The organism is Anaerolineales bacterium (assembly GCA_016928575.1).
In the GTDB taxonomy this organism is placed as follows: domain Bacteria; phylum Chloroflexota; class Anaerolineae; order Anaerolineales; family RBG-16-64-43; genus JAFGKK01.
On record JAFGKK010000131.1, the window covers coordinates 1 to 106,350 of the forward strand.

A 106,350-nucleotide genomic window follows, 5' to 3' on the forward strand; every position below is an offset into this window, starting at 1 on the left:
GAGGAGCCTGTCCGCGAACGTAGAGAGCAGGGGGAGGTGGGATGGGATGGCAAAAAGGCATCCGCCAACCGGGAAGGGAGGAGCCTGTCCGCGAACGTAGAGAGCAGGGGGAGGTGGGATGGCAAGAAGGTCCCCGAGTCATGGAATCGCAGGAGAGAGGGGGAGGCAGAGACCGGGGGGCAGGACCGAGAGCGGCAATGTAGAAAGTTTTATTTGGATAGAACGGAATGGAATGGAAGCGTTAGCTTATTCCGTCCCGCCGATTTCCCACAAAATGACCTCCGGCGGGCAGAGGAAGCGGACGCGCGGCGCGCCCATCCCCTCCATGCCGATGCCGCGGCTGACGTAGAGGGTCATTTCCTCGAGCAGGTAGCGCCCGGCTTCGAACCGTTTGCCGTACAGCGAGGAGGTGTAGACCGCGCCCAGCATGGGAATGCGGATCTGCCCGCCGTGCGTGTGGCCGCTGAGCATTAAATCCACGCCGGCCAAGGAGGCTTCCGGGGCGAGGTCGGGCGAATGGTAGAGCAGAATGGTAAAGCGTTCCGGTGGACGGCCGCCCAGCAGGGAAAGCATCCGCGGCCCGTCGAGGTACGGCCGGTGGGTGCAATCCAGGCCGATCAGGTCGATTTCGGCGCCGTCGCGGCGCAGGGTCACCTTCTCCCCGTGTAGGCAACGGATGTGGGAATAACCCTCGAGCAGGTGCGGCAAAACCTCAGGAAGGTCCACCGGCGGACTCCCGGAAACGGCGTACGTCCCGAGCGGCGCCCGCCACTCGGCGATCAACGCGCGGGCGTCGGCCCAGGCTTCGGGATCCAGCGTGAAGGAGAGGTTCAGAAAATCTCCGGAAAAGAGAATCAGATCGGGGCGCAGGTTGCGGATCAGGTTCTGCAGTTCCCGTTCGCGCCGGGTGATGCGTTCCAGGTGCAGGTCGGCCAGGTGGAGGATTCTCAGCGGCGGCCCGGGCGGCAGTTGAGGGCTCCGCAATACCTGGCGCGAAAGGGTGATGCGGTGCGGCTCGATCCAATAGGCATACAGGGCCAGCAGGGTTCCCGCGCCTTGGAAAAACAGGAACCAAGGGGAGGGGAGGTAGGCAAACGGCAGGCGCAGGAGGGCCATCAGGAAGGCCGGCGGCTTCGCGGGGCCGAAGGATTTTTTCGATCCTGGAAGCGCTGCGATCAGCGCCCAATCCGCCAGGAAGAAGCCGAGCAGAACCGCCGCCCGGGTCCACGATCCCCGGCTGGGGATGACCGCCGTGACCAGCAGGAGCACCGCGAAAGCCGGCCAAGGCAGGCGTTCGATCCGCTCGGCGAGTTCGATCAGGATGTGGAACGGCCCGCCGGTTGTTCCCGGGAACCATTTGCGTTCGGAAAAATCGTGTGTGCGCATCGGCGTCCATTCTACCAAGGGTCGAGGGGGGTTGTATAATCGGTTTCGGCGCGTCTCGGGAGCGGACGATCGGCAGGGGGCGTTCGTCGGGAGGCATTATGGCGCGATTGCTGTTTCCGGAAGGTTTCCTCTGGGGGGCGGCGACGGCCGCGTATCAGATCGAAGGCGCTTGGAACAGGGACGGCAAAGGGGAAAGCATCTGGGACCGGTTCACGCACCGGCCGAACCGGATCCGCCGCGGCGATACGGGCGACGTCGCCTGCGATCATTACCGGCGGATGCCGCAAGACGTCGCGCTGATCCGCTCGCTCGGGCTGCAGTCGTATCGGTTCTCCGTCGCCTGGACGCGCGTGCTTCCCCGGGGCAAGGGGAAGGTCAATCCCAAGGGGCTGGGTTTCTACGACCGCCTGGTCGACAAGCTCCTCGAGGCCGGGATCGTTCCCAACGCAACCCTCAATCATTGGGATTTTCCGCAGGCGCTGGAGGATCTGGGCGGCTGGCCGGATCGGCGCAGCGCGGATTGGTTCACGGACTACGCGCGGGTCGTGTTTGAAAAGCTCGGCGACCGGGTGGCGATGTGGGCGACCCACAACGAACCCTACATCGTCGCCATCCTCGGCTACGCCACCGGGGATTTCGCGCCGGGAATGGCGGATTGGAACGCGGGGATCCGCGCGGCGCACCATCTGCTCCTGGCCCACGGCCAGACAGTGGATCTTTTCCGGCAAATGGGCTGCCAGGGGAAAATCGGAATCGTCCTCGACCATCCCTGGTACATCCCGGCCTCCCCCGCCGCGGAGGACGCCGCCGCCTGCCGGAGGGCTTTCGACGCCGCCCAGCGGATTTTCCTCGAAGCGGTTTTCCACGGCCGCTATCCGGAATTGCTCGCGACGTGGAGCAAATCGCTTCTCCCGCCGGTCCAACCCGGGGATCTGAAGCAGATCGCGCGCCCGATCGACTTCCTGGGGATCAACCACTACAGTACGGTGGCGGTCGGGCAGTCCAGCCGCGGAGGGTTTCTGAAAACCTCCCACGAAGAGGTCAGTTCGCCGGCGATGGGGAAAACCGCCGTCGGCTGGGGAATTTACCCGCCGGGCTTGACCGCCGTGCTGGAAAACCTGCGTGACCGCTACGGCAATCCGCCGGTTTACATCACCGAAAACGGGGCGGCCTTGGCCGATACGCCGGATTCGAGGGGATTCGTCGAGGATTGGGGGCGGGTGGATTTTCTGCGCGGATACCTGCGCGCGGTTCACCGCGCCGTCGCGGCGGGATGCGACGTGCGCGGGTATTACGTCTGGAGCCTGATGGACAACTTTGAATGGGCGCAGGGCTACGATCCGCGGTTCGGGATCGTCCGGGTGGACTACAAAACCCAGAAACGCACTCCCAAACGGAGCGCGTTGTGGTACCGGGAAGTGATCGAACGGAACGGTTTGGACGAGTAGGGGGCGACCCGCCGGATCGCTCCTGCTGTTCCATTCCATCCTTCCTCCCCCGGATGAATCATCTCATTGGGATGAGATCCTTACCCCTCCCTCCTTCCCGTATCACGGGAAGGAGGGAGGGGCGAATTAACCCCTTGGAGGCCCAAAGGATCGGTGGGGGAGGATGGATGGGATGGTTGTCCGCCGTTTCCGCCCTACCAGGTAGAAGAAAATGGAGGTTTGACCTTCGCGCCCTCTCTCTGGTAAAATCCGCCCCCGGCGTTGTACCCTTCGCCGATCCGCCAGGGGCGCTGAGGGAAACCGGATGGGCGCGGAGGAAAACCCCTTCCGCTCCGCGGCCTTGCCGGCCCCCATCGCACTCTTGGCGGAGAATTCCACTCCACGAAAGGGCTTGACGATGAAAGTGCTTCTCCTCAAGGACGTCTACAAACTGGGCCGCGCGGGGGACGTGAAGAAAGTGGCCGACGGCTACGGCCGCAATTTCCTCCTGCCGCAAAAACTGGCGATGCTGGCCACGCCCGGCGCCGTGAAGCAGGCGGAGAAGATCCGCCAGGCGGCGCTGGCCGAACGCACGCGGCTTAACCAGGAGATGGGTTTGGTCGCGGAAAAACTTCAGGCAGCCACCCTCACCTTCCAGGCGCGCGCCGGCGAGACCGGACGGCTGTACGGATCGATCACCACCAGCGACATCGCCGCCGCGATCGAACGCGAGACCGGCATCCACATCGACCGCCGGCACATCGCCCACCAGCCGCTGCGCGAGTTGGGCGCCTTCAAGGTCGCCGTCCGCTTGACGGTCGACCTGATCCCCGAAATTTCGGTGGTGGTCAAGGGATTGGGCGAGGAGGGGGAGGCGGAGCCGGAACCGGAGCCGGAACCGGCGGCGCCCGCCGCTCCCGCGCCGTAGATCCGCCCTCTTCTACATCCTCCCCCGCGTGTCCGCAAGCGGAGGAGGCCGGAGGAGGGGGACGGCGGTCCTCATGGCCGATACCCTCGGAAGCCTGTTGCGTAAAAAGCGGGAATCCCTCGGCCTGACTCTCGAAAAAGTCGAGGGATTCACTCGCATCCGCGTTAAACATCTGCAGGCGATCGAATCCGACGACCTAAGCACGATCCCCTCGGTCGTGCAAGCCCGCGGCTTCATCCGCAATTACGCGGCCTTTTTGGGTTTTGATCCGGATGAGCTCGCCGGTCGGATCGGCGCAACCAAGTTGCGGCCGGAGAAATCCCGTCCGCCCGCCGTGCGGCCCAAGCCCGCCGGTGAGCCGTCCGCGGCGGCGGACCGGCCGGCCGCCCCAGGATCTCCGCCGGAGGCTGCTTCCGCCCGTCCGCATTCGCCGATCACCGCGCCGGTCGTTCCGCGCACCGCGGCCCGCGCCAAACCACGGCCTTCCGGCCGCGCGCGGCTGCGCATGGATATGCTCCTCGGCGCCGCGGTGACGCTGGTGGTCGTCGCGCTCTTGGGATGGGGGGGATACCATATCGCGCTGAGCGTGAGAGGCCCGGCGACCCCGACTCCTACCGCTCCGCCTGAAACCGCGCCCCCCGCCGAAGCTTCAGCCGCAAGCCTCGCCGCCCCGACCGACGCCGGAACCGCGGCGCCCGGATCCGGACCGGCCGGGACCGATACCGCCGCTCCGGAGACGGCCGAAACCGGCCCGGCGATCACCCCCGGCACGCTGTCAGTCTCCACGCCGTCGGCCACCACCGTTCCCACACCTTGGGGAGGCGTGTACACCGACGTACGGATCAACGTTATCGTTCTGCAACGGGCCTTTCTCGAAGTGGATGTCGACGGTGTGCGGAGGTTTTCCGGCCGGGTTCTGCCGGGGCAGTCTTACGATTTCATCGGCCGGCAGACGGTGAAGATCTCCACCGGCAACGGCGCCGCCATCCGGATCGTCTTCAACGGCGTCGATGAGGGCAAGATGGGCGGTTTCGGCGAAGTGGCATCGAAGACCTATACGCCGACCGGAGTCCTTGCGCCGACCGCCGCGCCCACGGCCACGCCGGCCGTCACGCCCACCCCGACTTCCACAAAGACCCCCTGATGCCCGTGCGGAAAAAATTCCATGTGCTGACGCTCGGCTGCCCCAAGAACGAGGTCGATTCGGATTCCATGGCGGCGCTGCTTTCGGCGGCGGGGTGGAAGGAAGCGCGCAATCCCGCTCGGGCGGATCTAGTGATCGTAAACACCTGCGGTTTCATCGAGCCGGCCCGCGCCGAATCGCTTGCCGCCCTCCGCGGATTGGCCGCCGCGAAGCGCCCCGGACGGCGGTTGATCGCGGCCGGGTGTCTTTCCCAACTCGCCGGAGAAGGATTGCTCCGCGATGTCCCCGGCCTCGACGGCGTCATCGGCACCCGGCGCTGGATGGATCTCCCGCTTCTCCTGGATCGATTGGACGCGCGCAAGGATGGCCGGCCGGTCCTGCACCTGCCGGCCGCGCCCACGGTGGGCGCCGACGAGCGCGGGGTGCTGCGCGCGGCGGTACGCGGAGCAAGCGCCTATCTGAAAATCGCCGACGGCTGCAACCGGGCCTGCGCCTTCTGCGCAATTCCGAGAATCAAAGGGCCGCCCGTCTCACGCCCCCGGCAACGGATCCTCGAGGAAGCGCGGATCCTGCAGGACGCCGGAATCCGCGAATTGATCCTGCTGGCGCAGGACACGACCGGCTACGGCCGCGACCTTGGGGAGCGCGACGGATTGCCCGGCCTCTTGGAAGACATCGCTTCCGCCGCGCCGCGCATCGACTGGATCCGGATCCTGTATGCGTTCCCGGGCGCGGTCACCCCGCGCCTGATCGAGGTCATGGCGTCGATCCCGCGGATCGTTCCGTACCTCGACATCCCCCTCCAGCACGCCCATCCCGGGATCCTGCGCCGGATGCACCGGCCGTCGGACGTGGATTGGGTGCGGCGCACGGTCGGGGAGATGCGCCGGCGCCTGCCGGACCTGGCCGTGCGCACCGCGTTCATCGTGGGCTTCCCCGGCGAGACGCCCGGACAATTCGACGTCCTGTTGGACTTCATGCGCGAGATGCAATTCGACCATGTCGGCTGTTTTCCATTTTTCCGCGAAGACGGGACTCCGGCCGCCTCCCTGGCCGACGATGTCCCGCCGGCCGAGAAGGAAAACCGCCGCAGTTGGCTGATGGCATTGCAGCAGGAGATTTCGGAGTCGAAAAACAAGGCTTGGATCGGGCGGAGCCTGGATGTCCTGATCGAGGGGCGGAAGCCGGGATTGGCCGTCGGCCGGTCGTTCCGCGACGCGCCCGAAGTGGACGGCTTGGTGTTCGTCGAGGGCGGATTCCCTCCGGGGGCGATGGCCCGAATCCGGGTGACCGGCGCACTGCCGTACGACCTGTTCGGCGTGGCGGAGGATGAAAAAGCGGCCGGCGCAAGGCGGCGGCCGCAGCGGAAGCGCGTTCGGCCGGATTGACCGGCTACTCCGGCTTTGGCGGAGCATCTCCGCCTTTTTCCTCTCCGGCTTTCCTCCAAGAGCCGTCGACCGTGTTTCCCGCCAGATTTTCCCAATGCTCCTTGACCACGTCATCCGGGCACAATTCCACGAACAGCCACAGGCTTCCGAGCAGAACCCCCAGATCGTCGATGGCTCCGACGACTAGGAACATCCATTCGCTCAGAAAATCAAACGGCACAATTAAATACACCAATCCCCCGAAGGGGATAAGTTTCAGCGGCAGGGGAACGCGCCGGTCCCACAACAGCCTCCAGACCAACCGGATGCGCAGGATCGTCTGCTTGATCACGTTGTTGCGCGAAGGTGCGGGTAGTGTCGGTGTGGGGTTGGACATGCGGTCTCTCCTGTTTTTAAATTATAACCTTAAAGGCATACGTTTTTTCAACGGATTGGATATCGCCTGCTTTTTTTTACGGTTTGCATACGGGGGATTTCCGCAGCGGGCGGGCGCCGGGGAGGCGATTCCCGGAGAGGCAAGTCGGGTACAATCCAACCGGAAAAGCCGAAAAAAGGAAAGGAGGGGCCATGCGGATTGCCGTCCTCAGCGATACGCACGATAATATTTGGAAGTTGGATTCCGCCATGCCGCACCTGGCGGAGGCCGACGCGATCCTGCATTGCGGCGACCTGTGTTCGCCGTTCGTCACCAAGCGCCTGATCGAGGGGGTCGGCGGCAAGCCGGTCCTGGTCGTGTGGGGCAACAACGACGGCGACAGGCGGGCGCACACGCTGGTCGCGGCCGGCGCCGCAAATGTCCGGTTCCTGGGGGAATTCGGCGACCTGACCCTCGACGGCTTGAAGATCGCGCTGGTCCACTATCCGGAAATCGCCCGGCCGCTCGCGGAATGCGGGAAGTACGATCTGGTGTGCTACGGACACGACCACAAGGCGAACGAGGAGCGCATCGGCCGGACGGTCCTTCTCAATCCGGGCGAGGTGCACGGTCTGTATGGACGCAGCACGATGGCGCTGTTCATGACCGGAACGAAAAAGGTGGCGATGGTGGAGCTGGGGAGTTAAAATACCAGGCGCCCCTGCGGCGACTCGAACGCCGGCATCCACCTCCGGAGGGTGGCGCTCTATCCACTGAGCTACAGGGGCGCTGATGCCGGAATTCTACCATAGCGCCCCGCCGGATTCCCCCGCTTCTCAGCCCCCCCGCGCCCCCCCCGCCGGACTTGCGGGGGAAGAGGGGATGGGCGGCGAAGTCGGGGAAGCGGCGGGAAGGAGATGGAATGCGCGCGAAAAAAATCGGATTGGCGGTCTGCGCCGTGTGTTTGGCGCTATCGGCGATGCTGACAGCGTGCGGCGGGGGAGGCGATGGCACCGCCACCCCGGGAAGCGGCGAGGAGCATTCACTGCCTTCGCCCCAACCGGGTTATCCGGCGGAGGGCGGCCTCCCGTCGCCCGAACCCGGGTATCCGCAGCCTTAGCGGCCGGTCCTTCGTAATAGCCCGGCGAGCCGCGGTGCCCGGAAGGAAGCGGTTGCTGGCGGTGTTCGCGCACCCGGACGATGAATCGTTCGGGGCGGGCGGAACGCTGGCGCTGTACGCCGCCCGCGGCGCGCAAGTGCACCTGATCTGCGCCACCCGCGGGGAGCTTGGAGAGGCGCCGCCGGACAGGCAAGGTTTTGCGACCGTCGCGGAAATGCGCGAGTCCGAACTCCATTGCGCGGGCCGGATCTTGGGATTGGCGGGCATTCATTTCCTGGGATACCGCGATTCCGGCATGCCGGGCGCGGCCGACAACCGCCATCCCCGGGCGCTGGCGGCCGCGCCGCGTTCCGAGGTTGCCCGCAATACGGCCGGCCTCATCCGTCAACTCCGGCCGCAGGTGATCGTCACCTTCGATCCGGTCGGGGGATACTTCCATCCGGACCATATCGCCGCCCATCGGGCGGCCGTCGACGCATTCTCCCTGGCGTCCGATCCGGCGGCCTTTCCCGGGGACGGGCCGCCCTATAGCCCCCAAAAGCTTTATTTCCATCTCCTCCCGCTTCGGTTGATCCGCTGGGCGGAACGCCTTCTGCGGTGGGTCGGGCGGGATCCAAGCCGTTTTGGCCGGAAGGGGGATATCGACCTGACCGCTCTGGCGAAGGTGTCGTTCCCGGTCCATGCCCGGATCGATATTCGACCGGCGCTGGCGGCCAAGCGCGAGGCGGCGGCCTGTCATGTCAGTCAGGGAGGCGGCGCGGCGGCCGGCCTGCCATTGGGGCTGGCGCGGGTGTTCGGCGCATCGGAAGCCTTCATGCGCGGCCGCCCCCAACCCCCTCCGTCGCGGATCGAGCGGGATCTGTTCGCCGGCGTGGACGAAGAACGTTGAGCGCGGACATCCTTCCCGCTTGACAGCCCCGAATTCGGGTGATACCATCCGAATTGCAAGCGCGGGACTGGGTACGCAGTGGCAACAAAGGCCGCACCGGAAAACCGCCGGGCGGCTTTTTTCATACCATCCCAACCCCCCGCGTTGCGGATTTCTCTTGCACCAGGAGGCAAGAAATGGCAGATCGTATCGTCGGTACCGTAAAGTGGTTCAATGCCACCAAGGGCTACGGCTTCATCGCCCGCGATGGCGGCGAGGACGTGTTCGTGCACTTTTCGGCGATCACAATGGAGGGATACAAGAAGCTGCACGAAGGCCAGAAGGTCGAGTTCGAAATCGAAACCGGCCCCAAGGGTCTTCAGGCGGCTCGGGTCACCCCGATGGAATAATTTCGTCCGACTGAAACCAACAAAACGGCCCGCACCGGCGGGCCGTTTTCTTTTTCCATGATCGTCATGCCCGCGTGTTTTTAGCGGGCATCCACTCCGAAATATCATGGATTCCCGCTTGGGCCACCCCCGCTTCGTATTCATCCCGGCTCATGAACCAGTTGCAAGCCGGGATACTCCGCGGGGGCAGGCGCGGGAATGACGGCAACCCCTACCGCCGCACCTTCCCGCCCAAATCCCCTTCCAATGCCTCGATGATTCGTCCGCGCAGTTCGGCCGCCTCGGCGTTCGAGAGGGTCTTGTCGGACGATTGGTAAGCCAGCGAAAAAGCCAGACTCTTCATGCCCGCCCCCGCCTGCTCGCCGCGGTAGACGTCGAACAGCCGGATTCGCTTCAACAGCCCGCCGCCCGCACTGCGGATGGTTTGGATCACCCGCCGGGCGGGCATCGCTTCCGGCACGGCGACGGCCAAGTCCTCGAGCACCGGCGGATAGTCGGAGATCGGCGCGATCGCGTAACGCTGCTGCAAGCCCGGCCGCAGAAGTTCGAACTCGAGTTCGGCCGCCAGGAGATCCCGCCCCGCCCATTCGTAGCGCGCGGCGGTTTGCGGATGCATTTGCCCCGCGACGCCGACCGGATGGCCGCCGAGGAGGATCTTGGCGCAGCGCCCAGGATGAAACCGCGGATCGGACGCCGATTCGAAGGCGATGCCGTCAAGGTGCAGGCCGGCGAACCATTCCTCGAGGATCCCTTTCAGGTCGTAAAAATCCATCGGCGTGCGGTCGGCGGGCCGCCAGTCCCCGTCCGTCCGCGGGCCGGCCATCACGATCGCCAGCTGGGCCGGTTCGTCCGGGAGCGGATTCGCGCCGGGAAGGTAGACCGGGCCGAGTTCGAACAGGGCGATCCGGTCGGTGTGGGCGGCGTTGCGGGCGGCGGTTTCCAGCACCGCCGCGAGCACCGAACGGCGCATCACGCAGCGTTCCGGGACGATCGGATTGGCAAGCCGGATGTATGCGGGATCCGGAGGTTTGCCGCCCGGCGGGTACATCCCGGCTTCGCGTTCGGGCGCCGTCAGATGGTAGGTCAGAACCTCCTGCAGTCCGAGGTCCACCAAGAGATCCCGGGCGGCTTCTTCCTGTTCCAAGGAGGTGTTCGAGCGCTGCTTGGGCAAGAGGTCCCCGATTTGCGCTTCGGGGATGCGGTCGTATCCGTAGATCCGCGCAATCTCCTCGATCAGGTCGGCTTGGCCGATCACGCCTTTTCCGATGTCGAGGCGGTGGTCGGGCGCGGCGACCTGCAGGGTGACGTCCTCGTCGGCGATCTTCCCCTTCCGTTTCCGGCGCGGGGCGGTTTCTTTCACCCGGCAGGAGAACTCCAGGCTTTCCAGGATTTGCGCCACCTTCTTGAGCGGGATGTGTATTCCGAGCAGGCGGCGGACCTCCTTTAACGGCAGATCCACGCGCACGATCGGCGCCTTTTTGGGGTAGGCGTCAACCACGTCGCGCGAGATGGCGCCCCCGCCGAGGGTGCGCATCAGTTCGGCGGCGCGCGAGAGTCCGCGCAGGGCGACCGCGGGGTGCACGCCGCGCGAGAAGCGGAAAGCGGCTTCCGAGGGCAGCTTTTGCGCGTCGACGGTCCGCCGGATGTTGATGTAATCCCAGGCGGCGGCTTCCAGCAGGATGTTCTTGGTTTCGTCGCGGACTTCGCTCTCCGCGCCGCCCATCACCCCGGCGATCGACAGCGCGCCCTTTTCGTCGCAGACCAAGACGGTGAATTCGTCGAGCCTGCGCTCCGCGCCGTCGAGCGTGGTCAGCGTTTCGCCCTGCTTGGCGGTGCGGGTGACGATCGTCACCGGCCCGCCGGCGCGCGCGGCGAGCGAATCCCAGTCGAAGGCGTGCAGGGGCTGGCCGGTCTCGAGCATCACATAGTTGGTGATGTCGACGATGTTGTTGATCGGGCGCATCCCCGCGCGGGTCAGCCGGCGCTGCATCCACTCCGGGCTGGGTCCGATCGACACCCCGCGGATGAGAACCGCGGTGAAGCGCGGATTGAGGTCCGGGTGTTCGATTCGGATCTTCAGCTGTTTGCGGAGGGATTCGCCCTCGGCCTTCATCCCGTAGGAAGGCGGCCGGAGCTTGCGGCCGGTGAGGGCGGCCACTTCGCGGGCGATTCCCACCAGGCAGGCGTTGCGGGCCATGTTGGGGTTGATCTTGACCGTGAAGATCACGTCGCCCAGGTAATCGGCGAGCGGCGCTCCAACCGGGGCGTCGTCGGAAAGAATCATCACGCCCTCGTGCGCCTCGGAAATCCCCAGCTCCTTCTCGGAGCAGATCATCGAATAGGATTCCACGCCGCGGATCTTCATCCGCGAGAGGGTGGCGAGCACCTGCCCCGGCTGGTGGCCGTCGTAGAGCACCGATCCCTCGCGGGCGTAGGCCACCTTGAGCGGCCGGGCGAGCGGTCCCTGGCCTTTGTAGGGGAACAGGTTCGGCGCGCCGGTGAGCACGGTGTGGATCGTCTGCCCGTCGTCGAGCCGGCACAGCACCAGGCGGTCGGCGTTCGGATGCGGCATCACCTCGAACACGCGGCCGACGACGATCTTCGACCGGTCCCAGGCCAGCCCCTTGGCTTTGGGGCCCGGCGCGTCGGCGGGCGGCAGCCCGTCGATGTGGCCGTTGTGCGGGGCTAGGCCGATGTATTCGACCGCCTCCACCTCCAGTCCGGCGAAGGTCAGCCGTTTGGCGAGTTCCTCGGGGGTGAGGTCGAAGTCGACGTATTCTTTCAGCCAGGAAAGAGGCACTCTCATGATCTGACTCCCTTATCCAATGGTTTCATCCGCTCTCGAAACAGACCACGGACCATAGACCGCGGACCATGGTCGGGGTTTTTACGGGATCCAATCTGCGCGTCCGGCGAAGCCAAACGGAGAGGAACCGACGGCTGTGGTCCACCATCCATGGTACATCGTCTCGGACGTCCAATCAGAACTGTTCCAAAAATCGAAGATCGTTGCCCCAGAAATAGCGGATGTCCTCGATCCCGTGGCGCAGCATGGCGATCCGCTCCGGCCCCATGCCGAAGGCGAAGCCGGAGACGGTTTTCGGATCGTACCCGCCGTTGCTCAGCACCGTCGGGTGGACCATCCCGGCGCCGAGGATTTCCAGCCAGCCGCTGTACTTGCACACCGGACAGCCCTTCCCGGCGCACAGGAAGCATTCGATGTCCATTTCCAGGCTGGGTTCGGTGAAGGGGAAGTGATCGGCGCGGAATTGGGTGCGCACGGTTTCGCCCCACATCCGGCGGGCGAAATCCGCCAGGGTCCCCTTCAGGTTGGCGAAGGTGATGCCGGGCCCCACCGCCAGGCCTTCCACCTGGTGGAATTGGATCTCCGAGCGCGCGGTGATCTGCTCGTAGCGGTAGCACATCCCGGGCAGAATCACCCGCACCGGTCCGGGCGCATACTCGCGCATCGCGTGGATCTGCCCCGGGCTGGTGTGGGTGCGCAGCAAGACGCCCGGATCGGTGGTGTAGAAGGTGTCCCACATGTCGCGCGCCGGGTGGTGGGGCGGGATGTTGAGCAGGGTGAAGTTGTACTCGTCGGATTCCACGTTCGGACTGCGGTAGACCTGGAATCCCATGTCGGCCCAGACGGCGTAGATCCGGCGCAGAACCTGCGAAGAAGGATGCAGGCGCCCGCGGCGGACGGGCCTGCCCGGCAGGGTGACGTCAAGCTGTTCGCTGTGCAGCGCGCGCTCCAGATCGGCCGCCTCGAGCGCTTGCCCGCGCCGCCCGTAGGCGGCCTCGAGCGCGCGTTTGATTTCGTTTCCGCGCTTGCCGGCCTGCGGCCGCTGCTCGGCGGGAAGTTTGCCCAGGTCGCCGAGGAAGGTCGAAAGCGGCGCGCTGCGGCCGAGGTGGGCCGTCTTCCACGCCGCGAGCGCGGCGGAATCCTTCACCGCTTCCAGCGCGGCCAGGGAGTCTTTTTCGATTGTTTCCAATTGTTCCAACATCATTCCTCCACCGAGGGTGTGCTTGATCGAAGGCGCCGTTTTTTGGTCCGTCTCTCTCCCGCATCCGGCCCCTCGCGGGCGGCGTACGGGGAGCGGCCTTTCCGCGGACGGCGCCGGGACGGGCTGCCCGGCGCGGGCCGGGAATTTAAAACAAAAACCCCGTCCGTCTCAGGGACGGGAGGAATTCCCGCGGTGCCACCCTGATTGCCCCGAACAAGGCGCGGGGCCGGCTCGTTCCGGCGCCCTGAGCGAAGCCAAGGGGACCGGCGTCCCGGATAACGGAGGGAATATCCGCTCCGGTCTACTTGGCCCGCGGCGACGCGGGCGGTTCAACCGGAGGGCTCGGGAGGGAACTTCGGCGGTTTCTTCCGGGAACGGATTCCAATCCCGGGATTCGTCCCGGGTCCGTTCTTTCCTGTCGGCGGCAGGCCGCCTACTCTTCTCCGTCGCTGCCTGTGCAACGGGGGGAATTATCCCCCAACGCAGTTTCCTGTCAAGAGAGTGGAAGGGGGCCGTCGTCCAAGGACGATCGAGCAAGGAAGCAGACCTTGGACGATGGACGATGGACCATGGAAAAACCGACGGCGGACCATGGGCGGTTGACGATGGGCCATGGAAAAACCGACTGCGGACCATGGGCGATAGACGATAGACGATGGACGATGGACCATTGCCGATTATTGAAAAGGAAGGTTGCGCGCGGCCGAAAGAAAAAGACCGCCTGGCGTCGAGGCGGTCTTTTTCTTTCGGCCGCGCAACAATCGTTTCCTTGCGATTCTCGACCATGGTCCATGGTCCGGCGTCCAGCGTCAGGGTTCCATCACTCCCTCTCCACCCGTTCGAACTGACTGTTGTAGAGTTCGGCGTAGACACCGCCCTGCGCCAGGAGCTGTTCGTGTTTTCCCTGCTCGACGATGTCGCCGGCCTTCATCACCAGGATCCAATCTGCGTCGCGGATGGTCGAAAGCCGGTGGGCGATGATGAAGCTGGTGCGGCCCTGCATCAGGGAGTCCATCGCCCGCTGGATCAGCTGTTCGGTGTGGGTGTCGACCGAACTCGTGGCCTCGTCGAGGATCAGGATCGCGGGGTCGGCCAGGATCGCGCGGGCGATCGTCATCAATTGCATCTGGCCCTGCGAGAGGTTGGTCGTCTCCTCGTTGACCATCGTGCGGTAGCCCTCGGGCTGGGTGCGGATGAAGTGGTCCGCGTGGGCGGCCTTGGCGGCGGCGATCACCTCGGCGTCGGTCGCGCCCTCCCGCCCGTAGCGGATGTTTTCCATCAGGGTCCCGTTGTAGAGCCAGGTATCCTGCAGCACCATCCCGAACAGGCAGCGCAGGCCGCCGCGGGCGAACTCGCGGATATCGTGCCCGTCGATCCGGATCGATCCGTCCGCGACGTCGTAGAAGCGCATCAGCAGCTTGACCATGGTGGTCTTGCCGGCGCCGGTCGGGCCGACGATGGCGATCTTCTGGCCGGGCTCGACGGTGGCGCAGAAGTCGTTGATGATGATTTTCTCGGGCAGGTAGCCGAAATGCACGTTCCGGAACTCCACCTTGCCCGACACCTTTTCCGGCTTCCAGGCCGGGACGGGATCGGGCGTTTCGTCGGCTTCGGCCAGAAACTGGAAGACCCGTTCGGCCGAGGCCGCCGTCTGCTGGAAGACGTTGGAGATGTTGGCGATCTGCATGATCGGCTGGGTGAAGTTGCGGACGTACTGGATGAAGGCCTGGATGTCGCCGACGGTGATGGTGTTGCGCGCCGCGAGGAACCCGCCCAGAATGCAGATCCCCACGTACCCGAGGTTGCCGACGAAGTTCATGATCGGGAACATCATCCCGGAGAGGAATTGGGATTTCCAAGCCGAATCGTACAGCGTGTCGTTGAGCCGGTCGAACTGGGCGACGCTCTTGGCTTCGCCGTTGAAGGCCTTCATCACGACGTGCCCGCCGAACATCTCCTCGATGTGGCCGTTGACGTGGCCGAGGTAATCCTGCTGGCGTTTGAAGAAGATCTGGGAGGCGCGGACGATCGCGGCGATGATGGCGAAGGAAATCGGCAGGATGGCCAGCGCCACCAGGGTCATCTGCCAGGAGATCGAAAGCATCATCGCCAGCACCCCGGCCAGGGTCGCCACCGAGGTGATGATCTGGGTCAGGCTCTGGTTGAGGGTCTGGCTGACGGTGTCGACGTCGTTGGTGACGCGCGAGAGGACCTCGCCGTGGTTGGTCCCGTCGAAGTAGCGCAGCGGCATACGGTTGATCTTCTCGGCGATGTCGCGGCGGAAGCGGTAGGTGATGTTCATCGAAATCCCGGACATGATCCAGCCCTGGATATACATGAACAGCGACGAGACCAGGTACAGCCCGAGGGTCAGGAGCAGGATGTCGCCGATGTAGCCGAAGTCGATCGAGCCGGTGCCGGAAATTTGGGCCAGCACGCCCTCGAACAGCTTGGTGGTGGCCTGGCCGAGGATCTTGGGGCCGGCGATGGAAAAGGCGGTCGAAGCGAGCGCGAACAGGATCACCGCCAGGATCGCGATCCGGTACTTCCCCAAGTACCCGATCAGCGTGGCCATCGTGCCGCGGAAATCGCGCGGCTTTTCGCCCTTCATCATCGCCATCGGGCCGCCGTGTCCCATCGGGCCGCGGCCGCCGAACGGGCCGCGCTGCGCGGCGGGGCCCATCGCCGGGCGGGAAGGTGCGGTCTGATCGGTCATGACAGTTCCTCCTTGCTCAATTGCGCCTCGGCGATGCCGCGGTAGACTTCGCAGTTTTTCAGCAGCTCGGCGTGGGTGCCTTTCCCGGCGATCCGGCCCTCATCGAGGACGACGATCTGTTCGGCATGCATGATCGTGGAAATGCGCTGGGTGACGAGGAGCAGGGTGCAGCCGGCCATCCGCTGCCGGAGCGCTTTGCGCAGCGCCGAGTCGGTCTTGAAATCCAGCGATGAGAAACTGTCGTCGAAGATGTAGATCGGCGCCTTCTTCACCAGGGCCCGGGCGATGGCCAGGCGCTGCTTCTGCCCGCCGGAGACGTTCGCGCCGCCCTGGGCTACTTCCGCCTCCAGCCCCGCCGGGTTGGCGGTGATGAACTCCTTGGCTTGGGCGATCTCGGCCGCCTGCAGAAGCTCCTCGTCGGACGCGTCCGGATCGGCGTAACACAGGTTGCTGCCGATCGTTCCGGAGAACAGGTTGCTTTTCTGCGGCACGTAACCGATTCGGCCGCGCAGGTCGCTCTGCGTCACCGCGCGGACGTCCACCCCGTCGATCAGGACCGCCCCGTCCGTGACTTCGTAGAAGCGCGGGATCAGGCTGACGATCGTGGATTTGCCCGAGCCGGTGGTGCCGATGAAGGCGGTGGTCTCGCCGGGCCGGGCGGTAAAGGAGATGTCGTGGAGCACGTCTTCCTCGGCGCCCGGGTAGCGGAAGCACACGTCGCGGAATTCGACCGTGCCGCGGAACGGCTCGGGGAAGCGCCGCGGGTTCTGCGGGTCGCGGATCGACGGCGCCGTGCCGAGCACGTCGGCGATCCGGTCGGCCGAGACGGCCGCGCGGGGCAGGATGATGAACATGATCGAGAGCATCAGGAAGGAGAAGACGATCTGCATCGCGTACTGCATGAAGGCCAGCATGTCGCCCACCTGCATCCGGGCTTCGGCCACTTGGTGCGCGCCGACCCAGATGATCAGCACCACCAGCCCGTTCATCACCATCATCATCACCGGCATCATCACCACCATGATCCGGTTGATGAACAGCAGAGTCCCGGTGACGTCCCGGTTGGCCTTGTCGAACCGCTCCTCCTCGAAAGCCTGCCGGTTGAAGGCGCGGATCACCATCATCCCGGAGAGGTTCTCGCGAACCACCAGGTTGAGCCGGTCGATCAGCTTCTGAATGCTCTGGAACTTGGGCAGGGCGACGGCGAAGACGGTGAGGATCAGGCCGAAGAGGACGATCACCGCCAGGGCGATGATCCACCACATGTCCGCGCTTTTCCCCACCGCGCGGATCACCCCGCCGATGCCGATGATCGGGGCGTAAAACACCATCCGGATCGTCATCAGCACCACCATCTGGATCTGGGTGACGTCGTTGGTGGAGCGGGTGATCAGCGAGGCGGTGGAAAATTGGTCGAATTCGGCGCTGGAAAAATCCTCCACCCGCGCGAAGACGTTGCGGCGCAGGTCGCGCGCAAATCCCGCCGCCGTTTGCGCCGAGAGGAACCCGACCGCAACGGTGCACGCGCCCGAGAGCAGGGTCAGGAGCAGCATCAGGATGCCGGTGTGGACGATGTAATCCGTCTGCAGTTTTTCCGTGTTCATTCCCAGCGCGGCGTATTCGTTCTTCACCGCCCCGACGGCCATTTGGGTGATCATGCTTTCCCCCAGGGAGGCGAATCGTTCGTTAATGGAGTCGCTGATCTGGGCGCGGGCGTCCGCCGGAAGCATGCGCAGCACGGTCCACAGGTCCATACCCGGCGGGATCCGCGAAACGTCCAGCCCGGAGGATTGCGCCATTGCGGCGGCTTGCTCCGGATCCTTCAGCAATTGCTCGATGGTGTACGTCACGAGCAGCCCCTTGCCCAGGATCGGATTGAGGTCCGCCGTTTCAGCGGCATCAATCCGGTTCAGGATGTAGACCGGGCCCTCGGCCAGGGCGGGATACTGCTTGAGGTATTCCCCGTATTCGGCCGAGGCGCCGTCGATCAGTGTGTAACTCGCGAGGACGCGCGTTGTTTCGTCGGCGGTGAGGAAGAGGGTCAGCCGGTCCATTTCGCTCTGCCGGATCGCCAGGGGGACGGCGTTCTCGATGCCGCCTTGCTGGATGCCGTTGTTGACGATCCTCGACATGTAATCCGGCAGGGCCAGGTCGGCGTTGGCTTGCAGGAACAGCAAGCCGACCGCGACCAGGATCAGCAGGGCGTAGGGCCGCAAATATTTTAGTAAACGGGTCATGGGTTGCTTTGTCTCCTTGAGTGCGCGCCCGTGCGGTGCCGTCCGTCAGGCGGCCGGCCGCCGGTCTCGTTCGAGCGAGGCGGCGTTCGCCAACAGCAGTTTAAGCGCCGCGGCGGCCTGGACCTGCTCCTGCGGGGAAAGGCGCTGTACCAGGCGGCGCAGCCAGTCCTGCCGGGCCTGGATCCCCTCGGCAAGGATCCTGCGCCCCTTGTCCGTTAGGGCGATCTGTTTGACCCGCCGGTCGTTCGGGTCTTCGGCGCGGCGGATCAGGTCCTGCTGAACCAGGCCTTCGAGCAGTTGGCTGGCTGCGGCGGCGGTGACGCTGAGCTCGCTGCTGATATCCCTTACGCTGCATTCGCCCCGGCGGATCCGGAAAAGTGCCCCGATTTGCTGCATCGATACGCCCTTCTCCCTGGAAAAGCGCAGCATGGTGCGCATCGAATTCCGCATCGATACGCCGGTCCATTCGTGCAACAGGTCCAGGCATTGCTCGCCGAGGGTCATTGTTCATCCTTTCTGAATAGTTAAAGGCGCGAAATAATAAAGCCGGCTTGGGGATACGTCAAGAGCATTATGGACCGGGATTGTGGAGAAGCGGTGTAGGTCCTTTGTAAAAAAACGATAAAACCGGCGGCGGACGGAGATTCGTGCCGCGGTCCCGGCGGCCGGAATCCGGGGAGACGCGATACAATCCTGGAACATGCCGCTGCCTGCGGCGGGGATTGATCCATGGCCATGCTGGTCACCGGCGGAGCCGGTTTCATCGGTTCGAATTTCATCCGGCGGGTGCTGAGCGCCGATCCGAAGGCGTGGATCGTCGATCTGGACTTGCTGACCTACGCCGGCACGGAAGAGAACCTGAAGGATCTGCCGGACGGGCAACGGCACTCCTTCGTCCGCGGCGACATCGGCGACCGCGCCCTGCTGGCCGATCTCCTGCGGCGCCATCGGATCGATACGATCGTCCACTTCGCGGCCGAGACGCACGTCGACCGTTCGCTCGCGGACCCCTCGCCCTTTTTCCGGACGAACGTCATGGGGACCCTGGCGCTGCTGGAGGCCGCGCGCGGATACTGGATCCGCGAGAAGCCGTTTCCGCTCGAGGCCGTGCGATTCCACCACATCTCAACCGACGAAGTGTTCGGATCGCTCTCGCCCGAGGATCCGCCGTTCAGCGAAACCTCGCCCTACGCCCCGTCCTCGCCCTACGCGGCCTCCAAGGCGGCCGCCGATCACCTCGTCCGGGCCTATTTCCGCTCGTACGGCCTGCCCGTGACGATTACTCATTGCTCGAACAACTACGGCCCGCGCCAATTCCCCGAAAAGCTCGTTGCCCTGACGATCGCCAATGCGTTGCGGGGGGAACCGATCCCCGTCTACGGCGACGGGGGCCAGATCCGCGATTGGCTCTACGTGGAGGATCACTGCGAGGCGGTCCGCGCGGTGCTGGCGCGGGGGAAGCCGGGGGCGATTTACCTGATCGGGGGCGGAAACCAGCTGACGAACCTCAGCCTGGTGGAGAAGGTCTGCGGCCTGATGGACGAACTGCTCCCCAAATCCGTCCACCGACCGCACGCCAAGTTGATCTCGCCTTTCGCCGACCGCCCCGGGCACGACCGCCGCTACGCGCTGGACGGCTCCAAGATCCAGCGGGAACTCGGCTGGTCATCCAGGGAGACTCTGGATTCCGGACTGCGGAAAACCGTGAAATGGTACCGCGCCAATCCGGCCTGGATGAGGGCGGTTCTCGGAAATCCCGGGCACCGCGAGTGGATCGCCGCGCACTACGGCCGCCGGGGAAACCGATGAAAGGGATCGTCCTGGCCGGAGGGCGCGGCACCCGCTTGTATCCCCTGACGAAGTCGGTCGGCAAACAGCTCTTGCCGGTGTACGACAAGCCGATGATCTATTATCCCCTTTCGATCCTGATGCTGGCGGGCATCCGCGAAATTCTGATCGTCAGTTCTGCCCGCGATCTTCCCGCCTTTCAGGGCTTGTTGGGCGACGGCCGGCAGTGGGGACTGCGTCTGCAATTCGCCGAGCAGCCGCAACCGCGCGGTTTGGCGGACGCGTTTCTGGCGGGGCGGGATTTTATCGCCGGCGAGCCGGTCTGCGTGGTCCTGGGCGACAGCATCTTCTACGGGGAGGGGTTGCAGGCCATCCTGCGTTCGGCGGCTGCGCTGACGGAGGGGGCGCTGATCTTCGCCTACCCGGTCAGGAATCCCGCCCGCTATGGGGTGGTGCAACTCGATTCGGCGGGAAAGGTCTTAACCATCGAGGAAAAACCCGACCGCCCGCGTTCCCGCTACGCCGTCACCGGATTGTATTTCTACGATTCCCAGGCGGCCGGGATCGCGGCCGGCCTCAAGCCTTCCGCGCGCGGTGAATTGGAGATCACCGACCTGAACCTGGCGTACCTGGCCCGGGGCCGGTTGAAGGCGGAGGTTCTCGGCCGGGGGATCGCCTGGCTGGACGCGGGGACCCAGGAGGACTTGTTGAACGCCGCCAAATTCATCCAAACCATCCAGGAGCGCCAGGGATTGATGATCTCCTGCCCCGAGGAGATCGCCTACCGGATGCGGTTTATCGGCCGCGAAGATCTCCGCCGGCTGACGGCCGCGATGGCGCGCAATCCGTACAGCGATTACCTTCTGAAATTATTGGAAGAAACCTCCCCGTGACGGGGGCGTGCGAACACCGCACAGAGAAAATAGGCATTTGCTCAGCCCTCCTCCCCGTCCGCCCTCCCGTCGCTCCGTAAGCCTGCCCGGGAGCATCCGTGTCCCCGGAGGAACAAATTCAAGAGCCTTTCCCGTCCAACAACGATGGAAAAATGGATGAAATTATTCGACCCCATCCCTCTTGAGAGAGGGGTTGGGAGAATGGATTCCGGAACGCCCGTCCCGGGTGTGGCCAGGGGCATTGACGGGAAGGTGGGACGAGGGGGAAAAGGGAATTTTTTTTTCAGCCGAGTAAAAAAACCTTCATCGGGGAGGGGGCAGACACATCTTGAAGAGGCCGTCCCATAAACGACGGCTTTTTTAAAACCCGTTGACCGCATCGATCACCGTGCGGATCTCATCCTCCCGCAAGCCCGGAAACATCGGCAGGCTGAGCACTTCCTGCGCCGCGCGTTCGGTCTCGGGCAGATCTCCGGGGGAGAGGTTGAGGTTTCGAAACCCGGGCTGGAGGTGAACCGGGCAAGGATAATGGATCGCGGTCCCGACGCCGTGCCGCGCGAGGTGCGCCCGCAGTGAATCCCGGCGCGGATGTCGGACGGTGAAGGTGTAATACACCGGCGCGGAATCCGGCGGCTCCGGCGGAAGCCGTAGGCCGGCGGAGGCCAGCCCCTTGCGGTAGACGCCCGCCAGTCTTCGGCGTTCCGCGTTCCAATCTTCGAGGCGGGCCAATTTCACCGAAAGGAGCGCGGCTTGGATTTCGTCCAGGCGGCTGTTAATCCCCTTGCCGCGGCAGATCCGATCCGCGTTCCAGCCGTATTGACGGATCGCGCGGGCCCGCTCGGCCAGGCCGTCGTCGTCGGTTACGACCGCTCCGCCGTCGCCGTAGGCGCCGAGGTTCTTGGTGGGGTAGAAACTGAAGGCGGCGGCGTTTCCCCAGGCGCCGACCCGTCGCCCGCGGTAGCGCGCCCCGGCGGCCTGGGCGCAATCCTCGATCAGCGCCAAATTGCGGCGCGCGGCGATGTCCAGCATCGGGCTGAGGTCCGCCGGCTGGCCGTAGAGGTGGACGGGCAGGATGGCGCGGGTGCGTTGGGTTAGCGCGGGTTCAATCCGCGCCGGATCCAGCGTTTGCCGCACCGGGTCGATGTCGGTCAGTACCGGCCGGGCGCCCGCCAGCTCCACCGCGGCCACCGTCGCCGCGGCGGTGTGGGCCACGGTGATCACCTCGTCCCCCGGGCCGATCCCGCACGCCAGCAACGCGATTTGAAGGGCTTCGGTTCCGGAGGCGACGCCGACCGCGTGCTTCGCCTCACAATACTGGGCGAAGGCTTTTTCGAAAGCCTCCACCTCCGGCCCGAGGATGAATTGTCCCCGCTCCCTCACCCGGGCGAAGGCCGCGTCGATCTCGGCGCGGATTCCTTCCTCCTGCCTTTGCAAAGCGACGACCGGGATCATCGCGCCCTCACCGATAATGCTCCCCATGGCGGCGGTAATATTCCAGAGTCTCGGTCAGCCCTCGGGGGAGGGGCGTGATCGGGTTCCAGCCCAATTCCGAACGGATCCGGACCAGGTCGGAGACGTAGGATCCGATCTCGATGTTCTTCCGCTCGGCCGGATAGGGGACAAGCCGGAACGCGCCGCTTCCGTGGCAGGCGATCATCGTTTTCGCCAGGTCCAGCAGGCGGACGGGCTCGCCGCCGCCCAGGTTGTACACCCGGCCGTCGGCCCCGGGGTGCAGGGAGGCGAGCAGCATCGCATCGGCCGCGTCGTCCACGTAGAGCAGATCGCGGACCGCACTCCCGTCTCCATAAACGGTGATCTCTTCCCCGTCGATCAGTTGCCGGACCCAAGCGCCGAGGAACGTTTTCATCTTGTCGCGGACCCGCATCCGGGGCCCGTAGACGTTGCTCAGGCGCAGGATGACCGGCCGCAAACCGTAGGCGCGGCGGTACAGGAGGTGGTACTGTTCGGCGGCCAGTTTATGGACCGCGTTCGCATCCGCCGGATGGAGCGGGTGGTCCTCGTCCACCGGCAGGTAGCGCGGCGGACCGTAGACCTGGCGGGTGCCGGCGAAGACGATCTTCGCCCGCGGATGGACTCGGCGGCACGCTTCGAGGAAGGCGAGCTGGCCGCGGACGTTGATCTCCATATCGGTCAGCGGATCCCGCATGCTGTCCAGATGGCCCACCAAGCCGGCCAGGTTGAAGATGCAATCCGTTTCCCGGATCAAATCGGCGGCTCCGCCGCCGTCCCGGATGTCGACCGGGCGGACCCGCAATCGGTCTTCGTATCCGGAGATGTTGAAGGGGTTTCCTCCGATTCCTGCCGGCAGCGGATCCATCAGGGTCACCTCGGCTCCGAGATCGGCCAGGCGCCGCGCGAGGTTGCTGCCGATGAACCCCAGCCCGCCGGTGATGAGGATCCGCCGGCCGGCGAAATCCTTCTCCACGGACGGCATGTTCATCTCCGGCCCTTGCGCAGGACCAACCGGACCCACAGCGCCGCGAAGGCTTTCGCCGTCCGCCACAGGCGGGCGGGGCGGAAGAACTGCGAATCGCCGAAGCGGCGGTAATAATGGCTGACCGGCACTTCGGCAAACCGGTATCCGGCGTCTTGGAACCGCTTGACGAGTTCGAGGCCGATCGTTCCGGTCGTGCTCTCGAGCGGGACGGCGGCGAGGAGCGCGCGGCGGAAGAGCCGGAAGTCGCAATCCACGTCCCGCAGGCGGAACCCGAACAGCAGCCGCGCGGTGTGATGGTACGTCCGCCCCAGAAGCGTGCGGTACCACGGATCCTGCCGGGCGATTTTGTATCCGTTGACCGCGTCCACGCCCTCGGCGGCCTCCGCCAGTCTCCCGAGCTCGAGCGGATCGTATTGGGCGTCGCTGTCGGTGTAGAAGATCCACTCCTTGGAGGCGGCGGAGAAGCCGGCGCGCAGCGCGCCGCCGTATCCGAGCGATTCTTCGTGGGAGAGCACGCGCAGTTCGGGAAGCAGGCTGGCCAGCTCGGCCAGCACCGCGCCGCTGTAATCCCGGCTGCCGTTGTCGACGACGATGATCTCGTAGTCGGACGCCGTCCGGCGCAGCGCGGCGCGCGCCGCCAGCACCATGCTGGCGATCGTTCCGCCGTCGTTCATGGCGGGGAGCACCGCCGAGATGCCGCCGAGCTTTCGTCCGGGGGCGGAGGGGGCGCCGCTCATGGCTTGCTGCCCGCGCCGATGACGCTCAAGCCGAACGGCAGGCCCGTCCGGGCGATCCAACCCGCCTCCGCGGAAAGGATCCGAGCCAAAACGGCGTTGAAGGGGCCGGGCTTCCAGGAGAGGTCGGAGCGGGGAGCCGCGCGGAAGAGGGCTTCGCCGGCCTTCCGGACCACGGCCGCGGGGAACAGGAAGGTGTTGGCGTAGGATGTCCGCTCGACCCGGAAGCCGCCGTGGCGGAGCAGGGCTGCCACCTCGCCGCGGGTATAGCGGTGTTTGGTGCGGATCACCGTATCGTGTCCGCGGCGCATCCAGCCGTAGGCGGGCAGGCGGACGAACAGCCGCCCTCCCGGAGCGAGGACGCGGCGGATTTCCCGGACGGCTTCGAGATCCGACGGCACCGCTTCCCCGTACAGCACGTCGAACGAGGCGGCCAGGCCGAAAAAGCCGTCCGGAAAGGGGAGTGTTGCCACCGTTGCGCGCGCCAGCCGCGCGGCGCCGCGCCGGCGGCAGAATCGCAGGGCCTGGGCGGAGATGTCGATTCCCCACACCCGTCCGTAGCGGGCGAGGAATCCGGTCATCGCCGCCCCCGTGCCGCATCCCGCGTCGAGGATCCGCAGGCTTCCGCCGCGGGGGTACCAGCGGTCCAAGAGGGCGCAGGCGATCTCCGCCATCCCGCGGTACCACCAGTGGCTGTCTTCCACGCCGAACATCAGACCGTATTCGCTCTGCTCCATCCCGAAGCCGGACCTCCTAGGGCACGCGGTACACCAACACAAACAGGGTTTCGCAGTCGAAGAAAGCTTCGAGTTCCCCTCCCGGATGCCGATGCGCCCAATCCAGGAGTTCCTGAATCCGGTTCGGACTCGCGATCAGGATGTCGCCGGAGATGGGGTCGATGGTATCGATGGCGTCCGGGACGTTGGTGACGGATTTGTTTTGACTCAGAAAATCGACCGACAGATGCGTGCCGTACCGGTAGACGGTGTCGCTGAGAAGGTACACCGGATCCAGCGGCTCGAGGGTGGCCAGGAATCGGCCCAGGTAGGAGGCGAAGCGGGTCTGCGAATCGCCGCCGTAGCGGCACTTCCCGGCGTGATCGACGAAGTACGCCCATTGGTTGAAGACGAAGAGGTTGACCAGGATGAAAGCGGCGACTCCGACGTAGAGATTGCGGTTGCTGTTCCAACCCGCCCCGATGGCTTCCAGCGCCGCATCCAGCCCAATGGCGGCCATCAGCATGGCGGCCGGAAGGACCATCAGCATACGGTAGGAATCGGCGGATTCCGGGATGGCGAACAGGCCGATTGCCACCGGGCCGACCCAGAAGTATCCGTTGAGCAGGAGGTAATTCAGCCTCAGGGTCCGCCGGAGGGCTAGTGCGAGCCCGATGAGGAAGAATATGCCGGTGAAGAGGCTGAGGACGGAAATGAACGAGCCGTAGAAATCGATCGACGGATAGGCGATGAGGGTGAGGAAGGCGTGCGCCACGCGGCCGGCCAGGATTTCCGACACCCCCTTTCCGGTCGCCGCCGTTTGCAGCGACAGCCAGCCGGATTGGAACGTGCCATCGGTGTTCAGGCGGTTAAAGAATTCGTCTGCGTGGCCTGCGGCGAACACGGCCTGGGGGATGATGCTGACCGCCAAGGCTCCCCAAAAGGCGGCCAACACCCGGCCGGCGCCGGACAGCCGCCGCCGGAACAGAAGAAGCACGAGGAGGCTGAATACGGCCAGCATCATGGAGAAGATCTGCGGTGTGAGGTAGATGGCGAATTGGATCCCCATCAACACGCCCGCCGCCGCGGCGCGCAGGCGGTTCCCTTGGCGCAGGCCGCTCAGCAGCAGAAACAACTCCAACGGGACGAACCAGGTATCCTGGATGTACCCGACGGCGGCCGTCCGGCTGTAGTTCATGTGCGTGTGGGAGACGGCCAGCAGGATCGCGGTGAACAGCGCCACGCGCTTGTCGGCGACCTGCCGCGCGAGGAGGTAGGTCGCGGGGATGGCGAGGGTTCCGGCGACGGCCGGAATCAGCCGCAGGGAGAAGGTGCTGACGCCCAGAAAGACGAACGCCAAATTGATGATCTGCAGGTGCAGGCCGCCGAAATTCTCCCACAGCGCGAACGGATTGGCGAGCGGCGGCGAGATGGTGGAGAGGGCGACGTTTCCGATCCATCCTTCGTCGCCGTTGATCACGCGGGGAAGGTCGCCGAGTTTGTGGAACCGCAGCCCCGCCCCCAGCGCGGTTATGGCCGCCACCGCCAGGCACTCCTTCCAATGGCCCCGCAGCCAGCGCCGGATGTCCTCCCGCAGCGGCGGGGCGGCGGAAAAGGCGGCCAGATAGCAGGCCATGGCGCCGAACCACATGCCGATCACCGGGAGATAATTTTGGCGGTCGAATCTCATGAAGGCCAGCATCATCACGGCGGTCATGATGCTCATCAGCACCGCGGCCGCGGTCCACGCGCCGCGGCGGGTCAGACGGATCTTGGCGTTGAGCGCGGCCTCCGCAGGGGTGGTTTTCATCGTCCGGGCCGCCAGGAAAAGCGCGATCCCGGCCGCGGCGAAGCCCGCCGCCACGGGGATTTCCGGGGTGGGATCGGCAGGGTAGGTATACACCAACAACAACGCCACGCATAGCAGCGCCAGGGCGATCACAGAGGCGATCCCGCGCAAGGCGGAGGCGGGTGGTTCCTGGGATGAAGTCGCATTATTCATCTTGCCGTCCTCTGAAAGTGGTTTTCTGTCGGGAATCCTTCCGGGAAAAAACGGCGGAGGGTCCGGGCTGCCGGGGGATGAGTCCCATATCCGAGGCGTCCGCATCCGCCGCGCGAGCGCCGGGGAACGCGCCGGCTCGACCGGCCCCCGGCCGACATCCGGCTTCTCGATTCGGGAAGGGGCTCCCTCCGTGCGGATCGAAGCCTGCGGCGCGGCGTCCATTGCCGCGGGCGTGAACCGCGCCAATATTGTATAGACAGCGGTGGAAAAAGGAAAGGCGCGTGCGCGGATTCGGGCGCGGAATCCCGCTTGGGGGAAGAATCCGCACCGGGATTAACGGAGAATTTATCCGGGCGGACTTGGGGGAGGCCGGTGCCCTGGAATTTGACTTCCTTTCTTAGTAAGGGTAGACTCCTAGCATCCCCGAATCCAGGAGGAGAACATGTCCGAACAATACCGCTTGGTCATGAGCGTCGGGCCGAATCCCGGAAAGGTATTCGAACTGACGATGGATTCGATGAGCATCGGCCGCGAGGCGAGCAACGACATCGTGATTCAGGAATCCGAGCTCTCGCGCAACCACGCCCGGATTTCCCGCCGCGGCGGAGCCTACGTGCTGGAGGACCTGGGTTCGACCAACGGCACGTTCATCAACCGCCAGCGGATCACCTCTCCGCGCTCCCTCTCCCCCGGGGATGAAATCGGGTTGGGGGAAAACGTGGTGGTGGTGTTCCAGGGCGAAGGGGTCGCCGCGACGGTCGCCGCTTCGGGCCGCCAGCCCGCGCCGCGTCCGGCGCCGCCTCCGCCGCCGCAATACGCCCCTCCGCCCCAGTATGCCGCGCCCGTCCAACAAGCGCCCGCCAAGAAGGGCGGCTCGAACCGTATTTGGATCGTCGTCGGTGTGCTGGTGGCGCTTTGTTGTCTGTGCTCCGCCGGCGCATACCTGTTCGATGCGATGAACTTGTATTGCACTTCCCCCTTCGACATGATCTTCGGCCTGATCACGGTCTGCCCGTAGCCTCCGTGCGGAAGCCGGAAATCAAGCCATAAAGCGGCCGAATCCGGCCGCTTTGCGTTTTTTATCGAATCGGGTTTTCCGTCGGAACCGGTTTCCTCCCGGCGTTTTCGGCGGCGGAGGGATGCGGGCATAGGACAAATGGCGGCGGAGATTTTTTCCAAGAATGCGGGGAGTCTGCCGTATAATTCCCGAAAACCTCGGTGATGGGCAAGGCCGGATGCGAGGCGCCATCCCCCAAACCACCCAAAGGAGAGAGAGATGAAGGCAAAATTACGCCCGTTGGGCTGGATCCTTCCAGCCGTCGTTTTCCTGTTTGCCTGCACCATGACGTCGGCGGAAAGCACCGCCGCGCCGGCCAAGACGGAAAAGGCCGAGACGCCGGAGCCGGAACCCACGGCGACCCAAAGCAACGTGATCTTCGAGGATGATTTCTCCAGCTCCGCCAGCGGCTGGGGTTCGCTCTCGGACGAGTACGGAACCTCCAGCTACACGGACGGCGCCTACGTCATCACCGTCGAAGAGACCCTGACCTATCTGTTCGAGGATCTCGATGACCCGGCCGATTTGGCCGACGTCCAGGTCGACGTCGACATCATGGCCTCCGACGAAGTCCTGCACGATGCGGGGGTGTTGTGCCGGATCCAGGATTCCGACAATTTCTACTACTTCATCATCGCCAGCGACGGATACTACGCCATCGGAAAATTCAAAGACGGCGAGGATATCCTCCTCGGGACCGAGGATATGCTCAAGGATACCGACGGCGTGATCCGGCAGGGAGCGGCGGACAACCACCTGCAGGCGGTCTGCGCCGGCAATCAGTTGACTCTGGTCGTCAACGGGATCGAGCTGTTCTCGGTGGAGGATGAGGATTTCGCCAGCGGGGCGGTTGGCTTGATCGCCGGCTCCTACGAGGACGTGCCTGTCACCGTGATCTTCGACAATTTCGTTCTCGCTAAACCGTAGGGTTTTCCCGCGGATTAAAAAAACGGAGCGGCATGCAACAGCCGCTCCTTTTTTTTCCGTCCGCCCGCCTGCCCCTTGCGGCCCCCGCAAGGCAGCGTTCCCCATTCGCCGACGGCAAATGGGGCGCCGCGGGAAGGAGTTTACATCTTCCTGATGATCTCGATCCCGCCCATCCACGGCCGCAGGACCTCCGGAACCGCGATCCCCCCGGCCGCCGTCTGATAATTTTCCATCACCGCGATCATCGTCCGCGGCAGGGCCAGCCCCGATCCGTTAAAGGTGTGGACGAACTCGGGCTTGGCGCCTTTTTCCGGACGGTAGCGGATTCCGGCCCGGCGCGCTTGAAAATCCCCGCAGTGGCTGACCGAGGAGACTTCGAGCCATTCCGCCACCCCCGGCGACCACACTTCCAGGTCGTAGGTGCGCGCGGCGCAGAACCCCAGGTCCCCGGTGCATAACTGCTTCACCCGGTAGGTGAGTCCCAGCCCCCGGCAGGCCGCCTCCGCGTCCGCCAGCATCCTCTCCAGTTCCGCGTCGGCCTCCTCCGGACGCGCGAATTCATACATCTCCACCTTGTCGAACTGGTGGCCGCGTTTGATTCCGCGTACGTCCCTTCCGGCGGCCATCTTCTCGCGGCGGAAGCAGGCGGTGTAAGCGGTGTAGCGCAGCGGAAGCCGGCCAGCCTCGAGAATCTCTCCGGCGTGCAAATTGGTCAGCGGCACTTCGGCGGTGGGGACCATCCACAGGTCCTCCTCCGAGTCGTGGTAGAGGTTGTCGGCGAACTTCGGCAGTTGGCCGGCGTTGTAGAGCGCCTCCTCGCGCACGAGGTAGGGCGGGTACACCTCGCGGTACCCCTGGCGGATGTGCAGGTCAACCATCCAGGAGATCAACGCCCGCTGCAGAAGGGCTCCTGCGCCGTGGAGGACGTAAAACCGCGATCCGGTCATCCGTGCACCCTGCTCGAAATTCAGGATTCCCAGCGCCGGGCCGAGGTCCCAATGCGCTTTGGGTTCGAAGGGGAGCGGTCTCGGTTCGCCCGAAGCGCGCAGGACGACGTTCTCGTTTTCGTCGCGGCCGACGGGTGTGCGCGGATCGGGCAGGTTGGGGACGGCCGACAGCGCGCGTTGCAGTTCTTCCTCGGTTCGGCGGACCTCCTCATCCAGCCCCGCGATCCTATCCCCGACCCGCTTCATTTCGGCGATCTTCGCCTCGCGGTCGGCGGAATCCTTCTGCCGGCCGATCTCCTTGCTGGCGGCGTTGCGCCGGGCTTTCAGCGTTTCCGCTTCGGCCAGCAGAGCCCGCCGTCGGTCGTCGGCCGCAAGCACGGTTTCGAGCGGCGCCTCGGTGTTGCGGCGCCGCAGCATTTCACGGATTTCCTCGGGGTGGGAGCGGACGTAATTGATGTCAAGCATGGCGGTCTCCGGTTATTAAAAGAAGAATCCCTCTCCCGCAGCCGGTTGCCTGCGCCTCCCGGGCGCGCGGGTTTCGGCTTCCGCAGGACGAGGGGTTCTCGTGGTGCCACCTGCTTTCAGCCCCGGCCGCGGCCGGGACTCTCGGTTCGGCGCTATCGGGCCGGCCCGGCCCGCTTCGGAGAACGCTCCCCGCGGGCGACGGATCTTGCGATCGGCGAAGCGGACACGGCTCCGAGTGCCCTCTGCCTTGCACCGTCCGGCAGTTCGCTGGGGGGGGAATCGCGGGACCGCGATTTTCGCGCTCGTCTGGGAGGGATTATACGGATGCGAAAGGCGGAGTCAAGGAGCGGCGGATCGGCTGTGCCCGAAGGTTTCCCCTTCTTTTGCGCCGCCGGCGGAGCGCGGCCGGTCTGGCCGTCGAGTGTCGTTCCCAAATTGAAATGAACAATTATGGAAAAGTAATCCTTGATCTTCGCGGCCGTCCTTTTTTTGCCGGGTTGCCGCGGCGGATCGACGGAACCATCCGGTGTTCCCCAAGCCGGGAATGCGGTTTCCGGACGCATGGACAGCGCCGAAACGGCCGCGGAAGCCGCGCGAAAATCGGCGAAGGACGGTATGGATATGCTCCTTGTTCCGGAAAGATGTTACCGGATGGACTCGGATGGCGGGCCGGATTGTGAGGCGCCGTCCCGCAAAGTTGGGCTGGACGCTTTCCGGCTCGATCGGATGGAAGCGGCCAATGCGCAATTCGAAACATCCGTCCCGGGGAGCGGATAGGAGACGGATGCCGGACGGAGCGGGTGGAGTTATATCTACGAGGCCGGGTCCGCCGCGGGGAATAAACCGATCGGGGCGGATTGGCGGGGATTGGAAAACCATCCGGCGGCGGATTGTGACTGGAACGATGCGGCGCCTTATTGCCGATGGGCGGGCCGGCGGCTTCCCGGCGAGGTGGAATGGGAAAAAGCTGTCCGCGGAACGGATGGGCGCGGCTGCCCCCGGGGAATCAACCCCCGGACGGCGATTAGGCGAATTTCACCGACGCGAACATCAACCTGGATTGGACGGATGTGCAAATCGACGACGGGTACGGGTTCGCATCCTCGGCGGGCATCCCCGTATGGCGCATTGGATAAGGCGGGAAATGTGTGGGAATAGGCGAACGATGGATTCGATCCGTATCATTATCGGGAGCCAATCGAGTGGATTAACCCGATCGGACCTTCGACCCGGTCGGGATGAGCGCTGAACGGCGGATCTTGGGCGGACGGCGCCATGGTGGTTTGACCGCCCGTCCGGTCGGGATACTGTCCCGTGGAAGGATGCGCCTACTGCCAATTCCGATGCGCATCCTCAAGTATGGAAGCGTGGAAAAAACCGCGACGTGACGCGTGCGGGAATCTCCGCTTTCCGCGGGTCGCTTGCGGCGGTCGCCATTTTGGTTTCTTGCAATTTCCATCCGCGGCTCTTGGCGCGCGGATTTCCCGGATCGATAATTATCGGACGCAATACAATTCCGTTGATGCCTTTTCGCGCGAGTATAATGATCTTCATCGGACTTGCCGCCCGATATAAAAAACCCGTTCCGCCCCGACGCGGTTGAGGACGGAAACCCAATCGACGGCGGATTGATTTTTAGAAAAAGAAATGGCTTCACGTCCCGGGAGGAGAATGGACAGCCGACAGCCGATGCGCGAACGAAGGAGGAATCCTCGACGGCGCTTGATCGTCCTCGCCGCGGTCGTGGTCGGCGCCGTGGGCGGGATCGGCGGCCGTTTTTTCGGAAAGGCAATCCTGGGATCAAAGGCAAGCCGCCCTGGCGCAGGAATTGGCGGAGCGGGCTCAATCCCTCCGGTCCGCGCCGGGTTCCCCGCCGGGACTGGCGGTTTTGCTGGCGGTCCAATCCATGAAGCGGTCACCTTCAAGTACGGCCGCCGAAATTCTGCTGGACGGCGGCTTTACGGCGCGGTCACTCACCTTCCGCGGGCACGTCGGGGGCGTGAACTCGGCGGCCTTCAGCCCGGACGGCCGGTATACCGCCTCGGGAGGCCTGGACAGCGTTGTGATTGTGTGGCAGACCGCCGCAGACTAGGAAATCGCGAAGGTGATTTGCGGCGATGAGGTGATGTCGGTCGCCTTCAGCCCGGACGGACGGTATATCGTCTCCGGCAGCATCGACGGAGCGGTTTGGATCTGGATGCGGCGGCGCGATGGCGTGATCGCCAACGCCTGTTCCTGTTTGCCGCGCAACCTGACCCGTGCGGAATGGCGGGAATACATCGGCGAAGCGCTGACCTGCCAGGCGGTCTGCGCAGGCTTACCCAGGGATCCGGAGTCGACGAAGATCCCCGTCGCAGAGACCGCGACAACCTTTTTTATCGGCGACGGGGTCGCCGGCGGATTGGCTGTCGGCGGATGGAACATGATTGCGGCTTCGGGATAAAGGATTCCGGCGAATGATGCGCAATTATGCCAAAGACGCCCTGATCGTTTTCCTCCTCCTGGCTTTGGTTTACGCGTATTTCTTTCAAAACCCCGGGGCGAACGGAAATTCACGCTTTAACCTGATCTTCGCCGCGGTGCAGGAAGGCCGCCTCGCCATCGATTCCTTTCACGACCGGGACGGCACGCAGACCACCGAGAAAGCCTATCACGACGGACATTATTATTCGGACAAGGCCATCGGTCCGTCGCTGGTCGGAGGATTCCTGTATGTTCCGCTGTATGGAATGTACCGGTTGTTTCATCATCCGAGCCTGTACTTCGCCAAATGGATCTTGACGTTTCTCGTCGTCGGGATTCCCTCCGCCGCGGCCGGAAGCGTCATGTTCCTGCTGAGCAGGCATTGGTCGCAGAGCCGTTGGCGGGCTTTTGGGGTCGCCATGGCGATCGGCTTGGGCACCCTGGGCCTGCCGTACGGCGTCGTCTTCTACAGCCACCAATTCGCCGCGTCCCTGTGCTTTTTCGCCTTCTTCCTGATGTACCGCATGAAGGAGGACCCCGGGACGCCGGCAAACGGATATGTATTTCTGATCGGTTTGCTGCTGGGCTGGGCGTTGATCAGCGAGTATCCGACTGCGGTGATCGTTCTGGCTTTGGCGGGCTATTATGGGTTTGTCATTGCGGGCCGTTACGGTCCCCGCCGTTGGCGGATGATGGTCCTGCCCGTGCTGGGCGGATTGCTGCCCATTTTCCTTCAAGCGATGTACAACCGCTTGTGTTTCGGAGATTTTCTGTCGATCGGTTACGGGTACGAAAGCAACCCGGTTTTTGTATCGGGAATGCGGCAGGGCCTGATGGGCATCCGTTGGCCCGATGCGGAAACGATGTTCTACATGACCTTTCATCCGACCGTGGGATTGTTCTGGCAATCGCCGGTTCTGCTGTTGTCCGTCGTCGGAGCCGGATTTCTGCTTCGGAAGCATCCCCGTCGGGCCGAACTGATCTTGGCGGTTTGCGTCATCTGCGCGTACATCGCCGTCTTCTCGGGGTATTACATGTGGTGGGGCGGTTGGGCGGTGGGCGTGCGCCACCTCATTCCGATCCTTCCCTTTTTCTGCATCCCGTTGTCGTTGATTCCCCGACGGCTCGACGGAGTGTTCGCGGGATTATGCGCCGTGTCCGTGGAGCAGATGCTGATCGCCGCGGCTAGGACCATCAGCGTGCCGGAGACGATGGTATTGAGAATCCGAAGGCTGGGCTTTTTGAATATTCCAACATCTACAGCTATTGCTGGCAACAGCTTGTGGAAGGCCGTTTCGCCTAGAATCTCGGAAATTTTTTCCTTGGTTTGGATTCCTGGGGCAGTCTTGTCCCCTTGCTGGCGGGCGCGGCCGGACTAACGATTTTCTTTTTTCCGAGCGGGGGTGATGCCCGGCGGCCGGGAAGCGGCCTCCCCGTGGTTGCCGGCCCCGGCCGTGCGCAGCTGGACGGGCGAGCCGCCCGCAAACCGTCGGATGCAGGAAAAATGGAGGATGGCGCATGCTGAATAAGGATGAAGAAAAAACCCTTGCAATAAACTTGGCCTTGCTTGGCGGCGGAATCGCATTTCTGGCGGTCGGCCTTTCTTCCGACCTGTCCGTATTTTTAATCGTGGGCCTTTGCCTAATGGCGTTCGGTGTGGCGCGAATGATGGGGAAAACCAAGAAGAAGGGATCGTGAAGATAGCAAAGCGGGGCGAGGCTGACGGCGGAAGCGGGATTCGCGAGGGAAGCCCTTCGGCTGGCCGCGGCGCGGGGTTTGGGGGGCGGTCGGTCCCGGCAGTGTAAGGAAAATGGAATCAGGGGCGGTTGACCCCGCTGGGTGAGTTTACCGGAGTGGGTTCAACCGCCCTTTTTCAATGCCCGGCTACTCTGCGGCCGCGTCCAGCAAGGCGATCGTATGATCGAGCAAACCCGGGTCCAACCGGCTGCCATGCCCGGGAACGACGAAATCGGCGCCAAAGCGTTTTAAGGCCTCGATGGCTTTCGGCCAATTCTCCATATCGGCTTCGCGGGTATTGCCCACCTGGTGGCCTCCCAGCACCATGCAGCTTCCGAACAGGATCCGCTTCCCGGGGAAATACACCGCCAATTTATCCGGCGCCTGGGTCGGCCCCGGCCAATAAGCCTGCACCTGCTCCTCTCCGAACGAGAGCGTCAACCCATCCTCCGCGGAAAACAGATGGTCCGGCGGCAGGTAGGGAATCTCCGCATGGGCTTGGCGGAAGCGTGCATCCGCCGGCCCCGCGAGCATCTCCAAAAGGTATTTCCGGGTTTGTTCCCCCCGGTCGGCAAGCAGTTCGGCGGTGAGGCCGGATCCGTAGACCGGAATTCCGGCCGCGATCAGCGCCCCGTTGCCGCCGAGGTTGTCGACGTGGTAGCCCGGATTGACCGCGACGATATTGCGCCCCCCGAATTTCCCGCGGATCCATTTCAGCACGGCCTCCATCGCCTCGGGGGTGTACGGGGTGCCCGCCAGCACCAAATCCGAATTCTCCATTTCGGCGATCAGCGAATTGGCCGGCCACGGAAAGGAATGCGTGACCACGAACGCGTCCGGACGGATCTGCCGCACGTACAGGCCCTCGCCGAGGTCGATCTGCGCGAAATCGCTTTCGGGGCCGACGGCGGAGGGCGCGATTGGAGAGGGCGGCGCCGCCGTTTCGGGTTGCGGGACGCATCCGGCGGGAAAAAGGACGAAGGCGATAAGGAGGAGTTTTTTCATCATGGCGGCGACTGTACCACGGTTTCGCAGCCTGCCCGGAATCCGTACGGAGAACGCAGGGATGTGATAGGGGTATTGCGCGGCGGAGGCGATCCGGAAAACCGGCGGACGCGGATCAGATGTTTCCCGGCACCATCGTGTTTTCGATGATCCCTTCGATCAGCGACTTCGGGGTGACGCCTTTCAACCGCGCCGACGGGGACAGCAGCAGGCGGTGAGCCAGGACCGGGGCGGCGACCGCCTTGACGTCGTCGGGAGCGACGTAGTCCCGCCCGGCGAGGATGGCCCGCGCCTGCGCGGCGCGTGCCAGGCCCAGGCTGCCGCGCGGGCTGGCCCCCAGGTGCACGTCGGATAGGGTCCGGGTCCGCGAGACCAGGTCCACGATGTATTGCCTCACCCCGCGTTCGATATGCACACCGCGGACTTCCTTCTGGGCTTCGAGGACGTCTTGCGCGCCGGCGACCGCCGCAAGGTCTTCGATCGGGTGTTTGATCTGCTGGCTTTCCACCACCCGCTCTTCTTCCGCCGCCGGCGGATAGCCGACGGTGATCCGCATCAGGAACCGGTCCATCTGCGCTTCGGGCAGGGGGTAGGTGCCTTCGTGCTCGATCGGATTTTGGGTCGCGAGCACCTGGAACAGCGGCGGCAAGGCGTGGGTCACGCCATCGACCGTCAACTGGCGCTCCTCCATCGCCTCCAACAGCGCCGCCTGGGTTTTCGGCGTGGCCCGGTTGATCTCGTCGGCCAGGACGATTTCCGCCATCAGCGGCCCGGGCCGGAATTCGAATTCGCGCGTTTGCGGGTTCCAGATCGAAACCCCGGTAACGTCGCTGGGCAGCATGTCGGGGGTGAACTGCAGGCGGTTGAAGCTGCAACCCAGGGAGCGGGCGATGCTTTTGGCCAGCACGGTTTTGCCCACCCCGGGGACGTCCTCGATCAGCAGGTGACCCTGGGCGAGCAATCCGGCGACGGCCAGTTCCACCACGTCGTCTTTGCCGAAGATGACGCGGGTGACGTTTTCGATCAGGCGGCGGGCAAGGGTGTGGGCGGAATCCATAGGAAAAACGCAATCCCTCTTTCTGAAAACACGGATTTTAAGGATGATAACGGATTACGCGGAAAATACCAATTCCATCGGTTGAAGGATACCATATCACGCCATATTTCCCGCGGAGTTCACGGGATTCTCCAAGGATTAACTGCCGCTTTACATCGGCTCCACGGCGGCTGGGGGTATAAAAAGAAAGCTTTTCGTTTGCGCAAGCTGTTTCCTCTGGAGGGCGCCATGTTTGATGTCAAGCGGATTGCGTGGATCCTGATTTTCTCGACCGCTGCGGCTTGTAACCTCGCCGCGCCCGCGGAGCCCACTCCTTCGGCGACGAAACCCAACACGCAAAAGGGGAGTTGCGGAGATGGAGTGTGCAACGGTCCGGAGAACGCAACCGTGTGCCCCGCCGATTGCGCCGGACCCGCGGCCGGCGCGGAAGCGGTTTTATATTACGGGGTCATGGTCCATCTGGAGGGTTGGGACGACGCCGGCAAGGAGGAGGTCTTTGAGCGCCACGCCGAACTGGTCCGCCGCTACGCCTCGCTCTTCGAAACCTACGGCGCGCGTTTGACCCTCGAAAGCAAGGAGTTCACCGACGGCTGCATCCGGTGGGGGGAAAACGTGCTTAAGGAAATGGAGGACCGCGGCCACGGAATCGGCGTGCACGCCGACATCGGCGGAGAGAAGGACATGGACTGCGCGGCGTTCGCGCCCTTGCTGCGCGAACGCAAGCAGACGCTCGAATCCCTCGGGGTGCGGGTCCGGCACGCCTCAGGGATCGTCTCTGCCTGCGATTGGGTGACCGCCGCCGCGGACGCCGGCTATTCGTTCGCCTCCGGCACCGTGGCCTACGCGTTGATGTCGCTGCGCGAAGATCTCCGCCCGGCGGGGTTCGCCGATTGCGCCGGGCCGGGCGCGTGCCACCAGGCCTATCCCTTCGATTTCGCCGGGCGGCTGCACCCGTGGCGGATGAACAGCGGCGAGGATTGGATCCTGCCTGATCCGAAAGGCCGGCTGGTGATTCTGCCCTCGGGCGGCAGCCTGACCTGCGCCGCGGAGGAATCGGGATCCGGCGATTCCTACACCAAGTGCGAATTCGAACCGGCGGACGTGGATGCCTTGATCGCCGAATTGGAACAGGCCCTCTCCTACGTGGAAGCGGGTTTGGTGAATACCTATTACATTTCTTGGAGCATCGGGGCGGAGCGGGACGAGTCGCTGCTCGAGGATTTCCTGCGCCGGGTGAAGCCGTACGTCGACGACGGCAGGGTGCAGTGGAAGACCCTTCCCGAGATGTACGACCTGTACGTGGCATGGGAAGGGACGCAGTAAAATGAAAATCCCGCTGCCTGTCCCACATTGCCGTTCCTTTTTTTCGAGACGCGGCAAACTATAGAAAACGCCAGCCGTGCTGAGCGAATCGACTTCGCCGGTTGTACTGGATTCCGCGCGTGCCCACTTGGCTCGGGGAGCTCGGGAGGACTATTTCGGCGATGACAGGTTTTGCGAATAGAACGAAGAACGGGTCGGGCAAAGGGGGAAGGCGCAAGGGGGCCGGGATGTAGTGCGGGATGGACATGAAAAAAAACCAGGCGCCGTTTTGCGGCGCCTGGTTTTTCATCATTTGCAGGCAATGGCCGGATGGATTCCGCCTACAGATCCTTCCAGGTGGCAAAGAAACCGATCAGCGCCCCGATCAATCCGAAGCCGAGGCTGACCAGGGTGTCCTTCAAGGCGAGGATTTCCTGAAATCCGTCCACCGCGGCTCCGAGGGCTTCCGGGAACGACGCCTGGTATTCCCGCATCATGACCAGGATTTGGAAAAGCGTTTCCCCCAGCAGAATGCTGAGCAGAGTGCCTCCGACGGCCGCCGGGAGGAAAAGCAGGGCGACGGCTTTGTGGATCGGGCTGAGGGGCAGGACGATCGCCGCGGCGACCGCCAACCCGAGGATGATGGCGATGAAGGAGTAAACGGAGTTTGTGAAGTAAGCAAGCAATCCCCAGGCTGCGGCTCCCAGCACGATCGCCAGGGATCCCCAAGCAAGGGAGAAGAAGAAGCGAAGCAATACCGGTTGGGATGGTTTTGCGGCTTGCGGTTGTTCTTCGGCGGGTGCGGTGCTCATAAAAAAAAACTCCAGGGTTCGGGTTGGAAGGAATTATACCCACCTCGGGCGAATTGTTGCGGATCCGGCGGGCCTCCGGAAGTACTGCTCCGCGGCCGGCTATTTCACAGGATGGGATAGCGGGAGGCGTCATCCTTAGCGGAGTGAAGGATCCAAGCGGATCGCCGCAGATGCTTCGCTTTCCCCCCCTCCGGAAATGCTTCGCATCATGATGCCGCTGATGCTTGGCGCTCGGGGGAGCGCTCGCTAAGCCACGGATTTTCACGGGCTTAAAAAATTGGTCGAGCCAGGACTGGCGAGCCCGTCGGCCGGGGCGGGGGTAGACGGATTCCCTTTAGACGGAGCGAAATTGCCCCGCATTCTTTATTCTTCTTGCGGTTATTGGCTGCGGGAGGGTGGCAGAACGGTTCCGCCCGGAGCCAACCCATTCGAGTTGGCCCGGCCGTTTTCGATGAGGCGTTTGGTTTGATGTGCAGGGAGCCCGGACGCAAAGGGAATCACTCTCCGGGGATGGGGATGCGGATGGCGATCGATGTGCCTTGTCCTTCCGCGCTGAGGATTTGCAGTGTTCCTCCGGCAATCCGGACCCGTTCCCGCAAACCGATCAATCCGTAGTGGCCGGCGCGGTCTTCCTCGGCTGCGGCGTTGAACCCGATGCCGTCGTCCACGACTTCCAGGGAAAGCGAATCCGCGCCGCCCCGCAGGCAGACCGACGCCCGGCGGGCTTGCGCGTGCCGGGCGATGTTGGTCAGGCCCTCGGAGACCGTCCGCAGGACAAGCTCCGCGGTTTCCTCGGGGATCTTTCCGGTGATCGAAAACTCGAGCGCGCAAGGCAGGCCCGAGGCGGACGTGAAATGCCCGATCTCGGTTCGCACGGCCTCTTCCAGGCCGCCCGGCGGATCGGCGCGCAATCCGTCGATCGCCCGGCGGGCTTCGGCCAGCGTGGCGCGGGCGCGGGTCATCGCCTGCTGGACGATTCCCTGCGCCCGGGCGGCCCGGCCGCCGCCCAGGTGCGAATCCGCGGCTTCCAATTGGAGAATCAATCCGGCCAGTCCCTGGGCCAGCGTGTCGTGCAATTCGCGCGCCATGCGCTGGCGTTCGTTCGCCAAGGTCAGGTCTTCGATTTCATCGGCGTACTCCGTCAGGCGGCGGTTGGCGGCCTCCAACTCGACGAGCAGCTCCTGGGCTTTGATGCGCGCGTCGGCCTGGCGGCTGTAAAGCACCACGTAGATGATGACGAAGGCCGTCATCGGGAGAATGGCGAGCGTCCACCAGAAGATATCCCCCTGCGGCAGCACCCAAAAAAAGCTCACAACGGAAAGCGCGAGGATGCATAGGATGATGATGACATTTTTCCACCAGGCGCCGGTGAACATCCCCGCGGCTTCGCCGATCAATCCGAGATACAGCCCGACCAGCGCCCCGAGCTCTCCGGCGAAGGAGACCAGGGTGAAAACGATCGCCGCCTGGATCGCAATGTAGGCCCAGACGCTCCAGTTCTTTTTCAGCCACCAGATGCTGATCCAATGAAGGAATAGATGGGCGATGAAGAGGACGGTAAAGGCTGTCAGCACGACGGGGTCGCATAGGCGTGAAGACGAGATGACCGTCCAGACATAGATGAAGATGAACACGAATGTCAGGAACAACATGAACGGCCATTCGGAATGGGGCCCCCACAGCGATTGCAGGCGCGCGGCGAAGGTGTGGATCCTTTTCATGGACGTATTGTACTCCGCGCGCGACCCGTTCCCATTGTCCTTTGGGACAGTGTCCGAACGGGCAGCCGCAGGCGCGCCCGGCGGGCGATGCGGGAGGCGGCGCGGCGGGGTATGCTGGCCCCATCTTACGGAGGAAAAAATGTCCAAGTCGATTAACTTCTCCCAAATCGTTTCCCTAGCCCTGCGGGGCGTGGCGATTGCGATGGCCGTCGCCGCGGTGGTGCTCGGCTCCTTGTCCGCCGCGCCGGCCGAGACGATCGTCGTCATCCTCGGGATCGGGCTCTTCACGCTCGCCCTCGACGCACTCGACAGCGGCAAAGAGGGGTGATCATGGAGCAAACCATACTCGTTCAGGAGTTGCGGAAGTCGTTCGGCTCCGTCCATGCCGTGGACGGAGTGAGTTTTTCGGCGGGGCGCGGCGAAATTTTCAGCCTGCTCGGCCCGAACGGCGCCGGCAAGACCACCACCATCTCGATGCTCGCCGGCCTGCTGCGCCCGGATTCGGGCGACGCCGCACTGCTGGGAAATTCCATCCGCAGCCGGTCGGCGCAGGCTCGGGCGGTCCTCGGCGTCGTCCCCCAGGAGGTCGCGCTCTACATGGACCTTTCGGCGCGCGAGAACCTCTCGTTCTGGGGGAAGATGTATAACCTGCGCGGAAAACAGCTGAACCGCCGGATCGATGAGATCCTCGGGATCATCGGACTGGAGGAGCGCCAGAAGGGGCGGGTGGGATCCTTCTCGGGCGGGATGAAGCGGCGGGTCAACATCGGCGTGGCGCTGCTGCACCAGCCGCCGATCGTCATCATGGACGAACCGACTGTCGGGATCGACCCGCAAAGCCGGCGCCACATTCTCGACGCCGTGAAGCAACTGCGCGGACGGGGGATGACCGTCCTCTATACCACCCATTATATGGAAGAGGCGGAGGAACTTTCCGACCGGATCGCGATCATGGACCAGGGGCGGATCATCGCCAGCGGGACGAACGCGGACCTGGTGAAGCTGGTCGGCCAGGATACACGGATCGAGTTGGCGGTGAACGCCGAATCCGCGCGCGTGCTCGAGCTGTGGCGCTCGATCGAAGGCGTCCGCGGCGCGTCGGCGGATGACGGGCGCATCACCGTCCTGGCCGCCGACAGCCACGCGGTTCTGCCGCGGTTGTTCGAAAGCGCCGCCGCGCGCGGCGCGCGCATCACCTCGCTGGAAATCCGCGAGCCGAATCTGGAGGCGGTCTTCCTGCACCTGACGGGAAGAGCGCTTCGCGAATGAAAGGCGGAACCATGGGAACTCTTTGGATTGTTGCCTGGAAAGACATCCGGCGGGCGGCGCGGTCCGTCTTCCTGCTGGTGTTTGCGCTGGTTATTCCGCTGTTGACCGCCGGGGTGTTTTATGCGGCCTTCGGCGGGGTCTCCTTCGGAGACGAAAGCGCCGCCGTACCCAAGCCCCGGGTGCTGGTGGTCAACCTGGATCCGGCCGGCGAAACCGCGACCCTGCTTGAAGGCCTGCTGGCCGGGGATGATCTTGCCGCCGTCTGGGACGCCGCGCGCGAGCCCGATCCGGCGGCGGCGCGGGCCGCGGTCGATCGGGGCGAGGCGTCGGCCGCGGTCATCATCCCCGCGGGTTTCTCGGCCGCGGTGCAGTATGCAAAACAGGCGGCCGCGGTCGAGCTGTACCAGGATCCGGCGCAGACGGTCGGCTCGGCGATCGTCCGGTTGGTCGTCGCCCAGGTGCTGGATGGAATCGCGGGCGGGCGGGTGGCCGTAGCGGCTTCCGGCAAGGCCCTCGCCGCCCGCTCGATTCCACTCGATGACCGGACGGCGTCCCGGATCGGCGCGCAGTACGCGGCTTGGGTGCAGGCGGAGGCGGGCGCCGGCTTGGGGGAGGCTTGGCTTGAGGTGCAATCCGTCGCCGGCGCGAAACAGGCACAAGGCGACCTCCTGACGCAGATGATTTCGACGATCATGGTCATGATGATGATCTTTTTTTGCTTCTTCACCGGCGCGTCGGCGGCGCAATCCATCCTTCAGGAGCAGGAGGATGGCACCCTTCCGCGCCTCTTCACCACGCCCGGGCGGCGTTCGGCGATCCTGGGCGGGAAAATGCTTTCCGTTCTCCTGATCCTGTCGATCCAGCTGTTTGTCCTCTTGGCGGTTTCCGCCCTGGCGTTCGGGATCCGCTGGGGGGATTTGGCCTCCGTCGCCTCGGCGGCGGCCGCCACGGCGGTGCTCAGCGCCTCGTTCGCCCTCTTCCTGACGTCGTTTCTGAAGAGTACGAAACAAGCCGGGATGGTGTACGGCGTAGTGGTCAATCTGATCGGCTGGATCGGAATCAGCCGCCTGTTCGCCCAGTTGGTCCCCGGATTGGAAGAGCTGTCGTCGTATGCCGACGTCGTTTCGCTTGTTTCTCCCCATGGCTGGGCGGTCCGCATCTGGCAGGAATCCATGGGCGGACAGCCGGTCTGGATCACCCTGGCCGCCATGATGGCCGTCAGCCTGATCCTCTTCGGGGTGGGAGTCCATAATTTCAACCGGCGGTTCGCCGGATAGAAGCGCGGGAGGCAATGCCATGCGATTACTCGATGTGACTGCGAAGGATGTTACCCAAATTCTGCGCGATTGGAAATCGGCGGCGTTTCTTCTCGGTGCGCCGATCCTCTTCACCGTTCTGATGGGCGTGATGATGGGCGGGCTGGCGGATTCCTCCGAAGCGGAGCCACGCCTGGCGGTGGGTGTGCTAGACCGCGACGGGGGGGCGGCGGCGCAAAGCCTGGCCCGGCTGCTGGAGCTGGCGGAAGCCGTGCGTCCGGTGACGGTCGGGGCGGAGGACGCCGAATCGCTGGAGCGGCAGGTGGCCGAGGGAAAACTGGCGGCGGCCGTCGTCGTTCCCGAAGGCTTCACCGACGCGCTGTTGGCGGGGGAGGATCTGCAGCTGGAATTTCTCATCGACGAGAATTCGGGCGCGTCCAGGAACGCGGAAAACGCCGTCCGGGCGGTCGTGTTCCGGCTGATGAATGCGGTCCGGACGGCGCTGTGGAGCGCCGATATCGTCGCTGAGCGGGACGGATTCACGGACGAATCGGACCGCCGCGCTTATCTGGAGCAAGCCCTCCGGGAAGCGGTCGGGGAGTGGGAGGCTGCGCCGGTCGCCCTGCAACTCCGCTCGGCCTCCCCGCCGGAAGCAGGGGCGGACGCGATCCCGGGCGGTTTCGCGCAGTCGTCCCCGGGAAATATGGTGACCTTTGCGCTGGCCGGATTGATCGGCGCGGCGGAAATCATCGTCTGGGAGAAAAAATCCGGCACCCTGCAGCGCCTGCTGACTACATCGATCTCGCGCGCGGAAATCCTGGCCGGGCATTTTCTGGCGATGTTCCTGATGGTCTTCGCGCAGGTGGTTTTGCTGGCCGTGTTCGGCCAATTGGTCTTTGGATTGCCGTACTGGCAGGCGCCCGCCGCGCTGCTGCTACTCGCCGCGGCGGTGACGTTCTGGATCGCGGCGATGGGGCTGCTGATCGGCGTGGTCGCGCGCAATCCCGATCAGATCGCGATGATGGCGATTGTCCCGATGATGGTGCTGGCCGGCTTGGGCGGAGCGTGGATGCCGCTGGAGGTGACCGGCGAGACGTTCCAGGCGGTGGGCCGTCTGACGCCCACCTACTGGGCGATGCACGGTATGCAGAACCTGATCCTGCGCGGGCAGGGCCTGCCGGGAGTGATCCTCCCGACGCTCGTCCTGTGCGGTTTCGGCGCGGCGTTCATCGGCTTGTCGGCGTGGAGGTTTCATCGGGAGTAGCCTGTTCCCGCTCCTCGATCCTCCCCCGTCAAGCGATTTTTTAACAGAGAAGGAGGGGAGATGGGGGCGCCTCCCCCGACAACCCCAGACCGGTTATCGGGGGAGGTTTCGTTCGTGCATTCCTCCCCCGTCAAGCGGTTTTCTTGACGAGGGAGGGCAGGGGAGGGGGATCACCGCAGAAACACCAAGTACGCCAATCCCACCAGTCTGAGTTTGTTCCACCACCATTGTCGCTTGGCCGCCGCGTACAGCCCCATGCAAAGAACCAACCCGCACGCCAATCGCAGGATCCCCAATGGTTCGCGGAAGGTTGAATAGGGGGCGAAGGCGATGACCGCCGCGTTAGCTGCAAGCAGCAGGCTTTCCGGGGAGATCCGCCGGCGGAACAAGTCGCACGCCGGGGCGGCCAAGCCGTAAACGGCCGGGACGAGCAATCCGGGCAGATACACCGCCGACATCGCGGCCAGCGCGGGAAGGCTGGCCTGCCCGATCCGGAACAGGCCGGCGAAGGGAATCCATTCGAATGGGGTTGCGTCGGCGCCGCCGCTGCCGATTCCCGGCGATCCGAACGTCCGCCACAACCAGATTTGCATCAGCGCAAAGGGAAGCAGGGAGGCGGAGATCAGGAGCGCGTCGCGGGAACGCCGCCGGGAGATCAGCCAGGCCGCCCAGCCGGCCACAAAGGGGATCATCGTTTCCTTGGCGAGCATCGCCAGCCCCAGCAAAGATGCGGCCGCGAGGATCCGGCGGTCGAGCGACGGCCCGGAGATCCACAAGGCGAGGAGGACGAGCAGCAGGGCGAGCGGTTCGGAAAGATCCAGGCGCACCGCGCCGACCAGCCCGGCCCACAATCCGAACGCCAGGCCGCCCCCGCGGCTTCCTCCGCGCTGATGGAGCAATTCGCCGGCCACAAAAGTTGCGGCCAGCAGAGAGAAAAAATTCACACCAACGAGGGTCCAGGGGATCGCCGCCGGGATTCCGAGCGCCAGGGTGCGGGCCAACAGAGGATAGAGAATGTGCTGGTAGCGGTAAGCGGGAACGTCGAGACGGGGCGCAACTCCCTGCGGATCGGGGTCGCGGGCGATGTAGTAATTAAACTGGCCGTCGTAACCGTCGGAGCCCGAAGGGTCCGCCTCGCTGAACCGCGTTCCAAGGAATGCGAATGCCATCGGGTCGCCGCCGGCCTGGAGGAGGACCCAGCCGAGGTACGCCGCGGCGAGCGCCGCGGCGCACAGCGTCGGCGCAAAGCGCGCAAGCCGGCCCATGGCTCAGGCGTTGGCTTGTATCTGGCCGACCAGTTCGAGGAATTCCCGCCATTCCTCGCGGAAGAAGTGCAGTGTCACCGGTCCCAATTCCACGTTCCAGGTCGTTTCGCCGTCGGGTTCTTCCGCGGAATACACCAGGTAGTTTTCGGTTTCGGCGACGGTTTCGGTTTTAATCTCCGGTGCCTCGGGCATGCCCCACCTCCTTCGGATTGGGTTATAGGACGGGCGGATCGGAACGCTCGTAGAGCCACAGCCGGTGGTCCACCATCTCGGCGAAGCCGGCGCGCCGCGCGGCATCCGTCAGGCGGGGTCGGTCGGGGACGTTCCACGCCGCGCGGACCGCGCCGCGCTTCCCGGCCAGCACCCGCAATTGGCGCAGCATCGGAGCCAGACTTCCGGGGGGCGAGAAGACCGCCGCCACTTCCAAGCTGGGTTTATGGTCGTGCTCGGAATCGTAGGTCAACAACAGGGCGGACCGTCCCCGCCACCACCAGGCGTCCCCGCGGCGGACGAATTCGGCTAAATGGGCTTTGGTGAGGGTGCTCCAGTGCCAGCCGTCGTTGACCAGGTTGGGAATCTTCCAGGCGGCGGCGCGTTCCTTCCACAGGGCGGTCGCTTCCGGCGTATCCGTTTTGGCGGCGGCCTCATATTCGCACGCGCCGCCCTCGATGGGCGCCGCCGACGTCATCCGGAAAACCCCTGCCCGCCGGAAGCCCAGCCGGTCGCACAGCCGGTGGACCGGCAGGCGCTGGGAGGATGTCGCCAGACGGATCACCCCGCCGTGTTTTTTCCACTCCGCCAATAAATGCTCGCTCAACCTGGACCCGATCTTCATCCCCTGGTATCCGGGATGGACCCGCAATCCTTCCAGCCACCACTCCTCCGGGCCGAGGCGGGTGAGCTTGCCGAATCCGATCATCCGGCGATCCGCCTCCGCCGCGGCCAGCAAGCCTTCGCGGTCGGCCAGCCATTCGGACCAAACCTGCGGCGTGTAATCGTGCCCCTCCCATATCTGGGCGGTGAGCTCGAGCATGTCCTTCCGGTCCGACATCCGCGCCGGGCGGATGCGGACGGCGGCCGTCTTCAAATCCGGGGTCTGCGCGCCGCCCTCTACGGGCCAAGGGGGGAGGTCGAACAGTTTGGCGTGGACGTATTTGGCGAACAAGCGCGCCGAGGCGATGATCGGTCCGGCGAGCAGCAGCCCCGGAATTCCGAGCAGGGTGAATCCGACCAGCGCGCCGACGATCAGGATCGCCGGGTGGAGTTTGAGTTGGTCGCCCATCACGCGCGGGATTAAAAAATTCGATTCCAACTGCTGCAGCACGCCGCCGGTGACGCCGACCACGACCGCGAACAGGATCGGAGAGAGCCCCAGCCAATTGTTCGGCTGAAAGAGGGCGATCACCACCGCGGTCGCGCCGACCACGTTTGCCCCGACGATCGGAATGAATTCGGCCACGGCGGCCATCACCCCGAGGATCGCGGAATAGCGCACGCCCAGGAGGGTCATCGCCGCCCCGATCGCCAGGCCCATGATCAGGCTGAGCAGAATCTGGCCGCGCAGGAAGGCGTTCCAGATCGGCCCGAGCTCTTCGAACAGCCGGCCAATGTCTCCGCGGTGTTTTTCGGGGAAGATCAGGATTAGGCTGTGCTTCAGGGCGTCCATGTCGTGCAGGAGGTAGTACGTTACGATCAGCGTAAAGGCGGTCCATCCGAAGAAGGCGACGATGTCGGAGGCGGCGGTGGTCATCCAGTCGGTAATCCCGCCGATCCAATCGCGGGCGCCGGAAATCAACGTATCCTGGAGGAGGGCGGCGTTGGGGGAGGAGAAGTCGAAGGTGAACGGCCCGAGAACGAGCGGTTCGTCCGCCAGCGAATCGAGCCAGTCCGGGATGCTGTTGATGAATTTCGTCACCGTGTTCAGCACGCCGGACATCTGCTGCTGCAGCAACAGGCCCGCGCCGCTGGCCAAGCCGGCCAACAGCAATAGAACCAACCCATATAGGACCAGGACGGCTGCGGTGCGGGAAAGCCGCAGGCGGCGGGTCAGGAAACTCACCACCGGGTCGAGCAGGTATGCCAGAACGAAAGCCATGATGAGCGGCATGATCAGGACCTGGAATCGCACCAGGAAGTAGCCGATCACCGCCAGCACGGCCAGCATGACGGTCAGTTTGGCGTTTGTGGACCAGCGCGGCGAGGCATCCAAAGGTCGATTCACCCCTTCCGGGTTCCCGGGAACGGAGCGCGTCAGTCGGTTTGGCAAATTCGATCCGCCCCCATTCTAATCTTTCCCCGTCCTTCCCGCCATATTGCAGTGAATTCGATCCACCGGCCTGACACGCGGGAGGGCCAACCGCGTCGGCAGGGAGAATCCGGTCTTCCGGATCGCCGGGACGGCATCCGACCGCGCTTTCGGTTCCGCCAAAACGGAATTTGGGGGAATGGAATAATCCCTGCCACACAAAGCACAAAGAGCACAAAGGGAAAAGAGGAGATCACTTAAAAGTCGACAAGCGGAATGCGACGGATCATCTTTACGCGCCTTCTTTGGAACCTCGCATGGAATGGCTTTCCCGCCGATTCCCATTAATCATGCGTCCGTAAGGCGATGAGAATCCCGCGGCCGGCTGCGCGTCGTTGGCGCGTGCAGGGCGGCGGTTCATTTCGCCCTTGGGAATGTGGATCGATTCAAAGGGTACGCCTTTTTGTGCTTTTTGCAGCCAAGAATTAAAAAACCCGCCGTTCGGGCGGGTTTTTTTTGAATTTGTTACCGTCGGCGTCCACCGCGCTCGTCGCGGTCGGATCCGCGGCCGCGGGCGCCGCCGGGACGCTGTGACGACCGCGGCCCGCCCGGGCCGTTGCCGCGTCCCCCGCCGGAGGGTTTGCGGTCGCGCTCGGCGGCCTCCTCCGCGGTCCAGCCTTCCAGCACCGCAGCCCGCGAAAGGCGGACCTTGCCCTCTGGATCGATCCCGGTCACCATGACTGTCAATTCGTCGCCCAGGCGGCAAACGTCTTCCACCTTCTCGATCCGGCTCGAATCGAGCTGTGAAATGTGCACCAGCCCGTCGATGTTCGGGAGGATCTCCACGAACGCGCCGAAATCCGCTACGCGGACGACCTTGCCGGTGTAGATCCGCCCCACCACCGGAGTCTCGGTCAGGCTCTCGACCCGCTTGCGGGCTTCCATCGCGCTCGGCCCGTCGACGGCGGAGATGTAGACTTTGCCGTCGTCTTCGATGTCGATCTTGACGCCGGTGTCCTCCTGGATCTTGCGGATGATTTTCCCGCCGGGTCCGATCACCGCGCCGATTTTTTCCGGATCGATCTGCAGGATCGTCATCCGCGGCGCGTGCGGCTTGAGGTCCGGACGCGGGGCGGGCAGGCATCCGCGGATCACTTCCAGGATCCGCATCCGCGCCGCCTGCGCCTGTTCCAGCGCCTGGCCCATGATCTGCGGGGTGATGCCTTTGATCTTGATGTCCATCTGCAGGGCGGTGATCCCCTGCGCCGTGCCGGCGACCTTGAAATCCATGTCGCCGAGGTGATCCTCGACGCCCTGGATGTCGGTCAGGATGACGTACTTCTCGCCTTCCTTCACCAGGCCCATCGCGATTCCGGCCACCGGCGCATGGATCGGCACTCCGGCGTCCATCAAGGAGAGGGTCGATCCGCACACGGAGGCCATCGAGGTGGAGCCATTGGAGGAAAGCACCTCCGAAACCACCCGAATGGTGTAGGGGAACTCCTCCTGCGCGGGGAGGACCGGAACGAGCGCGCGTTCCGCCAGCGCTCCGTGGCCGACCTCGCGGCGCGAAGAGCCGCGCAGGGGCTTGGTCTCGCCGGTGCAGAAGGGCGGGAAGTTGTAATGGTGCATGTAGCGCTTTTCGTCGACCGGCGCCAATCCGTCGAGTTCCTGGGCGTCGCGCGGGGTGCCGAGCGTGGTGAACGAAAGCACCTGCGTCTCGCCGCGGGTGAACAGGCCCGACCCGTGGGACCGCGGGCTGAGGTCCACCTCGGCGCTCAGCGGCCGGATCTGATCCGGTCGGCGGCCGTCGGTGCGCTGGTTCGCATTCAGGATTCGCGAGCGGACTTCGGTGCGGTACATCTCGTAGAACGCCTCGCGCAGGTCGGCCTCCGCCATATCGACGTCGTTGGCAAAACCCGCCAGGACTTCGCCTTCGATCGCGTCGAGAATCGCCTGGCGCTCGGCCTTGTCCAACTCGTCGCGGAAGGCGTCCGCCAACCGGGTTCCCACCTTCTGCGACACCGCCTCGCGGACCTTTTGCGCCAGGACAAAATGTTGATAGTCGCGCTTCGGTTTGCCCGCCTCGGCGGCCATCTTCTCCTGGGCGTCGATCAGCGGCTGGATCGCGCGGTGAGCCAGCTGCAGGGCTTCGCGCATCAAGTCTTCCGGCGCTTCGTCGGCCCCGGCTTCGACCATCAGAATCGCCTCGCGCGTCCCGGCCACCCGCAGGTCCAGCTCCGAGCGCTGGATCTCCTCGTAGACCGGGTTGTACACCCACCGGCCATCGACCCTGCCGATGCGCACCGCCCCGACCGGCCCGCCCCAGGGGATGTCGGAGATGGTGATCGCAGCCGAGGCGCCGATGATCGCCGGGATGTCCAGGGGATTCTGGGCATCCGAAGACCAGGCATGCATGATCACCTGAACATCGTTGCGCAGGTCTTTGGGAAACAGCGGCCGCAGCGGTCTGTCCGTCAGGCGGGCGACGAGGATCGCCGCCTCCGAGGGCCGGCCTTCGCGCCGGAAGAAGGAGCCGGGAATCTGCCCTCCGGCGTACATCCGCTCTTCGTAATCCACCGAGAGGGGGAAGAAGTCGATCCCCTCGCGCGGATCCCGGCTCATGGTGGCGGAGGCGAATAGCAGCGAATCGCCGATTCGCACCGTCACCGCCCCGCCGGCGTTGGCCGCGAGATTGCCGGTGGTGAGAAGGAAAGTTTTACCCTCCACCACCGCTTCGTACGTCTTGCGTGTGGTCATGGTTCCTCCAGGAGCGGGGCAGGGGGGCGGGGAATGGAGACCACGAAGGACACGAAGAAGGACCTGAGGAGACGAAAAAACGGCCGTAGATTGTTTCAGATCTTCCTTCGTGTTCTTCGTGGATCCCAACCGCTGCGCCGCCGTGAAATATCGGTCGAAATCCCGGAGGATCACCGCTCCTGATGGTTTTGCGATCGAAGAGAAGCGTCCCCCCTGGGGAGGCGCGGAATCCGCGCGGGATTTCGGGCGCGGCTGAAGGCCGCCCGACTGTATTGTAGACGAGCCGAGGTATTGGCGCAAGGCGTCGGGATTTGGACGGATTTCTGATCCTGCCCTCGGATTAATATCAAGTGAGAGCTTACGGATCGGAGGCGCGGCTCCGCCAGCCGTTCCGCGGGAAAATCCAGGAGCACGCAGACATCGGCGCGGCAGGGAACAAAACCGGATGCGATTCGTCTGCTACACTATATATTCCAAACGGCGGAGGACGAAAGCCCCGCCGAGGTCAACCAAGGAGGAACCATGTCTCGGAAAACTGTAGTAATGGGTTTGGTGTTGGCCGCGGCCATTCTGGCCGGATGCTCGACGGCCGCGGCCGTTCCCGAGCAGCCCTGCACGCTGAACTGTTACGGCCCCACACCGGAGAGTCCGCGCACACTGTCGGTGATGGGAGAGGGGAAAGTGGAGGTGGATCCCGACATCGCGGTGATGTACCTGAGCATCGTCACGCGCGATTCCTACGCAGATCAAGCCTGGGACGACAACAACACCAAGGCCGAAGCGGCGATCGCCGCGATCCAAGGCCAAGGAGTGGCCGCGGCGGATATCCGCAGCGATTTCAATCTATATCAGCAGGAGAAGTACGATTCGTACGGACAGCCCACCGGAGAGATCACCTATATCGTCACCCACGCGCTGACGGTGACGGTGCGGGATCTGAGTAGCGTGGGCGCCGTGCTGGGCGCGGCGCAGGGGGCCGGCGTGAACTCCGTCGGCGGAATCTCCTTTTCGCTCGAGGATCCGACCTCCGCGCTCAGCCAGGCCCGGGCGCTGGCGGTCGCCAATGCCCGCGCCCGCGCGGAGGAGATCGCGGCGGGGTTCGGGGTCAAGGTCGGGAAGGTCCTCACGGTCAACGAATACGGCGGCTACGTTTCGCCGGCGGCGGAAAAGGCTTACGGCATGGGTGTCGGCGGGGGCGGCTCCTCGGTCCCGGTCCAGGCCGGAACCTGGGAAGTGAGCATGACCGTCAGCGCGGTGTTCGAGATCGAGTAGACAAATAGCGGGCCGGCAACTCCCCCGCGGGGCCGCCTCGGTTCGTCTTTCCGGCATGATCTTGGCCGGGACCGAGGCGGCTTTTCTTAAACAGCCGTTACGCCGCGCCAGACGGAATCCAGGGATTGCAGGAAGGTCAGGCTGCGGACGGAAGTCCCGCGCTGGCGGCTGATCGCGGTGGAAAAATCGTCCGGATCGGCCCACGTCAGATGGCCGCGGTTGTCGGCCAGGCCGTGGTTGGGAAGATCCTGCACCGCCAGCCAGAAATTCCACATCGGAAGGCCGTACTCGTACGCCAAGGAGGCGACGATCCGGTTGAAGGCATGGTTCCCTTCGCGGTTGTCGGCTTTGGTTGCGAGGATCGGGAGGATTCCGCTGGAGACGGTGTATTCGACGATTTGCCGCATCCGCTGTTCGTAGATCTCCGGGGTTGTCCGGTAATCGTCGGTGCCCAAGGCGATCAAGGCGATGACGGGGCGGTGAATCCGGTATTCGCACTGCATCGGATTTTCACCCTTCTCGCAGCGGGTCCGATCGGCGCGGAGGGGGGAGAGAACGGCCGCGGTGGTAAACCCGTTGCCCAGCGAGGCGCTTTGACGGGTGTAGGAGCCGCGGAACCACTCGATGACGGGTTGCAGATAGGCGTGCTCGCCGAGGGTGTAGTATTCCGGGCCTCTTCCAAAATTGCCCAGAAATCTGGTTGGAAGACTCAGGCAATCGCCGAGGATGGAAAAGGCGTGCGGGTCGTTTCCGAATCCGAGGCCGTCGCGGTGGATTAGGCGGGCGCTTTGCGTTGCGGCGGGGACGACCGGCATCGATTGCCAGGCGTCGGGGGCCAGCGTGGGGGTCAAGGTCGGCGTGAAGGTGAACGTCGGAGTCGGCCTGACGGTGGGTGTGGCGGAGGGCGCCGTCTGGGTCGGCGAGCGTAAAGGCGTAGATGTGCGGGCGGGAACGGTGGAAGCGGTATTCTCGGCCGGAAGGACGGTTGGCGAAGCCGGTGCGCACCCGGCGGCCGGCGGCATCAGGCAGATCACTGCCGCGAAAAGCCATGATGGATGTATGCGAATCGGCCGCCTCCGCCCCTGGAATTGTTCCGGCGTAAATCCGGAATGGGATGCTAGTCCTTCATTTAACCATATAGAGCGCATGGGGCCGGCAACGAGCGGTTTTGTGCGTGGTTTGTGTCTGCGCCTTCCGGACGGCAAAGCGGGATTATTCCCGGATTCCGGCGGCGTAGAAGGTCGGGATGTGGAGAACGCGCCGGCCGTTTTCGCGCGCGCTCCTCTCGGCGGTGCGGAAGGCCTGCCATTCCTCTTCCGCAACCTCTCCCTGTAAATCCTCCCGCAGGATTCTCAACTCGCTCTCCGCCGCTTTCTCGCCGCCGGCATCGGGAAGGGCGGCGGAGGCCATAACGCCGCATTCGAGCAGGCGTATTCCGGCATCGCAAAAGAGTTCGGCCAGGCGGCGCCCGGCGGCCGTATCGGCTCCCTGGCGCCGGAGGGCTTCGGTTTGCCGCCGGCCGAACGCCGTTAGTTCCGCGGGATGGTCGATCCGCGCGTCGTGGTCCGGTTCGGCCATCGCCGCCACCCAGCCGCCGGAGCGCGTGACCCGGACCATCTCGCGCAAGGCCTGCGCGCTTTCGCGGACCCACATCAGAAAGTAATGGCAGAAGACCAGGCCGAACGCCCCGTCGCGGAACGGCAGGCGCAGGGCGTCTCCGCCGAGGTACGCACTCCGCGCGCCGCAGGCGCGGGCGAAACCCAGGCGCGCAAGGTCGATCTCCACTCCGCAGACGAGCGTCTCCGGATGCGAGCGCGCCGCGGATTCGGTGACGGCGCCGGTCCCGCAGCCGACTTCGAGGATGCGGCGGGCGCGGTCGATGCCCGCGCGCTCGAAGAGGTGACTCCGCAGGGAATCGGTCCAGCGGGCTTGCTGGAGGAATCGATCATGCCAGTCGGCGAGGGTCAGGGTCATTTCGGGATCCCTCCCCCGCCGTCACGCCGGCGGGGGAGGGAGTTGGGCCGGGAGGGGAGGAATTTACGCCCGCGCATTGCGCCAGAGCGTTTCCCAGGAGTCATTCAGGAAATTTCCGAGTACGCGGTTGACGCCCTGCTCGGGCAAGACATCGCCGTCGGGCTCGACGTACAGCCAGGCTTTTCCGGCGCCGGTGGACGGCGCGCCGATTTCCTGCGAAACCGGATTGGCCGAGGAGTACGGGACCGGAAGATCCCATTGCAGGGTCAGCTCCAGGTCGGCCGCCCGCCCGCGCAGAGCCACCAGGGTTTCCGCGCCGGCCGAATCGGACGCGCTGAGGGAGATGGCCTTCACCTGCGCCTGGTGCAGGCGTTCGAGGATTTCCTCGGCTCGGGGGGCCAACACGCGGTTCAGGGTGAGATGCACGGTGGTCGCCAGGTCGGCCTGCATCGCGTTTCGAATGGCGGTCCAGGCGGCTTCCTCCCCGGGTTGCAGCAGGAACATGAGATGGTCGAGGCCGCTGTCAAGCAGGGATTTTAGGTAGGCGTCTTCCGCCAGGCGCAGGCTGCCGCTGAGCAATCCGCAGACTTGGCCGAGCGATTCGGCGCGGGCGATCAGCGCCGGCAGGTCGTCGCGCAGCGCGGGTTCCCCGCCGGTGAACACCACGTGCGGTATCCCTGCCGCCCAGGCCTTCTCCAGGATCGTCTTCCAGGCGTCCGCCGCCAGTTCGTCCTTCGCGCGTTCCGCGGGCGCGTAATGGATGCTTTCGCCCTCGGGCAGGCGGTAGGTGAGGGCGCAGTCCAACCGGTACGGCGCGGAGATCTCCTGGGAATAGGGATCGCGGCGGTCGAATTCCAGGTACGTCACCGGATCCAGATCCGTGGAGTGAACCAGGGTTTCCACCCGCCCCACAAAATCCGTGTAATCGCGGAGGGCCTGCTTGGCGCTCACCCGGTAGCGGGAAGAGATCACCCGGGCGGCTTTTTCCGGAGACGAACCCTTCACCCACTGGTAGGCGCATTCGGCCGCGGTCTGGTTTAAATGCAGGACCGTCGAGGCGTTGAGGATCAGAATCCCGCTGCCGTCCTGCTCCAGGCGCAGATGCAGCCGGTAGGGATTGGGGGAATCCGGCGGGGATGGATAAGTGTACAAGCCCGCCGGCAGTGCGGGAACGGTGCGAAAGCGGTTGCGGATCCTTTTAATGAGAGATGCCATGCCTGCCTCCCGGTTTTTTCTTTTGTGGTTGCGGGGCGGAGCGGGGGCTACGCTTCGCCGCGGCATTGCGCGCAGTCCGGCGGGAAATCGTCCCAGGCGAACGATCCGGTTTGCTGCATCAGAAAGACGGGTGGTTGGTCCCCGGCCGGGATCAGCAGCAGCTCCCCGGCCTCCGCGGCTTTGCGGTAGATCCAGACCAGAACGGTCTCCGCATCCGCGCTCCACAGCGCGGTGAACGAATCCCGGTAGTCGAGGATCAGGGGCGCTGCGAGCAAGGGGGTTTCCCCCGAACCGTCGGCGGCGGCGGAAACCATGCGCACGGCGTATTCCGTCACTTCCATTCCGGCGGGCCGACTCACAAAGTACGCCAGCCTGCCGTCCGGCCGGTGGCACGGCCACCACACGAAGGAATCCGAGACCAACGCCGAGGACGCGCCGGCCGCGGAGAGCTTGGCCAAGCCCGGATTCATCCCGCCCATCATCGGATACACCGCGCTGGCGAGCAGGACGGCTTGGCTGTCGTTTGTCCAGGCCGACATATGGGAATACTCGCCGGAGGCCAGCAGGGCGCCGTCGGCGGAAAGGATTCCGGCTTCGGCCCATTCATAGCGGCCGATCATCACCAGCAGTTTGGATCCGTCCGGTGACCATGCTCGCGGATAGTATTTGGCGAAGTCCGCGGGGGAGGCGGCGTCGTTGTCCGCGATCAGCAGTCGATCCTCGCCGCTGACCGGGTCGAAGACGCGGACGCCGTCGAGCGCGTACGCCAGGCGGCCGTCGGGTGAAAACGCCAGGCCTCCCGCGTACCGTTCGCCGATATCGGCGATCGCGCGCCGCCCCGTTCCGTCCCGGCCGACGAGGATGATTTCCGTCCGGCTGAGAAAGGCGATGGATCCGTCCGCGGCCGAGACCGCAAAGGTCCGGACGCCTTCCGTCTCATCGGTGATCTGAGCGAGAGTCGCGCCGTCGGTCTCCATCCGCCAGATCTGCGCCCTACCGCTGCGGTCGGAAAGGAAATACAGAGGCGAGGGAAGAACGCGCGCTCCTTCGGCCAGCACCTCCACCGAGGCGGAAAGCGTCAGCGGCAGGCCGTCCCCTGCGGGCACGGCGCGCCCGGTGTTGTCGAACAGCACCCAGGATCCGGAATGGCTTCCGGAGGCCGCCGGCGCGACGAGCGGCAGCGCCATGTCGACGGAATCCCCGGGCTGGATGGCGCCGGAAACCGGCAAGTAGGCCGCGCCGCTCATGGTTGCCCCCCCGCCGAACCGCAATCCGTACCCGGCCGGAGGCCAGGCGCATGCGCCGCTGTTGCGGACTCGCCACACTTTGGTGAATTCCTGCGGGCCGGTGAAGCGGGTGCCGGCCGGAATGGTCACATGCGCGGCGAATTCCCCCTCCGGCGCGCAAACTCCGTAATCGGTTCCCGCCGGCGTCCGGCGCCAAGTCGGCCAGCGGTCGGTCGTCCGGTTGTTGGTCAGCCGCAGTTCGCCGCTTCCGTCGGCGTTGACGAGGTAGATCTCGTAGTTGCCGTCGTTGGCTTCGTGGCGGGTGGAAGTGTAGGCGATCTGATTCCCGTCCGGGGACCAGGCCGGATCAAATTCGCTGGCATCGTCGGAGGTGACGCGCACCAATCCGCTGCCGTCGGCGTTCATCCGGTAAATGTCCCCTTGTCCGACCGCCTCCGTCCGACTCCTGCCGGAGAAGGCGATCTGCAGGCTGTCCGGCGACCAAGCGGCTCCGGACTCATCGGCGTCGGGGGTGTTCGTCAGGCGGGTCAGGCCGGTTCCGTCCGGATGGATCTTGTACAGGTCTTTCACCTGCTTGGCAGTGTCTTCGTAGTAGGAAAAGGCGATCCAGGCTCCGTCGGGCGACCAGGCCAGGTCGGTTGCGCGCTGGGGAATTCCTGGAATTTGCGCCGGGGGCGATCCGAACAGGTCCGCCGTGTATGCCGTCCAATTTCCGGTCTCATGGGTCGAGACGAACGCCACGCGGCTGCCGTCCGGAGACCAAGTCGGGCCGTCGGCAAATCCATGGAACACCTCGGCGGGCGCGGATCCGGCGGGCCGGCCGCCTTCCATCCGGACCTCCATCACCGCGATTCCGCCGCCGTCCATCGAGATTTCCTCGCGCATCGCCAATCTGCCCCCGTCCGGCGAAAAGACGGGCCGGTAATACTCGCCCGGATATCCGGCGGTGAGGCTGCTCACGTTCCCGGTTTGCAGATCCATCAGCACCACCTGCGAATCCCCCGTAAAGGTGGAGGAGCCAAAGGCGATCTGTCCGGGCGGATTGGGAACGGGCGTCGGCGTGGGCGATGCGGTCTGGATCGGCGCGGGCGTCGAGGCGCCCGGTGTGGCGAGCGGCGAGCGCGGACCGCAGGCGAAGACGGCCGCCAGAAGGATCGTCAGGATGGTGGCTTTGCGCGTGGATTGGGACATGGTCAGGATTCCTCCGGACCGCGGTTTTCGAATTGTAGCGGACATCCCCCGCCGCACTCGGCCAGCAGAATGCAGGATTTGCATTTGGCGGGTACGTTGCGCCGTTCGCGCAAGGAACGGGCGAGGTCGTGGTTCCAGATCGCAGGCCACTCGTCGCGCAGGAGGTTTCCCAACGGATGGTAATAGGATTGGCACGGCAGAACGCCGCCGTCGGGTTCGACGCACATGTTGTAGAGCGCGGCGGTGCAGCCCTTCACGCCCAACCCGCTCTGCACGGGATCCAGCCGGCAATACGCCGTCGGCGTGTACCAGATCAGACGCTGGCCGGCCGCGTCGGTGAACCGGCGGGCGATTGCGAGCAGGGGCGCCAGCTCCTCCTCCTGTAATCCGGTTCCGACGGTCGCGCCCCGGCCGGAGTGGATCAGGCCGTTCAGACCGACCGTCGGAACGCGCATTTCGGCGAGCCATTCCAGCGTCGCTTCCAACGTGGGGGTGTTGGCGCGCAAGAGGGTGGTGTTGGTCATCACGAACAGACGGGTCTCCAGAGCGTTGCGCAATCCGGCGGCGGTCTGCGCCCACGCCCCGCGTTTGCCGACGACGGAATCATGAACGGCTTCGGAGGAGCTTTCGAGGGTGATCTGGACGTGGTCGAGTCCCGCGTCGACCAGGGAATTCAGAAATTCCCGGTCGGCCAGCCGCCGGCCGTTGGTGTTCAAACCGGTGATCTGCCCTTTGCGCTCGGCGTACGCGACGAGCTCCGCCAGGTCTTCGCGCAGCGTCGGTTCGCCCCCGGTGAAGACGACGTGGGGAATCCCGAGATCCCACAGCCGGTCGATCATCCGCCGCCAATCGGCGGCGGGAAGTTCGGGAAAGGTCCGCGGGCGGGCGTTGTAGCAGTGGGCGCAGTCGTTCTGGCAGCGGTAGGTGAGCGCCAGATCCATCCGGTAGGGAGCCGAGGGGGTGTGGCTGAACGGGGCGCGGATATCGAGTTCCATGTCGCACACCGGGCAAGGGCCGCCGGGGCGGGTGAGCGCATCCACCTGGGCGGCGATTTCGGCGAAATCGGCCCGCGCCCTCCAGCGGGGGATGCGGTACTCGCCGGCGAGTGTTCTGGCAGCCGCCTCAGGGGCGGTACCTTCGAGCGCCAGGTAGGCCATCTGGGCGGCGGTGGGATTGAGGTGGAGGATCCGGGCGGCGTCAACCACCAACGTGCCGTGGCCGTCGGAATCCACCCGCAGGTGCGAACGGCTGCGGCCGGCGGTTTCCCGCCTTTCATAATGATACAGCCCAGGCGCGGGCAGGGAGGGCGTTTCCGTTTTCGGGCGGAAGAATCGCATGGCCTTCATCCCATCAAACTGAGTCGCCGTGCGCGCCAGCGGGTGCGGATTTCCGCAGTGCGGGCGGGGAGTCTCCTCGGCTCCCTCCGGGCGGGGCTAACGCCCGCCTCCGGCGCAGGCGCAGGCGCAACCGGCGCAAGCGCAGGCGCACGCACAACTGTGGCCGCCGCCGCCCCCGCCCCCGCTTCGCCAGCCTCCGCCGCTGGAAGAGGACACCGGAAGGGGATTGGTTTTCGCGGTCACCCGGCCCGTGAAACCGGTCAGGTCGCCGATGACGTTCCGGGAGAAGGATTGCACGCCGCCGACGACGGATGCGGCGAAATCGGCGCCGGGCAGGCGCGGAAGGGAGATTGATCCGCCCCGCGTCGGGCTGAAGGACGGTGCGGCAGCGCCGCGGCCGGCGCCGCCGCCGACGGAAGGATCATAGCGGCCCCACCACACCGGCACGAACACCGGACCGCGGCTGAAGATCTCGCGCGAGCGGCCGTCGAAGTCGCGGTCGAGCATCGTCCATTCGAGGTTTTCATCGATCGCCTGGGCTTTCACTTCCGGGGTGCCGGCCGCGGCGACCTGCTGCCAGGCTTTCTCGGCGATGCTCTTGTAGTAGTCGATCGTCTCTTTGCGCGAGAAGCCTTTCATCTTCTCCTGCAGGCTTTTAATCAGATTGATGATCACCTGCTGCAGGGTTTTCGGGCGCGTGGCTTTGTTTGAAGATTCAAACGCGCCGAGGAAATCCGTTTCGTAGGGGTGCAACCCAGCGGGTTTCGGTTCGGTGTTTTTCAATTCCAGCGGGTCGCGGCTGGTGACGGTGACCGCATTCTTCTTCACCAAGCCGAAGAGGATCATCGTCAAAACCCGGTCGAGCGGTTGTTCCATCAGCAGGGCGGCTTCGACCGCCGTCAGGCCGCGTTTGATCCCGTGGCCTTCGATGGAAATTTTCGGCGGCAGGTACTGCTTTTTGCGCTGGTTTTCGGACCAGGCGCCCAGAATTCCCAGGCCGACGATGAAGGCCACCACCCCAAAAATGCAGCTGCACGGCGCCAGGGCTTCCAGGTAGGGCCCGATGGATTGGAAGAACCGCTCGAAACTGGATTGGCGGACGATTGCGCTTTCCGGAACGACGGCGGCGGGGAACGAAGCGCCGAATTTGTATTGGCTGTAGCCGTTGGCGTTCGGACTGCGCCAGCGGTATGCAACCCGGCCCTCTTCGTCGAGGTAGGTTTCCGGTTCCTCGGCCCCCGGCCAGTTGGAGCTCGGCCGGTGGTAGCGCGGATCGTCGGGGCCAACCCCGAGGGGTAGGTGATAGACCACCGTCAGATCGGTGGAGCCGTGGACGAAGGAAGCGTCGAACCAGGTCGGGGAAAACACCGCGCTGGCGTAGCTCGAATCCTCGTCGTCGGGATACAGCACCCCCCGCACCCGACCGATGCGCACGCGCACGGTCCCGCTCTGGCCGGCGCGGATGCTGGCGCCGCCCAGACCAAGTGCCACGCCCGGTTTAACGTACGGCGAGGGTTCGATGTCGGAGATCAGGCGGCCGTCTACGTCGGCCGTCACACTGGTGAGATCGTAGTTTTCGTTGGGGACGCCGACGTCGATGAAGTCGATCGCGTCGGCGCCCGAATCGTTCTGGAAGACAAAAGTGTATTCGATGGCCAAGCTTCCGTCGTTGTTCCAATAGGAGTGGACCTCCTCCCGGGGCAGGGAGAAGGAATAGTTTTGGGCGGTTGCGCGCGCCGGGACGGCCAGCGCCGGAAGGAGCAAGAGGAGGGATGCCAGAATTTTGTTCTTCATGGATGACGCTCCGCATGAATGGCGTATCCGGATCGGCTCCGGCCGCGATGCCCGGCCGTTCCCGCCGGGAAATTCACCACTTGGGCTCTTCGGCCAGTTGGTAGGAGGTGTGGCAGTATGGGCACGTCACCACCGGCGCCCCCGCCACCATCTTGATCGCATCGGCGGTCAGCGCGCCTCCGCAGGATTTGCACTTTAACGTATCAAGGTTGATGTTGGCGGGCAGGTCGATCTTCAGTGTGACGTTGTCGGCCGGTTTGGGTGCGCCCGGCTTCCAGGACGCGAGCACGATCAGCCCCATGCCGATGGCCACGCTGACCCCGCCAACGCAGATCCACTCGGGCTGCGAGGTTTCGCCGAATGCGCCCCAAATGAACAGCACGCCGAAGAGGATCAGAATGGCCGCCGCGATGAAACCAAGGATCCGCAATGAATTCATGGTCACCTCTCGTTGGATCCGAAGTGTAGCATGAGGCCCGGCGGGAAGCAACTTCCCGTCCGCCGGGCATGGGTCGCGGCCCGCGCAGAGCCCCGGGCGGATGATCGCCTGGATCATAGGAATATACGCAGCTTTTTCCACTTATGATACGGCACGGCGTTGCCTGGAATCCGAAACGATGAATCTTGGTCTTTTATGCGCCCTTCCGCGAAAATGGCCGATCAGGTCTATGCATAAATGCATGCCTAACGCGGAGCAGGACTCAGGCAGTTGTCCGGAGGAGAGGCTTTCTTTCGCAGGCAACGGATCTTCCTCTCCTGGGGCTGGCCCAACGCCTGCTGAGATCCTCGGGGGATTCTTTTGGGGAGAGCGCAAGCGCCATCGCCTTGCCCGTATCCCGGCGGATTGGGCAGATCCGTTTGGGCGGCTGCAGGATGATGTCGGCGGACGGGCTGCCGGCCCGGTCGGCAAGGTCGTAATGCCCGGAGGAGATTAAAGGCAACTGCTCACCCCGATGCAAGAATTATATAAACGGCCGGAAAAACCACTTTTCGTTTCCCCCTCATCCCATCCTTCTCCCAGCCCATCTCTCAAGATTGATGGCTTCAAATAATTGCATCCTTTTTTCCGCTGTTATGGGGCTGGGAGAAGGTGCCCGAAGGGCGGATGAGGGGGAGGGTGAGGAGATACGATTAAAAATCCTTACGCCGTAACCGGCAGAGACAGAAAATAGGGGCTTTGGCGCACCAAGGCATTGATCGCGCGTTTTTTCAGTCCCCTCGAGGATCTACGAAGGAACGGAATGATCTCAATCGGGCACCCCTCTTCAACCGCAATCGCCGGGACGGCCTGGTCGAGCTTTTTCGCGTTGTCACCCTGGCGGTGAGGGGGGGCGGGCGCCTCTCCCATGGCCCAAGGGGAGCATACCGGCCGCCGCCGGCGGAAACCCTCCGGGATTTCGGGGGGGGCGCGGATGAAGGAATTCCCGGCTCCCGGCTTTTCAGTCTAGAGGGTCTTTTACTCGCGCTTGAAGTTCGGCAGGATCGGGGGAACCTCGAAGGAAATTTCCACCAGGCCGGCGAACACGCCGCCGCGGTACCAGGGGGATTGGTGGATGAGTCTTTTCACGCCTGCTTTTTCGGTGGTGTAGGTGTTGGCGGTCCGGTCCCGCATCAGGGAGCGGATTTTTTCCTGCGCCTTCGGCGGATGGCAATCGAACAGGTTCGAGCCGATCAACGCCCGCCCGCCGTGTTTGGCCAGCAGCTGTTCGGCGGCGGAGTTCATATAGGTGATGATCCCCTCGGCGTCGCAGACGGTCACGGCGGCGGGGAGCGCGGAAAAGGTTTCCAGGGCGGATTTTTCCAAATCGGCCATCCGTTTTTTTCCCTTTCGAGAGATCATTGTAAAAACGGGAGCAGCAAACCGCACGCGGATGGGATTCCGGGCGGCTTGAGCAAGGTTGGCGCTTTCGGGCTGACAATACCCGGGGCTAGGCAATGTTCTCAAGCCAGGGATATCTGTCCTTGTGCTTGCTAAAGGGATCAGATCCTGGAGGGCGGGATGTGGAAAACCTGCTTCCAAAGATTTTACTCCCAATTCGGGAAAAGCGGCCTTTCCCAACTCGTGCGGGTCAGCCAAAAAGCTTTCCCTGAATCGTCCCGGGGAAAGAAGACAGAAGCAACTCTGGAAAGAGATTCCGAATGGCGTTTTGGCTTATCCTTTTACGATCCGCGTTTAGGAAAAATCCGCGGATTGCGGCGATTAGGTTTTGTAAGACGGTCCATCCTCGAAGCGGGCAATTTCTTCTGCAAAACACGCATAAGGTAAAAGGAATTCCATTTTCGTGTTTTTCGACACCCCGTGTCCTATACGGCGAGCAAGACCATTTCGAATCGGGGACGATATTGGTTTCATGATCGAGAGGGGGCCTCGAGAAAGTTAACCGGAATCGAGGAGCGGGCCATTATCGATCCGGCGCTCTCGGGGTACGGTTGGAGGCAAGCCTTGCGGCGTTTAGAAAGAAAGTTCGAGAGAAACCTTTAAAGCGGTTGCTCAAGCCGCTTTTTTAATAACTTCCCTCCCTCCCCCTCATCCGCCCTCATCCCGCTTCCCCTCAGTTTATTCGGGACAGGCTTTCCGGGACAGGTTCGGGCATCTTTCGCGGAACTGCGCCGGGGCCGGTAAGCCAGTCCCGCAACAGCGGACAAGCATGACATTTTTCGAGGCCGTCGATCTTAAGAGACGAGTTGGGGAAATTTTCACGGAATGCAGAACGGCCGGACGCGATGTGGGGTGTATCTTTTTTTCGGCCTTTATTTTTTGCATTGGGTGGAGAAGGGTTTTTATTAACCCGCAAATAGCGGCGCGGCGCAGAAAAAAGACTCTCGTCGCTGCGACGAGAGTCTTTTTTTCGTAAAAAGACGGGTAATCTAGTAAAGGTATACTGGGAAGGGATAGGTAACCGGCGTTCTTGTCCCGTTCCCGATTTCGCCGTACCAGTTGTAGCCCCAGCAGTTCAACATATGGGCGCCGGTGATTACGCAGATATCCTGCGATCCGACGGACAGGAACAGCAGACCGCTGGGGTATTCGAGCCGATCGACGGGGACGTTGCTGTAACTGCCGATCCCGCTTCTTAATTGATCGTAGGTGTTGCTGCCCCAGCATTTCAAGCCGCCGCCGGCGGTGAGCGCGCAGGTATTGCCTTCACCGGCGGAGATGAGAAAGACGCCGCTGGACAGTCCGATCACGTCGGAGGGCGTGAGGCTGTTTTCGTCGGTCCCATTGCCGAGGCAACCGGTGGTGTTTAGGCCCCAGCATTTCACCCCTCCGGCCGTGGTCAGGGCGCAGGAGTAATAAAATCCCAGGGAGACGTCCACCGCGTCGGCGCCCAAGCCGACGACGTCGACCGGGCTGCAGCGGTTATTCTCGTAAGTGCCGTCGCCGATCTGGCCGTAGAGGTTGGCGCCCCAGCACTTCATGGTGCCGTCGCCGAGAACAGCGCAGGCGTGATCCAATCCGGCGGACAGGGCGATCACCCCGCTGCTCAGCCCGGGGACGTCGAAGGGAACGGTGCTATAGCCCATGCAGGTGCCGTCGCCCATCTGCCCTTCGATATTCAATCCCCAGCACTTCACGCCGCCGCCCTCGGTCAGGGCGCAGGTGAACCGGTATCCGGTGACGATTTTTGTGACTCCGCTCGCCAAACCGGTGACGTCCACGGGTGAATACGAGGGTTCGGTCGTTCCGTTACCCAGTTCCCCGGCGTAATTGCTGCCCCAGCATTTCACCCCGCCTTCCGTGGTCAGGGCGCAGGTATGGCCAAAGGCGGTGTCGACGGCTTGCACGGTCGACCCCAATCCGAAAACTGATGTGGGGACGTATCGATCCTGCTGCGTTCCATCCCCGATTTGTCCATTGTAGTTGGCTCCCCAGCACATCAAATCACCCAGATTCGTCACCCCACAGGTGGTCCAATACAACCCGGCGGAGACCGTCAGGAGGTTGCCTTCGCCGGTGATTATGGTGCCTGCGGTGCAGCCCGGAACCGGGCAATGGTTGACGGGGCCGCTCCAGAATTCATTACTGGCTTTATCCGCCCGAAAGCGGTAGGTGCCCTGGGGCAGGGTGAAGACCGCTTGGCCTTGATCATTGGTACGGGCTGAGCGGTTGGTAAATGTGGTTCCATCGAAAGCATATACATAGAGATCGGATTCGGGTAGACCGTTGGTGGTCAGGACGGAGATAACGATCGGGATGCTGGTGGTGATTTCAGCGCTGGTGCATTCGGGGATCGTACAATGGTTTTCGGTGCCGCTCCAGAAGGAGGTTCCGTTTTTAGCAACCCGGAAGTGAAAATCACCGGCCGGCAGAGGCAGCGTCGCCTGTCCTTGTGCGTTGGTTATTGCCGTGATTCCGATGAATGTCGAACCGGAATACGCCATCACATTCATTCCTGGCTCGAGGGTTCCGCCGGAATCATGAACGGTGACGATGACTGAATTATCTACCGTTATGCTGGCGGTGGAACAACCAGGAACCGTACAATGGTTTATTGGTCCGCTCCAGAACTCGTAGCCTCCTTTGTCTGCCCGGAAACGGTAGCTGCCCTGGGATAAGGTAAAGGTAACTTGACCTTGGGCGTTGGTGCGGGCAGAGCGGTTGGTGAAGGTGGTTCCATCGAAGGCGTAGACGTACAGGTCGGGCGCCGGTTGATTGTTGAGATCCAGTACGGTGACGGTGATCGGAATGCTGGTGGAGATTTCGGCGCTATTGCATCCAGGGACGGAACAATGGTTTTCGATGCCGCTCCAGAAGGACATGCCGTTTTTAGCGACTCGAAAACGGTATGCGCCGGCTGGTAGATGCAATGTCGCTTGCCCTAGTGCATCGGTTGTCGCAGAAAACCCGACAAAGGTTGATCCTGAATACGCCATCACATTCATTCCTGGCTCGAGGGTTCCGCCGGAATCATGGACGGTGACGATGATGGGGTTATTCACCGTAATTCCCACGGTAGTGCATCCAGGGACGGCGCAATGGTTTGCAGGCCCACTCCAGAATTCCTTTCCGCCTTGGTCCGCCCGGAAGCGGTAGCTGCCTTGGGGCAGGGTGAAGAGGGCTTGGCCTTGGGCATTGGTGAGGGCCGAGCGGTTGGTGAAGGTGGTTCCGTCGAAGGCGTAGACATAAAGGTTAGGCGCCGGTTGGTTGTTGAGATCCAGGATGGTTACAGTGATCGGGATGCTGGTGGTGATTTCAGCGCTGGTGCATTCGGGGACCGTACAATGGTTCTCGGTGCCGCTCCAAAAGGCGGTTCCGTTCTTAGCGACCCGGAAATGAAAATCACCGGCGGGCAGAGGCAACGTCGCTTGTCCTTGTGCGTTGGTTATTGCCGTGATTCCGATGAACGTCGAACCGGAATACGCCAAAACATTCATCCCTGGTTCGAGGGATCCACTGGAATCCCGAACGATTACGACAACACTATTATTCACGCTGATCACAGTGTTGGAGCAACCGGGGATCGTACAGTGATTAACTGGCCCGCTCCAGAATTCGTATCCTCCCTTGTCTGCCCGGAACCGGTAGCTGCCCTGGGGTAAGGTAAAGGTAACTTGACCTTGGGCATTGGTGCGGGCCGAACGGTTGGTGAAGGTGGTTCCATCGAAGGCGTAGACATACAGGTCGGGTGCCGGTTGATTGTTAAGATCCAGGACGGTGACTGTCACCGGTAGGGTGGTGACGATTTCGGCGCTGGTACATCCGGGGATGGCGCAATGGTTTTCATTTCCACTCCAGAAGGAAGCTCCATTTTTAACGACCCGGAAATGAAAATTGCCAGCAGGAAGGTATAATGTAGCTTGGCCTTCTGTATCGGTCATTGCGATAATACCCATGAAGGACGTGCCAGAGTATGCCATCACGTTAAGCCCAGCCTCCAAGGATCCACTGGTATCACGTACAGTGACAAGGACGGAGTTATTCACGGTGATGTCGACGCTGGTGCAACCTGGAAGGGTGCAGTGGTTTGTGGGCCCGCTCCAGAATTCCTTTCCGCCTTGGTCCGCCCGGAAGCGGTAGCTGCCCAGGGGTAGGGTGAAGGTGGCCTGCCCCTGGGCGTTGGTACGACCGGAACGATTGGTGAAGGTAGTTCCATCGAAGGGGTAAACATATAGGTCGGGTGCCGGCTGGCCGCTTAGATCCAGCACGGTGACCGTTACAGGAACCGTTGTGGTGATGCCGGCTTCGGTGCAGCCGGGAACGGTGCAATGATTGTCGGCTCCACTCCAAAACGCCGTCCCACCCTTTGCGGTCCGGAATCGGTAACTACCAACCGGCAAGGTAAACGTGGCTTGTCCCTGGGCGTTGGTCGACGCCGTATATCCTGTGAAAGTCGAGTCGGTGTAGGCTAGTACGTTCATGCCTACCTCCGGAGTGCCGTTGGTATCCAGGACAGTGACCACTACGGGAATTGTTGTCGTGATGCTGGCTGCGCTGCAACCGGGAATGGCGCAATGATTTTCGATCCCACTCCAAAAGGAGGTGCCGTTTTTTTCCACCCGGAAGCGATATTCACCCTCCGGCAATATAATCGAAGCCTGTCCATATTGATTTGTAGTACCGGAGTAGCCGGTATAGGTGTTGCCATTGTAGACTTGGACCGTTAATCCAACCTCCGGATTTAAGTCCGTATCGGATACCGTCACGACCACCGGCGGCGCGGATGTTTGCTCGGCGCTGAAGACCAATTCGCCGCCGCCCTCGACATCCCGCTGCACCACCTCGATCCAGTATTGGGTGCCGGCGATGGCGGCGAATTCCAATTCGGATTGCATCCCGCCGCCCGAATCGTCGTTGCAGGTGAGTTCGATCAGCGCGCCGCGGGATCCGGTCCACACCGCCAGCACCGTGTCGTAGTCGCTGCCGATGGTGCTCAGCGCAACCTGGACGTTGCTGGAAGGCTGGAAGCTGAACCAAACCGAATTCGCGTGCTGGGACGGCTCGCCTTCGCTGCAGGCGCTGGCCGGATCGTCGATGGCGGTGGTTGCCCAGTCCGTGTTCTCGATGGTGGAGAACGGAAGCGCGCCGATCTCGGTCGCGAAATCAATGTCGTCGTTGGGCGGGGCCTGCGGAACCACCGTCCGTTCGAGCAGGAAGACGTCCGCATAGCCGTTGCTGTCGCCGGCGACCAAGTTGGAGGCCTCGGACAGCATGATCACCCGGGTGCCGTCGGAGGAGATTCCGCCGTAGACGGTATTCGCATTGCCTTCCTCGCCGCCGGCATTCATGGAGAGTTTAAAGGTTTCCGCCGCGCCGAGGGTGCGCAGGTAGATCTGCGGGATTCCGCCGGAATATCCGGAGACGAGGTTGGTTGCGGAGGAGGAGAAAATCACCCGCTCCCCGTCCGGGGAAATTTCCGCCGAGTACGAATCGCCGTTCGCCCCTCCGCCGATGGTGGAGATGGAAACCAGCAGGGTGGTCTCGGAAGGGATGTCGCGCAGGAATACATTCGTCGCCCCGGAAATGTCCGGGATCAGGTTGTCGGCTTCGGAGAGGAAAACCACCCGGGTTCCGTCGTTGGAGATCGACGGCGTCGTCGAATCGGCATTGGGTTCTTGCTCCGAGTCGTACGAAACCGAAACCCGGATGGTGGTTCCGTTCTGCCGGTCCCGGAGGAAGATGTCCGAACAGCCGTTGAGGTCCTGCCCGCTGCCCAAGAGGTTGTCGGATATGGATTCGAAGGCGACGTACCGCCCGTCGGCGGATATGACGGGATTGTCGGAGTGGCTGTTCCCCGGATTCTCGTCGGAGTCGGTGTCGATGAGTTCGATGGTGGAGGGGTTGTCCCGGTCGTACAGGTAAATGTGCTTGTTCCCGTCGGCGACTCCCGCAACCAAATTCGTGGCGGTGGAGGTGAAGGCAACGAACCTCCCGTCGGAGGAGATGGAAGGACGGTTTGAAATTCCATCCGCCTGCACGCCGCCCAAACCGATCGATACGCAGGTAAAGACGCCCGGAGCGCCGTCGACGATTTGATACACGAAAATCTCCGCGTTCCCGGCGGTGCAGGCGGTATCCAGATTGGTCGCCAGTGAAGTGAATGCGATGTATTGGCCGTTGGCGGAGATTTCCGGCTCCAGGACCAGGTCGTCGGGCTGGCCTCCGGACGCGGCGAACACCGCCATGGAGAGTGAGTTGGCCTGCTCGTCGAAGATGAAAATGTCCGTGATGCCGTTGGTGTCGCCGTCCACGAGGTTGTCGGCTCCCGAAAGGAAGACCAGCAAGTTGCCGTCGTCGGAGATCGAGGGGGACGAACTCTGGTTGTTGGCTTGGCTGCCTTCCTGGCCGGTTGCGTGGGAGATGTTCACGCGGCGCAGGGAGCCGTTGATGAATGCCACCTGAACCGGGGAGCCGATGGTGATGCCGCCGGCCATGGCTTCCACCGTCTTCGTCCCGGCGAAGATGGATGCAAGGTGCCCTGCCGCTTGCCCGAATGCATCCGAATCCCCAATATACACCCAGGTGTCTGCCGGGGCGGCGTATCCGTTGATCAGATTTCCGGTGCCGCTGGACCGCAGATAGACCGGAACTCCGGCCACCGGATCGCTGTCTTGGTCGAGCAGGGTCACCGTGAGGGTTGAGGTTTCGTTCCCGTCGGCCATGGGCTGAGTCCCGTCCGCCTCAAAGACGGAGTTTTCCATGTCCAGATAATCCAAACGCTCCGCCGGAAGGTAATCGCGCGCGACGGAATCGGAACTCCATTCGAGGGAGGCGATGCTGTACTCGGCGCCCTGGAAATATTCCATCACGATCGAATACGGTTCGCCGCCCTGCAGGGCGATCTGGCCGGACCACTCGGTGGCCTCCTGCAGAGTCCAATGGTCGATGATCAGCTGTCCGTCGACCCACAGGCGCACCCCGTCGTCGGTGTATGTGTAAAAGGTGTAGACCTCCGAAAACTCCGGAAACACCCGGCCGCTCCACCGGACGGAGAATCCGGCGGCATTGACCTCAGGGGCGGGGCTGTCGCCGCCCCAGTCGAAGGCGATCCCGGGATCGATGCGGGTCAGCGCCGGGGATCCGGAGAAATCGAGGTTGTTGTAGTAGTCCGCACGCAAGCCCTGGAAGGCGCCCGCATCCACCGAAAGGTTGAGCGTTCCGCCGGGGCCTTCGCCGGATTGGACGATTTCGATGTAATAGGTCGTTCCGGCCGCGAGCGAAACTGTTAAGGTCGGATCTTCGCTGCAGGCCACGGCGATCAGACCGTTGGTGGGGCCGCGCCAGATGGCGATGACCGTGTCGTAGTCGCTGGTCTGTGTGTCGATGGTGAGGGCTTGATATTTCGCGGCGGCGAACGAGTACCAGACGCTTTTCGATTGCTGTCCCGGACCGCCGTTGGCGCATTCCACATCCGGGTCGATGCCGGCGGTGGTGGCCTCGTCGGTCAGGATCGATTCCGAGAAGGGCAGGCCGGTGATGGCGGTGGCGTTTTCGATGTCGTCGTTGGAGGGCGCCTCGGCGATGCCAACGTCGCGGGTCGCCGTGGGCGTGAGGGTCGGCGTTTCCGTCTCGGTGGGTGTCAGGGTCGCTGTCGGCGTCTCGGTCTCGGTCGGCGTCTGAGTCGCCTCGGGGGAAGTCGTGGTGGCGGGCGTTTCGGTCGGCGTGGGGGTTTCGGTTTCGGTCGGCGCGGGCGTTTCGGTCTCGCTCGGAGTGGAGGTTTCGGTTTCCGTCGGTGTGGCCGTCTCGGTTTCGGTCGGCGTGGGCAGGTCGGTCCCTTGATACTTCGGAAGGTTCGCGGGGATGTAGCGCGCGACCGCCACGGCGTAGGGCAGGGCTTTCCCTCCGCCGCCGGCACCGGCGCCGTCGGGAACGATCTTTTGGCCGGGGCTTTGCTCGGAGGCGATCGAGAACAGGCTGATGCAGATCAGGAGGAGGGGTATCAGGAAGCCGAGGCGTTTCCTCGACGCCGGAAAAGCGCCTGCAGATCTGATCCCCTGGGTGGGAGGTGTGCCGAAGGCCGACTGAGAATCCATTGTCGGTGCCATATGCCCTCTCAGACAGAGTGCCCAACACGTCCGGAAATCTTCCGGATGACCTAAACCGACCTTTTCGGATCGCCGGACTGACCGGAACGCAGGCTCCGAATTATAAGCTAAAAAGACGGATGTCTTCATCTATTACCATGAAGACAGACATCCGCTCCTGCCTATTATATTCAGCTAAGAATCCCCTTTTTAACCATGCCCTTCCGGTGCGGAAGAATTGTCTTGCGGCGGGGCTGAAAAATGGCCGATCAAAGCCTCTCTACCCCGGTACCTTAAGAATAGAGTTTTAATCCCGGATATCCGGTAAAAAGCGGGTGAACAGCGGATTTATTTGGGTAAAAAAGTGGTGAAAAAACCATTTACTCCTCGTTGGAACGGCTTTTCCTGCGTTGCATCTTCCGTTCCGACCGCCGGCGTTTTCCTGCCAATCTCCTTTCAATCGCGCCCTTTGTGGGACGGGTGGATTTCCTGCGCTTGGGTGCGGCGGCCGCCCGGGAAACCAGGTCCCGCAACCTCGCCAGCGCGTCGGCGCGGTTTTGTTCCTGGGTCCGGAATCTGCGCCCGTCTAAGACCAGGATCCCCCGGGAGGTCATCTTTCTTCCGGCGATTATCCCCAAGCGCCGGCGGACATCCTCCGGCAGGGAGGCCGAGCGGCGGACGTCGAACCGGAGTTGGACGGCGGTGGCGACCTTGTTCACGTTTTGTCCGCCGGGTCCGGAGGCGCGCACATAGGAAAAAACCAATTCCTCGTCCGGGATCGAGATCCGTGAATTGATGCGAATCATGGCAGGGCAATTGAAACACAAAGCCTGCGGCAAGGAAAGCGGAGGGGAGAGTTGTGCGGTCCCGGCGGAGGCCATGCCGGGATGATGGCCCGCCAAGGTCGTTGGGGCCGCGTCGATCATTCGGACCGCCTTGCTCTTTGGGACCGCCTCGGTCGGGATCGCCGCCTCGGTTGCCGGGTTCGCTTGACACTCCGCGGATCGCGGACTACACTATGCGCGGAATATTCCGCAAGGGGGAGACTATGCTGGCTCGCGTATCGTCTTGCGCAGTGATCGGCCTCGACGGCGCCGTCGTAGACACGGAAGTCGACGTTGCCAACGGCATGCCGTCCTTCGTCATCGTCGGCCTTCCGGACACCGCCGTTCAGGAAAGCCGCGAACGGGTTCAGGCGGCCGTGAAGAACGCCGGCTTGTCTTTTCCGTACCGGCGGGTGACGGTTAATCTGGCGCCGGCCGATCTGCGCAAGGAGGGCCCGGCCTACGACCTGCCGATCGCGCTGGGCCTCCTGGTCGCCTCCGATCAGGTGCCGGGCGACGGGTTGGAGCATACGCTGGTGGTCGGCGAGCTCTCGCTCGACGGTTCGGTCCGGCACGTGCGCGGAGTCCTGCCCATGACCGCCTTGGCCCGCCGTCTGGGCCTCCAGCGGGTGTTCGTCCCCGCCTGCGATGCGCGCGAGGCGGCGCTGATACCGGATTTGGAAGTCATCGCGGTGGACCATATCACCGCGATCGTCCGCCACCTGACCGGCGACCACCCGCTGCAGCCGGTCCGGATGGCGGCGTTGGAGGACGGTGATCCTCCGGACGGGGAGTTCGGCCCGGAGGGATACACCGCCCTGGAGGAAATCCGCGGCCAGGAGCACGCCAAGCGCGCGCTCGAAGTCGCCGCCGCCGGCGGGCACAACGTCCTCTTGATCGGTCCGCCGGGCGCCGGGAAAACCCTCCTCGCCCGGGCCCTGCCCTCGATCCTCCCGCGCCTGACGCTCGAAGAGGCCCTCGACGTAACCCGCATCTATTCGGTCGCGGACCAACTCCCGCCCGATGTGCCGCTGATCAAGCGCCGCCCCTTCCGCGCGCCGCACCACACCATTTCGCACGCCGGGTTGGCGGGCGGCGGCAATTGGCCGCGCCCCGGGGAGATCAGCCTAGCCCATCGCGGCGTGTTGTTCCTCGACGAGTTCCCCGAGTTCGGTCCGCGCGTGCTGGAGGTTCTGCGCCAGCCGCTGGAGGACAAGCTGGTGACGATTTCCCGCGCCCACGGATCGCTGACCTTCCCGGCGAACTTCATGCTGGTGGCGGCGATGAATCCGTGCCCGTGCGGCTACGCGGGGGATCCGGTCCGCGAGTGCACCTGCGCCCCGGCGGCGGTCACCCGCTACCAGAAGCGGATCTCGGGCCCGATGTTGGACCGGATCGACATCCACGTCGAAGTTCCGCGGGTGGAGTTCGCCAAACTCGCCGATCCGCGGCCCGGCGAGTGTTCGCGCGCCGTGCGCGCGCGGGTGGAAGCCGCGCGGGCCCGTTCCCGCGAACGCTTTGCCGGACGCAGTTTGATCTGCAACGCGGAGATGCGCCCCGGCGACGTACGCCGCTATTGTGCGCTGGACGAAGCCGGCGGCGCCCTGATGCGCGCCGCCGTCCAGCGGCTGCAACTATCCGCGCGCGCCTACCACCGCGTGCTGAAGATGGCGCGGACGATCGCCGACCTGGCGGGGATGGATTCGATCGCGCCGGCCCATCTCGCGGAGGCGCTCCAATACCGGCCGCGGTCGTTTTTCCAATAGGAATATAATGGCGTGGATTCGGCATCCGTACGCTTGGTAAAATGGAAAGGAAACCCCATCATGGCCGAACAAAAACCGATTAACCTCAGGCCGCTCCTGTTCGCCGAATTGCTGGACCGCACCTTCCGGATCTATCGCGGAAATTTCCTCCGGCTTGTCGGGATCCTCGCGCTGATGGAAATTCCGCTCCAATTGATCACGCTGGCCTTTAACTTGTTTAACTCCGCTTCCTTCTTGGAAGAACAATCTCCTTCAGCCTACCTCTTGAACAGCGGCGACGCCGTTTCCTCGAGTTGGAACCTGTTGTTTCGCACGATCTCCGGAACGTGCCTGATCGGACTCGTTTCGCTGATACTGCTCCAGGCCTTCGCCAACGGGGCTCTGACGAAGGCGGTCTTTCACGCCGCCTTGGGGGAGCCGCTGGGTATCCGCGAGGCGTACCGCGGCATCCTGCCGTTGCTTCCGCGCCTGATCTTGACCGCGCTGTTGGGCGCGGTAATCATCGTCGCGCTGGGGATCTGGATGATCGTGCCGTGCTTCGGTTGGATCACCGGGTTCGGCCTGCTGTTGTATTTTTCGTGGGTGCTGCAATCGCTGGTCATTCCGGTCGTGGTGATGGAGCGGAAAATCGGCTTGGCGGCGTTTCGCAGGGCTTGGGATCTTGCCCGCCGCAGGTTTTGGTGGGTGCTCGGGTTCGTCGGCGCCCTGATTCTGATCTCGACTCTGGTCACCGTCGGACCGACGTATTTGGTATCCGGTCTGATAAACCTGGCCGCGGAGGCTTTTTCCTTGACCGAAACGCAGGGGTTTGTCCTCAGGACCGCGGTCAGCGCGTTGGTCGGCCTGATCGGCACCTTGCTGTTTACCCCCCTCGCCCAAACCGGTTTCGTATTGCTCTACCTTGACCTCCGGGCGCGGACCGAAGGCTTGGATCTGGCCATGCGGATGCGCGATCCCGGCGAAAGCGCCGAAGCCAAGATGCAGGCGCTGGCCGAGGTCCAGGGCGCCGGACCGGCTTCGCTGCTCACCTGGAAGGAATTCGGCTACTTCGTCCTGCTTTCGATCGGCGCCTTCCTGATCATCCTGACGGTGTATCTCCTGTTGGTCCTGATCGGTGTGGCGATGGTATTGGCGATCGATTCGTTGATCCCAAGCTTGCTCTATTTTCCATGATCCTCTCCGCGCGGCTGCGGTGTGCGCCGGGCCGAAATCCGTTGCGGCGGCTGCAGAACGTTTCCGCGCCGGGGAAGAGAGCCGCGGCGATCCCCTGCCGGTCGGCCGGAGAAGAGGGAAATCCGCCATGAGGCGAATTGGCTGTGCGCGGATTCGCATCCGGCTGTTTGCTGCGTTGAGCCTTATCCCGCTTGCGGGCTCGCTTCTGCTTCCGGTCCGGACCGGGGCGGAATCGGGACCGGTCGCGGAAGAAGCGTTTTGGGATCTGTTGGCCGAGACCCGCGCCTTGGTTTCCACGCTGCCGTGGATGCCGGAGGACAAGGCTTGCCGATTGGCGCGGCGCGAGGCGGGAATGTGGAAAGATGTGCGCGCCGTGCGGCTTTCCTCCGGGGAGGTGATCCCGATCCGCGCCGATTGGCTGGTTGCGGGATTGGACCGGTGCCCGCCGGATTCCGTACGTTTGCTCCTGCGCATGGATGAATTGCTGTATGCCCATGCGGAGGCGGAAAGAGACGGTCCGCCGCTCCTCGGCGGCATCGATGTCGATGCGTTGGAAAAAATCCTTTCTTCGAGCGGATTTCGGAACGCGGCGGAAGGGGCGGAAGAGGGGATTTCGCTTCAGGAATTGATCGACTTCTTGCTGAGGCGGCTGCAGGAACTCGCCGAGCAATTGGGCCATCCGCAGGGTTTGGTATGGGGCATCGGGTTGTTCGCCGTCCTTGTGCTTGCGGGCATTCTGTCGTTGTCGGCCGGGCTTCTCAGAAGGAATCTCGTACCGTCCGCGGCGGTGGAGCCGTCCGGCGACCGGGCGGATGAGGCCCTCACCTCGGATCGGGCGGCCGGATTGGCCGAGGAGCGATTTGCCGCCGGCCACAAACGCCAGGCGATCCGCTACCTGTATCTTTCGGCGCTGCTCTTCCTGGAGGAACGCGGCCATCTTTCCGTCAATCGCTCGCAGACCAACCAGGAATACTTGCGCAGCGTCGAGCACCTGCCGCGGCTGGCGGACCCGCTGCGCAGGGCGGTGGCGATGTTCGACAGGGTCTGGTACGGATTCCAAACCCCCAACGAAGAGGAATGCCGCGCGTTGCGCCAAGCCGTAAGCGAGATCCGGCGGCGGTCGTGAAGCGCTTCCCGGCCGACGGCGTGATCGCGGCGGTTCTGGTCCTGGCGTTCGCGGCGCTCGCCGTCGGGACCGCCCTGATTTCCCCCGGGGCTCGAAGCGACGAGCCGCCGCTGTCAAGCACCTCGTATCAGCGGGACGGGGCGAAGGCTTTGTCGCTGTGGTTGGAGACTCAGAATTTCCGGGTAAACCGGGAAGTGGTTCCGGATTACGAGATTCCGCCGGACGTCGATGTGGTGTTGCTGCTGCAACCCTCCGTGGTTTTCACCCCCGAAGAACAGTATGCACTCTGGAACTGGGTGCTGTCCGGAGGGCATCTTGTGATCGCCGGGGATTCCCCGGCTCTCGGGCAAGTCTATTCTCAGTTCGACCTGGAATTGGTCCGCCTGCCGGTTGAAGCGGAATGGCTGTATCTGGATGCTCCGATTCTGCGTTTCCCTCCGGTGGAGATGCCGGTGCACGCTCGCGCCGAATACGGCATCCGGGAACGGCGTCGCTCCGTTCAAGTGCACTCCTCGCAGGGGGATATTCCGACCACGATCATCCACAGTCTGGGCGACGGGACGGTTGCCGCCACGACGGCCGGGTTCGCGTTTTCCAACTCCGGCATTCTGGAATCGGGCAATCCGCAGTTTGTGTACAACCTGATCGCCTATCCGGGGGGCAGCCGCACGGTGTGGTTTGACGAGTGGCACCACGGCGTCCGGCTGCGGATGGTCGACCGTCTGGGGCCGTTGTATTGGTTGTTCGACACGGCCGCCGGGCGGGGCGTTCTCTTCGCCGTGACGGTCGTGTGGATCGGCCTGCTGTTGGCGGGAAGGCCGTTCGGAAGGCCGCTGCGGGCTTCGCCCGGCGAATCGCACCGGGCGCCGGTGGAATACGCCGGAGCCATCGCCCGTCTGCGCCGCCGGGCCGGGCACCGCCGGATCGCGCTGGCGCATTTTCACCAGGCGCTCAAAAAAGGATTGGGCCTCCGCCATTCCTTGGATCCGTCGGAAGACGACGATCGCTTCGTCGACGAATTAAAGAAGCGCCGGCCGGAATTGGCCGCTCCGCGGCTGAGGCGGCTGTTGCGGCGGCTTTCGAAGGAAAGGGCGACCGAAAGGGAAATGGTCGTTTGGGCCCAAGAAGCGGCGGATTGGATCGATCGCAGGGAATAGAAAGGGGCAGTTCATGGATACCGCATCGTTGAAGGAATGGTACGCGCAGATCCGGGAGGAATCCTCGAAGGTCCTTGTGGGAATGCAGGATTCCCTTGAGCTGATGGTGGCCGCGCTGCTCGCCGGCGGACACGTCCTGCTGGAGGGCGTTCCCGGGACGGCCAAGACCCTGATGGCCAAAACGCTGGCCCATGTATTGCGGGTGAATTTTTCCCGGATCCAATTCACGCCGGATCTGATGCCCTCCGACATCCTCGGCACGAGCGTGTTCGACGTCACGACCGGCAAGTTCCACTTGAAGAAGGGGCCGGTGTTCACCCAGATCCTGCTGGCGGACGAGATCAACCGGGCTCCGGCCAAGACCCAATCCGCACTGCTGGAAATCATGGAGGAACGACAGGTCAGCCTGGAAGGGGAGCGGTTCGTCATCCCTCCGCCGTTCCTGGTGATCGCCACGCAAAATCCGGTGGAGTTCGAAGGCACCTATCCGCTGCCCGAAGCCCAGCTTGACCGCTTTCTTTTTAAGATTCTGGTGCCGTACCTGCCGCTGGAGAAGGAACTGGAGGTGCTGCGGCGGTATCACGCCGGTTTCGACCCGCATGAGTTAGCCGAATCCGGATTGCGGGCCGTCTCCTCCGGCGAGGATGTGCTGCGCTTCCGCCGGGAAATCCAATCCGTGCGGGTCGAGGAGGGAATCCTCCTCTATATCGCCCGGATCGCCGCCGCAAGCCGGAATTCCCCGGACATCACCCTGGGGGCGAGCATGCGGGCGTCCAGCCATGTCCTACTGGCGGCAAAAGCGTATGCCGCACTGCAGGGAAGGGATTTCGTCGTGCCGGAGGACGTCAAGCGAGTCGTGCATCCCGTGTACCGCCACCGCCTGCTGCTCAAGCCTGAGGCGGAGATCGAAGGCTTGGATCCGGAAGCGGTCATCCGCCGGCTGTTGGCCCAAGTGGAAGTGCCGCGGTAAGGCGGCTCCCGCGGCGGACAAACGATGCACTTCACCCTGCGCGCAGTGTTGTTGTTTCTCCTGGCGGCTCCGCTGATCGCCGCCGGCGGAGGAATTCCGGCGGCGGGCGCGGCCGCGGCGGTCTGGCTGGCCGCCGTCGCCGGGCTTTCGGCCGCGGATTTTTATTGGGCGGGGTCCGGGGCGCAATTCGGAATCCGCCGCAGCCACGATTCCAAACTCAGTTTGGGAACGGAAAACGCCGTCCGGCTGGATCTGCACAACGGCTCCGGCCGGCGGATCGCGTTTTCCATCCGCGACGAGTTCCCGCCGGCTTTTTCCGGCAGGCCGGCCGTGGTAAGCGGCGAATGCGCCGGGCGCTCGGATTGGTCCGGAACCTATGCGGTGATTCCTCCCCGGCGCGGAGATTATCAATTCGGCGACATCCACATGCGATGGGCCGGCCCGCTCGGATTGGTCCGCCGGCAATCCCGGTTTCCGTCGGCGGGGCCGGTGCGGGTGTACCCCAACCTGATGGACATCCGCCGCTACGATCTGATGCTGCGCCAGAACCGCCTGCGGGAAATGGGCTTGCGGCATTCGCGGATCTTCGGCGAAGGGACGGAATTCGAGCGGCTGAGGGAATACCTGCCCGACGACGACTTCCGCCGCATCCATTGGAAGGCGACGGCCCGCCGGAACCGTCCGGTGACGATCGAATACCAGACCGAACGCAGCCAGAACGTGGTCGCGCTGCTCGACACCGGGCGCATGATGCAAAGCCCGGTGGGGCCGATGGCGAAACTCGATTACGCCGTCAACGCCGTGCTGTTGCTGGCGTTCGTCGCGGCGGGAAAGGGGGACAAGGTCGGCTTGCTTTCCTTCGCCGACGACATCCAACACTACCTCCGGCCGCAGGCCGGACGGCGGCAGTTTTACCGGATGCTCAAGGCGCTCTATGCGGTGGAGCCGCAGAGCGTCGAACCCGATTACCGGCGGGCCGCAAGCTACTTGGCCGGCAAGGAGCGGAAGCGCTCGTTGGTCATTCTGTTTACGGATTTAACGGGCAACTTCGGGGTCCGCGCCTTGTTGGAGGGGATGGGCGCGTTGGCCGGACGCAGCCTGCCAATGGTCGTCACCGTCGGCGCCCCGGACATTCATCAGGCGGCTGCGGCCCGTCCGGCCGATTCGGAATCGGTCTACCTGCGGATGGAAGCGGAGGCCCTGCTCGAGGAGCGGCGCCAGGCGTTGGATGCGCTGCGCCGCAAGGGGGTGCTAACCCTCGACGTCCCGGCCAACCATCTGTCGGTCGCGGTCATCAACCGCTACTTGGAGCTGAAGGGACGCCGGCTGCTCTGACGGCCCGGCCGCCCGGCGAGGAACAGGTACGCGTACAAGACGGCGCCGCTGCCGATTCCCACGGCTGCTTTGATCCAGGCGGGCACGTGTTCGGCGGGGGAGAGGAATCCCTCGATCAGTCCGGCGACGACCAGCAACAGCGCGCTGAAGAGCGCCAGCCGGACGGCCTTTTGCGCCGCCGCGGCCAGCGCATCCTTGCGGCTGATGAATCCGGGGTGGATCAGAGCCCAGCCGATTTGCAGGCCGCATCCCCCGGCAAGGCAGATCACCGAAAGCTCGATCACGCCGTGGCCGATGACGAAGGTCCACAGCTCGCCGCCGACGCCGTAGAAGAGCGCCAGGCCGGTGACGCCGCCGAGGATGAAACCGTTAAGGGCCAGCAGGTACACCGTGAGGAGATTGAAGGAGATCCCCCCGGCAAAGGCGAGCAGCGCAACCCGGATGTTGTTTTGCATGATGAAGGAGGAGGCGTACGGCCTTTTTTCGACCGGGATGTCGGTCCAGAGTTCCCTGCGCTCGAGGTAATCCCGAGTCTCCTGCACCTCGGCGGGCAGCATCCAGGCCGCCGCATCCGGGTCGATCGCGGTGGCGATCCCCGAGAACGCCGCGGGTATAATGAAAAAAGCGCACGCGGCGAGGAAGAAGGGCAGGCCGGCGCGGAACGTATTCGGCACCGTAAACCGGAAGAAGCGCATCGCCTGGCGTCCGGCCATCGGTTCGGCGCGGTAGATGACCGAATGCGCCCTCCCGGCCAATTGATGCAGGTAAGCGGTCGTCCGCTCCCGGGGGAAATCGCGCTGAGCCAGCGCCAGGTCCGCGGCGGCGGAGCGGTACAGCCTTCCGAGGTCGCGGACCTCTTCGGGCGACAGCCGTTCCGGACCGGCCGAACATTTCTCCAGCAAGGCGGTCAGCCGTTCCCAGTCGGCCTTCCGTTGCAGCATGAATTGCTCAAGCTTCATTCTTTCCGTCCTTGGCCCGCATTTTCGGAAGAGGCTCCGCGATGGATTTCGACAGCGCGCTTCAGGTAAACACTCCGGAGAATGTCGCCCTGGAATACCCGTTGGCCGGGATTGGGTCGCGGTTCCTCGCCTCCCTGGCGGATCATCTATTGTTAGCCGGTATCCTCTTGGTTGTCAATACGGTTGTGGCGTTCGCGGTCTTTTTGGCATTCCGCGAATCCGCCGTGGACAACGGGGAAATCCCGAATTGGATATATTGGGCGTTCGCCGCCCTCGGCCTCGTTTCGTTCGCGGTGCAGCACGGTTATTTCATCTTCTTTGAAATCCTCTGGAACGGGCAAACCCCGGGCAAGCGCGCGCTTCGCTTGCGGGTTGTGCGGTCTACCGGGCTTCCGATTTCCGCCGCGGAAGCGGTGATCCGCAACGTGGTCCGCATCATCGATTCCATGCCGCTGGGGTACGGGGTCGGGCTGGTGTCGATGTTCCTGGATCCGCACTGCCGCCGGCTGGGCGATTTTGCGGCGGGGACTTTGGTCGTTTGTGAACATGCGGGCGTAACGCTGGCGAGTCTGTTTCCGGTCCGGGAAAAAACCTTCGGCGGGGCGCCGCCGGCCGGATTTCCTCTGGAGCGGCTCTCGGACGACGAGAAAATCCTGATTGCGGATTTTTTGGCGCGGAGGGATTCGATGGCGAACCGGAAGGATTTGGCGGCCGTTCTCCTGGAAGGGATCTGCCGCCGTTTGGATCGGGTTCTGCCGGACAATGAAAAAGCGGATCCCGAGGCGGTTCTGGAGGGCATGTCCCGGGCGTTGAAGGATAAACAATAAGCCGGAGGGATTCGCGGCCGGAAGGGAAGTTTTGCGGAGCCTTTTTCCCGCGCAACGTTTTTCCTTTGGATGCCGACCGGCCGTTCGGCGGAATCCGATCCTCATCGCGAAAACGCTTCACGGCCGTTGGTTACCGAATCCGGGAATCGATGCTATTATGATTCTGCGGGATTGTGCGGATCCGGCGGGAATGTCCGCCCAAGGTTCCGGAGGAAAGCGTGGAGGAGTCGGAAGAACGCGGTTCCGTCTTGGTGATCGGCGCCGCCGGCCTGGATATGGTCGGCAGGCTGTCCGGCGAATCGGAGGAGGGCACCTCCACGCCGGCCCGCATCCGGGTGGGCTTCGGGGGTGTGGCCCGCAACGTGGCCGAGAACCTCGCCCGGCTGAGCCAGCCATGCTCGTTGCTTTCCGCCGTCGGCGAGGATGTCTCGGGGCGCGCGCTGGTCGGCGTCTTAACGGAAGCGGGCGTGGATGTCTCCGCCTTGCGGATCCTGCCCGGACAAACCACCGGGGCGTATCTGGCGGTGATCGATTCCCAAGGGCGGCTGCGGACCGCGCTCGACGATATGGCCGTCTTAAGAGCGATCACTCCGGAATCGCTGAAGGAAGCGGAGCCGCTGTTCCGCTCCGCGCGGATGGTGTTCCTCGACGCCAACCTGTCCAACGATGCGATCGCCGAAGTCTTCCGTATGGCTCAAGCGGCCGGAGTCCCTCTCAGCGCGGATCCCACCTCGCGGCACTTGGCGGCGCGGCTGGCGCCGTACCTAAACCGGCTCCAGCTGATCACCCCCAATGTGCTCGAAGCCGAAATCCTGCTTGGCCGCCGGATCCCGCCCGGAGATCCCGCCGATGCAGTCCTGGCGGCGCAGGAATTGTCCGCGCGCGGAGTCTGCATCGCGCTGATCTCGTTGGCCGAGTTCGGAGTCGCCTATGCCACCCGCGAGAGGCGCGGGCATTTCCCCGCGTTGCGCACGACGATCGTGGATCCGACCGGGGCTGGCGACGCCCTGACCGCCGCCGTGCTGTTCGCCATCCTCAACGACATCCCCTTGGACGAGGCCGTCCGCCTGGGGATCTCGGCCGCCTCGCTCACCCTGCGATCGCGCCAAACCGTGGTGCCGGATTTGTCGCTGGAGAGGTTGTACGAGGAGATTATGTAGGCGTCCCGGGCTCGTCCCCCTTCACTCGATGGGCCGAGTTGGTAAACAAAGGACTGTGCGGCTTCCGCCCTTATTCTCTCCCCACTCCCCAACCCCTTGGCCCCTTTCTTCTCTCCTGGCTTGTGTCGGAAAAAGGAGAAAGGGATGGGGGAGAGAGGTGAGGATGGAACAGGGCGGAATTTCTTTTCGATGTGGAATGCGCTGAGGGGCAGAAAAAACCTTTGCCCGATCAACGCGAGGAAAAACCCTTTCGCGGCGTCCGGGCGGGCGAACGAAGGCGCGAAGGCGGCGCCGGATCAGGCTGTCGGCGAAGGGGTGAGGAGCTCGGGCTTCTTCGTCGGCGTCTCGGTCGGCGGGGGCTGGCGCGTGATTGAGGGTGTCGGCGTGCTGGTGGGCTCCGGGGGGTTGCCGGTGATCCAGAAAAGCCCGGATTGCTTCCATTGCCCGCCGGTGAAGATCTGCACTTCATACGAGCCGTAGGGGAAAAAATCGGGCGCCATCGACCAGAAGGAGACTCCGATCCCTTCCGGCCCCCCGTACCAGGGGAAGGATTCCCAGCCGAACAACGACCCGTCCATATACCAGATCACGGTCAACTCCACGCCCTCGTTGACGTGTTTGTACGGGTACACGACGTAAATCCTTTGGATCGGATTGGCGAAAGACGTTCCGGGGGAAACCGGCTGAAGATCGGGGGCGACGGCCTTGGCGAAGGTCAACGGCCCGATGTACAAATCCGGATTGGGCGGCATGGTGCTGGTGAAGGATTGCGAGATATTAAAAGGAACGAACGGAGTCGGCGAGGGGGTCGGCGTGAAGGTCCGGCTGGCGGTCAGGGTGATCGTCGGCGGCAGGGTGCGCGAGGGCGTGAAAGTGATGGACGGCGTCAGGGTGGTGCTGGGCGTCAGGGTGGTCGAAGGGGTGGGGGTGACCCACTGGAAAACGACCGGTGCGCCGAACAACCGAACGGTTCCGGCCAGGAGCAGCATCCCGAGGGCGACGGCCAGGAGGCGCCAGCCGGCAGCGGCGGTCTGCTGGCGGACGAGAAAAAACGGCTGGCGCGGCGCGCGCTGGAGCAGAAACACGCCCGCCAACACCACCAAAACCGCAATTCCGGCCAAGATTCCGGCGAGGAGCAGGAGGAACTGTTCGACCGACAGGTTTCCCGGCAAGGCGATCTCCTTCCCGGAGCATTATAGCAAAGACAATTCATTCTTCAGATAGGACGTCCGGCCGGGCGTTTTATAATGATATGAAGTCAACGAGGACGTCATCCTGAGCGCCCGGACCGCGGGACTTTGCAGGCAAACGAAGGTTCAAGACAATGTCGGCGCGGATTCTTCGCTGGGCTCAGCCTGACGGGGTTTCGGCGGTTTCGTTTTTTTCTTGAGGAGGCGGATATGCTCGCCGTTGTTTTCAGCGGAGGAGGCAATTACGGGGCGCTTGAGGCGGGAGCGCTGGAAGTCTTTTTGGAGGCGGGAATAAAACCGGGATTGTGGGCCGGAACCTCGGCCGGCGGATTGAACGCCATCCATATGGCTTCCGATCCGACCGTGCAGGGGGCGCGCAAGCTCCAGGATCTTTGGCGCAAAGCCCGCCCCGTGCCGCAGGGGGGCGCCAGCGTATTCACCGCGGCGCGCCGGTTCGCCACGGGCGCCGAAAGCCTGTTTCCCAACGAGCCGATCGTGGAATTCTTCCGGGCGAATCTCCCGGAAGGATGCCAAACCTTCGGGGACGTCCATCGCCGGACCCGCCAGCGGGCGTTCGCCCTGGCGGTGGAATATCCCGGCAACGTGGTCCGGGTGTTCGGTGAACACCGCGAGGATCGGCTGCTCGACGGAGCGATGGCCACCTCCGCCCTGCCGCCGTATTTCCCCCCGTGGAAGGCGGGTTCGCGGCGCTACCTGGACGGCGCCCTGGCTGCCAATCTACCCGTGCGGGTGGCGGTGGATTACGGTGCCGAGGAAATTTTGGCGTTGAACGTCGAGGGGTCCATCATCTACATTGAAGGCTCGGGGATCGTCAATGTTTCGGGTTTTGCGCTCGGAGCGATGGTCGCCCAATTGACGGCCCGCCAATTGGAGGTGGCCCGCCACGAAGGCGTGCGAGTGCATTTGCTCACCCTGGACGCGGGGCCGGTCCGGCCGTGGGATTTCACCCAAGCCGAAGCGTTGATCGAGCGGGGCCGGCAGATGGCGCGGAACTATCTGGCACAGAAAGAAAATAGAATCCCCCGCGGGGCGACTTGGCGCTGGCGGTTCCAAAGGCTGTTCGGCGGCCGGCCGCGCCCAAAACCGTGGTGATCCACTGGCCCATCACTCCGTTGACTCCCGGCTGACCGCGGCGTTTCGGCGATTGGGCGCATGATGCCGGACGGAACGGGCGTAACCTAAACACGGCCCGGCCGGATTCTGCAAGCGTCCGTGACCGTCCACCGCGTTCTGCGTATATCTCTTTGGAATCCGAAAGCTTTCCGCCCGCGGATCCGTCAAGGCCGGCATCCGCTTGCGCGGGCGGGGAACTCGCCTATAATAAGGCGGCATACACCGTCGGATGTCTCGGAACCAAGGAGGCTCGCATGTCAGACCTGTTCCAGAAAATTACAGACAGCCGCAATTTGATCGAAAAGATCGGCGCGTTCATCCCCGGCTTCAAAGGCTACGTGGATCGGAATGCCCGCCGCGACGCGGACAAGCTCCTGCGCGAGACGGTGGCCACCCGCTTCGAACAGCAATGGTCGCGGGTATCGGAGCTTCAGCGCCAGATGATCCAGGAAGGCGGGATCGAATCGGTCGACGCCCTCGAGGCGGCCGCGGTCAAACTGCGGACGTTCATCGACCGCGTGCGCACCGCCCCCTACGGGTACGCGGGGTTCTTCGACGCGGTCAAGGTCAACGAACCGGAATTGATCCAACTGTATCAGTTCGACGCTTCCCTGCTCGACCGCGCGGTCCAGCTGGCCGCCGCGGTCGACAACGTCGCCGCTTCGGCGGGAACCGACGGGCTTCCGGCGGCGATCCGCAACGTGGCGACCCTCGCCCAGGACGCGCTCGACGCCTTCCAGTCGCGCAGCGAACTGATTCTCGGTCCGAACGCGCCGGCGGCGGGAGCCGCACCGGCCAGCCAGTAAGGATCCGTCAACCTTGCCGGCCGTGACGGCCGGTGTTTTGTGCGGGATTCCGATCCCCCACGGGAGAGAAGACCATGGCAAGAATTTTCGATGTCGTCGAATATCCGGATGAGATGCGGGATGAAATCGTGCACCGCTTTCCCGAAAGCGGGTACGGGGATTTCCGAATCGGTTCGCAGGTGATCGTCCGCGAGGCGCAATCGGCGGTCTTCTTCCGCGACGGCCGGGCGCTGGACACCTTCAAGGCCGGACGCCACACCATCACCACCGCCAACGTGCCCTACCTGATCGACCTGATCGGCAAGGCCTTCAACGACCGCACCCCCTTCACGGCCGAGGTGTACTTCGTCTCGATGCGCGAATTCGCCGACCAGAAGTGGGGCACCGCCCAGCCGATCATCATCCGCAACCCCGGCATGGGCTTGGGGGTGGCGCTGATGCAGGGCTACGGCTCCTACTCGTTCCAGATGGCCAATCCCCAGCAGTTCGTGTCGCAGATCGTCGGGACCACCGGCGCCTATTCCACCGCCGACATCCAGGGCCGTCTGCGCGCGATCCTGCTTTCCAAACTGGCGGACCTGCTCGGCGAGACGGCGGCCAAGAAGGACGTGCCCTCGCTGATCGGGTTGACCGAGGAGCTCGGCGCCGGAGTCCGCGCTAAAGCCCAGGACGATTTCCAGGCGGTTGGCTTGACGCTGAAGCAGTTCTACATCGAAAGCCTCAAGCCTTCGGAGAAGAGCGCCGAGGAGCTGCGGGCGATGGGCATGCTCGATATGGCCACCTACACCCAGTTGCAGGCGGCCGACGCGATGCGTGACGCGGCCAAGAACCCGGCCGGCGGAGCCGGCCTGACCGCCGGCATCGGCGCCGGGATGAGCATCGGCCAGGTGATGGGCGAGGCGCTGAAGCAGGGCGCTTCCGCCAAGAATCTGGCGGGCGGAGCGGCCGCCGCCGCCGCCGCGGCGATGCCGGACGTGATGACCCCCTCCGACGTGGCCCAAATCCTCAAGGTCAGCGAAGAGGACGTCGTCGAGCTGATCAAGGGCAAGGAGCTGAAGGCCAAGAAGATCGGCAAAGGCTACCGGATCGGCAAAGCTGCACTCGAGGAATACCTGAGCAAGTAGCTTTCCCTTATAAATGCATGAGGCTCCTTCGCTTTCGAAGGAGCCTTTTTTTTATTTCTACTCGGCCTCCCCCGCATCCGCCCTTCGGGAGGATGGGATGAGGGGGGGAGAATTGGATGGTTTATCGACGGTTTTTCAATCCTTGCATCGGGCTGAGCAGAAGCCTTTTTTTTTTCGTCCGCTCAGCCCGAGGATCGTCATGCCGGAACGGATTTGGCCGGCCTCCAACATTCTCAACAACCATTGGGTTCCGGCTGTGAGCACCTCAGCTTTCCTCGCTTCCCGAGAGCAGGCGCGAGGGTGGGCGCCGGGGTGACGAACCCAACCTGAACCCCGGGGACGGAGCTTGGAAGATTCTCCCGCAACTCGAATGGCGGCGACCTGGGATGGGGGAAACCGCCTGAGCGGGTACGCCTTTTTTATGTGACGAAGGCGGGGCTGGGGTGGGTTAAGCGGGCGCCGGCCTCCGGCGTAGAACGCTGAATGCGAGCACCGCCAGAACCAAAACGGCTGTGACCAAGGATCCGATCACCAGCGTCGGAAAGGCCGACTGCTTGACGGCGATCCCCGCCAGCGCCCAGACGATGACCAGGTTGTAGGCGATGTCGCGCCGGGTCAGGCTCACCCAGCCGGCGATCGCCAGCACCGCGGCGAACAGGATCAGCGCCCAGGTCTGCCCGTCGATGCCGAAGCCGTCCCATTCCCAGTAGTAGAGCAGGTCGGTGACGTTCGCGATCGCGGCGACCGTGATCCATCCGAGGTAGATGCTGAAGGGTACGCGCGTCCACCACGTCTCGGCGCGCGGGACCCGGGTTTTTCCGATCTCGAGGTTCAGGTAGATTGCAATCAGCGCCGCCAGCAACACAAGCATGAAGACCAGGGTCAGCGGGAACTGCTGGTAGTGCCATGCGAACAGCCAGGCGATGTTCGCCAGACTGCCGACGACGAACGGGTATCCGATCTTGCGCAGGCGGGGATTATCGCGCTGGGCGGGAAGCGCCTGGTACACGGCGTAGGCGATCAGCCCGAGGTAGATCAGCCCCCAAATCGAAAACACATAGCCCGCCGGAACGAAATACACATCGAATTGGTCCGACACTTGGCCGGTGGTCACGCCGCCCAGGGGCAGCGCATTGGCCAAAAAGTTGACGGCCAGCGTGGCGGCCACGGCCAGCGCAACCGCGACTTGCCGAATAGTATCTTTCATGGAGCCCTCCCGTTGGAGGCATGGCTGGCCGGCTGTCTCCCAAACACCCGCCTCCGCGGGGCGGATCCGGGTTTCCATGCCATGTGAAATTGGATGCCGTCCGCGGGGAAAGGTGACAGCTGCTTATGGGGGCGGGTGGCCGCGCCGCTCCGGCCGGTTTTTCCGGATCCCCGTGCGGCACGGAATGCGAAGAGGGGGTCAGAGCTTCCCCGTCAACACCGGCTGTTTGGCGGCGCGGACTTCGTCGAGGCGGCCGACCGGCGCGTGGTGCGGGGCTTCGTGCAGCAATTGCGGATCGCTCCGGGCCTCGGCGGCGATTTTCTTCATCGCCTCGGCGAACGCGTCGAGCGTCTGCTTGCTCTCGGTTTCGGTCGGCTCGATCATCAGCGCGTCGTGCACGATCAGCGGGAACATCACCGTCGGGGGGTGCACGCCGTAGTCCATCAATCGCTTGGCGACGTCGACCGCGCGGATCCCCGGCGCGTCCGCCCAGCACCCTTCGGCGACGAACTCGTGCATGCAGATCCGGTCGTAGGGAACGGCGTAAGCGCCTTTCAGCAGGGTTCGGAGGTAGTTGGCGTTCAGGACGGCGGTCTCGGCCACCCGCCGCAGCCCCTCGGCGCCGAGCATGCGGATGTAGGCGGCGGCGCGGACCAGGACGCCGAAGTTGCCGTGGAAGGCGCGCATCCGGCCGATGCTCTTCTGCGGATCGCGAAATCCGTACAATGGGGGTTCCTCCTCGCCGCCCGGATCGAGAATCGCAACGACCGGCGCGGGCAGGAACTCGGTCAGTTTTTCGGATACGCCCACCGGGCCGGAGCCCGGACCGCCGCCGCCGTGCGGGGTGGAGAAGGTCTTGTGCAGGTTGAAATGCATCACGTCGAATCCGAGGTCGCCCGGCCGGACGATCCCGAGCAGCGGGTTGAGGTTGGCACCGTCTCCGTACAACAGCCCGCCGCAGTTGTGGACTGCGTCAGCCACCTCCAGCACGTTCTCCTCGAACAATCCAAGGGTGTTCGGATTGGTGAGCATCAGCCCGGCGACGGTGGAATCGCACGCCTTGCGCAGTTCGGCGAGGTCGATGTTGCCGCGCCGGTCGGACGGCACCTCCACCGCCTCCATCCCGGCCATCGACACCGAGGCGGGGTTGGTTCCGTGGGCGGAGTTGGGGATCAGCATCCGGCGGCGGTTCCGTTCGCCGCGGTCGAGATGGTAGGCGCGGATCATCAGCGCGCCGGTCAGCTCGCCGTGGGCGCCGGCCGCCGGCTGCAGGGAAACCGCCGCCAACCCGCTGATCTCGCCCAGCCAGGACTGCAGATGGTACATCAGGGAGAGGCATCCTTGCATGCTTTCCGGATTCTGCAGGGGGTGGACAAACGCGAATCCCGGAAGGCGCGCGGCGTCCTCGTTGATTTTGGGGTTGTATTTCATCGTGCACGAGCCCAGGGGGTAGAAGCCCTTGTCGACCGCGTAGTTCATCTGCGAGAGGCGCAGGAAATGCCGGACGACGTCGGCTTCCGACAGCTCGGGCAGCGGCAGGTCCTTGCGAATCAGCGACGGGGGCAGGGTGGAGGGATCCACGTCGAGGGCGGGCAGGCTCACTCCGCTGCGCCCCGGCGCAGAAAGTTCGTATACCGTCGGCTCGGTCATGGCATCCGCCTCATAAGGATTCCTCCGCCAGGGCGTCGGCGAGTCGGTCGATTTGCTCGCGCGGGGTCATTTCGGTGAAAGCCAGCAGCATGTGGTTGGCCAGGCACGGAAAATCCCGCCCCAGATCGTATCCGCCGATGATCTCCCAATGATCCAATAAATTCCGGTTTATCTCGGCGACCGATTTCGGGCAGCGCAGGACGAATTCGTGGAAGAAGGGGAAGCGCGAGACGACCTGGAATCCGGGCAGCCGGGCAACCCGGTCGGCGGCGTAGTTGGCGCGGTGGTAGCACAGTTCGGCCACCCGCCGCAGGCCGTGCTTCCCCAGCAGGCTGAGGTAGACGGTCGCCGCCAGCGCCATCAGCGCCTGGTTGGTGCAGATGTTCGAAGAGGCCCGTTCGCGCTTGATGTGCTGTTCGCGCGCGGCGAGGGTGAGCACGTATCCGCGGCGCCCCTGCCCGTCGGACGTCTCCCCGGCGATGCGGCCGGACATTTTATGCAAGTAGGCCCGCCGCGTGGCGAAGAACCCCAGGTACGGGCCGCCGCAGGAAAGGGGAATGCCGAGCGGCTGGCCTTCCCCGAAGACGATGTCCGCCCCCATCTCCCCCGGGGGTTTCAGCAGTCCGAGGGCGATGGGGTTGACCGCCACCGCCAGGAGCGCCCCGGCGGTGTGCACCACCTCCGCCAGCGGCGCGAGGTCGTCGACTTCCCCCACGAACGACGGGTAAGGAGCCACCACCACGGCGGTGGATTCGTCGACGCAGGTCGCCAGGTGCTTGATCCGGCTCCGGGCTTGGAAGGCCGAGTAGGTTTCGGGGGTTTCGTCGCCGGCGAAATGGATGTCCGCCCCCTGCAGGTAGGTGCGGATGACCCGCCGGTAATGCGGATGCAGGACCGGCGAGAGCACCACCCGCCGGCGCCCGCGCGATTGCTGCAGGGCGAGGACCACCGCCTCGGCGGCGGCCGTCGCCCCGTCGTAATGCGAGGCGTTGGCCGCTTCCATTCCGGTCAGCGCCGCGATCAGGGTCTGGAATTCGAAGATGGATTGCAAAGTTCCCTGGGAAATTTCCGGCTGGTACGGCGTATAGGCGGTGTAGAACTCGCCCCGCAACAGGAGGTGGTTGACCGCCGGCGGGATGTAGTGGTGGTAGGCGCCCGCGCCGAGGAAACAAGCCGTATCCTGCGCCTGCACGTTGGCTTCCGCCAAGAACCGCATTTCCGAGATTGCCTCCGGCTCGGAGGCCGGAGCCGGAAGGTTTAGTTTCGGATACCGCCGGGTTTCCGGAACGGCGGAGAACAAATCCTCGATCCTGTTAACGCCGACGGCCTTGAGCATTTCGGCGCGTTCCGCTTCGGTATGGGGAAGAAAGGGCATGCTGCCTCTGGTTGGCGGAGCCGCTCCCGGCGCTCCGCGGGACCGCCGTCAGCGCTGGCGTCCGGCGCAATACGCTTCGTAGCTCTTCGCGTCCATCAGCAAATCCAACTCGGCGGGATCGGACAGAGTGAATTTCACCATCCAGCCTTCGCCGTAAGGATCTTTGTTGATCACTTCAGGCGCGCCGGCGAGCGCGGGGTTCACATCGGTCACCGTTCCGCCGGCTGGGAGGTAAATCTCCGCCGCCGCCTTTACCGATTCCACCGAGGCGGCCGGTTTGCCCTGCGCCAAGGCGTCGCCTTTTTTAGGGAACACTTCCACATAGACGATGTCGGAGAGCTGGCTTTGGGCGTAGTCGGTGATGCCCATGGAGGCTTGGTTTCCCTCCACCCGGACCCATTCGTCGGTTTTCGTGTATTTCAATTCGTTCGGGACGATCATGCGAAACCTCCAAGAGACAAAGTGCCGTGCGCGCCGGCGCACGCTCCGGCGGCGATCCATTGCCGGGCGAAGGGCGGGAGTGTTCCTGGCCGGGCGTGGAAGACGTCGTCAACCGACCTCCTTGCGAGCGCCGCCGCCCTTGCGGCGCGGGGCGGGGTCGGGGCCGGGGGGTGAAGTGACGAAGCCCCTCTTTTTTCAGAAGAAGAAAATTGCTTCGCTCCTTCCGGCCGCTCGCCAAGATGCCTGGGAACGCCTTTTCAGGACCCTGCTGGGCGGAAAAAGCAAAGCTCCGGCACCCGGTTCGCGGGGACGGGTTTCGGCACGGAAACTCCCCCTCGGATTGCGGACGCCGAAGGTTCTTTTTTTTTCCCGCGCTTCGGCATGGGATGCAACCGGATTCTATGAAGCGGCGGACGGAAAGTCAAGGAAGGAATGTCAAAAAAAGGGGGAGTATAATCCTGAGTGTGCCGCGGCCGCCGGGAAAACGCCGATTTCGAAAAAGACGGCCGGCAATTTCGGGGTGAGAGGAGCCCTTCATCCGCAGGATGGCAGCGCGAAAAATCCGCGTTCTGATGGCGAAACCGGGGTTGGACGGGCATGACCGCGGGGCGAAGGTGGTCGCCCGCGCACTGCGGGATGCCGGGATGGAAGTGATCTACACCGGTTTGCGCCAGACCCCCGAAATGATCGTCGATGCCGCGCTGGAGGAAGACGTCGACGTGATCGGCCTGTCGATCCTATCCGGCGCGCACGGCAGTCTGATCCCGCGCGTCATGCGGCTATTAAAAGAAAGGGGGCTCGAGCGCGTGCGGGTCCTGGTTGGGGGCATCATCCCCGAGGCCGAGATTCCCGATCTGAAGACGGCGGGGGTCGCTGAAGTGTTCGGCCCGGGGACGCCCACCGCCGACGTGGCGGAGGCCATCCGGCGGCTGTTGGGAGAACCCCAGCCCGGATAAAGCGCGACGGATGCCGACCCAGACCGACCTCGTTGCGGCGGGCGACCGCCGTGCTCTCGCCAACCTGATCAGCCGGATCGAGCGGGAGGATCCCGAAGCGCGGGAGATCCTCGGCCGGCTACACGGGCGGACCGGCAAGGCGATGATCGTCGGCATCACCGGGGCGCCCGGCACCGGAAAATCGACCCTTGCGGCCGTGCTGGCCCGCGCCTTCCGCCTCGGCGCCGGCGGCGAACCGCCGCGGACGGTCGGCATTCTGGCGGTCGATCCGACCAGCCCGTTCTCGGGGGGAGCCGTCCTCGGCGACCGGATCCGGATGCGCGATCTGGCCGGCGACGCGGGGGTGTTCATCCGGTCGATGGCCTCCCGCGGGCAGCTCGGCGGCCTTTCGCGGGCGAGCGAAGGGGCCGTGCGCGCCCTCGACGCGGCGGGCTTCGAAGTGATCCTGGTCGAGACGGTGGGCGTCGGGCAGGACGAAGTCGAGATCGCCCGCCGGGCCCACACGGTGGTGGTCGTCGAAACGCCGGGACTGGGCGACGACATCCAGGCGCTCAAGGCCGGAATCCTCGAGATCGCCGACATCCTGGTGGTCAACAAGGCCGATCTGCCCGGCGCGGATTCGGCCGCCGCCTCGCTCCGGGCGATGCTCGGACCCTCGTCCGGCGGCGCGGGGGGTTGGGAAACGCCGATCATCCTGACGACCGCCGCCGCCGGAAAAGGCGGGCAGGAATTGGCCGCCGCGATCCGCGAACACCGCGATTTCCTGCGCCGGACCGGCGCCGACCGCAAGCGGGAGCGGGACCGGGCCGAGGCGGATTTGCGCGAGCGGATGCGGGAGCGGTTGTTCGAACGCTGGCAATCCTCCAACCCGCGCGGGCTTGCGGGGTGGATCGAACGGATCGCCGCCCGCGAGTGCTCGCCGGAGGATGCGGCGGAGAAGTTGTTGGGAGAGTAACCCCGCCCTCCCCCCACAATCACGTCCCCCCATTCCTTTGGAATAGGGGGACCATAGGGGGGTGGGTAGGGAAGGGGAGGGGTTCGAGGAAATGCGATGCACTACTTCGGAGAAAAAATCCGCCTGCGCGCGATCGAACGGGACGACCTGCCGCGGTACGTGGCCTGGTTCGCCGATTCCGCCGTCAGCGAGAACCTCTCGAGCCAGATGCCGATGAGCCTAGCCCACGAGGAGCGCTGGTACGAGGAGAACCTCAAGCAGCCCCCGGATCAGCAAGCCTTGGCGGTGGACCTGGACCGGGGCCGGGGGAAATGGGAGCATGTCGGCGGGACGGGGTTTCATGTCGTCGATCAGCGCAACCGCTTCGCCGAATGCGGGCTGTTCATCGGGGTGAAGAAATACTGGGGCAAAGGGTACGGCCGGGATATCCTCCGGACCCTGCTGCGCTTCGGATTTGAAACCCTGAACCTGAACCGAATCCAGCTGCGGGTGATGGAATACAACCGGCGGGCGATCCGCCTGTATGAGAAATCCGGTTTCGTGCGGGAAGGCTCGATGCGGGAGGCGCATTTTTACCGGGGCCGCTACTGGGACATGCACCTCTATTCCATCCTGCGCCGGGAGTGGCAAGCCCTTCCCGGCAACCCCAAGGAGTAGGACAGGCATGGCAAGCTACAATGGGATCAAGCTCTTCGCCGGCCGCGGATCGGTGGACTTGGCCGCGGCGATCTCCAAATACATCCGCATTCCGCTCAGCGGCCACGACGTGATGGATTTTCCGAACGAGAACGTCTTCCTGCGCCTGCATTCCAGCGTGCGCGGCCAGGACGTCTACATCATCCAGACCACCTCCTCGCCGGTCAACCGCAACTTCATGGAGCTCCTGATCACCCTGCGCACGCTCAAGCAGGATTCGGCCGACCGCGTGACGGCCGTCGTTCCCTACCTGTGCTACACGCGCTCCGACAAGAAGGACCAGCCGCGGGTGGCGATCACCGCCCGGCTGATCGCGGATTTGATCGAAGCCGCCGGCGCGGACCGCTATATCTTCCTGGACCTGCACGCCGGGCAGATCCAGGGATTTTTCTCCGTGCGCGGCGACGTGCTGACCACCTTTCCGATCCTGAGCGGATATTTTTCCAAAAAGAAGAAGAAGATGCACGAACCGGTGATCGTCACCGCCGACCTGGGGTTCGCCAAGAAGGGCCGCAACTTCGCGGCCTCGCTCGGATGCAGCATGGCCTTCATAGAAAAGCGGCGCAAGGGCAACAAATCGCTGACCGAAGTGCTGACCGTGGTGGGGGACGTGGAGGACCACGACGTGGTGATCGTCGACGACGAGATCGACACCGGCGGGACGATCTGCCAGGCGGTGAAGACCGTCAAAGAATTCGGCGCCCGCGACGTTTATCTGTCGTTCGTCCACCCGGTCCTTTCCGGTCCGGCCGTTGAACGGCTGGCCGGCCTGCCGGTCCGCGAGTTCGTCACCACCGACACCATTCCGATCCCGGCGGAGAAGAAGGCCCTGCTCGGAAACCGGCTGGTGGTGCTCTCGGTCGCCCCGCTGTTGGGCGAGGTGATCCGCCGCACGCACGAAGGGCGGAGCGTGGGCGAGCTGTTTCATGAGTGATTCGTTCCATGCCAAAGCTTGGAGGCCCGCCGGAGGCGGGCCGGCAAAGAAATCTCCCGCCATTTTAAGGAGATTGCTTCGGGGCCTCCGTCCCCCCGCAATGACAGCATCCCGGATATCATGAGATTCTCCATAAAGGAAACCACACCTCAATGCTGAACTCGCTCATTCGCCTGGTCGGCGGGGATCCCAACCGCCGCGATATCGAACGCTACTCCGCGTCGGTCGAAAGGATCAACGGCTTGGAGGCGGATTATCAAGCGCTCTCCGACGAAGCCTTGCGGGGCAAGACGGCGGAATTCCGCAAGCGGCTGGAGGACGGCGAATCCCTCGACGACCTGCTGGAGGAGGCGTTCGCCGCGGTGCGCGAAGCTTCGCGCCGGGCAATCGGCCTGCGCCACTACGACGTCCAGCTGGTCGGCGGAATGGTCCTGCACCAGGGAACCGTGGCGGAGATGCGAACCGGCGAGGGGAAAACCCTCGTCGCCACGCTGCCGCTGTACCTCAACGCGCTTACGGGCAAGGGCGCCCACCTGGTGACGGTCAACGACTACCTCGCCCGGCGCGACGCCCGCTGGATGGCGCCGATCTACATGGGCCTCGGCCTGACCGTGGGCGTGCTGCAGGAGGCCTCCCGCACCGACAACGCGCGCAAGGCCTTCCTGGTCGATCCGGCGCGGGAATCCACCCAGGAGGACAGCGACAAGCTGCGGCTGGTGGACCGGCGCCAGGCGTACGCCGCCGACATCACCTACGGCACCAACCACGAGTTCGGCTTCGATTACCTGCGCGACAACCTGGCCTTGAGGCGCGAGGAGCGGGTCCAGCGGGAGCGCAACTTTGCCATCGTCGACGAAGTGGACAACATCCTGATCGACGAAGCGCGGACTCCGCTGATCATCTCCGGCCCGGCGGCCGAGGAACAGCAGGAATACAAGCGCATGGCCCAGGCCGTGCGTCAGCTTCGCCCGGAAGATTACGAGATCAACGAGCGCGACCGGACGGTCAACCTGACCGAGGCGGGGGAAAGCCACATCGAGCAGATCCTCGGCCAGCCCCTGCGCGATCCGGACAGGCCGGAGGACGTGACGCCCGAGCAGGCGCGGCTGGCCGGCTACCTGAGCCAAGCGATGCGCGCCGAACTGCTCTTCCGCCGCAACCGGGATTACCTGGTCCAGGGCGGGCAGGTGGTGATCGTCGACGAATTCACCGGAAGGCTGATGCACGGCCGGCGGTGGTCCGACGGTTTGCACCAGGCGGTCGAGGCCAAGGAAGGGCTGGAGGTCCAGCCGGAAAACGTCACCTACGCCACCATCACCCTGCAGAATTACTTCCGTCTGTACGCCAAGCTGTCCGGGATGACCGGCACGGCGCTGACCGAAGCCGAGGAATTTCACAAAATCTACACCCTGAACGTCACCCCGATCCCGACCAACCTCGAATACCTCGCCGGGCGGCAGGAGATGGATCTGGTCGAAGTGCCGTTCCGGGAGAACGGCAACAAGTTCTTTTTCTTCGCCCGCAAGGCGGATCCGGATACCCCCGTGTTCTGGCGGCGCAAGGACTACAAGGACGTGATCTACCGGACGGAGGAAGCCAAGTTCCGTTCGGTGTGCGCCGAAATTCTGCAGATGCACGTCCTCGGGCGCCCGGTGCTGGTGGGCACGACGTCGGTCGAACGTTCGGAGATCCTTTCGGAGCGCTTGCGGGCGGAGCCCCTGCGCAAGCTGGCGCTGACCCTGCTCCTGCGCGACGCCTGGTTTAAAACCCACAACCGCGAGGAGGACGGCCGCCAGGTGGAGGAGCTCAATCCCCTGGCCGAGCCGCTCGGGAAGCTGGCGCCCTCCGTCCTGCGCGCCATCGCCAAGCCGCTGGAGCTTCCGCTCAATCCGGAAGAGCCCGGCAACGTGGATCGGCTGATGCACCTGCTTGCCCTGCCGGAGGATTCCCATCCGCGGCTGATGCAGGCCCTGCAAAAAGGCATCCCCCACCAGGTGCTCAACGCCAAGAAGCACGCCGAAGAAAGCCAGATCATCACCGAGGCCGGGGCGTACGGGGCGGTGACGATCGCCACCAACATGGCCGGCCGCGGAGTCGACATCAAGCTCGGCGGCGAGTTGGCCGAAGAGGTGTACGCGGCGATCAACCGCGTGCTGCGCCGGACGGGTGTGGAGGATCCGTACAACCTGACCAACGCCGAGCGCTGGAAACAGCTGGAACGCGCGGCCCCGGAGCAGATCGGCGTATACGGGTCGGAGGTGGAGTATTTCCGCAAGCACATGCGCGAAGAGCAGAAGGTGCGCGAATTGGGCGGCCTGCACGTGCTCGGATCGGAACGCCACGAAGCGCGCCGGATCGACAACCAGCTGCGCGGCCGCGCCGCCCGCCAGGGCGATCCCGGCTCTTCGCGCTTCTTCCTTTCCATGGAGGACGACCTGATGCGCCGCTTTGGCGGCGACCAGGTGGCGGGGATGATGCAGACCATGCGGATCGACGACGCCGTGCCGATGGAATCCGGGCTGGTGAGCCGGATGATCGAGCAGGCCCAGAGCCGGGTGGAAGGCGCGAACTTCGACGTCCGCAAGCACCTCCTCGAGTACGACGACGTGCTCAACAAACAGCGCGCCAAAGTCTACGAAATGCGCGAGCGGATCTTCGCCAAGGACGACCTCCGCGAAGACATCCGCGCGATGCTGGAGGAGGACATCCGCCGGCACGTGCACACGGCGGAGCAGGAGAAGGAGGATCCGTGGCGGCTGATGGCCTGGCTGGAGGATATCCAGCCGACGATGCGCTCTGCCGAAGGCAGGCCGTATCCGTCCTTCGCCCACCGGATCATCCTCGAGGAGCTGCTCGACGAGCCGGAATCCCGGCGGCTACAGCGGCTTGTGGAGCTGGCGGGCCGGGCCCTGGACGAGGAAGCCGAATACCTGAGCCGGGCTTTTGAGAAGCAGATGGAGGGCATCGCCGAGCGGGCCAAGGAATGGGCGCGGGAGAACCGCGAAGCGCTGGAGATGGCGTGGGAAGGCGCGGAGATCGAGGCCCGCGAGCAGGACGGCGATCTGACGCCGCGGTCGATCCTGGAACGGGTGGCCAAGACGGCCCCGGTCGACACCCGCACCGTGCCGCGCGAGCTGATGGCGCCGGACCAAGCCCATAAACTCCGCCAACACCTGTACGATCAGGCCGAGCAAGCGGCCTGGGAGCGCGCCGCAGCCCAGGCCGGCTCCTGGCTGCAGCGCCGCACCGGACTCGCTCCGGAGCGCGCTCCCACTGCGGAGGAGGATTTCGACGAGACGGCCTCCCGCCTGAGCGACCTGCTTTCGCAGGCGCTTGCCCAGCGGCGGACACGAATCGTGCGCGGAGTCGAAGACCAGATCCGGAGTGCGCCGCCGGAGCCGGCCGGGGAAGAGGAATTGGTCAAACTGCTGATATCCGTGACCCTGAGGACCCAGACCGTCTTCGATCAACGGACCCACCAGCGCCGCGCGGTCACCGCGGCGCAATTCACCTGGGTGCACCTGGCGGCCAAGCTGGCGGCGGAGCACGGTGCCCGCGGCGCCGACGCCCTCACCCGGCGGATACAAGAGCACCTGCTCGAAGCCCTCAACGTTTTGCGAGCCGAATGGGGGCGCCAGATCTGGGTGCGGACCGGGGAACAGACCTTTCATTCCCTGCCGGCGGACTTCCAAAAAAGGATGCAAGCGGAAATCGCCGGCCCATGGGAAAGCGTGGACCTCGAGGCGCCGCTCCGCCAACTGCCGGATTGGGCGCGCGAGAAGGCGATCCTGATGGCGGGCGACCGGGTGGTCACCCAGGCCCACCGCGAGCTGATGCTCGGGGTGGTCGGGCAATCCTGGGTGGAATACCTCACGGAAATGGAAGCCCTGCGCACGTCGGTCGGGCTGGAAGCCTACGCCCAGCGCGACCCGCTGGTTCAATACAAGAGCAAAGCCTTCGATCTGTTCCAGAACCTGATGCAGCAGGTGCGGACCGGCGTGGTCTCGCGCTTGTTCCGCATGTCGCTGCGCACGGCCTCTCCGGCCGCGGGGGGCGCCGCGCCGGAGGATGCGCGCCTTCCCGCGGCGCCCGCCGCCGGGCCGGGCGAAGCGCAGACGCCGCAGGAGAAGAAATCGAAGCGCAAGCGCCACCGGCACTGACCCCCTCCCTTCCCTCCCCCATTTGCGGAATCGAAGTCATGGAATCCATGGATTTTTCCATCCGCAAATGGGGGAGGGATCCGCATACCGGCGTTTCCCTTCAAGGATCACCCACAGCGGCCTGGCATATTGCCGCGCCCGGCGACGGACGCGGCAATTAGACTGGGACAGGGATTGGGAAAATCGATCAGGGGCCGAAATCCACCAGCGGGGAGGGAATGAAGCCCGGTGAAATGATCGCAGTATCCAAACCGAACACAAATGAATTAATCATGGCTTGGATTTCCGCGGTCGTCATTTCCCGTTCAAAAACCCCTAAGATAATTAATTTTCCATTTGGATTCTGAAAGATTATCCAATATCCGGTTTCTCGAATTGCTTCAGGAGGATCGTATTCGGAAAAAAACCTGTAATGGATAATTACCCGAGGGGGATCCGCTTTTCGATCTGGGACAAACTCTAATGCTTTAATATAATAATTATTGTCGTCCAGGAGCCGATAGGCGGCTTCTTCCAATGAAAGAGACGGGTCGCATTGATTTTCAAAAACGAAGAAGCAGATCATTAACCGATTGTTTGGATCGTACTCCTCGGCGTTGTGATTGCAGACTTGCATCCATTTTTCTTCAACGTATTCGTCCTGCTGACTTCGTAGAGTCCAATCTGCAGGGTAGGCGAACCCGTATTGATCCTTCTGATCACGGTATTCTGCCCAGTACTCCGCGTAAGGCCCATCCGTAAGGGTTCCCTGCGGGGTCCATTCTGAAAGCGGATAAGGAGTAGGCCAGGGAGTTCCGGTCGGCAACGGGGTAATCTCCAGTTCCACCCTTGAGCGGTCGCTCCAGGAAAAAGGCTGTGGTTCCTCCGGAATTATCTTCGGCGACTTTATCGATCCATCGCCATCCGGGATAAAGGATGTAATAATGGCTTTGTATTCCCTGGACGTATACCTTTGGAGGTCTATGGAGAAATTCACTAGGCTGCCGGATGGCAGCCGGTAGACCGACATAACTCTGCCGAGGAAAGAAAGATCCTTCCGCTGGTAGACGAGAAGGATGCTGTTTGGCTTGGCGACAAGATCCTCCTGATGGGTCAGGATCTCACAACGGATAAAAGAGTAGTCCGGGCAAAAAGAGTACTTGGCGGCGTCTTCCAAAGATCGTGAGGGATCGGTTTCGGCGGCAACATCCACCCGGATGCATTCAATATCGGCTAGCAGAATATCCGGAGTAAAAATCCTTTCATCATAATTGCAGATTTTTATTTTTTGCGCGCCGTTGTTTTCCGAACGCATCGCATATACCGTCCAGTCGGCCGGATAAGCGAATGCGAATCCGGGATTCTGCACTCGAAACACGCGCCAATATTCTCCGTAAAAATCATCGGAGAGCATTTCACCGTGTGGCTGCGGAATCCATCCATCGGGATTGTCCAGGAATGAAAGGATCAGGGGATCTTGGCCCTTCCAAATTTCGTGTAAGTGATTCCAGGCCTCCGTCATGCTTAAGCCGATGAAATCTGAAGGATTTAATCTTTGTAGTTCCGTTTCAATATCGTGGCGCAGGGCTGGGCTTCCGCGCGCGGAAAAGAATCCGAGCATGTCGAGCAAATCGTCCACATGATCGGCTGTGATTATTTTTGTATCGCCTTCCCCATCCACCAAAGACTGGAAATACTGAATCCATGGATCGATGAGCTGTGTTATGTGAAGGAGTTCGGGGATGGTCATGTAATTGCCGATCTCAGTGATTTCTTCGGCATGATGCCAGGCCAATTTATAATAATACCGAGCAACATCCGTCCTTTGAAGCCAGTCGCGATCGATGGCCGCGATAAGGCCAGGATACCCCTCTCTTTGCTTAACCATAATGAAGCCGCTGCCTGCGCACAGCACCAGCAACAATAAGGCCAGGACCGATATTGTGGACAGGACGCGCTTTGTTGAAAAATTGCGGAGGAAGGCCATTTTCCTGACTTTTAGGATCGGCGGCGAATCCTTCGGAAGCAAGAGCATATCATGGAAAGAGCTCAACCGCGAATCTCGAAAGGAAAAGGGGAGGTATGATATAAATTAGCCATGATCCGTCCGGGGAGAGTGATCAGCGCAGTCGGGATTTGTTTGCTGGCCGGCTGTTCCCTGCCGTTTCTCGGCGGATCATCCAAACCCAGCCCACTCCCCCAAACGCCGGATTATTCCGGATTGACCTTCGGCGCCCCGACCGGAATCCGCACGCCCTCCCCGCTGCCCACCGAAACCATCACCCCGACGATGACGGCCGACCTGGGCTGGGCGCCTTCGCCTACCCCGGAGCCGACCCACAATCCGTACCGCTGGTCGTGCATCCCGGACGGCTCGCCCGATCCGTGCCACCGGGTGCTGCTCGACGTAGCCATGCTGCCCGGCGGCGGAGGCTGGGCGGTGGGGGAGCGGGGGGTGATTCTGCGCAGGGAGAAAGGGGAATGGCGGGAGGAGGAGAGCCCGACCGGGAGCGACATCCGGCGGGTGTTCGCCCTCGCCGCGGACAACGCCTGGGCGGTGGCCGACGAGCCCTACGCCGTCGCTCCCGGGGAGATGCGCTACCGCAGCCGTCTGCTGCATTGGAACGGATCGGGATGGAAGGTCTATCCCAATCCGAGCGAGACCGGGTTGGTCGTGGATCTGTCCTTCCTGAATGCGAAATACGCCTGGGGAATCAGCGTCCAAACCCGGGGAGCGGAGACGCATCATTCCCTCATGCGCTGGAACGGCAAGGAATGGTCGGCGGTCAACCGATCGCCGGCGTTGAATGCGATCCAAATCCTCACCCCGACCGAAGGCTGGGCAGTCGGCGACGGCGGGGTGATTTTGCATTGGGACGGATCCGCGTGGCGGGCGGTGGAATCGCCGACCGACAAGGACCTCGACGGATTGGTGTTCACCTCGATCACCAGCGGATGGGCGTCCAGCCGGGACGGCGTGATCCTGCGCTACGCCCTCGGCGAGTGGTGGACGTACTCGGCGATGGCGCCCAGCCCGCGCCGGATGGTGATGGATCCGGACGGGGAAGACGGTTGGATCCTCGGCTCGTGGAACCGCGGCGACATCGTCCTGCGCTGGGACGGCGAGGATTGGGTCGCCTTTTCCGGCGACGGGCCGGACGGCGAGGTGCTGGCGCTGGATTTTCCGGCGGACGGCGAGGCGTGGGCGGCCGGGTGGATCCCCGGAAAATCGCGGGCGGGGATGATCTGGCGTTGGGACGGCGGGGGTTGGAGCCGCGAAATCGAAAAAGTGCCGGTCCCGCTTCAGGCGGCGGCGTTCCTCGCCGGCGACGACGCCTGGGGTGTGGGCGAGAACGGCCTGCTCGCGCATTGGGACGGAAGCGAGTGGTTCGCGGCCGAAAGCCCGACCGGGCAGGCGCTGAACGCCGTGGCGTTTCTCTCGGAGGACGACGGCTGGGCGGCCGGCGAAGGCGGTCAGATCCTGCGCTGGAACGGGAGCGAATGGGCGGTCGAACGTCCGTACATGGCGCGCGGCGCCGGGAACAACGCGCTCTACATCCGCTTCCACGCCCTGGGCTTCGCAGATCCGGACGACGGCTGGGCGGCCGGCGCCCTGGAAGGGGGCGATTTCAGCCAGCCGTGGATCGTGCGCTGGGACGGCCGGGCGTGGAGCGAAGCGGCGCTGTTCGCCGAACCGCCGCCGTGCCGCTGCTCGCTGTATGCGATGCACTTTTCCTCACCGGACGACGGGTGGGCCGTGGGCGGCGGCGACCAAATGCTGGTCATGCACTGGGATGGGGAAGAATGGACCTACCGGACCTGGCCGGAGGCCTACCGCCTGCTGGCGGTCGGCGGCGCGGCGGCCGATGATGTGTGGGCGGCGGGCATCGCCGAGGATTCGCCCTCCTCCTCCAATCCCGGCGTGCTCCTGCATTGGGACGGATCGGATTGGGTTTCCTACGCGGTGCCGCCGGGCGTGGTGTGGATGGATGCGGTTCTGATGACCGCCGCCGACGACGGGTGGATGGCGGGGAACGGCCTGCTGCATTGGAACGGAACGGAGTGGGGAAGGGTTCCCTCGCCGGTACAGGGAGTGATCGTCGCCCTCTCGCGGACGCCCGACGGCGCGGTGTGGGCGGCGACGGATACCGGGAGCGTGCTGCGGCTGGAGGTTGAATGAGCCGGGAGGACCGCCCTTTTTCCGGCAGACAACTCCCGGATCCTCTTTCCCGCGGCTCGAATGCATTACGACCCCGGTCCTTCGGCGGGAATAACGCCCAAGGCGGCGCTACTCAATCAGCGCGGAAGCCTGCCTCGGAATCTGCACAATGAATACAAGCGGCAAAAAGAAAATCGGGTGATTGCCCCGCGCGCGCGATGGATTTTCTGCGGCCGTCCGGAACCCGGGGGCGGGGCGCCGAAGACTCCCCCCGGTACGATGAAGGATGGAACTGTCTCGCGCAAAATTTGCGGAACCAAGCAAATTCCATCTCCGAGTGAATTGATCCGTGTCCTGCGGCATTCGGGAGAATGCGGCGCCGGTCACGTGTGGGTCAGGTTTGTTTCCCCCGGCGGTTCCCTTCCGGCCAAAAAGGATTGGACCCATTACGGGCGGATCTTCCCCGGGCGGCGTTTGCCGATCGCCCCTTGCGCGCCGGATGGAATTCGCCTTTCGTCCCGAAAAAAACGCCCTTGGGGTGCAAGACAAGTATAATTGTCCCAATCGTCAACAACCTGCCAAACGGATTGTTCGTGCGCCGCCGATGGAAGGAAATATGCAAAACCCGTTTTCGTATCTGCGCAAATATTTATACATTTCCCTTTGCGTTTGTTTGGTCGGGACCCTGGAATTGCTGCTCCTCCGGGGAAATTTGTCCATGATCTTCCTGACCCAATGGAACGATTTGGGAAAACCGCCGTCCGAGGCGGAGTACGTCGTCGAATACGGGTATGTCAAGGGCAAGGACGGAAAAACGTACAAGCATTTTTCGGTCATCGAGGAAAACGAGGGGTGGAAGAACGTTTGGCTGGAAACAACCGAGGTCGACGAATACCTTGCCTATGACGAGGACATCTCCACCTGCGAGATTCCGGACATCCTGAATGTCAAAAGCATCGTCATCCGCTGTCGAAAGCTTGAAAATTATTCGAAAACCTACGCAATGGCGATCGGCAAAGACGGAAGGATATTCGAATTTACCGGATCCTCCACCGAGGAGATAAAATCCGCCGCCTACCTGTTGGGATTAATCATCCTGATCAACATCAACCTTGGAATACTGATCGTCGTCATCGGCTATTTCATGGAAAGAAGGATGGAAGGCGGGAGCCCGAAAAGCCGGTATTTCAAACTCCCGCGGACGTAGCCGTCCGCCGGCTTTGCCTCCCCCCGGGAAAGCCGCCGCCGTCCGAAACCCGGATGGTGGAAAATTCCGCGGGCGCGAATCGCGGCCGCGGGGCCGGGAATGCGGTGTGGAGGAGCCATGGACGATTCTAACGATTCCAATGATTTCTCGGAAAAGATCAGGGATTGGATCGACACTCTCATCCATGAACTGGTGACCTACGGGGTTTTGATCGGGGGATTCCTTTTTTCGTTTTACGTTTTTTCCCTCACCGTTTTTACTTATTACCAAAATTTTATCTTGGTGCTAGCGGTATTCGCCATCCTTTTTGGCGTGCTGTATTGGTTGTTTAATATGTATTTTCGAAAGGCGTCCGCGTTGATTGGAGCGGGGAAACCGCCCGGCAATCTCCTTGAGAAAGTGTTGATCGGTTGGGGGCATTTCAGGGTGTTTCACCAGAAGCACGCATAGTGGATCGATTCCATCGCGGTAATCTTCATTTTCATCATCGGCACCGTCGCGACCATGGTAATTTTTTCCGTACTGCATCTTTTCCGGGTGCCCATTTAACGCCATGCGATACGTCCAGTAAGGTCGATCCTTGGAATGAAAACCCCCGAACCTCCGACGAGCGGCGGTCTCATCCGGTTTGGAAATCATGGAAAGGCCGAGAGCTTCATGCCGCGCTTATGGCGCATTTTAATCCGTCCCCCCTGCCGGAAGCGCGCAGGGAGGACGGTATTTTTTCCCGGTCCTCAACCGCCGGCCGCCTTCCCCCGAGCGGCGGGGAGAAGGGCAAACCGGATCGTGAAATCCTCAACCGGCGCGGACGAAACGCCGCGCGCCGTTCAACCCGGCCCGGCATCCACGCCGGCGTATTCGAACCAATCCCAATCCGCGCAGTTCGAGCTCGGCTTGCCGTTGGCGCTGGCGTACATCCCGAGATAGGCGCCGATAAACCCGCCCGCCATCGGCGTGCTGAGGATCCGCCCGTCGACGTTTTCCGCGACCGGGATCCACTGCTCGTATTCGGAAGCGACATGGAAGTTGTAGGATTGGCCGGCGGCGGAAACCTTGAAATACAGCTTGCCGCCGCCAACGGGGCGCTTGGCCAGGACTGCATCCTCCCCCTTTTCGCGTTTGATAAGCACGGCCGCGGGATCCTTTTCCCGCGTGACGACGAAACGGAAGTGGTAGTTGTCGTTCTGCAGCAGGACGATCCCGGCGCATTCGTCGCTGTTGTTGGGGGTGAACTCCATCGCCGCCCGGGCGGTGAAGTTCATGTGCTGTTGCCGGCGGCCGACGAAGCTGGGATTGGACCATTCCGAAAGCGTCTGCGGACGCAATTTGAGGCGCAGGTGCCCGGGGCGTTCGCTTAGGCTCCAGAATTCCTCGCGCGGGGTGCGCAGGAAATCCCACTGCAAGCCGAGGGTCGGCGCGTCGAAATGATCGCAAGCCGGCGGCGCGGGCCAGGGATGCTCGGGCAGATCGGGGGCGGCGGATTCGCGTTCCACCCGGCCTGCGCCGGGGGCGACCAGCGGCCAGCCCTCCTCCCACACGACGGGAGCCAGGAAGGTCTCGCGGCCGAGGTTGTAGAAGTAGCCGCCGTAGGGCCGCATCGCCAGCATCACCATCCACCAATCGCCCTGGGGGGTGTCGAACAGGTCCGCGTGGCCGGTTCCGACGATCGGGTAATCCAGCCCCAGGTGGCGGTGGGTGAGGATCGGATTGCGGGGGTTGCCCTCGTAGGGGCCGGTGACCGTTTCGCTGCGGGCGACGGTGACCGCGTGGTTGTGTCCGGTGCCGCCCTCGGCGATCAGCAGGTAGTAGAGGCCGTTGATCTTGTAGATGTGCGGCCCTTCAGCCCACACCGCTTTCTTCAACGCGCCTTCCCACAACGGATATTGCGGGCCGGTTAGCTGCAGCGATTTCCGATCCAACTCCTGCAGCCAGATTTCGGTATGCCCCTGGTATTCCGCTTTCGCTCGGTGACGGTTGCCGACGAACCAAACGCGTCCGTCATCGTCGAAGAGCAGGGAGGGGTCGATTCCGGGCGCGTTCTCCAACCAAACCGGGTCGGACCACGGCCCCGCGATATCCGGCGCGGTGACGATGAAGTTGCCCTTTTCCTTCTGCCCGTCCACCAGCGTGTTGATCACGTAGAACGTGCCGTCGTGGTGGCGGATGGTCGGCGCGTACAACCCGCCGGAGGGGCGGATGCCGTCGAGGTTGAGCTGCGACGGCCGGGTGAGCACGTGGCCGATCGGCCGCCAGTGGACCAGGTCGCGGCTGTGGTGGATCGGCAAGCCGGGGAAGAACTCGAAGGTCGAGTTAATCAGGTAGAAATCCCCGCCCACGCGGCAGACGGACGGATCCGGATAGAACCCGGGGAGGATCGGATTGCGGAAAGTTCGGGGCATGGATTAGCGCTCCTGTGGGAAGGAAATTATGGAATAAGGCAATTATACCCACCCGTGAAAGGCGATGGAAAAGCCGGGTTTGGCGAAAGGAAAGAGGTCGAAAAACGTCACCTGCTAGGATTCCCCCTCATCCGCCCTTCGGGCACCTTTCCCGGAATTGCGCCGGGACCGGCTTCCCAGCCCCACATATGCGGATGAAGAGATACATTTGTTCACAGCCCTCCGGCTTAAACGATGGGCTGGGAGAAGGCATCCCGGAACGCATGTTCCACGCGGAGCGCGGGGCAGTGACGGGAGGATGGGATGAGAGAGGATAATTTGGCTTTTTTTATCTATTTTTCCAATACCTGCATCAGGCTGAGCCGAGACCAAAAACGTTTGTTTTCCCATGTGACATCTGACACTACACTAAACGATTTGGGTTAATGTATCCTGTATTAACCGGCTTTTCGGTGGATTTTCATACAACATTCCAGGAGGGAGAAATGTATCCACGCCATTCCCAGTCGATTTTTACCCCCCCCCCCCCCCCCCCCCCCTCCCTTCTCCCCCCCCCCCC

At 63.7% G+C, this 106,350-nt stretch carries 81 protein-coding genes and 1 tRNA gene; 41 read left to right on the forward strand and 41 right to left on the reverse strand.

Translation table 11 applies throughout. The features are described from left to right. Positions 1–246: 246 nt before the first annotated feature. Positions 247–1,386, reverse strand: coding sequence for a metallophosphoesterase (locus tag JW929_15615; protein MBN1440835.1), 1,140 nt, complete (start codon positions 1,384–1,386; stop codon positions 247–249). Between the two features lie 98 nt (positions 1,387–1,484). Here JW929_15615 and JW929_15620 point away from each other — a divergent pair, with 98 nt between their 5' ends. The 4 genes from JW929_15620 (at position 1,485) to rimO (ending at position 6,273) form a co-directional block, all read left to right on the forward strand. Then, entirely contained in the window at positions 1,485–2,834 is a 1,350-nt protein-coding gene (locus tag JW929_15620; GenBank protein MBN1440836.1) for a beta-glucosidase, read from the forward strand. A gap of 304 nt (positions 2,835–3,138) precedes the next feature. Then, on the forward strand, positions 3,139–3,741 hold the full coding sequence (locus JW929_15625; protein ID MBN1440837.1) for a 50S ribosomal protein L9: 603 nt from the start codon (positions 3,139–3,141) through the stop codon (positions 3,739–3,741). A 73-nt stretch (positions 3,742–3,814) separates the two neighbouring features. Continuing rightward, positions 3,815–4,885, forward strand: coding sequence for a helix-turn-helix domain-containing protein (locus JW929_15630; GenBank protein MBN1440838.1), 1,071 nt, complete (start codon positions 3,815–3,817; stop codon positions 4,883–4,885). Further along, positions 4,885–6,273 carry a 30S ribosomal protein S12 methylthiotransferase RimO gene (gene rimO / locus JW929_15635; protein ID MBN1440839.1) on the forward strand — a complete coding sequence of 463 codons (1,389 nt, stop codon included), beginning with the start codon at positions 4,885–4,887 and terminating at the stop codon, positions 6,271–6,273. Before JW929_15630 ends, rimO begins: the two co-directional genes overlap by 1 nt. A gap of 4 nt (positions 6,274–6,277) precedes the next feature. Here the strand turns inward: rimO and JW929_15640 are convergent, their stop codons facing one another. Then, positions 6,278–6,649: a DUF1232 domain-containing protein gene (locus JW929_15640; GenBank protein ID MBN1440840.1), complete on the reverse strand. Its 372-nt coding sequence runs from the start codon at positions 6,647–6,649 to the stop codon at positions 6,278–6,280. A gap of 191 nt (positions 6,650–6,840) precedes the next feature. Between JW929_15640 and JW929_15645 the strand changes: the two genes are divergently transcribed. Beyond that, a complete protein-coding gene (locus tag JW929_15645) occupies positions 6,841–7,335 on the forward strand; it encodes a metallophosphoesterase (GenBank protein MBN1440841.1) in 495 nt (164 codons plus the stop codon). A gap of 9 nt (positions 7,336–7,344) precedes the next feature. On the opposite strand, the gene JW929_15650 is transcribed toward JW929_15645, so the two are convergent. Further along, a tRNA-Arg gene (locus tag JW929_15650) sits at positions 7,345–7,416 on the reverse strand. Positions 7,417–7,550: 134 nt separating this feature from the next. Between JW929_15650 and JW929_15655 the strand changes: the two genes are divergently transcribed. The 3 genes from JW929_15655 to JW929_15665 all read left to right on the forward strand — a co-directional run bounded on the left by JW929_15655 (position 7,551) and on the right by JW929_15665 (position 9,026). Beyond that, on the forward strand, positions 7,551–7,748 hold the full coding sequence (locus tag JW929_15655) for a hypothetical protein (protein ID MBN1440842.1): 198 nt from the start codon (positions 7,551–7,553) through the stop codon (positions 7,746–7,748). Positions 7,749–7,782: 34 nt separating this feature from the next. Beyond that, positions 7,783–8,637, forward strand: coding sequence for a PIG-L family deacetylase (locus tag JW929_15660; protein MBN1440843.1), 855 nt, complete (start codon positions 7,783–7,785; stop codon positions 8,635–8,637). Positions 8,638–8,813: 176 nt separating this feature from the next. After that, positions 8,814–9,026 carry a cold-shock protein gene (locus tag JW929_15665; protein ID MBN1440844.1) on the forward strand — a complete coding sequence of 71 codons (213 nt, stop codon included), beginning with the start codon at positions 8,814–8,816 and terminating at the stop codon, positions 9,024–9,026. 211 nt (positions 9,027–9,237) lie between these two features. On the opposite strand, the gene JW929_15670 is transcribed toward JW929_15665, so the two are convergent. From JW929_15670 to JW929_15690, 5 genes are all read right to left on the reverse strand, one after another. Further along, positions 9,238–11,832 (reverse strand): phenylalanine--tRNA ligase subunit beta, encoded by a 2,595-nt coding sequence (locus tag JW929_15670; GenBank protein ID MBN1440845.1) that lies wholly within the window; start codon positions 11,830–11,832, stop codon positions 9,238–9,240. A 175-nt stretch (positions 11,833–12,007) separates the two neighbouring features. After that, positions 12,008–13,033 carry a phenylalanine--tRNA ligase subunit alpha gene (gene pheS / locus JW929_15675; GenBank protein ID MBN1440846.1) on the reverse strand — a complete coding sequence of 342 codons (1,026 nt, stop codon included), beginning with the start codon at positions 13,031–13,033 and terminating at the stop codon, positions 12,008–12,010. An 820-nt stretch (positions 13,034–13,853) separates the two neighbouring features. Continuing rightward, positions 13,854–15,671, reverse strand: a complete 1,818-nt coding sequence (locus JW929_15680; GenBank protein ID MBN1440847.1) for an ABC transporter ATP-binding protein — start codon at positions 15,669–15,671, stop codon at positions 13,854–13,856. Between the two features lie 74 nt (positions 15,672–15,745). After that, positions 15,746–17,986 carry an ABC transporter ATP-binding protein gene (locus JW929_15685; GenBank protein ID MBN1440848.1) on the reverse strand — a complete coding sequence of 747 codons (2,241 nt, stop codon included), beginning with the start codon at positions 17,984–17,986 and terminating at the stop codon, positions 15,746–15,748. Positions 17,987–18,031: 45 nt separating this feature from the next. Further along, entirely contained in the window at positions 18,032–18,490 is a 459-nt protein-coding gene (locus JW929_15690) for a winged helix DNA-binding protein (protein ID MBN1440849.1), read from the reverse strand. 225 nt (positions 18,491–18,715) lie between these two features. Here JW929_15690 and rfbB point away from each other — a divergent pair, with 225 nt between their 5' ends. Continuing rightward, positions 18,716–19,795 (forward strand): dTDP-glucose 4,6-dehydratase, encoded by a 1,080-nt coding sequence (gene rfbB / locus JW929_15695; GenBank protein MBN1440850.1) that lies wholly within the window; start codon positions 18,716–18,718, stop codon positions 19,793–19,795. After that, positions 19,792–20,667: a glucose-1-phosphate thymidylyltransferase RfbA gene (gene rfbA / locus JW929_15700; GenBank protein MBN1440851.1), complete on the forward strand. Its 876-nt coding sequence runs from the start codon at positions 19,792–19,794 to the stop codon at positions 20,665–20,667. The genes rfbB and rfbA overlap by 4 nt, the downstream gene beginning before the upstream one ends. Before the next feature lie 360 nt (positions 20,668–21,027). Here the strand turns inward: rfbA and JW929_15705 are convergent, their stop codons facing one another. From JW929_15705 to JW929_15725, 5 genes are read right to left on the reverse strand one after another with little or no spacing between them, the layout of a single operon-like run. Further along, positions 21,028–22,119 (reverse strand): DegT/DnrJ/EryC1/StrS family aminotransferase, encoded by a 1,092-nt coding sequence (locus tag JW929_15705; GenBank protein MBN1440852.1) that lies wholly within the window; start codon positions 22,117–22,119, stop codon positions 21,028–21,030. Positions 22,120–22,126: 7 nt separating this feature from the next. Continuing rightward, positions 22,127–23,122 (reverse strand): NAD-dependent epimerase/dehydratase family protein, encoded by a 996-nt coding sequence (locus JW929_15710; protein ID MBN1440853.1) that lies wholly within the window; start codon positions 23,120–23,122, stop codon positions 22,127–22,129. Positions 23,123–23,124: 2 nt separating this feature from the next. Then, a complete protein-coding gene (locus tag JW929_15715; GenBank protein MBN1440854.1) occupies positions 23,125–23,862 on the reverse strand; it encodes a glycosyltransferase family 2 protein in 738 nt (245 codons plus the stop codon). After that, a complete protein-coding gene (locus JW929_15720) occupies positions 23,859–24,596 on the reverse strand; it encodes a class I SAM-dependent methyltransferase (protein MBN1440855.1) in 738 nt (245 codons plus the stop codon). Before JW929_15720 ends, JW929_15715 begins: the two co-directional genes overlap by 4 nt. A gap of 16 nt (positions 24,597–24,612) precedes the next feature. After that, positions 24,613–26,577 carry a glycosyltransferase family 39 protein gene (locus tag JW929_15725; GenBank protein ID MBN1440856.1) on the reverse strand — a complete coding sequence of 655 codons (1,965 nt, stop codon included), beginning with the start codon at positions 26,575–26,577 and terminating at the stop codon, positions 24,613–24,615. A 442-nt stretch (positions 26,578–27,019) separates the two neighbouring features. Between JW929_15725 and JW929_15730 the strand changes: the two genes are divergently transcribed. Beyond that, complete coding sequence (locus tag JW929_15730; protein ID MBN1440857.1) at positions 27,020–27,595, forward strand: FHA domain-containing protein; 576 nt, start codon at positions 27,020–27,022, stop codon at positions 27,593–27,595. 258 nt (positions 27,596–27,853) lie between these two features. Continuing rightward, positions 27,854–28,561, forward strand: coding sequence for a hypothetical protein (locus JW929_15735; GenBank protein ID MBN1440858.1), 708 nt, complete (start codon positions 27,854–27,856; stop codon positions 28,559–28,561). A gap of 140 nt (positions 28,562–28,701) precedes the next feature. Here JW929_15735 and serS read toward each other — a convergent pair whose 3' ends face one another. Beyond that, positions 28,702–29,973, reverse strand: coding sequence for a serine--tRNA ligase (gene serS, locus JW929_15740; GenBank protein ID MBN1440859.1), 1,272 nt, complete (start codon positions 29,971–29,973; stop codon positions 28,702–28,704). Between the two features lie 810 nt (positions 29,974–30,783). Between serS and JW929_15745 the strand changes: the two genes are divergently transcribed. The 5 genes from JW929_15745 (at position 30,784) to JW929_15765 (ending at position 34,134) form a co-directional block, all read left to right on the forward strand. Then, positions 30,784–31,131, forward strand: coding sequence for an SUMF1/EgtB/PvdO family nonheme iron enzyme (locus JW929_15745; protein ID MBN1440860.1), 348 nt, complete (start codon positions 30,784–30,786; stop codon positions 31,129–31,131). A 748-nt stretch (positions 31,132–31,879) separates the two neighbouring features. Then, a complete protein-coding gene (locus JW929_15750; GenBank protein ID MBN1440861.1) occupies positions 31,880–32,065 on the forward strand; it encodes a hypothetical protein in 186 nt (61 codons plus the stop codon). A gap of 12 nt (positions 32,066–32,077) precedes the next feature. After that, on the forward strand, positions 32,078–32,416 hold the full coding sequence (locus tag JW929_15755; protein ID MBN1440862.1) for a hypothetical protein: 339 nt from the start codon (positions 32,078–32,080) through the stop codon (positions 32,414–32,416). A gap of 13 nt (positions 32,417–32,429) precedes the next feature. After that, positions 32,430–33,815 (forward strand): hypothetical protein, encoded by a 1,386-nt coding sequence (locus JW929_15760; protein ID MBN1440863.1) that lies wholly within the window; start codon positions 32,430–32,432, stop codon positions 33,813–33,815. Between the two features lie 139 nt (positions 33,816–33,954). Continuing rightward, positions 33,955–34,134: a hypothetical protein gene (locus JW929_15765; protein MBN1440864.1), complete on the forward strand. Its 180-nt coding sequence runs from the start codon at positions 33,955–33,957 to the stop codon at positions 34,132–34,134. Between the two features lie 186 nt (positions 34,135–34,320). Here the strand turns inward: JW929_15765 and JW929_15770 are convergent, their stop codons facing one another. Both JW929_15770 and JW929_15775 read right to left on the reverse strand, forming a co-directional pair. Further along, a complete protein-coding gene (locus JW929_15770; protein ID MBN1440865.1) occupies positions 34,321–35,181 on the reverse strand; it encodes a hypothetical protein in 861 nt (286 codons plus the stop codon). Between the two features lie 112 nt (positions 35,182–35,293). After that, the gene (locus JW929_15775; protein ID MBN1440866.1) at positions 35,294–36,235 is read right to left on the reverse strand and encodes a MoxR family ATPase; all 942 of its coding nucleotides are present in this window, start codon (positions 36,233–36,235) and stop codon (positions 35,294–35,296) included. Between the two features lie 228 nt (positions 36,236–36,463). Between JW929_15775 and JW929_15780 the strand changes: the two genes are divergently transcribed. Further along, entirely contained in the window at positions 36,464–37,558 is a 1,095-nt protein-coding gene (locus JW929_15780; GenBank protein ID MBN1440867.1) for a hypothetical protein, read from the forward strand. A 320-nt stretch (positions 37,559–37,878) separates the two neighbouring features. On the opposite strand, the gene JW929_15785 is transcribed toward JW929_15780, so the two are convergent. Together JW929_15785 and JW929_15790 are read right to left on the reverse strand one after the other, a co-directional pair. Beyond that, positions 37,879–38,349 (reverse strand): hypothetical protein, encoded by a 471-nt coding sequence (locus tag JW929_15785; protein ID MBN1440868.1) that lies wholly within the window; start codon positions 38,347–38,349, stop codon positions 37,879–37,881. Positions 38,350–38,846: 497 nt separating this feature from the next. Beyond that, positions 38,847–40,070, reverse strand: a complete 1,224-nt coding sequence (locus JW929_15790) for a sensor histidine kinase (GenBank protein ID MBN1440869.1) — start codon at positions 40,068–40,070, stop codon at positions 38,847–38,849. 139 nt (positions 40,071–40,209) lie between these two features. Between JW929_15790 and JW929_15795 the strand changes: the two genes are divergently transcribed. Genes JW929_15795 through JW929_15810 form a run of 4 tightly spaced genes read left to right on the forward strand, consistent with a single transcriptional unit; the run spans position 40,210 to position 43,859 of the window. Next, positions 40,210–40,398 carry a hypothetical protein gene (locus JW929_15795; GenBank protein MBN1440870.1) on the forward strand — a complete coding sequence of 63 codons (189 nt, stop codon included), beginning with the start codon at positions 40,210–40,212 and terminating at the stop codon, positions 40,396–40,398. A gap of 2 nt (positions 40,399–40,400) precedes the next feature. Then, positions 40,401–41,339 (forward strand): ABC transporter ATP-binding protein, encoded by a 939-nt coding sequence (locus JW929_15800; protein MBN1440871.1) that lies wholly within the window; start codon positions 40,401–40,403, stop codon positions 41,337–41,339. A gap of 11 nt (positions 41,340–41,350) precedes the next feature. Continuing rightward, on the forward strand, positions 41,351–42,616 hold the full coding sequence (locus JW929_15805) for an ABC transporter permease (protein MBN1440872.1): 1,266 nt from the start codon (positions 41,351–41,353) through the stop codon (positions 42,614–42,616). A 19-nt stretch (positions 42,617–42,635) separates the two neighbouring features. Continuing rightward, complete coding sequence (locus JW929_15810) at positions 42,636–43,859, forward strand: ABC transporter permease (protein MBN1440873.1); 1,224 nt, start codon at positions 42,636–42,638, stop codon at positions 43,857–43,859. 170 nt (positions 43,860–44,029) lie between these two features. Here the strand turns inward: JW929_15810 and JW929_15815 are convergent, their stop codons facing one another. From JW929_15815 to JW929_15830, 4 genes are all read right to left on the reverse strand, one after another. Next, entirely contained in the window at positions 44,030–45,124 is a 1,095-nt protein-coding gene (locus JW929_15815) for a hypothetical protein (protein ID MBN1440874.1), read from the reverse strand. A gap of 3 nt (positions 45,125–45,127) precedes the next feature. Beyond that, positions 45,128–45,316 (reverse strand): hypothetical protein, encoded by a 189-nt coding sequence (locus JW929_15820; protein ID MBN1440875.1) that lies wholly within the window; start codon positions 45,314–45,316, stop codon positions 45,128–45,130. A gap of 22 nt (positions 45,317–45,338) precedes the next feature. Further along, positions 45,339–47,345 (reverse strand): AI-2E family transporter, encoded by a 2,007-nt coding sequence (locus JW929_15825; GenBank protein ID MBN1440876.1) that lies wholly within the window; start codon positions 47,343–47,345, stop codon positions 45,339–45,341. A 549-nt stretch (positions 47,346–47,894) separates the two neighbouring features. Then, complete coding sequence (locus tag JW929_15830) at positions 47,895–50,129, reverse strand: polyribonucleotide nucleotidyltransferase (GenBank protein MBN1440877.1); 2,235 nt, start codon at positions 50,127–50,129, stop codon at positions 47,895–47,897. Positions 50,130–50,651: 522 nt separating this feature from the next. Between JW929_15830 and JW929_15835 the strand changes: the two genes are divergently transcribed. After that, entirely contained in the window at positions 50,652–51,401 is a 750-nt protein-coding gene (locus JW929_15835) for an SIMPL domain-containing protein (protein ID MBN1440878.1), read from the forward strand. Between the two features lie 86 nt (positions 51,402–51,487). Here JW929_15835 and JW929_15840 read toward each other — a convergent pair whose 3' ends face one another. From JW929_15840 to arfB, 10 genes are all read right to left on the reverse strand, one after another. Further along, a complete protein-coding gene (locus tag JW929_15840) occupies positions 51,488–52,423 on the reverse strand; it encodes a hypothetical protein (GenBank protein MBN1440879.1) in 936 nt (311 codons plus the stop codon). A 190-nt stretch (positions 52,424–52,613) separates the two neighbouring features. Continuing rightward, on the reverse strand, positions 52,614–53,375 hold the full coding sequence (locus JW929_15845; protein MBN1440880.1) for a methyltransferase domain-containing protein: 762 nt from the start codon (positions 53,373–53,375) through the stop codon (positions 52,614–52,616). 63 nt (positions 53,376–53,438) lie between these two features. Beyond that, the gene (locus JW929_15850; protein ID MBN1440881.1) at positions 53,439–54,590 is read right to left on the reverse strand and encodes a hypothetical protein; all 1,152 of its coding nucleotides are present in this window, start codon (positions 54,588–54,590) and stop codon (positions 53,439–53,441) included. Positions 54,591–54,637: 47 nt separating this feature from the next. Then, positions 54,638–57,028, reverse strand: a complete 2,391-nt coding sequence (locus tag JW929_15855; GenBank protein ID MBN1440882.1) for a PD40 domain-containing protein — start codon at positions 57,026–57,028, stop codon at positions 54,638–54,640. Positions 57,029–57,030: 2 nt separating this feature from the next. Next, positions 57,031–58,365, reverse strand: a complete 1,335-nt coding sequence (locus tag JW929_15860) for a radical SAM protein (GenBank protein ID MBN1440883.1) — start codon at positions 58,363–58,365, stop codon at positions 57,031–57,033. A 96-nt stretch (positions 58,366–58,461) separates the two neighbouring features. Beyond that, positions 58,462–60,159 (reverse strand): hypothetical protein, encoded by a 1,698-nt coding sequence (locus tag JW929_15865; protein MBN1440884.1) that lies wholly within the window; start codon positions 60,157–60,159, stop codon positions 58,462–58,464. Positions 60,160–60,232: 73 nt separating this feature from the next. Then, positions 60,233–60,598 (reverse strand): hypothetical protein, encoded by a 366-nt coding sequence (locus JW929_15870; GenBank protein ID MBN1440885.1) that lies wholly within the window; start codon positions 60,596–60,598, stop codon positions 60,233–60,235. 1,017 nt (positions 60,599–61,615) lie between these two features. Then, positions 61,616–61,972: a PAS domain-containing protein gene (locus JW929_15875; GenBank protein ID MBN1440886.1), complete on the reverse strand. Its 357-nt coding sequence runs from the start codon at positions 61,970–61,972 to the stop codon at positions 61,616–61,618. A gap of 1,055 nt (positions 61,973–63,027) precedes the next feature. Next, positions 63,028–70,143, reverse strand: a complete 7,116-nt coding sequence (locus JW929_15880) for an Ig-like domain-containing protein (protein MBN1440887.1) — start codon at positions 70,141–70,143, stop codon at positions 63,028–63,030. Positions 70,144–70,502: 359 nt separating this feature from the next. Further along, a complete protein-coding gene (gene arfB, locus JW929_15885; protein ID MBN1440888.1) occupies positions 70,503–71,048 on the reverse strand; it encodes an aminoacyl-tRNA hydrolase in 546 nt (181 codons plus the stop codon). Between the two features lie 122 nt (positions 71,049–71,170). Between arfB and JW929_15890 the strand changes: the two genes are divergently transcribed. The 6 genes from JW929_15890 to JW929_15915 all read left to right on the forward strand — a co-directional run bounded on the left by JW929_15890 (position 71,171) and on the right by JW929_15915 (position 78,473). Further along, complete coding sequence (locus JW929_15890; GenBank protein ID MBN1440889.1) at positions 71,171–72,712, forward strand: YifB family Mg chelatase-like AAA ATPase; 1,542 nt, start codon at positions 71,171–71,173, stop codon at positions 72,710–72,712. Between the two features lie 60 nt (positions 72,713–72,772). Continuing rightward, on the forward strand, positions 72,773–73,885 hold the full coding sequence (locus tag JW929_15895) for a hypothetical protein (protein MBN1440890.1): 1,113 nt from the start codon (positions 72,773–72,775) through the stop codon (positions 73,883–73,885). Between the two features lie 127 nt (positions 73,886–74,012). Continuing rightward, complete coding sequence (locus JW929_15900; protein MBN1440891.1) at positions 74,013–75,011, forward strand: DUF4129 domain-containing protein; 999 nt, start codon at positions 74,013–74,015, stop codon at positions 75,009–75,011. After that, positions 75,008–76,168: a hypothetical protein gene (locus tag JW929_15905; GenBank protein ID MBN1440892.1), complete on the forward strand. Its 1,161-nt coding sequence runs from the start codon at positions 75,008–75,010 to the stop codon at positions 76,166–76,168. Before JW929_15900 ends, JW929_15905 begins: the two co-directional genes overlap by 4 nt. 13 nt (positions 76,169–76,181) lie before the next feature. Continuing rightward, on the forward strand, positions 76,182–77,138 hold the full coding sequence (locus tag JW929_15910) for a MoxR family ATPase (protein MBN1440893.1): 957 nt from the start codon (positions 76,182–76,184) through the stop codon (positions 77,136–77,138). A gap of 24 nt (positions 77,139–77,162) precedes the next feature. Beyond that, on the forward strand, positions 77,163–78,473 hold the full coding sequence (locus JW929_15915; protein ID MBN1440894.1) for a DUF58 domain-containing protein: 1,311 nt from the start codon (positions 77,163–77,165) through the stop codon (positions 78,471–78,473). Here JW929_15915 and JW929_15920 read toward each other — a convergent pair. Beyond that, positions 78,440–79,432, reverse strand: a complete 993-nt coding sequence (locus tag JW929_15920) for a stage II sporulation protein M (protein MBN1440895.1) — start codon at positions 79,430–79,432, stop codon at positions 78,440–78,442. The genes JW929_15915 and JW929_15920 overlap by 34 nt on opposite strands. Positions 79,433–79,473: 41 nt before the next feature. On the opposite strand from JW929_15920, the gene JW929_15925 reads away from it, so the two are divergent. Together JW929_15925 and JW929_15930 are read left to right on the forward strand one after the other, a co-directional pair. Beyond that, a complete protein-coding gene (locus JW929_15925) occupies positions 79,474–80,259 on the forward strand; it encodes an RDD family protein (GenBank protein MBN1440896.1) in 786 nt (261 codons plus the stop codon). Between the two features lie 218 nt (positions 80,260–80,477). Then, positions 80,478–81,419, forward strand: a complete 942-nt coding sequence (locus tag JW929_15930) for a carbohydrate kinase family protein (GenBank protein MBN1440897.1) — start codon at positions 80,478–80,480, stop codon at positions 81,417–81,419. A 296-nt stretch (positions 81,420–81,715) separates the two neighbouring features. Here the strand turns inward: JW929_15930 and JW929_15935 are convergent, their stop codons facing one another. Continuing rightward, entirely contained in the window at positions 81,716–82,591 is an 876-nt protein-coding gene (locus JW929_15935) for a hypothetical protein (GenBank protein ID MBN1440898.1), read from the reverse strand. Positions 82,592–82,819: 228 nt separating this feature from the next. Here JW929_15935 and JW929_15940 point away from each other — a divergent pair, with 228 nt between their 5' ends. The 3 genes from JW929_15940 to JW929_15950 all read left to right on the forward strand — a co-directional run bounded on the left by JW929_15940 (position 82,820) and on the right by JW929_15950 (position 85,673). After that, the gene (locus JW929_15940; GenBank protein MBN1440899.1) at positions 82,820–83,722 is read left to right on the forward strand and encodes a patatin-like phospholipase family protein; all 903 of its coding nucleotides are present in this window, start codon (positions 82,820–82,822) and stop codon (positions 83,720–83,722) included. Positions 83,723–83,997: 275 nt separating this feature from the next. Continuing rightward, complete coding sequence (locus JW929_15945) at positions 83,998–84,549, forward strand: hypothetical protein (GenBank protein ID MBN1440900.1); 552 nt, start codon at positions 83,998–84,000, stop codon at positions 84,547–84,549. 74 nt (positions 84,550–84,623) lie between these two features. Next, complete coding sequence (locus tag JW929_15950; protein MBN1440901.1) at positions 84,624–85,673, forward strand: SPFH domain-containing protein; 1,050 nt, start codon at positions 84,624–84,626, stop codon at positions 85,671–85,673. 448 nt (positions 85,674–86,121) lie between these two features. Here the strand turns inward: JW929_15950 and JW929_15955 are convergent, their stop codons facing one another. The 4 genes from JW929_15955 to gcvH all read right to left on the reverse strand — a co-directional run bounded on the left by JW929_15955 (position 86,122) and on the right by gcvH (position 90,346). Next, positions 86,122–86,880, reverse strand: coding sequence for a hypothetical protein (locus JW929_15955; protein ID MBN1440902.1), 759 nt, complete (start codon positions 86,878–86,880; stop codon positions 86,122–86,124). 198 nt (positions 86,881–87,078) lie between these two features. Continuing rightward, positions 87,079–88,530, reverse strand: a complete 1,452-nt coding sequence (gene gcvPB / locus JW929_15960; protein ID MBN1440903.1) for an aminomethyl-transferring glycine dehydrogenase subunit GcvPB — start codon at positions 88,528–88,530, stop codon at positions 87,079–87,081. Positions 88,531–88,540: 10 nt separating this feature from the next. After that, on the reverse strand, positions 88,541–89,905 hold the full coding sequence (gene gcvPA / locus JW929_15965; protein MBN1440904.1) for an aminomethyl-transferring glycine dehydrogenase subunit GcvPA: 1,365 nt from the start codon (positions 89,903–89,905) through the stop codon (positions 88,541–88,543). Between the two features lie 48 nt (positions 89,906–89,953). Next, positions 89,954–90,346, reverse strand: coding sequence for a glycine cleavage system protein GcvH (gcvH, locus tag JW929_15970; protein ID MBN1440905.1), 393 nt, complete (start codon positions 90,344–90,346; stop codon positions 89,954–89,956). Between the two features lie 545 nt (positions 90,347–90,891). Here gcvH and JW929_15975 point away from each other — a divergent pair. From JW929_15975 to JW929_15995, 5 genes are all read left to right on the forward strand, one after another. Beyond that, positions 90,892–91,302 (forward strand): cobalamin B12-binding domain-containing protein, encoded by a 411-nt coding sequence (locus JW929_15975; GenBank protein ID MBN1440906.1) that lies wholly within the window; start codon positions 90,892–90,894, stop codon positions 91,300–91,302. 10 nt (positions 91,303–91,312) lie between these two features. Further along, entirely contained in the window at positions 91,313–92,257 is a 945-nt protein-coding gene (gene meaB, locus JW929_15980; GenBank protein MBN1440907.1) for a methylmalonyl Co-A mutase-associated GTPase MeaB, read from the forward strand. Positions 92,258–92,353: 96 nt separating this feature from the next. After that, positions 92,354–92,914, forward strand: coding sequence for a GNAT family N-acetyltransferase (locus JW929_15985; GenBank protein ID MBN1440908.1), 561 nt, complete (start codon positions 92,354–92,356; stop codon positions 92,912–92,914). A 7-nt stretch (positions 92,915–92,921) separates the two neighbouring features. Next, on the forward strand, positions 92,922–93,887 hold the full coding sequence (locus JW929_15990) for a ribose-phosphate pyrophosphokinase (protein ID MBN1440909.1): 966 nt from the start codon (positions 92,922–92,924) through the stop codon (positions 93,885–93,887). A 152-nt stretch (positions 93,888–94,039) separates the two neighbouring features. Further along, the gene (locus JW929_15995) at positions 94,040–98,047 is read left to right on the forward strand and encodes a hypothetical protein (protein ID MBN1440910.1); all 4,008 of its coding nucleotides are present in this window, start codon (positions 94,040–94,042) and stop codon (positions 98,045–98,047) included. A gap of 187 nt (positions 98,048–98,234) precedes the next feature. On the opposite strand, the gene JW929_16000 is transcribed toward JW929_15995, so the two are convergent. Then, positions 98,235–100,013, reverse strand: a complete 1,779-nt coding sequence (locus JW929_16000) for a hypothetical protein (protein MBN1440911.1) — start codon at positions 100,011–100,013, stop codon at positions 98,235–98,237. 129 nt (positions 100,014–100,142) lie between these two features. Between JW929_16000 and JW929_16005 the strand changes: the two genes are divergently transcribed. Both JW929_16005 and JW929_16010 read left to right on the forward strand, forming a co-directional pair. After that, positions 100,143–102,206 (forward strand): hypothetical protein, encoded by a 2,064-nt coding sequence (locus JW929_16005; GenBank protein MBN1440912.1) that lies wholly within the window; start codon positions 100,143–100,145, stop codon positions 102,204–102,206. 697 nt (positions 102,207–102,903) lie between these two features. Continuing rightward, the gene (locus JW929_16010) at positions 102,904–103,392 is read left to right on the forward strand and encodes a hypothetical protein (GenBank protein MBN1440913.1); all 489 of its coding nucleotides are present in this window, start codon (positions 102,904–102,906) and stop codon (positions 103,390–103,392) included. Between the two features lie 285 nt (positions 103,393–103,677). Here the strand turns inward: JW929_16010 and JW929_16015 are convergent, their stop codons facing one another. Beyond that, a complete protein-coding gene (locus tag JW929_16015) occupies positions 103,678–104,031 on the reverse strand; it encodes a hypothetical protein (protein ID MBN1440914.1) in 354 nt (117 codons plus the stop codon). 188 nt (positions 104,032–104,219) lie between these two features. Further along, a complete protein-coding gene (locus JW929_16020) occupies positions 104,220–105,791 on the reverse strand; it encodes a glycoside hydrolase family 43 protein (GenBank protein ID MBN1440915.1) in 1,572 nt (523 codons plus the stop codon). Positions 105,792–106,350: the final 559 nt, after the last annotated feature.

Excerpts from the sequence above, each read along its gene's own strand:
- JW929_15615 (MBN1440835.1), bottom strand. The coding sequence starts at position 1,386 with ATGCGCACACACGATTTTTCCGAACGCAAATGGTTCCCGGGAACAACC.
- JW929_15620 (MBN1440836.1), top strand. The coding sequence starts at position 1,485 with ATGGCGCGATTGCTGTTTCCGGAAGGTTTCCTCTGGGGGGCGGCGACG.
- JW929_15625 (MBN1440837.1), top strand. The coding sequence starts at position 3,139 with ATGGGCGCGGAGGAAAACCCCTTCCGCTCCGCGGCCTTGCCGGCCCCC.
- JW929_15630 (MBN1440838.1), top strand. The coding sequence starts at position 3,815 with ATGGCCGATACCCTCGGAAGCCTGTTGCGTAAAAAGCGGGAATCCCTC.
- rimO (MBN1440839.1), top strand. The coding sequence starts at position 4,885 with ATGCCCGTGCGGAAAAAATTCCATGTGCTGACGCTCGGCTGCCCCAAG.
- JW929_15640 (MBN1440840.1), bottom strand. The coding sequence starts at position 6,649 with ATGTCCAACCCCACACCGACACTACCCGCACCTTCGCGCAACAACGTG.
- JW929_15645 (MBN1440841.1), top strand. The coding sequence starts at position 6,841 with ATGCGGATTGCCGTCCTCAGCGATACGCACGATAATATTTGGAAGTTG.
- JW929_15655 (MBN1440842.1), top strand. The coding sequence starts at position 7,551 with ATGCGCGCGAAAAAAATCGGATTGGCGGTCTGCGCCGTGTGTTTGGCG.
- JW929_15665 (MBN1440844.1), top strand. The coding sequence starts at position 8,814 with ATGGCAGATCGTATCGTCGGTACCGTAAAGTGGTTCAATGCCACCAAG.
- JW929_15670 (MBN1440845.1), bottom strand. The coding sequence starts at position 11,832 with ATGAGAGTGCCTCTTTCCTGGCTGAAAGAATACGTCGACTTCGACCTC.
- pheS (MBN1440846.1), bottom strand. The coding sequence starts at position 13,033 with ATGTTGGAACAATTGGAAACAATCGAAAAAGACTCCCTGGCCGCGCTG.
- JW929_15680 (MBN1440847.1), bottom strand. The coding sequence starts at position 15,671 with ATGGGACACGGCGGCCCGATGGCGATGATGAAGGGCGAAAAGCCGCGC.
- JW929_15685 (MBN1440848.1), bottom strand. The coding sequence starts at position 17,986 with ATGACCCGTTTACTAAAATATTTGCGGCCCTACGCCCTGCTGATCCTG.
- JW929_15690 (MBN1440849.1), bottom strand. The coding sequence starts at position 18,490 with ATGACCCTCGGCGAGCAATGCCTGGACCTGTTGCACGAATGGACCGGC.
- rfbB (MBN1440850.1), top strand. The coding sequence starts at position 18,716 with ATGGCCATGCTGGTCACCGGCGGAGCCGGTTTCATCGGTTCGAATTTC.
- rfbA (MBN1440851.1), top strand. The coding sequence starts at position 19,792 with ATGAAAGGGATCGTCCTGGCCGGAGGGCGCGGCACCCGCTTGTATCCC.
- JW929_15705 (MBN1440852.1), bottom strand. The coding sequence starts at position 22,119 with ATGATCCCGGTCGTCGCTTTGCAAAGGCAGGAGGAAGGAATCCGCGCC.
- JW929_15710 (MBN1440853.1), bottom strand. The coding sequence starts at position 23,122 with ATGCCGTCCGTGGAGAAGGATTTCGCCGGCCGGCGGATCCTCATCACC.
- JW929_15715 (MBN1440854.1), bottom strand. The coding sequence starts at position 23,862 with ATGAGCGGCGCCCCCTCCGCCCCCGGACGAAAGCTCGGCGGCATCTCG.
- JW929_15720 (MBN1440855.1), bottom strand. The coding sequence starts at position 24,596 with ATGGAGCAGAGCGAATACGGTCTGATGTTCGGCGTGGAAGACAGCCAC.
- JW929_15725 (MBN1440856.1), bottom strand. The coding sequence starts at position 26,577 with ATGAATAATGCGACTTCATCCCAGGAACCACCCGCCTCCGCCTTGCGC.
- JW929_15730 (MBN1440857.1), top strand. The coding sequence starts at position 27,020 with ATGTCCGAACAATACCGCTTGGTCATGAGCGTCGGGCCGAATCCCGGA.
- JW929_15735 (MBN1440858.1), top strand. The coding sequence starts at position 27,854 with ATGAAGGCAAAATTACGCCCGTTGGGCTGGATCCTTCCAGCCGTCGTT.
- serS (MBN1440859.1), bottom strand. The coding sequence starts at position 29,973 with ATGCTTGACATCAATTACGTCCGCTCCCACCCCGAGGAAATCCGTGAA.
- JW929_15750 (MBN1440861.1), top strand. The coding sequence starts at position 31,880 with ATGAAGCGGTCACCTTCAAGTACGGCCGCCGAAATTCTGCTGGACGGC.
- JW929_15760 (MBN1440863.1), top strand. The coding sequence starts at position 32,430 with ATGATGCGCAATTATGCCAAAGACGCCCTGATCGTTTTCCTCCTCCTG.
- JW929_15765 (MBN1440864.1), top strand. The coding sequence starts at position 33,955 with ATGCTGAATAAGGATGAAGAAAAAACCCTTGCAATAAACTTGGCCTTG.
- JW929_15770 (MBN1440865.1), bottom strand. The coding sequence starts at position 35,181 with ATGATGAAAAAACTCCTCCTTATCGCCTTCGTCCTTTTTCCCGCCGGA.
- JW929_15775 (MBN1440866.1), bottom strand. The coding sequence starts at position 36,235 with ATGGATTCCGCCCACACCCTTGCCCGCCGCCTGATCGAAAACGTCACC.
- JW929_15780 (MBN1440867.1), top strand. The coding sequence starts at position 36,464 with ATGTTTGATGTCAAGCGGATTGCGTGGATCCTGATTTTCTCGACCGCT.
- JW929_15785 (MBN1440868.1), bottom strand. The coding sequence starts at position 38,349 with ATGAGCACCGCACCCGCCGAAGAACAACCGCAAGCCGCAAAACCATCC.
- JW929_15790 (MBN1440869.1), bottom strand. The coding sequence starts at position 40,070 with ATGAAAAGGATCCACACCTTCGCCGCGCGCCTGCAATCGCTGTGGGGG.
- JW929_15795 (MBN1440870.1), top strand. The coding sequence starts at position 40,210 with ATGTCCAAGTCGATTAACTTCTCCCAAATCGTTTCCCTAGCCCTGCGG.
- JW929_15800 (MBN1440871.1), top strand. The coding sequence starts at position 40,401 with ATGGAGCAAACCATACTCGTTCAGGAGTTGCGGAAGTCGTTCGGCTCC.
- JW929_15805 (MBN1440872.1), top strand. The coding sequence starts at position 41,351 with ATGGGAACTCTTTGGATTGTTGCCTGGAAAGACATCCGGCGGGCGGCG.
- JW929_15810 (MBN1440873.1), top strand. The coding sequence starts at position 42,636 with ATGCGATTACTCGATGTGACTGCGAAGGATGTTACCCAAATTCTGCGC.
- JW929_15815 (MBN1440874.1), bottom strand. The coding sequence starts at position 45,124 with ATGGGCCGGCTTGCGCGCTTTGCGCCGACGCTGTGCGCCGCGGCGCTC.
- JW929_15820 (MBN1440875.1), bottom strand. The coding sequence starts at position 45,316 with ATGCCCGAGGCACCGGAGATTAAAACCGAAACCGTCGCCGAAACCGAA.
- JW929_15830 (MBN1440877.1), bottom strand. The coding sequence starts at position 50,129 with ATGACCACACGCAAGACGTACGAAGCGGTGGTGGAGGGTAAAACTTTC.
- JW929_15835 (MBN1440878.1), top strand. The coding sequence starts at position 50,652 with ATGTCTCGGAAAACTGTAGTAATGGGTTTGGTGTTGGCCGCGGCCATT.
- JW929_15840 (MBN1440879.1), bottom strand. The coding sequence starts at position 52,423 with ATGCCGCCGGCCGCCGGGTGCGCACCGGCTTCGCCAACCGTCCTTCCG.
- JW929_15845 (MBN1440880.1), bottom strand. The coding sequence starts at position 53,375 with ATGACCCTGACCCTCGCCGACTGGCATGATCGATTCCTCCAGCAAGCC.
- JW929_15850 (MBN1440881.1), bottom strand. The coding sequence starts at position 54,590 with ATGGCATCTCTCATTAAAAGGATCCGCAACCGCTTTCGCACCGTTCCC.
- JW929_15855 (MBN1440882.1), bottom strand. The coding sequence starts at position 57,028 with ATGTCCCAATCCACGCGCAAAGCCACCATCCTGACGATCCTTCTGGCG.
- JW929_15860 (MBN1440883.1), bottom strand. The coding sequence starts at position 58,365 with ATGCGATTCTTCCGCCCGAAAACGGAAACGCCCTCCCTGCCCGCGCCT.
- JW929_15865 (MBN1440884.1), bottom strand. The coding sequence starts at position 60,159 with ATGAAGAACAAAATTCTGGCATCCCTCCTCTTGCTCCTTCCGGCGCTG.
- JW929_15870 (MBN1440885.1), bottom strand. The coding sequence starts at position 60,598 with ATGAATTCATTGCGGATCCTTGGTTTCATCGCGGCGGCCATTCTGATC.
- JW929_15875 (MBN1440886.1), bottom strand. The coding sequence starts at position 61,972 with ATGGCCGATTTGGAAAAATCCGCCCTGGAAACCTTTTCCGCGCTCCCC.
- JW929_15880 (MBN1440887.1), bottom strand. The coding sequence starts at position 70,143 with ATGGCACCGACAATGGATTCTCAGTCGGCCTTCGGCACACCTCCCACC.
- arfB (MBN1440888.1), bottom strand. The coding sequence starts at position 71,048 with ATGATCGACGCGGCCCCAACGACCTTGGCGGGCCATCATCCCGGCATG.
- JW929_15890 (MBN1440889.1), top strand. The coding sequence starts at position 71,171 with ATGCTGGCTCGCGTATCGTCTTGCGCAGTGATCGGCCTCGACGGCGCC.
- JW929_15895 (MBN1440890.1), top strand. The coding sequence starts at position 72,773 with ATGGCCGAACAAAAACCGATTAACCTCAGGCCGCTCCTGTTCGCCGAA.
- JW929_15900 (MBN1440891.1), top strand. The coding sequence starts at position 74,013 with ATGAGGCGAATTGGCTGTGCGCGGATTCGCATCCGGCTGTTTGCTGCG.
- JW929_15910 (MBN1440893.1), top strand. The coding sequence starts at position 76,182 with ATGGATACCGCATCGTTGAAGGAATGGTACGCGCAGATCCGGGAGGAA.
- JW929_15915 (MBN1440894.1), top strand. The coding sequence starts at position 77,163 with ATGCACTTCACCCTGCGCGCAGTGTTGTTGTTTCTCCTGGCGGCTCCG.
- JW929_15920 (MBN1440895.1), bottom strand. The coding sequence starts at position 79,432 with ATGAAGCTTGAGCAATTCATGCTGCAACGGAAGGCCGACTGGGAACGG.
- JW929_15925 (MBN1440896.1), top strand. The coding sequence starts at position 79,474 with ATGGATTTCGACAGCGCGCTTCAGGTAAACACTCCGGAGAATGTCGCC.
- JW929_15940 (MBN1440899.1), top strand. The coding sequence starts at position 82,820 with ATGCTCGCCGTTGTTTTCAGCGGAGGAGGCAATTACGGGGCGCTTGAG.
- JW929_15945 (MBN1440900.1), top strand. The coding sequence starts at position 83,998 with ATGTCAGACCTGTTCCAGAAAATTACAGACAGCCGCAATTTGATCGAA.
- JW929_15950 (MBN1440901.1), top strand. The coding sequence starts at position 84,624 with ATGGCAAGAATTTTCGATGTCGTCGAATATCCGGATGAGATGCGGGAT.
- JW929_15955 (MBN1440902.1), bottom strand. The coding sequence starts at position 86,880 with ATGAAAGATACTATTCGGCAAGTCGCGGTTGCGCTGGCCGTGGCCGCC.
- gcvPB (MBN1440903.1), bottom strand. The coding sequence starts at position 88,530 with ATGACCGAGCCGACGGTATACGAACTTTCTGCGCCGGGGCGCAGCGGA.
- gcvPA (MBN1440904.1), bottom strand. The coding sequence starts at position 89,905 with ATGCCCTTTCTTCCCCATACCGAAGCGGAACGCGCCGAAATGCTCAAG.
- gcvH (MBN1440905.1), bottom strand. The coding sequence starts at position 90,346 with ATGATCGTCCCGAACGAATTGAAATACACGAAAACCGACGAATGGGTC.
- JW929_15975 (MBN1440906.1), top strand. The coding sequence starts at position 90,892 with ATGGCAGCGCGAAAAATCCGCGTTCTGATGGCGAAACCGGGGTTGGAC.
- meaB (MBN1440907.1), top strand. The coding sequence starts at position 91,313 with ATGCCGACCCAGACCGACCTCGTTGCGGCGGGCGACCGCCGTGCTCTC.
- JW929_15985 (MBN1440908.1), top strand. The coding sequence starts at position 92,354 with ATGCACTACTTCGGAGAAAAAATCCGCCTGCGCGCGATCGAACGGGAC.
- JW929_15990 (MBN1440909.1), top strand. The coding sequence starts at position 92,922 with ATGGCAAGCTACAATGGGATCAAGCTCTTCGCCGGCCGCGGATCGGTG.
- JW929_15995 (MBN1440910.1), top strand. The coding sequence starts at position 94,040 with ATGCTGAACTCGCTCATTCGCCTGGTCGGCGGGGATCCCAACCGCCGC.
- JW929_16000 (MBN1440911.1), bottom strand. The coding sequence starts at position 100,013 with ATGGCCTTCCTCCGCAATTTTTCAACAAAGCGCGTCCTGTCCACAATA.
- JW929_16010 (MBN1440913.1), top strand. The coding sequence starts at position 102,904 with ATGATCTTCCTGACCCAATGGAACGATTTGGGAAAACCGCCGTCCGAG.
- JW929_16015 (MBN1440914.1), bottom strand. The coding sequence starts at position 104,031 with ATGATTTCCAAACCGGATGAGACCGCCGCTCGTCGGAGGTTCGGGGGT.
- JW929_16020 (MBN1440915.1), bottom strand. The coding sequence starts at position 105,791 with ATGCCCCGAACTTTCCGCAATCCGATCCTCCCCGGGTTCTATCCGGAT.